We start from the raw sequence: 115343 nt of genomic DNA, 5'->3' as shown, positions 1-115343 counted from the left end.
TGCTGGGGGCAAACATGCTCCAAATTCACTTAAACGTGATTCAAGAGATCGTCATGCCTGAAGGAGATTGTGATTTCAGAGGTGCTGTTGAGCGGATCTCAGCCATTGCTGAATCAATTGAGGTGCCTGTTGTCGTCAAAGAAGTTGGATTTGGGATGAGTAAGGAAACAGCAAAGAAATTATTTGATGCTGGAGTTGCTGGTGTTGATGTAGGTGGATTTGGGGGAACGAATTTTTCTAAAATCGAGAACCTGCGCCGTCAAAAAGCACTTCGCTATTTTGACCAGTGGGGAATTCCAACTGCAGCGAGTCTGGCTGAAGTACATACAGCCTTTCCAGATCAAACCGTCCTAGCTTCTGGAGGCATTCAAGATGCACTTGATGTGACAAAATCAATTGCTCTTGGTGCGTCTGCCGTTGGATTAGCCGGCTTTTTCTTAAAATCCCTGACGAGTGGAGGAGAAAAGGGCCTCATCTCTGATATCATTGATCTACAAGATGATGTGAAGATGTTGATGACAGTACTTGGCATGAAAACAATTGAGGAGCTAAGGCAAGCTCCGATTGTGCTTACAGGGGAAACAAGTCATTGGCTAAAAGAAAGAGGCGTGGATACTACGTACTATAGTTTAAGAAATAAGAAGACAAAGGACTAAATGAAATGTAGCCCTTTGTCTTCTTTTCAGCGTGAAAGAAAACTTTTTTTGTCTATGAAAGACAACTGCTTTTTGCGGAGCGAATTTGACATTCGTGAGCACCAATGCGCAGGACTGACACTGAATGCGAGGGTTTGCCTGCACGCTGAGACATGTGGTAATCACATGTCTTTTTTTATTGATTTCTTTTGCGAGCGTCTTCCGGGCCTTCTAAAGTTGTTGCCCCTTTGTGATGAATGGATTGATCACGGTCAGACTCAACTCTTCTTGACGCCTTAAGGCGTTTTTCCTGTCTATCCTTACCCATCATACATCCCTCCTCAACTATTAGGGTGTCACCTCTTGTTTATTTCATGCAAATCCCGCACCTTCTCATACGTTTAAAAATTGGAGATTTTCCCATAATGTAATTGAGGTGATGAGGGTTGGAGGCATTGTACTATTATTGGTCAATATGGTTCGTTTGGATTATGGTGACATTTATCATGGAGAAAAGCACGTGGCGCAATGTGCTGGGCGTATGTGTTCTCATTCATATTATATGCAGTCATGTCATGGTTTCTATTTTAGACATTAGGATCAATGCAGGATTTTTGATGACCTTTTTATATGCTTGCATGTCATTCGTGATCTTTCGACCTGCTCATCGAATCATGCGAATCATGCAATTAGGTTCCATGGTCAGTGCGTATGCCTTTTTTATGATTTTTGCATTATATGATCCAGTTTGGTTCACGATAATAAAGGTGGACTGGGTTGTATTTGCCTTGCTGATCTTGATGTGTTTAACATATGGGCATCAGTTAACGGAACGGATCACTTTATGGATGATGGCTATATGTCTGGGGGAAGCCCTTTATGCGCTTACGATTCATCGCCTCACATCTTCCATTGTCATAGGAGATCTCTCGTTTCTTTCCATGGCTGTTCAAGGAGCTGTCTTTCTATTAGGTGTAGGTCAGCTTGAAAAACTCTTGAACACCCGTTCATCTAGAAAACCAGTAAAAGGGGCTGCAAAATCAACATGACGGATTACACGTTTCCTGTGATTATTGGTGTCATCTTTGGGATGGCGGCTAGGCTTTATATGCTAAGAACTGATTATCGGCAATATCCCACATATATTCATGGACAAGTGATTCACATTGCGCTAGGTTTTATCGCATCAGGGCTTGGTGCTATTATTATGCCTGCGCTGATCCAGGAAGAATTCACTGCCATTACCTTTCTGACGCTTGCAGCCACGCAATTTCGTGATGTGCGTAATATGGAAAGAAATACATTGACCCAAATGGATTCGTATGAGCTTGTCTCACGAGGCAGTACATATATCGAAGGCATTGCGATCGCCTTTGAAAGTCGAAATTATATTGCCATTCTTACTGCCCTTATTACAACGACCGCCTGTATTTTCTTTTCGCTCGTCGTTGGGACCGTGGTCGGTATTCTTTGTTTTTTCATGGCAAAACTATTAATGTCAGGGAGCCAATTAAAGGATATCGTGAATATTCAAAAAGGGGAACTTCGTTTTGACGGCGCAGGACTTTACGTAAATGATATTTACATTATGAATATCGGGCTGCCTGAAAAGCAAAAATTGATTTTAGAGCATGGAATGGGGTTCATCTTGACTCCGAAGAATTTTAACTCGGCCACAACCATCGCAAACCTTGGGCAGCGGCAAGCCATCTTATTTGATTTATCCAACGTGCTTGGTGTATACCGAGATTCTGGTGAACCATCGCTTTGTCCGCTTGCAAAACGTGATCTGAATAATGGCACACTTGGCGTATTCATTTTACCGCAATGGCAGCGTGAAGATTTGGCTGTCCGTGTATTAGAAGAGGTGCCTATTTTAGAAAATGCCATTAGAATGCCGACAGATTTCATTAAAAAGAAAGTGAGGTAATAGGGCATGGCGAACACCATTGAACAATTTATATTGGCTGTGGCGACAACAAATAAAGAGCGGGTCATTGGCGGAACAGCCGTTTTTTTCTGTGAAAATAAAGAAGAACTCGACATGTATGCCATGAATTTAGAGGCCATTTTAGATGGAATTGCACACGGCATTGGAGAAGATCTTTACTTGATCGTCAAACATTTTTAAGTTATTCATTGTGGTCTGATTAAAAATTGATATAATATATAAGTTGAACCCTTCATGTTTGAAGGGTTTATTTCATAAAACTGAATGAAAATTATAAATCCCGGTTGAAACATGATGATGAACATATTGAATCGCGGCTGGATTGAAAGGAAGGGTACTATGGGTAAACCTGTCGTAGCCATTGTTGGAAGGCCCAACGTTGGAAAATCTACAATTTTTAATCGAATCGCAGGCGAAAGAATATCGATTGTAGAAGACACACCTGGTGTAACAAGAGATCGAATCTATAGCTCTGCTGAATGGTTAAATTATGACTTTAATTTAATAGATACTGGTGGAATTGATATTGGAGATGAGCCGTTTTTGGCGCAAATTCGCCATCAGGCTGAAATCGCAATGGATGAAGCGGATGTTATTATCTTTATGGTCAATGGAAGAGATGGCGTCACATCTGCGGATGAAGAAGTCGCAAAAATTTTATATCGCACGAAAAAACCTGTCGTACTTGCTGTCAATAAATTGGACAACCCTGAAATGAGAAGCGACGTGTATGACTTTTATGCACTTGGATTTGGCGAACCGTATCCGATTTCTGGAACACACGGACTCGGTCTAGGTGATCTGCTTGATGCTGTCGCAGAGCATTTCAAAAACTTACCAGATACACAGTATGATGAAGAAGTGGTCCAGTTCTGCTTAATCGGCCGCCCAAATGTAGGGAAATCCTCTTTGGTGAATGCGATGCTCGGTGAAGAACGTGTCATTGTCAGCAACATCGCTGGTACAACAAGAGACGCTGTAGATACAATGTTTACGTACAATCAACGTGACTTTGTCATTGTCGACACAGCCGGTATGAGAAAAAAAGGGAAAGTATATGAAACAACAGAGAAATACAGTGTACTCCGTGCGTTGAAAGCCATTGATCGATCGGATGTTGTCGCTGTTGTTCTTGATGGTGAAGAAGGCATTATTGAACAGGATAAACGTATTGCCGGCTACGCACACGAAGCGGGTAAAGCCGTTGTGATCATTGTGAATAAGTGGGATGCTGTTGAAAAAGACGAGCGTACAATGAAGGAATTTGAGCAAAACATTCGCGAGCATTTTCAATTCCTTGATTATGCACCTGTCTTATTCATGTCTGCTCTTACGAAAAAGAGAATTCACACGTTAATGCCAACAATTATTACCGCTAGTGAAAATCATGCGATGCGCGTTCAAACGAACATTCTAAATGATATTATCATGGATGCCGTAGCAATGAACCCAACGCCGACCCATAACGGACAGCGTCTGAAAATTTACTATGCAACACAAGTGGCGATCAAACCGCCGTCCTTTGTTGTGTTTGTAAATGATCCAGAACTTATGCACTTTTCTTATGAGCGTTTCCTAGAAAACCGAATTCGAGATGCATTTGGTTTTGAAGGAACACCAATTAAAATATTTGCGAGAGCGAGAAAATAAAAAGGGTGAGCAGGATGAAGAAAATTTCAGTACTTGGAGCAGGGAGCTGGGGAACAGCTCTTGCGCTTGTATTAGCTGATAATCATCATGATGTACACATGTGGGGACATAGACAAGAATTAATTGATCAAATCAACGAGAAACATGAAAATCATGATTACTTGCCTAATGTTGCATTGCCAGCGTCTATTCAAGCGACAACAGATATGAAACAGGCACTAGAAGGGACAGATGCGATTATTGTCGCTGTGCCAACAAAGGCTATTCGAGAAGTATTGAAACAGGCAAATGAGTTCATTACGTCAAAGGTGCCATTTGTTCATGTCAGTAAAGGAATTGAACCAGATACGCTTCTTAGAATTTCTCAAATGATTGAACAAGAAGTCCCAGAAGCGAAAAGGGAAGCAGTGGTTGTCCTGTCAGGACCAAGTCACGCTGAAGAAGTTGGCTTGCGTCATCCGACAACTGTTACTGTCTCGTCAGAAAATATTGAAGCAGCTCAATTTGTTCAAGATTTGTTCATGAACAATAATTTTAGAGTGTACACCAACCCTGATGTGATTGGGGTGGAAATTGGCGGGGCGCTGAAAAACATCATCGCTCTTGCAGCAGGGATCACAGACGGACTCGGATATGGCGATAATGCGAAAGCAGCGCTCATCACAAGGGGTCTTGCTGAAATCGCCCGCCTCGGCACAAAAATGGGAGGAAACCCTCTTACGTTCGCCGGATTAACAGGTGTTGGAGATTTGATTGTCACATGTACAAGTGTTCATTCGCGTAACTGGCGCTGCGGTAATTTACTCGGTAAAGGATATAAGCTCGAAGAAGTGCTTGAAAAAATGGGGATGGTTGTCGAAGGCGTTCGCACAACAAAAGGCGCTTATCAGCTCTCCAAAGAATACAAGGTCAGCATGCCGATTACAGAGGCTCTTTACGGCGTCCTATTTGAAGGGAAAAAGGTAGACGATGCTGTAGAATCCTTAATGGCACGTGTGAAAACACATGAGATGGAAGACCTTGTGAACATGTTCGAAAACCAAACAAAGTAATTGGAAGACTGAACTTAGGCGTGTAGAGGATGCAAGAAGGGGAAGACTTGCATAACATAACAATGAAGTTTGAATAGAGCTTTGCCTCTACAGAATGAGGAAAAATAGTCGACCTAATGACTGAAGCAGAGTCCCCCTCTTTGCTTCAGTTTTTTTATGCACTTTTTTCTGAATGATTGGAAAAATGATTGATATTTTACTTAATTTTGGTTTAGAATGAAATATAAACGCTTACAATTCGTTTATATTAAAGGGGGACAGGCACGATGAGTTTTGCTTTAATCAAGATGTGGTTTGCGCTTGGTTCAATGGGGCTCATGTTTTTAGCCGTTGTAACCATTTATTTGAGTAGGTTTAAGCTGAAGAGCCGATTTCTGAAAATAACAGCTTCGACTGTTGCGTACAGCTTGATGCTCATATCAGGTATCATTGTGTTTTTAGTTGTAGTTAGCGGGCCGGTCAATGAATAAAGAAAAAGGAAGAATGTGATGATCAAAGCAAAAATCAGTGTCATGCTGTTAACACTTATTTTACTTACGGGGTGCCTCTATCCAGAGAATCGCAAAGCTGAAAACCGCGTGCCATATAAAGAGCAGCTGCAAAGTGTGCAGACAGCGATTGAAGACTTTCAAAAAGCGACAAATGGCCTTTTACCGATTGAAACAAAAGAAGGCGACACACCTATTTATCAGAAGTATGTCATTGACTTTAAGCGTCTGTCACCAAGATATTTACACGATGTACCGTCGACATCTTTTGAAGGCGGGGGCGAATATATCTATGTCCTCACAGACGTCGAACAAAACCCAACGGTGAAACTGCTTGATGTCAAAATGACACAAACGATCAGTGAATTACGTCTGAGGATCAAAATATATCAAGATGAACATACATATCCGCCATATGGCAAAGTAGTATCCAAAGATTTATATACGTTAAATGAAAAAAAACTAGGGTTAAAAGCACCGCCTACAGTGACGAGCCCTGTCACGGGTGAATCACTTCCATTACTGATTTCCTCAAATGGCGAAATCTATGTTGACTATCGCAGTGATTTTGCCCAGATTTTGAAAAATACGAAACAAAAGCTGAAACCAGGTGAAAATATTCAAGATGTCTATTGGCAGGAAACCCCGTTTGTACCAGCGTTTTCTGTTCCATATACGATCAACAAAAAAGGTGAGCCGGCTTTTTTAGAAAAAAAGACGTCATAAACAAGAATGAACCTTTCTCCTCTGCATATAAATGAGGAGAAAGGTTTTTTTATGGCTAAACATACTCTCAAAACAAAAAAGGTGTCATATTCAAATAGGACAACGTCATACACATATATTGTCCTGACACCTTTCAAGCACCGTTTGATTGAAGTATAGAGTATTTTATTTGAAAACGAGGATAGCAAGTCCGGGAGGGGATCACTTGGAAAAAGTCGATATTTTCAAGGATATCGCTGAACGAACAGGAGGCGATATATATTTAGGAGTCGTTGGAGCTGTTCGTACAGGGAAATCTACGTTTATTAAAAAGTTTATGGAGCTCGTGGTGCTCCCGAATATCAATAATGAGGCAGACCGTGCAAGAGCACAGGATGAATTGCCGCAAAGCGCAGCAGGAAAAACCATTATGACCACAGAGCCAAAATTTGTGCCAAATCAAGCGGCATCCATTCACGTGAGTGACGGCCTGGATGTCAACATTAGGCTTGTCGATTGTGTAGGCTACACCGTGCCTGGTGCACGCGGGTATGAAGATGAAAATGGTCCGAGAATGATTAATACGCCGTGGTATGAAGAGCCAATCCCGTTTCATGAAGCAGCGGAAATTGGTACACGCAAGGTCATTCAAGAGCATTCAACCATTGGTGTTGTGATTACAACAGATGGATCCATTGGGGAAATCCCAAGACATGACTATATTGAATCAGAAGAACGTGTCATTGACGAACTCAAAGAAGTTGGAAAGCCGTTTATTATGGTGATCAACTCTGTGAGACCTTATCACCCTGAAACAGAAGCACTGCGGCAGGAACTTAGTCAAAAATATGATATTCCTGTACTCGCGATGAGTGTCGAAAGTATGAGAGAACAAGACGTCCTCAGTGTACTTCGTGAAGCATTATATGAATTCCCAGTGCTTGAGGTGAATGTGAACCTGCCAAGCTGGGTCATGGTACTAAAAGAAGATCATTGGCTAAGAGAGAGTTATCAGGATTCAGTGAAAGAAACCGTCAAGGATATTAAGAGATTAAGAGATGTTGACCGAGTGGTAGGTCAGTTCAGTGAATTCGATTTTATCGAAAGAGCGGGCTTAGCAGGCATTGAAATGGGTCAAGGGATCGCAGAAATTGATCTGTATGCGCCGGATGATCTATATGATCATATCCTAAAAGAAGTGGTTGGTGTGGAAATTAGGGGCAAAGATCACCTTCTTGAGCTCATGCAAGATTTTGCACATGCGAAAACGGAGTATGATCAAGTGTCTGACGCTTTAAAAATGGTGAAGCAGACTGGTTATGGAATTGCGGCACCAGCTTTGTCGGATATGAGTTTAGATGAGCCGGAAATCATTAGGCAAGGATCAAGATTCGGCGTCAGATTAAAAGCAGTCGCACCATCTATTCATATGATTAAGGTAGATGTAGAAAGTGAGTTTGCGCCGATTATCGGAACAGAAAAACAAAGTGAAGAGCTCGTCCGATACTTAATGCAAGACTTTGAGGATGATCCGCTTTCTATCTGGAATTCCGATATATTTGGACGCTCACTCAGCTCGCTTGTCAGAGAAGGCATTCAAGCAAAACTCTCGCTGATGCCGGAAAATGCAAGGTATAAACTAAAGGAAACGCTTGAACGAATTATTAACGAAGGATCAGGCGGTCTGATCGCGATTATTCTATAGGATGTGAGACCTCTCATTGATGGGGGTCTTTTTTTGCGTGCAGGTGAAGTCATAAAAAGACAATTGTATAAAGATTAGTCAGATTCAGGCTGAAATTAGGAATATTCGTTCGCAAAAGTGCCCTTAATCCTTGACGAATAAGGATTCTTCCCTTTAAAATGCTTGATATGGTATTTCATATGTGTTAATCTACTTACAGAAAATCTTCACTTTGTTGGACAAACATTCCTTCAAAGAGAAGTTTTCTAATGAAAAGCCATGTATGACGCTTTCTAGACGCTCTTTTTTTCAAAAAAAGTGTATAGAAAGAAGATGAATTGTGAAGAAATGATAACAATCTATTGAATGCATATTTTTGGGAGGAGGTGAAAGGCATGAACAAGACAGAACTTATTAACGCGGTTGCTGAAGCAAGCGAGTTATCTAAAAAAGACGCGACAAAAGCAGTTGATTCTGTTTTTGATACAATTTTAGATGCACTTAAAAATGGTGACAAAATCCAACTTATTGGTTTTGGTAACTTTGAAGTACGTGAGCGTTCAGCTCGTAAAGGACGTAACCCACAAACTGGTGCAGAGATCGAAATCCCTGCAAGCAAAGTACCTGCTTTCAAACCAGGTAAAGCACTTAAAGACGCGGTGGCAGGTAAATAATCGTTATGTGTAATGATCCTATTGAAGGAGTTATACATATACAGTTTCACACTGGTCTAGAAAAGCCCCTTTGATAAGGGGCTTTTCCTTTTGAATCAAATGGTTTGTTTAGAACGCTCTCCTTTGCTTTTAGGATCTGAAGTGTGCTAGAATCTGAATGAAATGTAATCGCCTTTGGAGGATATAATACATGAGTGAAATAAATAAAGAATTAATCGAACACGCGGTACGCGATATATTAAAAGCAATCGGAGAAGATCCAGATCGTGAAGGACTTCTTGATACCCCAAAACGAGTAGCAAAAATGTATGAAGAAGTGTTCTCGGGATTAAATGAAGATCCAAAAGAACATTTTAAAACCATTTTTGGTGAAGATCATGAAGAACTTGTTCTTGTCAAAGATATTGCTTTTCATTCAATGTGTGAACACCATCTTGTGCCATTCTATGGCAAAGCCCATGTCGCTTATATTCCACGCGGCGGAAAAGTAACGGGACTCAGCAAGCTGGCGAGAGCAGTAGAAGCCGTGGCAAAGCGCCCGCAGCTTCAGGAGCGCATTACATCAACGATTGCAGATAGTATGGTGGAAACTTTAAATCCACATGGTGTGATGATTGTCGTTGAAGCAGAGCATATGTGTATGACGATGCGCGGAGTGAAGAAGCCCGGCGCTAAAACAGTCACTTCAGCCGTACGCGGTACATTTGCAAATGATGCGGCAGCAAGAGCAGAAGTGCTTTCATTTATTAAAAACGACTAATCCATAGATGGAAGGTGAACAGATTGAGTGAAAATAAAGCATCTGATTTTGTGGTGATTAAAGCCATTGATAATGGTGTCAATGTGATCGGCTTAACTAGAGGTTCCGATACAAGATTTCACCATTCCGAAAAGCTCGATAAAGGTGAAGTCATTATCGCACAATTTACTGAGCACACATCAGCCATCAAAGTGCGAGGCGATGCTGTCATTCAAACAAGCTTCGGTGAAATTCAAAGCGAAGCAAAGAAATAACGCACGACTATGCACTTGATAGCATGAAAGTCAGGCCTGATATGGTATAATAAATCTCTATACAATGTAGAGAGCTACATATGAAACTGTAATTTTTGGGACAAGGGTGATATCTTTGCAAGACATCTACGGAATTTTATCTAATCTGAATATAAAATTAAACAAAAAGCTTTCTCATCCTTATTTGGCGAAGCATTTGCGTGCGCCGCTCATCGATGAAGATAAGCTCCTTCTTTTTCATGCAATGTTTGATGAAGCTCAAATCGATGCTGAGAAAAAAGAAAATTATATTTTAACGGCGATGCTTGTGCAAATTGCCCTTGATACCCATGACGAAGTCACAACTGCTGCAGCCATCAAACAAGACGAGTTCAAAAATCGTCAGTTGACCATCCTAGCAGGAGACTATTTCAGCGGTCTCTATTACTCTCTTCTCTCTGACATGAAAGATATTTACATGATCCGTACTCTCGCCACGGCGATCAAAGAGATTAATGAACATAAAATTAGACTATATGATCGATCCATTCAAGATGCAGCCCACTTTTATAAAAGTGTTGCTACAGTAGAATCTGCGCTATTCCAAAGAATTTCTGAGCACTTTCAATTGACGCATTGGAATGAAATTGCAAGTCGCTTCCTTGTTTATAAACGTTTTATGAAACAAGCAGAAGACGACAAACATTTAAAACTTTTTTTGAACGATAGCTATACGGACGCCTATACATGTTTTGACAACTTTGAAAGTGAAGGCTATGAAAAGGCCAAACGATCAATCAAGGAGCATCTAGTTTCATCTCCGATCGTTCAAAAAGAGCTATTAAATCGCTTGGATCATATGAAAAATGAACCTGCGTACCATCAGAAAGTGGAAGAAGGGTAAGTCATGCAGCAATCAAAAGAACAGCGAGTACACGGTGTATTTGAAAAAATTTATAAAAACTATGACCAAATGAACTCTGTCATTAGCTTTAAACAGCATAAAAAATGGCGCGATAAAACAATGAAGCTCATGAATGTTCAAAAAGGAGCCAAAGCGCTAGATGTATGTTGCGGAACTGCCGATTGGACGATTGCGCTTGCAGACGCAGTTGGAGAAACAGGCGAGGTCAAAGGCCTTGACTTCAGTAAAAATATGCTGAGTGTTGGCGAAACGAAGGTGAAAACAGGTGGCTACAATCAAATTGAGCTGCTCCACGGCAATGCAATGGAGCTTCCCTTTGAGGACAACTCATTTGATTATGTCACAATCGGTTTTGGCCTTCGAAATGTCCCTGATTACTTAACAGTGCTAAAGGAAATGACACGAGTGGTAAAACCCGGTGGAATGGTTGTCTGCCTTGAAACATCACAGCCTGAGATGATTGGGTTTAAACAAGGGTATTATGTCTATTTCAAATACATCATGCCGCTCTTTGGCAAGCTGTTTGCCAAAAGCTATCAGGAGTATTCATGGCTTCAAGAATCAGCCAAAACGTTCCCTGGCATGAAAGAACTGGCGTCTCTTTTTGAAGAGGCCGGTCTGTCTGATGTCTCGTATCATCCATTTACAGGCGGTGTAGCAGCAACACATATCGGAAAGAAGCTTTGAATAAACGATATTTGGGTGAAAATAATGAAACTAAAAGCAATGATTTCTTTTCTAAATCATGATATCGATATAATTGAAAAAGAGCTTGAACAAACCGTTCGCTCTGATTATGCATTATTAAGTGAAGCCGGTCTTCATTTGCTGCAAGCGGGCGGAAAACGAATCCGCCCCGTTTTTGTTCTCCTTTCAGGCATGTTTGGTGACTATGATATTAATAAAATTAAATATGTAGCCGTAGCGCTTGAATTAATTCATATGGCATCACTTGTCCATGACGATGTCATTGATGATGCAGAACTAAGAAGAGGAAAACCGACGATTAAAGCAAAATGGGACAACAGAATTGCGATGTACACGGGGGATTACTTATTTGCAAGGTCACTCGAGTACATGACGAAAATCAATCACCCAATGGCACATGAAATTTTGTCAAAAATGGTCGTCGAGCTCTGTCTTGGGGAAATAGAACAAGTCAAAGATAAATACAACATGGACCAAAACCTTCGTACATATTTAAGAAGAATTAAACGAAAAACAGCCTTGCTTATTGCAGGCAGCTGCCAATTAGGTGCGATTGCAGCTGGAACAGATGAAAAAACACATAAAGCCCTTTACTGGTTTGGGTACTATGTTGGTATGTCGTACCAGATCATTGATGATGTCCTTGATTTTACATCAACTGAAGAAGAATTAGGCAAACCTGTTGGCGGGGACCTTTTACAAGGAAATGTCACTCTTCCCGTTTTATACGCGCTTCAGAACCCGACGTTAGAAGGTCAGTTGAAGCTGATCAATAGTGAAACGACGGAAAAGCAGCTGAAACCTGTGATTGAACATCTCAAACAAACAGATGCGATCGACCGTTCCATTCGAGTGAGTGAAATGTATTTGAAAAAAGCATTTGAACAGCTCGATCAACTTCCGCGCGGGCGGGCTAAATCTTCATTAGCGTCGATTGCAAAATATATAGGTAAACGAAAATTCTGATCAACGTTTCGTTGATTGGTTTTTTTGTGAAATTTTTTGTCAAAAATTGATTATTATAAAAAAAAATGATACGATCACTTTGTAACAATGTAAGCCTATACATACATAATGACGGGGTGGAAAACGTATATGGACAAAACATTTCTTATGGTCAAGCCTGATGGTGTGGAAAGACAATTAATCGGTGAAATTGTGTCAAGATTCGAAAAAAAGGGGCTTCAGCTTGTTGGAGCAAAGCTCATGAGCATTCCAAAAGAAGTAGCAGAAACACATTACGGAGAGCATAAAGAAAAACCATTTTTCGGTGAATTGGTTGACTTTATTACGTCAGGACCTGTATTTGCGATGGTATGGCAAGGTGAACAAGTCGTTGACGTAACAAGGCAGATAATTGGAAAGACAAATCCGAAGGAAGCGCTTCCAGGAACAATAAGAGGCGACTATGGATTAACTGTTGGCAAAAACATTATCCATGGCTCAGACTCACCAGAAAGTGCCGAAAGAGAAATCAACCTGTTCTTCAAACAAGAAGAACTGACAAACTGGGATCAAACGATCTCAAGCTGGATTTATTAATGTTCAAGCCAAAGTGTTCATCAAATGATCACTTTGGCTTTTTTATATTGAGATTTCTATCCGAATTTTCGCATGAGATGATACAAATTTATGATAAAAACAGCTATACTAGGACAAAGATAGATGAGACAGGAGAGGACATTGATGGATCAGTATCAAGTATTTGTTGGAAAATGGAAAAAACTAACTGGGGTAGATCTGAATTTATATAAAGAAGCACAAATGAAACGAAGATTAACATCTCTTTATGATAAAAAAGGATATAAAGATTTTGAGGCATTTGCGTCTGCTCTTGAAAAGGACAAAGCGCTATTAGATGAAACGATGGATCGAATGACGATCAATGTGTCAGAATTTTACCGAAACTATCAGCGCTGGGAAGTACTTGATCAAAAAATCCTGCCGCTGCTTTCAAAAAACAGCGGCACCCTAAAAATATGGAGTGCAGCTTGCTCAACTGGAGAAGAGCCGTATACACTCTCAATGCTGCTATCAAGCCATCCGCTTGTGAAGGACTTCCAAATTATTGCAACGGATATAGATGATAAAGTCCTGCAATCCGCGCAAAAAGGAAGATATCATGAACGATCTTTGCAAGAGGTGCCAGATCAAATTAAGCAAAAATATTTCACCAAAGAAGATTCTTCATTTTACACGGTGAAGGATGAGATTCGAAAGCACATTCAATTTAAGAAACACAACCTTTTAGCAGATCCATATGAAAAACAGCTGGATCTCATCGTGTGTAGAAATGTCCTTATCTACTTTACAGAAGAGGCGAAAGAAGAAATTTACTTAAAAATGAGCAGCAGTTTAAAGCAAAACGGCGTATTATTTGTTGGTTCTACAGAACAAATTTTTCACCCAGAAAAGTTTGGATTAACCTCTGCTGATACTTTCTTTTATCAAAAGAAGGGGTAGTAGCTGACTTTTTAGTAGGAAGTGTGTTATCATAGTTTTACTTAAAAGCGTTAATGCGATGAAGGGAGAATAAGTCATGAGGTACTTAACAGCAGGTGAATCACATGGTCCACAACTGACCACAATTATTGAAGGAGTTCCAGCGGGACTTTACATAGAGCAGGATGACATCAATTATGAACTGGCTAGAAGACAAAAAGGTCATGGCCGCGGAAGAAGAATGCAGATTGAAAAAGACCAAGCGAAAGTGTTAAGTGGTGTCCGCCACGGGAAAACATTAGGTTCTCCTATTGCACTTGTTGTTGAAAATAATGATTGGAAGCACTGGACAAAGGTCATGGGTGCAGAGCCAATTACTGAAGAAGAAGAGAGTGAAATGAAGCGTCAAATCTCTCGTCCAAGACCAGGGCATGCAGATTTAAATGGTGCGATTAAATATGGTCACCGTGATATGAGAAACGTATTAGAGCGCTCATCAGCACGCGAGACAACGGTTCGTGTAGCAGCAGGTGCAGTAGCGAAACAAATTTTGGCTCACCTTGGAATCAAAGTGGCTGGTCATGTCCTTGAAATTGGTGGAGTAAAAGCTTCCCATATCGCTTATGAATCTATTGAAGATTTGCAAAAAGTAACAGAAGAATCACCTGTTCGCTGCTATGACAGTGAAGCTGGTCAAAAAATGATGGATGCCATTGACGAAGCGAAGAAAAACGGCGATTCAATTGGTGGTATTGTCGAAGTCATCGTTGAAGGGATGCCAGTTGGAGTCGGCAGCTATGTGCACTATGACCGCAAACTGGATAGCAAGCTTGCAGGCGCAGTACTGAGTATCAACGCTTTTAAAGGAGTTGAATTCGGTATTGGCTTTGAGGCGGCTTCTAAAAATGGCAGTGAAGTTCATGATGAAATCATCTGGGATGAAGAAAAAGGCTATACGAGAAAAACAAATCGCTTAGGTGGTCTTGAAGGCGGAATGTCAACTGGCATGCCAATCGTCGTAAGAGGGGTTATGAAACCAATCCCAACCTTATACAAACCATTGCAAAGCGTGGATATTGAGACAAAAGAACCTTTCTCTGCAAGTATTGAGCGTTCTGACAGCTGTGCTGTTCCTGCCGCAAGTGTTGTCGCAGAAGCAGTCGTTGCATGGGAAATCGCCAATGCAGTGGTTGAGCAGTTTGGTCTTGATCAAATTGACCGCATTAAAGAAAATGTGGACAAAATGCGCAAGCTTCAGAGGGAGTTTTAATGAAAACACTGGAAGTGAAGACGTCTTCAGCCACTTATCCTGTATATATCGGTGATGGGATTAGACAAAATATCGTAGACTTGATTACTTCCACTGGGCGATCCTACACGAAGCTCTTCATCGTGACAGATTCAGCCGTCGATGCCCTTTATGGAGATGAAATGGTTCAATTACTTAAACAGAAATGGTCTGTACAAAAAGTAGTGGTGCCAAACGGAGAACAATCAAAATCTTTTGCGCAGTTTGAGCAGATTCATACGAAAGCCATCCAATTTCAACTCGACCGCTCCTCATGTATCATTGCATTAGGAGGCGGGGTGATTGGAGACTTGGCTGGCTTTGCTGCTGCCACTTATATGAGAGGCATTGATTTTATTCAAGTACCGACCACGCTGCTTGCACATGATAGTGCAGTCGGCGGAAAAACCGGAATCAATCATCCGCTCGGCAAAAATTTAATTGGTGCGTTTCATCAACCGGCTGCTGTCATCTATGATACAAGTATGCTAGAGACACTCTCACCAATAGAGCTGAGATCAGGCTTTGCAGAAGTGATAAAACATGCACTGATTTCAAGTGAAGTCTTTTTATCAGAACTGATGTCCATTCGTTCGTTGACAGAATTATCAAAGGATGAACTGGCACATATGCTTTATCAAGGGATTCAAGTGAAAGCATCCATTGTTCAAGAAGATGAAAAAGAACAAGGTGTGCGGGCATATTTGAATTTAGGTCATACACTAGGGCATGCCATTGAAGCGGAGTATGGATACGGTGCGATCACGCATGGAGATGCCATTGCAATTGGCATGCAGTTTGCTTTATATGTCAGTGAAAAAGAGCAAGGACTCAGCCTAGATCGTGAGAAACTTAAATTGTGGATGAAAGAACTAGGGTTCCCAGTACAAGTCACACAAACGATTTCAACCAAAACATTTGTCGATCGCATGATTGGTGATAAGAAGGCAAGAGGCGGGAGTGTTCAGTTTGTTTTGCTAAAACAAGTTGGAGACGTCACCCTGCAATCTTTCACAAAAGATGAGCTGTATCACTGGCTCGAAGAATGGAAACGGGAGGAGGGCTGTCTATGATGTTTCGCGGGATACGCGGGGCTACAACTGTGACAGAAGATACAGAAACAGAAGTGTTAACCAAAACGAAGCAGCTGCTAGAAGCGATCATTTCAAAAAATCAAGTAGATCCAGAGCGTGTCGTGCAGATCTTGATTTCAGCTACACAAGATATTCACTCTGTTTTTCCAGCAAAAGCACTCAGGCAGTTTGAAGGATGGACCTATGTGCCTGTCACTTGTATGCAAGAGCTTGACATTGATGGAGGTCTAAAGAAGTGTATTCGCGTTTTAATGACCGTTCAGACAGATGTCAAGCAGGAAGACATCCAGCACGTATACTTGGAAGAGGCTGTCACGCTTCGGCCTGATTTACAGTTGACAAAAAACAAGGAATTATAATACGATATGAACAGCCGAAGTTTACACACAGGTGTGAACGGCATTGCAAGCTTAGCGAAGATGAGAATGAGACTAGGGTAGTTGAGATGAGTAGAGTTGAGCAGAGATACGATACTTCTATTTAATCATACTGCCTAAAAGAGCGAAGCCTCTTTTAGGCTTATTTCGTATACTCAAACAAATCCTCAAGATGTCCCCTCATTCTCCTTAATTCCATTTAAGGAGTGTGCTTATGAAATCCCAATCAAACCTTACCCAATTTTTAAGAGACAGTCAGTTTTACAAAACCATCCCGATTGTTGAAACCATTACAGTTGATACGCTCTCACCCATTCAAATTGTTGAGAAACTGAAACAGGATATTGTGTATTTGCTAGAAAGCAAAGACGAATCTTCTAGCTGGTCGAGATATTCCTTTATCGGATTACATCCTTTTTTAACATTACATGACGAGCAAGACCATTATATTGCTCGTGACGCTGCGGGAAAGTCAGTGATGCAAAAAGCGGAGCTGAAAGAGTTGCTTGACTGGATGAAAGAGCAATATCAAATCAAGACACCTGAAATTGATATCCCATTTACTGGCGGAGCCGTAGGGTACTTAAGTTACGACCTCATCCCCAACATTGAGCAGTCTGTCAAGCCGCATCCGAATGCATCAACAACAGATAATTGCACATTATTTGTTTGCCAAACAATGATCGCATTTGATCACGAAACAAACCAAGTTCATTTTATTCAGTACACGCAGCTGAACGGTCATGAAACAGAGGAAGAAAAAATTCTGGTTTATCGAGAAAGTCAAAAGCAGCTTGAACTGATGATACAGCAGCTTCATACAAAAATTGATATGAAAGAATTGATTATCTCAGGGAATATGAATGAATCCCCTTCTTTTGAACAGGTGACGTCTACCTATGAAAAAGCAAAATTTTTAAAGGATGTCGAAAAAATCAAGGAGTATATTCGAGCGGGTGATATCTTCCAGGGTGTACTTTCTCAGCGTTTTGACATTCCAGTGACAGTGAGCTCATTTGAATTATATCGTGTGCTTCGGATCGTCAATCCATCACCGTATATGTATTTTATGAAATTAAAAGATCGAGACTTAGTCGGAAGCTCGCCAGAACGATTAATCCATGCGAAAAACGGACACTTAGAAATCCATCCAATTGCTGGTACAAGAAAACGAGGAATGACAAAAGAAGAAGATGATGCACTAGCAAGAGAGTTGCTCGATGATGAAAAAGAAAAAGCAGAACATTACATGCTGGTGGATCTGGCTCGAAATGATGTGGGACGTGTGGCAGAATACGGCAGTGTGTCTGTCCCAACTTTTACAAAAGTCGTGAATTTTTCGCACGTCATGCACATTATTTCTATTGTGACAGGGAAGCTGAAGCAGGATACACATCCAGTAGACGCACTTATGTCCGCTTTTCCAGCAGGCACATTGACAGGCGCCCCCAAAATTAGGGCGATGCAATTATTAAACGAAATGGAGCCTGAGCCAAGAGAGACGTATGGCGGCTGTATTGCCTATATTGGTTTCGACGGCAATATCGATTCCTGTATTACCATTCGCACAATGAGCGTCAAACATCAGACTGCTTCTATACAAGCAGGTGCCGGCATTGTCGCTGATTCCGTTCCAGAAAACGAATGGGAAGAGACGTGTAATAAGGCAGGAGCACTTCTAAAAGCCATTCAGCTTGCTGAACATATTTTCTCAGAAAAGGAGAGTGTGCCAAATGAATCAACGACTATCAGCTCTTGTTAATGGAGGAAAACTATCAGAAAAAGAAGCGAATGGCCTGATGCATGATATGATGAGCGGCTCGTTAACAGATGCTGAAGTCGCTGCTAGTCTGTCTATTTTAGCGCATCGAGGAGAAACCGCCGAAGAAATGACAGGCTTCGTGAAAGCCATGAGGCAGCATGCAGCACCAGTAGAAAGGTCACTTGATGTCGTTGATACGTGCGGGACAGGAGGCGACGGTTTATCAACATTTAATATATCAACAGCCGCTGCCATCGTTGCTTCGGCTGCTGGGGCGAAAATCGCCAAGCACGGAAATCGTTCCGTCTCCTCTAAAAGCGGGAGTGCTGACGTGCTAGAATGTCTTGGTATTCAAATTCAATCCACACCTGAAGAAACAAGACGGCAAATACAGCAGAAAAACATGGGCTTTTTATTTGCACCGCTCTATCATTCTTCTATGAAACAAGTAGCCACCGTACGCAAGCAGCTCGGATTTCGGACGGTATTTAACTTATTAGGACCGCTTTGCCACCCGATGCAGGCCAAAAAGCAAATCATCGGTGTGTATGCAAAGGAAAAGGCAAAGCTCATGGCGAAAGCTCTTGCTCCTTTAGAGCCAGAACATGTCCTGTTTGTTTGCGGAGATGATGGGCTGGATGAATTAACCATTACAGCAAATTCATACATCATTGAACTCAAAAAAGGTGTCATGACAGAATATACGTTAAACCCAGAAGACTTCGGACTTGAAAAAGGGCATTTATCAGACATTCAGGTCCAATCACCAGAAGAAAGCGCCAAATTGATTCAGAATATATTGAATTATCAAGCGGGTGGAGCACCGCTTCATATTACAGCGCTTAATGCTGGGGCCGCATTATATGTGGCAGGAAAAGCAGAGAGTCTGATGGCAGGCACAATGAAAGCATTAGAAACGATCAAAAACGGATCAGCTAAAGAACAATTAGCCCGTCTAAAACAAAAAACGAAAGAGGAAGAGATCTATGCTTAATCAAATTATCGCCCGTAAAAAAGAACATGTGCAAACCTTGCAATTACCTGAGGAAGGACATTATGAAAGACAATCATTTAAAGAAGCCCTTATGAATCCTCACCGCTCGATCGGACTGATTGCTGAGGTGAAAAAAGCGTCTCCTTCCAAAGGCATCATTCAGCCTCATTTTGATCCTTTACAGACAGCAAAAGCATACGAAGCATCAAATGCAGATTGTTTATCTGTCTTAACGGATGAACCGTTTTTCCAAGGGAAAAACGAATATTTGTCTCTTATTAAAGAACACATCACACGTCCTATTTTAAGAAAAGATTTCATTATTGACTCTATACAAGTAGAAGAATCGAAACGGATAGGGGCAGATGCCATTTTATTAATCGGAGAGGTACTTGAGCCGCAAAAGCTGTATGAGCTCTATACAGAAGCGAAAGAAAAAGGACTGGATGTCCTCGTTGAAGTACATGCAGCACATACACTAGAAAAGATCTTACACCTATTTACTCCTGAGATTATCGGTGTGAACAACCGGAATCTCAATACGTTTACAACAACTGTTGAACAAACAAAAGAGATCGCGCCACTTGTTCCAAAAGACGTATTACTAGTAAGTGAAAGCGGCATAAGGACATTTGATGATCTGACCTTTGTGAAACAGCACGGAGCAAATGCCGTTCTTGTTGGTGAATCTTTAATGAGGGAACAATCACAGGAGAAAGCCGTTCAGGCATTGTTCGGAGAATGAAGAAAAGTAAGCCTTACTTAAAATATTGCGGGGCTGTCTCACAAGAGGATGTCGCATGCATCTCGCAATCTCAAGCGGATGCCATCGGTTTTATTTTTGCGCCGAGTAAAAGACGAGTTGATCCAGATCAAGTGAAACACTGGCTGTCAAAAGTAAAATGCAAAAAAGAGATAGTGGGGGTATTTGTGAATGAAAAAACACCAAAAGTGTGCGAGATCACAAACAACCTCCCCTTAGATATTGTGCAGCTTCATGGCGATGAGACGCCAGAAGTTGCAAATGACATCAAACAGCAAACGAAGGCGCTCGTTTGGAAAGTGTTCCATCACGAGCCCGATGTAAACGACACACTTGAACATATGACGGCATTTGCTCCAAGTGTCGACGGTTTTCTCATTGATGCGAAAGTAAAAGGAATGAGAGGCGGTTCTGGAACAGCTTTTGCATGGGAGGCGGTGCCTTCATATGTTCAGCATGCAAAACAACTGGGAAAAACTTGCGCCATTGCTGGCGGGATCACGCCAGACACCATAATAGATCTGCTTGCTTTTGGTCCAGACGCCATAGACCTTTCAAGCGGTATAGAAGAAAACGGGAAGAAAAGCAGTACAAAGATGAAAGCGCTCGAAGAAAGGATGTTGAACCATGTACGCATATCCAAATGAGATTGGCAGATATGGAGAATTTGGAGGGAAATTCGTTCCTGAAACGCTCATGCAGCCACTAGAAGAGATCGAACAAGCTTTTCGTGAATTAAAAGAAGACCCTGCTTTTCAAAAGGAATATATATCGCTTTTGAAAAACTATTCAGGCAGACCAACTGCACTCACATACGCTGATCAATTATCGGCATATCTCGGTGGTGCTAAAATCTATTTAAAAAGAGAAGATTTAAACCATACAGGCGCTCATAAAATTAACAATGCGCTTGGGCAGGCACTGCTAGCGAAAAAAATGGGAAAATCAAATATCATCGCCGAAACAGGAGCAGGTCAGCACGGTGTAGCTGCTGCAACAGTGGCCGCAAAATTCGGTTTATCCTGCACTGTATTTATGGGAAAAGAAGATGTGGAAAGACAATCACTCAATGTGTTCCGAATGAAACTGCTCGGCGCTGAAGTCATACCTGTCACAAGCGGGAACGGAACATTAAAGGATGCAACCAATGAAGCCATCCGCTATTGGGTCCAGCATTGCAGTGACCACTTTTATATGATCGGCTCAGTCGTTGGACCTCATCCGTATCCTCAAATCGTCAGTGAATTTCAGCGGATGATCGGAGATGAGGCAAAAGCTCAGATACTTGAAAAGGAAGGGCAGCTTCCTCATAAAGTCGTTGCCTGTGTTGGCGGAGGGAGCAATGCGATAGGGATGTACCGGGCGTTCTTAGATGAAGAGGTCGATATCATTGGTGTAGAAGCTGCTGGGAAAGGAATCGACACTCCGCTTCATGCAGCGACCATCACGAAAGGGACAAAAGGTGTCATACATGGATCTTTGACATACTTGATTCAAGATGAATTTGGTCAAATTATTGAGCCTTATTCGATTTCAGCTGGATTAGACTATCCGGGGATCGGGCCAGAGCATGCGTATTTGCATGCGAGCGGCCGGGTTCAATATGTGAGTGCGACAGATCAAGAAGCACTAGATGCGTTAAAGCTGCTCACAGAAAAAGAAGGAATCCTGCCAGCGATCGAATCTGCACATGCTTTAGCAAAAGCGTTTGAAATGAGCCAGAACATGAGTGAAGACGACATTGTTCTTGTCTGCTTGTCAGGCAGAGGAGATAAGGACGTGCATACATTAATGAATGTGCTTGAAAGTGAGGGTGAAACAAAATGATCACATTTCAATTAGAGCAAGGTCAGAAATTATTTATTCCATTTATTACAGCGGGTGATCCATCAGAAGAGATCACCATTGATTTAGCCCTCGCGCTTCAAGCAGCAGGGGCACATGCGATTGAACTAGGTGTTCCGTATTCCGATCCGTTAGCGGACGGCCCTGTCATTCAAAGAGCTTCTAAAAGAGCACTTCATCATGGTATGAATATCGTAAAAGCGATAGAATTAGCAGGAAAGATGAAAAAAAACGGCGTAAAAATTCCTGTAATTCTATTTACGTATTATAATCCTGTGTTACAATTAGACACAGAATACTTTTTCGCTTTACTGCGCAAAAATCATATTTCGGGGCTCTTAACACCCGACTTGCCTTTTGAAGAGAGTAGCGAGCTGCAGAAGAACTGTCAAGCACACGACATTTCATATATATCACTCGTTGCACCAACAAGCAAGGAACGATTAGAAAAAATTGTAGAGCAGGCAGAAGGTTTTGTGTATTGTGTTTCATCTCTCGGCGTCACAGGTGTTAGACAATCTTTCGACGCATCGATTACAGATTTTATTCAACAAGTGAAACAGTTGAGTCAAATACCAGTTGCTGTAGGTTTTGGTATTTCAACAAGAGAACAAGTAGACTCAATGAATAAAATGAGTGATGGTGTCGTTGTCGGCAGTGCGCTTGTCAAAAAAATTGAAGAGCTTCAAGAACAATTAGTAGCAAGTGATACACGCCAAGAGGCTTTAAGAGAATTTGAAACATATGCAAAAACATTTAGTCCCCTCTATTCATTCAAATGAGGTGAAACATTTTGCAAATCAAAGATCAATTAAAACAGCTAAAACCGTATCAACCTGGGAAACCAATTGAAGAGGTCAAAAAAGAATATCAATTAGACAAAATTGTGAAATTGGCTTCAAATGAAAACCCTTTTGGATGTTCCACACATGCAAGAGAGGCCATACAAGCTGAACTTGAACATTTAGCGATTTATCCAGACGGATACAGCGCAAGTTTAAGAACGGAACTGGCTGAGTTTCTTCAAGTAAATGAAAAACAATTAATATTCGGGAATGGCTCAGATGAACTTGTGCAAATTATTGCTAGGGCATTCCTTGATCAACATACAAATACGGTGATCCCATCCCCGTCATTCCCGCAATACCGTCACAATGCAGTGATTGAGCATGCAGAGATTAGAGAAGTACCACTTCTAAATGGTGGAGCTCATGATCTAAAGGGAATGCTGGATGCGATGGATGACAACACAAAAGTCGTTTGGGTGTGTAACCCGAACAATCCGACAGGAAATCATTTGTCAGAGTCTGAGCTCGTATCGTTTTTAGATCAAGTGCCTGCTCACGTGCTTGTCGTTCTAGATGAAGCATATTTTGAATATGTTCGCGCTGAAGACTTTCCGAACAGTTTATCTCTATTAAAAGCCTATCAAAATGTCATTGTACTGCGCACGTTCTCTAAAGCATATGGACTTGCGGCACTTCGAGTAGGTTATGGGGTTGCCTCAGAGGAGTTGATTACCGCCATTGAACCTGCGAGAGAGCCCTTTAATACAAGTCGTATCGCTCAGGCAGCTGCACGTGCAGCCATTAAAGATCAAGACTTCATTCAATCGTGCAGACAAAAAAATGAAGCAGGTCTCAAACAATATCAAGATTTTGCAGACCGTTTTGGATTATTTATCTATCCATCTCAAACAAACTTTGTGCTGATTGATTTTAAAAGAGACGCAGATGAGCTGTTCAATGCACTTTTGAAAAAGGGCTATATCGTTCGATCTGGTCAAGCTCTCGGATTCCCAACTTCTTTACGTATTACTGTTGGAACAAAGGAGCAAAATGAAGAAATCCTAACTACACTTGCCGATTTATTACAAGGCATTCGTGCGTAGCATAACAATGAAGTCATATCCTGTTTATGGGATATGGCTTTCGTTGTAACTCATCCAATATACATATAAGCTATTGAAACAGCTTGTTTAATTTACGCGAAAAATCAGGTGATGAACATGAATGAAGCAAACGAAACCATATTAATCGCTGGGCTCGGTTTAATTGGTGGTTCTATTGCACTGTCGATTAAAAAAGAATTTCCACATAAAAAAATTGTAGGCTATGATGTCTCTAAAGAACAAATGATTGCTGCAACAAAACTAGGGATCATCGACGCGACTGCCGAGTCCTTTATGGAAGGCTTAAATGAAGCAGCAACGATTATTTTGGCAACGCCAGTACAACAAACCGTCAAAATGTTAAGTGATATTGCAGCATCTGGAATTGAAAGAGAGCTCACGATTACGGATGTAGGGAGCACAAAGCAAAAGGTCGTTCACTTTGCTGAAAAAACGTTGCCTGATCATTACCAATTTATTGGCGGGCATCCGATGGCAGGGTCTCATAAATCAGGTGTCATTGCAGCGAAAGACTTTTTATTTGAAAATGCATTCTACATTTTAACGCCAGCAAAGGTAACAAGTCGTCAGGCTGTTGACCGTTTGAAGGATCTGCTGAAGGGAACCAATGCTCATTTCATTGAAATGACACCCGAAGAACATGATGCTGTGACAAGTGTGATTAGTCACTTTCCACATATCGTCGCTGCCAGTCTTGTGCATCAAGCGCATCATTTTGAAGAAGAATTTCCTCTTGTAAAACGGTTTGCTGCTGGAGGCTTTCGAGATATTACCCGTATTGCATCAAGTAATCCTGCAATGTGGCGCGATATCCTTTTGCACAATAAAAACAAGATTTTAGACCGATTTCATGAATGGAAAAAAGAGATTGACCGCATTGAATCCTTTGTGCAACAAGAAGATGCTGAGGGGTTATTCTCTTATTTCCAAGAGGCCAAGGAATATCGCGACGGCCTGCCTCTGAGGAAAAAAGGAGCTATCCCTGCTTTTTATGATCTTTATGTCGATGTGCCGGATCATCCTGGTGTTATTTCGGAAATTACAGGATATCTAGCAAATGAAAACATCAGTATTACAAATATCCGTATTATTGAAACGCGAGAAGACATTAACGGGATTTTACGCATTAGTTTTCAAACAGATGACGATCGAAAGCGGGCAGAACTCTGTATAAAAAATAGAGCAAATTACGATACATTTTATGCTGATTGAGGTGAGGAACATGAAAATTCATAAAAGTGCTCCTATGAATGGAGAAATTCATATTCCAGGAGATAAATCCATTTCTCATAGATCTGTGATGTTTGGCGCTATTGCTGACGGGACTACAGTAGTAAAAAACTTTCTTCCTGGCGCTGATTGTTTAAGCACGATTGATTGTTTTAGAAAGATGGGTGTAGACATCGAGCAAAAAGGTACAGATGTTGTCATTCATGGTAAGGGACTAAAAGGACTTAAAGAGCCGAGCGATATTCTCGATGTTGGTAACTCTGGCACGACCATTCGTTTAATGATGGGAATCTTGGCTGGCTGTGAGTTCCACAGTACGCTGATCGGAGACGAAAGTATTGCCAAAAGACCGATGAAACGGGTAACAGGTCCGCTAAAACAATTGGGAGCCAAGATAGATGGCAGAGCAAATGGCGAGTATACACCACTTTCTATACGTGGGGGTAATTTAAAAGCTATCTCTTATGAGTCTCCAGTTGCCAGTGCCCAGATTAAGTCGGCTGTCCTTCTAGCTGGGCTGCAGGCAGAAGGAACAACGACGTTAACTGAACCGCATAAATCAAGAGACCATACCGAAAGAATGTTATCAATGTTTGGTGTCTCGCTACATGAAGATGCACAAAGTGTTGCAATTGAAGGTGGACAAACGTTAAAAGCAACAGATGTATTTGTCCCTGGAGATATTTCTTCAGCTGCATTTTTCTTAGTGGCTGGATCTATCGTTCCAAACAGCCGGATTGTATTGAGAAATGTCGGTTTGAACAAAACGAGAACTGGTATTATAGATGTGCTAAAACAAATGGGTGCAGACCTCGACATTCAAGAAGTGGATGCTAAAGGCGGAGAACCGTACGGTGATTTAACGATCTCTACCTCTTCATTAAAAGGGATCGACATTTCAGGTGATATGATCTCTAGACTCATCGACGAAATTCCTATTATTGCGCTCCTAGCTACTCAAGCAGAAGGAACAACGATCATTAAAGATGCCGCTGAATTAAAAGTGAAAGAAACCAATCGTATTGATACAGTCGTTTCAGAACTTAAAAAACTAGGTGCTCATATTGAAGCAACAGATGATGGAATGAAGATTCATGGTAAAACGAGCCTTAAAGGCGGCGCAGTCGTCTCAAGCTACGGAGATCATCGAATTGGTATGATGTTAGGAATTGCGGCATGTATAACAGAGCAAGCAATCGAGATTGAAGATACAGATGCAGTACGTGTATCTTACCCAAATTTCTTTGAACACATTGAATACTTAACGCAAACAGTCTGAGGATTTCCTCAGGCTTTTTCTTTCCTTTTGCATATTTGAAAGAACTATAGCATAGCTTGTCTCAAGGTGAAACCTTGAAAAAGAGCATTTTGCTGATTCAAAAACAATTTTTTAGCGTATTCGGTTTACAAATCGTCAGTTTAGTAAAGTATTGATTGAAAAAGAGTCTTCAAAACACAAAAATGGCTTCATGTTAAAAGAGCAACATATTTGCTGGATATGCAGCTGTCGATTATGATATGAAGTAACAACAGTTTAGGTTTTTGGAAACAGAAAGGAACGGTTTGATTTGAATAGTTCATTACAAGAAGCCATAAAATTAGTTGAGGCGGGTGAGACTGAAAAGGGACTCCAAACACTTGCTCAAGCAGAGAAGCATCTTCATGATGAAGAAAAAGCGCAGGCAGCTCAGTTATATTATGACTGGGGAGATATTGATAAAGCACGGAATCTCATTAGTGATTTACATGATTTATATCCAGAAGAAACAGGATTAACCTGTTTTTATGCAGAGCTTTTAATAGACTCTGACGAAGAAGAGAAGGCAATAGCAGTTCTTGAAACGATTCCTGAAGATGACGATGCGTATCCAGAGAGTTTATTGTTAATGGCAGATTTGTATCAAATGCAAGGACTATTTGAAGTCAGTGAACAAAAGCTTTTAAAAGCGAAAGAGTTACTACCTCATGAAGCCGTCATTGATTTTGCTTTAGGGGAATTGTATTTTTCTCAAGGTCTTTCAAAGAAAGCAGCCGACTATTTCTACAAAGTGGCCGATCAACAAAATGAAATTGGCGGTGTCAATGTATATCAGCGGCTCGCTGAATCATTAAGCACAGCTGGAGAATTTGAAGATGCCCTTGAATGGTATGAAAAGGCTGTAAAGGATCAAGTGGATCCAAATACACTTTTTGGCTATGGATTTACAGCGATGAGGGCTGGCAGAACGAAAACGGCTATTCAGCAGCTTTCTGAACTAAAAGATATTGATCCTTCGTATTCGTCACTTTATATGCCTTTAGCCAAAAGCTATGAGGAAGAAGGACTATATCATGAAGCTTTAGAGATAGTAAAAGAAGGAATTAAAGTGGATGAGTATAACAAAGAGTTATATTTATATGGGGCAAAGATTGATTTGAAAAATGGCCATTCGGAAGATGCGAAAAAATTGCTTCAAGAAGCACTTGCTCTTGATCCAGGATATATTGAAGCAGTTCAAACGCTGCTTGCGATCTATTTAAATGAAGAGCTGTTTGATGAAATTCTGGATGTGATTAAAGAGGTTAAAAGTTTTGGGGAAGAAGATCCAAAATGGAATTGGTATGCTGCTTCTGCTTCTGTCGGACGAGAAGAATATGATGAAGCCGCTGAGTATTTCAAACTTGCTCTGCCTGATTTTGATGAGGAACGTGACTTTTTATATGAATATGCTTCGTTCCTTTTAGAAGAAGGCAGACAAAAAGAAGCCTTGCCGTTATTACGAAAAGTTCTTCAGAAAGATGGCACGAATGAAGAAATTGAAGAAACGATTTTAAGAATTGAAGACGAAATTTCCTTATAGTTTGCAGGAATGAAGAACTGGTTTGTTGAATAATTCATGTATAGCAATTTAATTTACGATAGAGGAGGGAATAACATGCAGACCCCTGTTTCTGTCAATGAAAAGAAGGAATTTATCCGGTGGTTCTTAAACCATTATCAGTTAAAGCGAAGAGAGTGTGTTTGGATATTAAATTATTTAATGAGTCACGACTCTTTGATGGAAAAGGTTCATTTTGTAGAGCAAGCAGAATTTTGCCCAAGGGGAATTATTATGTCAACACACTGTGTGGATGAAGTTCCCTTTAGATTTTATAAAGAAAATATCATGACGACAGATGCAGAAAAATCATTTCATGATATTCGTTTGAATAAACAGCAAGATTTGTTTATTCAATTGAATTTCCGATCTGCATATCGTTCGCCGGAATATGCCGCTGTACTTGAAACAAATCCTCATATTCCTAAAGATCTTTATGAAAATGAAAAAGATAAAGATCTTGCTGAGAAAGTGCTAGAGCATTCTATTGCTACTTTCCAAAAAGAACGGCTGATGAAAGAAATCGATGAAGCGCTTGACCGTCATGATCAAGAAACATTTAATAAGTTAGCAAAAGAATTAAGCCTATTATCATAAACCAAGCCAATAAGCCTTGCCCTATACAGGCAGGGCTTATGTGATGAAAGAGGGGAACTAGATGAAGTTTCAGGCGGAGGACGCGGATCTCTTTTTACAATCTAAAGATTACATTGATACCGCTATCATTCCATTAGTTGGGATAGATGCAAGCCATATCAAACAAACCGTGTCTTTAGGTGAGTTTACAATGCTTGTGGCAGAGGATCTTGAAAGGCAACTGAAAGGCAGAGTGTTTCTTTTTCCTCCACATACATATTTAGAAGTAAATCATCGTAAGCAAGAAGACATACTTGCAGTAAAACAATCATTGCAAGAACATTTTCAGCATGTTGTGTTTATCACATCTGATAACAAATGGAAAGAACAGCTAGAAGTGAGCGAATCGGCATTTATATTGCAGTCTGTTCCGCTTGAGCATTTAAAGGTCAATTTAAAGCAAAAAGTCATTCAAGACAGTGTAGAACAAATTTTGAACTTTTTGTTACAAAAATGGAACCCTTCATAAAAACCCTTACATTTGCATTGTACATAGCTTTTTAGGCTGTTGACCTTGTGAATAGATTGATATATTATGAGGGTGTCCTAGTTTTATGAAATTTTTTCTAATTCAGTTATAAAGTAGCTGACGACCTGAGGGGGGGAGAAAAAAATGAGCGAGAAGAGACATGGAGTGTCCAGGCGTCAATTTTTGAATTACACGTTGACCGGCGTGGGGGGATTTATGGCCGCTGGAATGCTCATGCCTATGGTTCGCTTTGCGCTTGACCCTGTGCTAAAAGGAACAGAGGATCAGGATATGGTTCAAGTTGTCAGTGTAGATGAACTGACAAAAGAACCGAAGCGCTTTGACTTTAAAATTGATCAAGTAGATGCATGGTATGAGTCAAAGGAATCTAGGTCTGCATGGGTGTACAAAGAAGGGGATGAAATTGTCGCTTTATCGCCAATCTGTAAACATTTGGGATGTACAGTGAACTGGAACAGTGATCCGAAAAATCCAAACAAATTTTTCTGCCCATGCCATTATGGGCTGTACGACAAGGATGGTACAAACGTACCCGGAACTCCACCGCTTGCACCGCTTGATCATTATAAGCAGCAAGTGAAGGACGGATACCTCTATCTTGGAAAAGCTGTGCCGAAAGGGGAAGGGTAACGATGCTTAACAAGATTTACGATTGGGTAGATGAGCGGCTGGACATCACACCGATATGGAGAGACATTGCGGATCATGAAGTGCCTGAGCACGTCAATCCAGCACATCATTTCTCTGCTTTTGTGTATTGTTTTGGCGGTTTAACGTTTTTTGTGACGGTCATTCAAGTCCTTTCGGGCATGTTTTTAACGATGTATTATGTACCGGATATTAAAAACGCATGGGAATCTGTCTATTATTTGCAAAATGAAGTGGCATTCGGACAGATTGTAAGAGGGATGCACCACTGGGGTGCGAGTCTAGTCATTGTTATGATGTTTTTACATACGCTGAGGGTCTTTTTCCAAGGGGCGTATAAAAAGCCTAGAGAGCTAAACTGGATTGTCGGTGTGCTCATTTTCTTTGTGATGCTTGGACTTGGTTTTACAGGATATCTTTTACCGTGGGATATGAAGGCGCTATTTGCGACGAAGGTAGGTCTTCAAATTGCAGAGGCGACACCTTTCATTGGGAAAGAGATTAAAACGCTGCTTGCAGGTCATCCTGACATTGTAGGTGCACAAACGCTGACGAGATTTTTCGCTATCCATGTCTTTTTCTTGCCAGCGGCATTATTTGGGCTGATGGCTGCCCACTTTATTATGATTCGTAAGCAAGGAATTTCTGGACCGCTGTAAAATTTTGCGTTTGATGAATGTTCAATGAGGAGGGGATGACTTTGCATAGGGGAAAAGGGATGAAGTTTGTCGGAGATTCCAGAATACCGGCAGAAAGAAAACCTAACATACCTAAAGACTATTCCGAATATCCGGGAAAAACCGAAGCCTTTTGGCCGAACTTTCTTTTAAAGGAATGGCTTGTAGGTGCTGTTTTTTTAATTGGATTTCTTGTCCTAACTGTTGTTCATGCACCTCCGCTTGAGCGGATGGCTGATCCGACAGATACGGGCTATATTCCGCTGCCAGACTGGTATTTCTTATTTTTATACCAGTTGTTAAAATATGAGTTTGCTGCAGGGAGCTATACGGTGGTTGGCGCAATGATTATGCCTGGAATTGCGTTTGGTGCTCTTTTACTCGCACCATTTCTTGATTCTGGTCCTGAACGTAGGCCATATCGAAGACCAATTGCAGTTGGGATGATGATTCTTGCAGTTGGTGCAGCAACCTATTTAACATGGGAGTCTGTTGCTACTCATGACTGGGAAGCAGCAGCGAAGCAAGGTGAAATCAAGAAAGAAGCAGAGATTGATACCTCAGCTGAAGAGTATAAAATCTATCAAGAGCAGACATGTATCTCCTGTCACGGAGATAATATGCAAGGCGGGGCAGCTGGACCGTCACTTGTTGACAATGGTTTAGCACCAGAGGAAATTGCGAAAATCGCTGTAGAAGGTAAAGGCAACATGCCTAAGGGCATTTTTAAAGGCAGCGATGAAGAACTTGAAAAGCTCTCGAAATATTTATCTGAGGTCAAATCTAAATAATTCAGTTGTTTAAATGCAAGTACAAGGATATACTCAAAAGGAGAAAAAAGCTGGCGCTGTCAGCTTTTTTCTGATTTTAACAGATCGTGAGTGAAGAGAAATATGAGATGGATTCAATATTTGCTAGCCACACGCTACATGCTTGTGCTGGTGCTCATTGTCAACTTTCTTGGTACTGTGTACGGCTACTACTGGTATATCCCGCAGCTCGTTGAGACGCCGGCTGTCTTTTTACCTTTTGTACCGGACAGTCCGACGGCAAGCTTTTTCTTTTTATTTGTATTACTAGCCTTTCTAATGAAACGCCATGCTCCTTATTTTGAAGCACTGGCCCTTGTCACTTTGATTAAATATGGATTATGGGCTGTAGGGATGAATCTTTTCGTGCTCGTTTCTGTTGATGATTTTCCGTGGGAAGGATATATGCTAATTGGTTCGCACTTTGCGATGGCGGTACAGGCTGTGTTATTTGCGCCGTATTATCGTTTTCACATGCGTCATTTGGTTGTAGCAGGCATATGGATTTTACATAATGATGTGATTGATTATGTATTTGGAATGATGCCGCGTTATTCTATGCTTTCTGCCTATTCAAATGAGATCGGCTACGTGACGTTTTGGTTAAGTATGGCCGTTCTTCTTGTTTCGTATTATCTTGTCCTCTCGAAAAAATCGGTCAAGCTTGAACTCCCTTAACAATGTTGGTCTAACCTTGTCCTTTTCTTCATACGCTGTATGGAGAAAGGCTAGGAGGGACTTGCATGAAACGAAAGTCAATCGCGATGATTCTATTATTATTTCTTGTCTTGCATCCAGCTGCTGCAAAAGGTGAGGAAACAACAGCTGCTAAAGCGCTGCAAGAATTAACGGAACTATCAGATTCAATCTTTCAATTAACGAGACAAGCTAAATATGATGAGGCATTACAAGTTGCATTGTATGCTGAAAAGACATTTAAAGCTGAGAATTGGCGCGGAACTTTGACGAATACGCAGGTTCGGCAAATTACACTTGGCTATCAAGATATCATTAAAGGACTCCCGCAGGAAGACTTAAATGAGCGCGAAAAACTTCGGTATGCCTCTCAGTTTAGAATGCTTCTCGATGCGATACAATCAAATTCAGAACCTCTTTGGGGATCTCTCGAGAAGCCGATTATGGGGTCTTTTCCGACATTAAAGAAAGAAGTAAAAGATCCAGAATCGACGACGTTTTATGAAACTTGGAATGAGCTGGTTTCATTGTATGATATGATTTATCCGAGTTTAACCATTGATATCTCGCCTGAAAAGCTGCAAACGATTAAGCAGCACATGGAAGTAATTGAACAAGGTGAATTTTTAAAAGCATCGAGTGGGACAAAGCTTGAGCGTCTCACGAAACTTGAAGAAGATTTATCAAGTGTGTTTGCGAACGTTGATCAAGATGAAGCAGATCCATCGCTTTTATGGGTCATTTTAACAACAGGAAGTATGATTTTACTCACTTTAACGTATGTTGGGTTTAGGAAATACCGTGCTGAAAAAGAAAAAAAGCAAAAGCGACAAGCCGATTATCCAAAGTCATAAAAAAAGAAGCACCGTTATCGGGCTTCTTTTTTAGTGGGGATTGAGCGGCTTTTTATGTTCATCTAATGTGAAGCCTTCACCAAGTACGTCATGCACGTCACTCACTGATACAAAGGCATGAGGATCGACGGAAGTTACGACACTCTTGAGGTGGACAAGCTCATTTTTTGGAACGACGCAGTAAAGAACGTTGCGTTCCTGTTTCGTATAGGAGCCGACACCCTTTAAAATGGTCACTCCGCGCTCCATTTCCTCTGTGATTTTCTTTTGAATGATGTCATCCTTTTCAGAAATAATCATCGCTCCTTTGGCAGCGTATGCGCCTTCTTGCATGAAATCGATGACTTTTGCAGCAACAAATACGGCAACAAGTGTATACATGGCTTCTTTGTAATTTAAATAGGTGAGAGAGATGGTAATGACGCACGCGTCGAAGATAAACATCGTTCTTCCCATTGCGACTTGATAATGTTTGTTGATCAGTCTTGCAATAATGTCCACGCCGCCTGTTGTCCCGCCGAATTTAAAGATGATCCCGAGGCCTGTTCCGATAAACACACCTGCAAAAAGTGCGGCTAAGGCTAAATCGTGCTGAAGAGGCATATGTATTTGAAAGCGCTGGAAGATGGCTAGAAAGACAGAAAGACTGACGGTTCCGACAATTGTATATGTAAACATGGTTCTGCCAAGCATTTTCCAGCCGATAAAAAAGATCGGAATGTTTAACACAAGGTTTGAAATAGATGGGTCAATGTGAAATAGAAAATATAAAAGCAGTGTGATACCTGTAAATCCGCCTTCCGCCAAGTTGTTCTGCATATTAAAATGAACAAGGCCGAAAGAAAAAATCGCAGATCCTATTAAAATAAATACGATATTTTTAAGACGAATTTCTTTTAGCAAAAGATCACTCCTTTTTTTGCTTAGACAGCGATAATATTATATGGTATGGAAGAGAAACAAGCAAACTGAGTTTTAAACATTTGTCAAATATTTATGATTTCGCTAACATGTAAGAGATGGATAGGAGGATGAGCTTCATGACGAATGAAAAAACGCTGCGTCACGTGCAGCAAGAAGTAGATGATTACATAGGACAATTTAAAGAAGGCTATTTCAGCCCGCTTGCCATGATGGCCCGTCTGACAGAAGAATTAGGTGAGCTGGCAAGAGAGGTTAACCATTACTATGGAGAAAAGCCGAAAAAAACAACGGAAACAGAAAAAAGCATGGAAGAAGAAATTGGCGATGTGCTGTTTGTGTTAACATGCCTTGCCAATTCACTCAATATATCACTTGAAGAAGCCCATGATCGTGTGATGCATAAATTCAATACAAGAGACAAAGACCGCTGGACGAAAAAAGAAGGGAAGTAGAGAAGATGACGAATCAAACCATCAAAGTTGTAATCGCTGGAGCAAGAGGAAGAATGGGGATAGAGGCTGTCAAGCTGGCAGAAGAAACAAGCCACTTCGAACTAGTAGCAGCACTTGATCACACACATGAGGGGAAAAAGCTATCTGATGTGCTTCATACAACATCTGATGCACCCATTTATACGGATATTGACGTGTGTCTTTCAGAAACAGCACCGGATGTATTAATTGATTTGACGACCCCAGAAATCGGGAAAGTACATACAAAAAAAGCCCTTGAACATGGCGTACGTCCGGTCGTAGGCACAACAGGTTTTTCAGAAGACGACCTAAAAGAACTTCAGCAATTAACAGAAGAAAAAGGGATAGGCTGTATTATTGCGCCTAACTTTGCTGTTGGTGCTGTTTTAATGATGAAGTTTGCCAAAATGGCAGCAAATTATTTTCCAGATGTTGAAATCATTGAGCTTCATCATGATAAAAAATTGGACGCTCCGAGTGGTACAGGACTAAAAACGGCTGAAATGATTGCTGAAGTAAGAGAAAGCAAAAAGCAGGGGCACCCTGAAGAAAAAGAACTAATCGAAGGTGCACGAGGAGCAGATTATGATGGCATCCGCCTTCACAGCGTAAGGCTTCCAGGCATGATTGCTCATCAAGAAGTTCTGTTTGGAATGGACGGGCAGACGCTCACGATTCGTCATGATTCTTATAACCGTGCATCCTTTATGTCAGGTGTGAAGCTTTCTGTTGAACAGGTGATGCATATTGATCAACTCGTTTATGGCTTAGAAAATATTATCGACTAATAAGGAGTGGACCCCTGATGAACATTGCTTTAATCGCTCACGATAAGAAAAAAAGTGACATGATTCAATTCGCCATTGCGTATCGAGATCTTTTGGCAGATCATACACTTTATGCAACAGGAACCACAGGTTTAAGAGTGAAAGAAGCGACTGGGCTTCCCGTTCATCGTTTCCAATCAGGACCACTTGGAGGGGATCAGCAGATTGGTGCCATGATTGCTGATAATGCAATGGATCTTGTGCTCTTTTTTAGAGACCCTCTCACTGCACAACCGCATGAACCGGATGTATCTGCACTCATCCGGCTTTGCGATGTGTATGCCATTCCATTAGCGACCAATATGGGGACTGCCGAAATTTTAGTCAGGAATTTAAATAAAGGTACGTTTGATTTTCGAGATGTAGCAAAAAACGGAGGAACACATGAAACCACTTGATATCCTTGCATTCGGTGCCCATAGCGATGATGTAGAGATCGGTATGGGTGGAACGATTGCAAAATACGTAAAAAAAGGGGCACGTGTTGGGATTTGTGACTTGACTCAGGCTGAATTATCTTCAAATGGAACGGTTGAAAGCCGAAAAGAAGAAGCCAGAGCAGCCGCTGCCATTTTAGGCGTCACGACTCGAATCCAGCTCACGCTGCCAGATAGAGGACTTTATCTCAATGACGAAGCGATGAAAGAAATTGCAGGTGTCATCCGAACATACAAACCGAGACTTATTTTTGCCCCGCACCACCAAGATCGACATCCTGATCATGGTCATGCGGGTTCACTTGTAGAAGAGGCCGCTTTTTCTGCAGGTATACATAAATTTGAAGATTCATACAAGCAGCCGGCGCATAAAATAAGCCAGATGTATTATTACATGATTAACGGCCACCATCGTCCAGATTTTGTGATCGATATCTCAGACGAGATGAACCAAAAAATTGATAGCTTACATGCGTATAAAAGCCAATTTGTCAAAACAGAGAGTTCAGTGGAGACACCGCTTGTAAATGGTTATATTGATTTTGTCAAAATGAGAGAGTCGATGTATGGAAGGGAAGTCAATAAACCTTTTGCAGAAGGGTTTCTGACAAAGAAGCCACTTTTGATGGATGATGACTTACTTGGGGGGTAATTATGAAAAAATTGAAGATCGGAATCACTTGTTATCCAAGTGTTGGCGGATCGGGCATTATTGCCACAGAGCTTGGAAAACGTTTAGCTGAAAAAGGGCACGATGTTCATTTCATTACCTCGAGTATTCCGTTTAGACTCAATAAAGTGTATCCGAATATTTATTTTCATGAGGTGGATGTCAATCAATATGCTGTGTTTCAATATCCGCCTTATGACCTTGCACTGGCAAGTAAACTAGCAGAAGTGGCAAAACGAGAGAAGCTTGATATTATTCATGCGCATTATGCGGTCCCTCACGCCGTCTGTGCGTTCTTAGCTAAGCAAATGACTGGACAGTCTGTCAAAGTCGTCACCACGCTTCACGGGACGGATATTACGGTTTTAGGCTATGACCCATCTTTAAAGGAAGTCATCCGGTTTGCGATCGAATCATCTGACCGCGTAACGGCTGTATCACATTCATTAGCTGCGCAGACATACGATCTGATTAAACCGAATAAAAAAATTGATACGATCCATAATTTCGTCGATGAGCGCGTATATTTGCGTGAAGATCACGAAGTGCTTAAGACGCATTATGGTCTTCTGCAGGATGAGAAGGTCGTCATCCATGTATCAAATTTCCGTAAAGTGAAGCGTGTGCATGACGTGATCCATGTGTTTAAACAGATTTCTGAACAGGTGAATGCAAAACTGCTACTTATTGGGGACGGCCCTGAAAAATCGGTTGTTTGCGAGCTTGTGAAAAAGCTTGGATTAACGGACCGCGTGTTATTTTTAGGAAAGCAAGAGAAGGTGGAGGAGCTCTATTCGATTAGTGATTTGAAGCTGTTGCTTTCTGAGAAAGAGAGTTTTGGTCTTGTACTACTTGAAGCAATGGCATGCGGAGTACCTTGTATAGGAACAGACGTTGGAGGAATTCCAGAGGTGATTGCACATGGAGAGACAGGATTCCTTGTTCCGCTTGGTGATGTAGATGGAGCAGCAAAACATGCCATCACTATTCTGAAAGACAATGCGCTTCATCAGCAAATATCGATGGCAGCCAAGTCTAGTGTGGAAGCCAATTTCTCTTCTGACAAAATTGTGAGAGAGTATGAAGAGCTTTACTTAGAATTGATCGAAGGTGATGTTGAAGATGAATGAACCATTCACGCATGCGATCCCTATTTTACATACACTGCACGAACATGGGTATCAAGCTTATTTTGTCGGTGGTGCGGTGAGAGATGTCCTTTTAGGCAGGGAAATTGGAGATATCGATATTGCGACAGATGCCACACCTGATGTGGTGGAGTCTTTATTTGATAAAACAGTAGATGTCGGCAAAGAGCATGGCACTGTTATTGTGTTACTTGACGGGGTCAGCTATGAGGTCACTACGTTTCGGACTGAATCAGAATATGAAGACTTTCGCCGGCCTAAAGAAGTGGCGTTTATTTCATCACTAAAAGAAGATCTTTTAAGAAGAGATTTAACGATCAATGCAGTGGCCATGGATATTCATGGTGACATCATTGACCATGTAGGCGGCAAGCGGGATATTAAGCGAAGACGAATTCAAACGGTTGGAGATCCTGCATGCCGCTTTCAAGAAGATGCGCTTCGGATGATGAGAGCGGTACGGTTTTTAAGCCAGCTCGGGTTTGAGCTTTCTAAAGAGACGGAAGAAGCAATGAAAAAAGATAAACATCTGCTTGCTAACATATCTGTTGAACGCAAAAAGATCGAAATGGAAAAACTTTTAAAAGGTCGCTACTGTGAGCAAGCCATCAAGGTGCTCATCTCCACCAAATTGTATGAAGAATTGCCTGGCCTCAAAAAGGATCAGCTGAATGAAACGTTCCAAGCTTTCCCGTATTATTTATTGGATGGGTTAGATGAGGTGTGGGGAGCTTTTATCCATTTACTTGGTCTAGATGAGGCGGAGGCGGTGTCCTTTTTAAAAGAATGGAAGTTATCAACGAAACTTTTAAAAGAAGCCGTTGCCATTAGCAAATATGTTGATTGTGACTGGGATGCGGAAAAAATGTTTGAAGCTGGTGAACATGTCCTGCTTTCTAGTATGAAAATCACGCAGCTCAAACATGAGCGCCGCATTTTCTTTGATGAGCTGGAGGCGGCGAAACGTTCATATGATGCGCTACCGATTAAACAGCTTCAAGACCTTGCAGTGTCAGGAAAAGATTTGATGGCCTTTCGGCAAAAGCCAGCTGGTAAATGGATTGCAGAAGAGCTTGCTTCTGTGAAAAAAGCCGTTTTGCAAAACCAGCTTGAAAACCGAAAAGAAGCCATAGAGGAGTGGCTCATAGCGTGCGATCAGCGATTAGAAAACGATTAATTGAACTATTTACAGCATCTGAGCAAGATTTTGTCTCAAGCCAGCAAATATGTGATGAGCTTGGCTGCTCCCGAACGGCGGTATGGAAGCATATAGAGGATTTGCGAAAAGAGGGATATGAGGTCGAAGCGGTCAGAAGAAAAGGGTACCGGCTGCTTCGTAAACCGGACAAAATTAGTGAAGACGAAATTCTGTTTGGTTTGGAAACAGAGCTGTTTGGCAGGCATATTTATTTTCAAGAAGAAGTCGCCTCAACTCAGCTCATTGCCCATGACCTCGTCAATAAAGGAGCCCCGCACGGCTCGCTTGTTGTCAGTGATCATCAGACAAACGGAAAAGGACGCCTTCAAAGAACGTGGCACTCACCAAATGGGACAGGCATATGGATGAGTTTGATTCTCCGGCCAGAAATACCGCTGCACAAAGCGCCGCAAATGACGCTTTTAGCATCTGTCGCGATCGCTGAAGCCATAGCGCAGCAAACGGGTCTCAGTCCATCGATCAAATGGCCAAACGATATTTTGCTAAACGGAAAAAAGGTCGTTGGTATTTTGACTGAATTAAAAGCAGAAGCTGACCAAGTTCACGCAGTCATTATTGGCCCAGGCATTAACGTGAATCAGACGGCAAATGATTTTCCTGAAGAATTAAAGGATGTTGCGACGAGTTTGCGAATGGAGCTTGGTCAAAAGGTAGACAGAGCGGCACTGATTCAAACCATCATGTCCACCTTTGAAAAAAGGTATGATGAATATATGACATATGGTTTTGCTCCGATCAAACAATTATGGGAATCGTATGCGATGACCATTGGAAAACGTATCATCGCACGCACCGTCAATGGACAATATGCTGGAACGGCGCTTGGGATTAACGATGAAGGCGTTCTCTTACTCGAAACGGAGGGCGGAATCCAAAACATCTACTCCGCTGACATTGAGATCAAGTCAACTTAAGTGGAACACCCGGCACATTTTTGATATACTTCGTGTGGGCAGTATCTGAAAAAGAACTGTACCTGTTAGGAAGAAAAATTCGATAAATTTCTGCCTTGATCCTAAGGGACTTGGACAGAGGGATGATTCGTCTGCACATGAGAGATAAAAGCGTGTGAGATCAGACAAGCCATCTCCTCTCCAGAATGAGGAGGAACAAATGAAGACAAAGTTAGATTTTTTCAAAATGAAAGAACAAAACGAACCTATTGTGATGCTGACAGCATACGACTATCCAGCTGCAAAGCAAGCGGAAAAAGCGGAAGTCGACATGATCTTAGTTGGTGACTCACTTGGGATGGTTGTCCTTGGACTTGATTCCACAGTGCAAGTGACGATGGATGATATGATTCATCACACAAAAGCAGTCAAAAGAGGCGCAAAAGACACATTTGTTGTGACGGATATGCCATTTATGTCTTATCATTATTCATTAGAAGAAACGATGAAAAATGCAGCACGCATTATGCAAGAAAGCGGTGCTGATGCCTTAAAGCTTGAAGGTGGAGATGGAGTATTTGAATCCATTCAAGCACTTACAAGAGGCGGTATTCCTGTTGTAAGCCATTTAGGGCTCACCCCTCAATCAGTCGGTGTCCTTGGCGGCTATAAAGTGCAAGGAAAAGACAAAGAGAGTGCACAGAAATTGATTGAAGATAGTCTGAAATGTGAGGAAGCAGGTGCCATCGCCCTTGTGTTAGAGTGTGTACCTGGTGAACTGACAAAACGGATTACTGACATGCTAAAGATTCCTGTGATCGGAATTGGGGCAGGGGCTGAAGCAGATGGACAAGTTCTCGTTTACCATGATGTGGTAGGGTACGGCGTGTCTAGAACACCTAAATTTGTGAAACAATACGCGCAAATCGATGCTGTATTAGAAGAAGCGCTCATACAATATACAAAAGAAGTAAAAGCACGCACATTCCCAGAGGATGCTCATACCTTTCATATGAAAGAAGAAGTCCTTGATGGTTTATATGGGGGGACTAAGGAATGAAGGTTGTCTCCCATATTCATGAACTAAAAAAAATGATCAAGCAGCATCAAAAGAAGCAGCATTCCATTGGATTTGTCCCTACAATGGGTTTCCTCCATGAAGGACATCTGACGCTTGCAAAAGAAGCAAGAGATCAAAATGACATCGTAGTGATGAGCATCTTTGTTAATCCATTGCAATTTGGACCGAATGAAGACTTTGAATCCTATCCAAGAGATATGGAAAGAGACCAGCGTCTTGCCGAAGAAGCTGGAGTAGATATATTATTTACACCTGAAGTGAAGGAAATGTACAAAGATGAGCCGTCGATTACGATGACTGTTCAAAAGCGTACAGACGTCTTATGCGGGAAGAAACGCCCAGGACACTTCGACGGCGTTGTCACGGTGCTGACAAAGCTGTTTCACCTTGTCGCACCAACCAATGTATACTTTGGTCTAAAGGATGCACAGCAAGTCGCTGTTATCGATGCGATGATCAAGGATTTCTTTTTTGATCTTCACCTTGTGTCTGTTCCTACTGTTCGAGAAGAAGACGGTTTAGCGAAAAGTTCAAGAAACGTGTATTTGTCTGAAACAGAAAGGCAAGAAGCACCTGCTTTATACCGGGCATTAAAAAAAGGACAGACAGCTGTAGAAAAGGGTGAACATGATGTAAATCGTATTTATCAATTAGTGGAAGAGGAGATTCTTCAAACGAGTGGAGAAATCGATTATATTGACATTTACTCCTACCCAGAGCTTGAACCCCTTCAGCACTTAACGGGCCAAGTGATCATTGCCATTGCTGTGAAGTTCTCCCGGGCAAGACTGATTGATAATGTGATTTTCCATGTTCCTGAAAGCGGTGAAAAGCATGTATAGAACTTTTATGACCTCGAAACTTCATAAAGCGACAGTGACTGAAGCAAACTTACACTATGTAGGCAGTATTACCATTGACGAAGATTTGCTTGATGCGGCAGGCATGATGGCAAATGAGAAAGTGCAAATTGTCAATAATCACAATGGTGCTAGACTTGAAACATATATCATCCCTGGAGAAAGAAAGAGCGGTGTCATTTGTTTAAATGGTGCGGCAGCAAGATTGGTTCAGCCAGGAGATGAAGTCATTATTATCGCTTATGGGATGTTGTCAGAGGAAGAAGCGAAATCGCACACACCTAAAGTGGTCGTGTTAAATAAACAAAATCAAATTGAACAAATGATTGGGCAAGAGCCTGCGAGAACGATTTTATAACGCACGCTCACATGGAAACAGAACAGTTTCATCAAAAGGAAGCTGTTCTGTTTCAGCTATATTGCCCAGAGTGTGTTTCACTATGAGTGGAACGAGGAATTGAGGTGTCCATTTTATGACCGATCAAAGGTTTGTTGTCGTTGATATTGAAACCACCGGGAATTCACCAAAAAAAGGTGATAAAATCATTCAAATTGCTGCGGTGGTCATTGAAAATGGACAAATTGTCGAACGGTATTCAAAATATGTGAACCCAGGGAAAACGATTCCTGGATTTATTGAACAGCTGACAGGTATTAAACAGCACATGGTTGATGACGCGGTGTTTTTTGAGGACATTGCCCAAGAGGTGTATGATCTCATACAGGGCGCTTATTTTGTTGCGCACAATGTTCATTTTGATTTGAACTTTTTAAACGATGAACTAAAAGCATGCGGGAAAAATGAGCTGGATGTGCTAGCGATTGATACGGTTGAAATTTCTAGAATTCTTTATCCTGAGCTTGAAGGTTATAAGTTAACTGAATTAAGCGAAGAGCTCATGCTTCCACATGACCACCCGCACAGGGCGGATAGTGATGCGGAAGTTACTGCCATGTTATTTTTAACCTTATTAGATCAATTAAGGAATACACCGCCAAATGTGTTAAAACAGCTGCGCAGATTATCCTCTTATCTTCTAAGTGATATAGGACTTTTAATTAAGCAGCTTGAAACCAATCACTCTAGTCAGGATGATTCGCTTGTAGAAGTAGGATCTTTTGCTGTGAAAGATGTGACCAATCCTATCACTGAATCGACATATGCAGTAGGCGGTGACGACGAGCAACTGTTTGAAGAGATAAAAGAGAAGCTTCCTCAAACATTAGAAGGCTATGAAGTAAGAGAAGGCCAGCTCACGATGATGAACAAAGTAAGAGATGCGTTCAATGAAAGAGCTTATGCGTTAATTGAAGCGGCGCCAGGAATCGGGAAAACACTCGCTTATCTTATACCAGCTGCTTTAGAAGCAAAGAAATCAGGAAAACCTGTCATTATCAGTACATATTCTATTTTACTGCAGCAGCAAATGCTTCAGCGCGATGTTCCGCTACTCAAGCAATTGCTCCCATTTGAGCCAGCCGCCTGTGTGTTTAAAGGGCGTGCACATTATATTTGTTTAGATAAGTTTGAGCATGTCCTGCATGAGGAAGATGATAACTATGATGTTGTCTTAACAAAAGCGCAAATTTTAATGTGGCTTCTTGTCACTGAAACAGGTGATTTGTCTGAACTGAATTTACCGTCAGGAGCTGCAAATATAAAAGACCGTATCTCTTGTGTGCACATGCCATTTACATCGAAAAAACGCCGTTTTAAAGAACATTGTTTTTATGAACGGGCTAAACGAAAGGCTCAAACAGCTGATTTAATTTTGACGAATCACCGTCTGCTTTTATCTCAAACAGAAGGAGCTTCTATCTTTCAGCATGCAGATGTCTATGTGATTGATGAGGCCCACCAATTTGAAAAAACAGCCAATGAAACGCTAGGTGACAGTGCGTCTTATATCCAGCTTCATGCGAAATTAACCCAGCTTGGCTCTTTGCATGGCGGGCTGCTTAAGAAATTGAAAAAGAGATTTCATGGGGCAGGTTTATCAACTGACACCTTTATTGAAATGGACGAGTATCTTCAGCAGCTTCAGATGGAAAGTGACGCATTTTTTAGTACCGTTCATTCTTTTGTCAAAAGGACAAAACCAAAAGCGGACATCAATCGTCTCATTCATAGAGTCCGTCATCATTCAAAACATGCTCAGTGGGTCCGAATTAAAGAATCAGCGAGTAAGCTTTGTTCGTTATTGATTGCTTGTGAGAAACTGTATGAGCAGCAAAAAAATGAGTTGCTTCACAAAAGTGATCAGTTCATAGAGCAGTTTGCATTTGAAGCAGAAGAATACGATCAAGTGATGTCATTTATGCAGACATTCTGCAGTACGCTGTACCGGTTTATCTTTGAACCAAACAATGATGAAACCGTTTGGATTGAGATTGATGCAAAGGGTGCCAAGAATGCTGTCTTTATGCACGCGCAGCCGCTAGATACAGGGGAGCTGTTGGCTGATCGGTTCTTTATGAACAAAAAAAGCGTCGTCCTCACATCAGGGACGCTCACCATCAATCGACGCTTTGATTATTGCTTGGAACGATTTGGCCTGCAAGATTTTTATCCACACCTTGTCCAAATTGATTCACCTTTTGAACTTGAAAAACAGCTTAAGGTCGTTGTACCGGCTGACATGCCGCCGATCACAAACCGTGATGAACGTGATTATGTGAAGCAAGCTGCAACATATATTAAGATCATGGAAAAGCAGGATCAAGCGAAAATATTGGTGTTATTTAATTCACATGAGATGTTAAAAGCAGTGTATGAAGAGTTGAAATCAGAAGGTATGCAATCGGCATTGTTTGCTCAAGGTTTGACAGGCGGGAGCCCTGTAAAATTGACGAAAATGTTCAAATTGGCTAAGCAAGCCATCTTGCTAGGAACAGGGAGTTTCTGGGAAGGTGTGGATTTTCCTGGCTCAGAGCTAACGACCGTCATTATGGCAAGGCTTCCTTTCCGACCGCCTGATTCACCGCTCATTGAAGCAAAATGCGAAGCGGCAAAAAAACAGGGGAAGAATCCGTTTAAAGCCGTCGCTCTCCCGGAAGCTGTGTTAACTTTTAAGCAAGGAGCCGGCCGCTTGCTGCGCTCGGAAAAAGACATCGGAACATTGCTGATTTTAGACCGCCGAGTGAAAACCGCTTCGTATGGAAAACTATTTTTAGAATCACTTCATCATGCGCCAGTTCACGAGATGTCCAAAGAGTCGCTTGAGGCGTTTATAGAAAAGCTTAACAACGAAAAGCCGCTGTCATAAGCGGCCTTTCACTGGTGTGGGTTTGGAGTTAATTTATCGTAACGGCTTTTTATGTTCCGTTGTAAAAATAGTATCGGTTCTCACATTGAAAAGTATGACTAACAATATTTACGTACCGAGGAGGAATTAGAAGTGGAAAGTAAAATAGAGGTACTTTCAACTGTTCAAATTAAGCATTCAGAAGACCTATACAAAATCGTCGATTTGCTGAACAGAACGCTTAAAAGGGAAGATCTTATGTTTGGATTAGCATTAGATCAAGAAGATCAAAATCAAGCGATATTTACAATATATCGCACATAGGGGAAGCTTGACATGAAAAAAATAGTTTGGATTATTTCATCCGTTGCTGCGCTCGTTTTACTCATTGGCATCATTAGCTTTTCGTGGATTTATCAAATGGCCATGGGTCAAAAAGAAGAAGGTCATGAGGCAGCGATTGAACGAGCAAAAAAGCAAGCATCATTAGCACAAGTAGAGCAAGTGGATACCTTTGTTGGGAAAGAAAAGCAATTTATTGTGGAAGGTAAAAACAAACAAAACGAAGCGATCTATGTGTGGGTACCTGCCAGCAAAAAAGAAAAAGTCATTGCTAAAAAAGCAAAAGAAGGCATTACTTCAAACCAAGCAGTACAAGCCGTTCAAAAGGAGAACACCATTTCTAAGCTAAAAAATGTTCAATTAGCACGAGAAGGTGATGTGCTCCTTTGGGAAGTAACGTACTTAAATGAGAACAACCAATATAGTTTCAGCTATGTTGATTTTACGACAGGACGAGTGGAAAAAAATTTAACACCGTAGTTTCTTCTGTCTTGCGTTGACCATGCTGATTTAGAACGGTTATAATAAAATGTATGAAAAAAGAATCACACCTATTTAACAAGGTGAGTTTCTTTCTGGCTTTGGAGGGAAATATGTTGAAAACAACTATTAATCAAGTGTTTAAACACGTCGATGAAGAAGTAACAATAGGCGCATGGATTGCCAATAAACGTTCAAGCGGGAAAATTGCATTCTTGCAGCTTCGCGACGGGACAGGCTTTATTCAAGGAGTCGTTGTAAAAGCAGAGGTGGAAGAGGAAGTCTTTAAGCTTGCGAAATCAGTGACACAAGAGACTTCGGTCTATGTCACAGGACAAGTAACAAAAGACGAACGTTCACCACTTGGTTTTGAATTACAAGTGAAATCCATTGAAGTGATTCACGAAGCAACAGATTACCCAATTACACCAAAAGAACATGGAACAGAATTTTTAATGGATCACCGTCATTTATGGCTGCGTTCTAAAAAACAGCATGCCATTATGAAAATCCGTAATGAAATTATTCGTGCTACATATGAGTTTTTCCATCAAGAAGGTTTCGTGAAAGTGGATCCGCCAATTCTAACAGGAAGTGCTCCAGAAGGAACAACAGAGCTGTTTGCTACTAAATATTTTGATGAAGATGCATACCTTTCTCAAAGTGGACAGCTTTACATGGAAGCTGCTGCGATGGCACTCGGAAAAGTATTCTCATTTGGTCCAACATTTAGAGCAGAAAAATCGAAAACAAAACGTCATCTAATCGAGTTCTGGATGATCGAGCCTGAGATGGCATTTGTTGAATTTAATGAGAACCTTGAGTACCAAGAAAATTATGTGTCTCACGTTGTTCAAAGTGTACTTGAAAACTGTAAAGTAGAACTGCACACACTTGGCCGTGATACAGCAAAATTAGAAAACATCAAAGCACCATTCCCGCGCATCACATATGATGAAGCGATTAAATTCTTGCAGGACAAAGGATTTGATGACATTGAATGGGGAGATGACTTCGGTGCGCCGCACGAAACAGCGATCGCCGAAAGCTATGATAAACCAGTCTTTATCACTCATTACCCAACCTCATTAAAACCATTTTATATGCAACCTGCACCAGACCGTGATGATGTCGTCCTTTGTGCAGATTTAATTGCACCAGAAGGCTATGGAGAGATTATCGGCGGTTCTGAACGTGTTCATGATTTAGATCTGCTTGAAGCAAGACTAAAAGAACATGGGTTAGATCAAGAAACGTACAAATGGTACACAGAATTAAGACAGTATGGTTCTGTACCACATTCAGGTTTTGGTCTTGGACTTGAACGAACAGTTGCTTGGATTAGCGGAGCGCCGCATGTGCGTGAAACAATTCCATTCCCAAGATTATTAAACCGTTTATATCCTTAAGACGTGAAAGCCTCCAATATATGGAGGCTTTTTCAAACGTCTTAAGGACAGCACGTATGAGAAAACGTGATATACTGAAAGTGAAGAGGTGTATCCGATGAAAAGGCAGCAATTTATAGATATGCAGAAAATGGGGTCGACCAGTTTGCCTAATTTGCTAATTGCTCATTATGAGCAATTAGGACTGAATGAATCACAAATGATGGTCATGTTAAAGATTAAAATGAATGAAGAACAAGGCGTCTTTTTTCAGACATTTGAAGAGCTTTCACATGGTATGACCATTTCGGCCGAAGAATGTGCTTATATGGTGCAGTATTTGATTCAAAAAGGGTTTATTTCGATCCAGCCGTTTGAAGACAGGTCTGGTATTCAGCATGACCGGTACTCGGTAGAGCCCTTATGGGGTGTGCTGTATGACTTTTTAGAAGCAAAACAGGCGAAAGACCTGCAAAAAAATCATGTGCAGGCTGAAAAATCTTTATATGCGCTATTTGAAGATGAGTTTGGCAGACCACTTTCTCCTCTTGAAGGGGAAACACTCTCGATCTGGATGGACCAAGACCATCATGATGCTGAGATGATTCGTCTTGCTCTAAGAGAAGCCGTTTTATCAGGAAAATTAAATTTCCGCTATATCGATCGAATTTTATTTGAGTGGAAAAAGAAAGGGCTGAAAACAGCGGAAGAAGCCAAAGAGCATAGCCAGCATTTTCGTTCGCAGCAAAAAGCCCCACCTTCAAAAGAAGAAACATCTTCATATAAACGACAAGTTCCTTTTTATAATTGGCTGGAACAATAACCAATAAAGGAGAAGGCATGTTATCAAAAAAACAAATCAATGAATGTTTAGATATTATAGGAGATATGTTTCCAGAGGCTGAGTGTGAGCTTGTTCATTCCAATCCATTTGAACTAGTGATTGCTGTCGCACTCTCAGCGCAATGTACAGATGTTCTAGTGAACAAAGTGACCAAACATCTATTTCAAAAATATAAAACACCAGAAGACTATTTAAGTGTGCCGCTTGAAGAGTTGCAGCAGGATATTCGTTCGATCGGTCTTTATCGTAATAAGGCAAAAAACATTCAAAAATTAAGCCAAATGCTGATTGAAGATTATGGCGGTGAAGTGCCAAGAGATCGAGATGAGCTAATCAAGCTCCCAGGAGTTGGGCGGAAAACAGCAAATGTCGTTGTGTCTGTCGCTTTTGGAATTCCCGCCATTGCAGTAGATACACATGTCGAGCGCGTCAGCAAACGACTTGGGATTTGCCGCTGGAAGGATTCTGTTCTTGAGGTAGAGCAAACCTTAATGAAGAAGGTGCCAAAAGAGGATTGGTCCGTAACCCATCATCGTCTCATCTTTTTCGGCAGATATCACTGTAAGGCGCAGCGACCACAGTGTGAATCTTGTCCACTTCTTGATATGTGCAGAGAAGGGCAGAAGAGGCTGAAAAAAGGGCTGGTGAAGCTGGCATGAGCGGAGCAGCTGTTTTCACCTCATATGTCGAAAAGCTAAAAGAAAAAAAGGTAGAGATAAGCGGCGAAAAAAAAGATATATTAAGAATCAATCCACTCGCATTTGATCTATCTTCAGAACCTTTACTAGATGAGCAACCATGGCAGAAAACGGAAGAATTTGTTCCTTTGATGTTTGAACTGTGGAATGAATTAAAAGACAACATGCTTCCTCGCTTTCAAACGAGAAAATCTCGGTGTGAAGAGGATGATATGCTGCAAGGCATTGTCAGTATGATTGCAATGTTTTACTGGATCAAAGGAGAGAAGCTTCAAACCATTGATTGGGAGGAAATCAAACAACAGACGTTTCCAGTAGCCCCCATTAACTGGACAGAACGATTAGAGTTTATTTTGCTTAAACCTACTCAATATCATTGCTTTATTCAATTGGACGAGTTATACACAGAGCTCAAAAAGCAGTATGGAAAATACGATGCACTCAGAAAGTTAAAACAAAATCGTTAAAAAAGCACTTGCCACATAGGGCAAGTGCTTTTTTGTTATTCGTCTTCTTTGCGAGAAGTAGAATTTGACTGAGTATTTGAGCTTTGAGAATTGGCTTTCTCGTCGTCTTTCTTTTTATCTTTATTGCCATCGCTCTGTGAGTTGCTGTTTCCATTTGTACTGTCTGAGCCATCACTTGAACCGCCATTGCCGTTTTCGGTATTTCCGCCTTGATCTTGATCTTTTTTATCATCAGGCTTCTGCTCATCAGTGCCTTGGTTTTGATTATCATCTGTTTGATCTGTCTGTTCATCATCAGGTTGCTGTGGCTCTTCTTCTTCTTTGTTCTCATCATCTGCTTTTTCTTCCTCTTCTTCGTCATCTTTAATGGTGAGGAAGGTAGAAGCAGCTTTACTTGTGACATCGTCTACAGTCGCTGTCACTTGGAATTTATAGGTGGATCCTGGCTTTACATCAGAGATGACGGCTTCTTTAGAAGAGCTGTTTTGAATGTCTTTATAGCCGCCATCATCGACCGCTTGCTTCACATTAAATGTTGCATCTGCATCGTCATCATAACCCCAAGTGAGTGTAATCGATTTTTTCTCTTCATCATACACCGCTTTTAAGTCAGATGGTTTGTCAGCTTCTTTCTTTTCATATGTGTCAGAAACTTTTGTTGGGACAGTTCCTTTGACGAAGTATTCCGTTGTCTTCTTATCACTTGGTGTGTTTGGTCCAGCTAACTTCGCTGGATCTGATCCTTTTTCAACCGTTGCTTCAACGACACTGTCTGGCTTTTCAAATGAGCCGCTTCCATCATCAATTTGAGAAATTAATTTCTGGAAGACAACTTTGGCAACACGTTGTTCATAATCCGTAAGCCACATTTTGCCGTCTGCATCTTTTGAGTTGCCGATTCCAGTCCACACAGCTGCTGTGTATTGCGGCGTGTAACCGACAAACCATGAATCTTTCGCCCCGCCAGAAGGGATGTTGTATTTATTAATATCATCTTGTGTAAAGTTGGTTGTACCTGTTTTACCAGCTACTTGAACATTCGGTACTTGTGCGAGTGTACCTGTTCCAGATTGTACAGCAGTTTTCAGCATATCTGTGATCATAAATGCAGTGTAATCACTCATGGCTGCTTTAGAGTCTGGCGTTAAGTCAAGCTTCGTTCCGTCATTAAATTCAACAGACGTTACAGCATGCGGTTCATTATAGTATCCGTTGTTACCGAATGCACTAAATGCACCAGCCATTTTAAGAGAAGAGACACCTTCGTCAAATCCGCCGATTGAGTAAGACTCAGGAATGTCAGAAGGTAAGTCCAAACCTAAGTTATTGGCGAATTGAACAGCATTATCTGTACCAGCTTCTTGGAAAGCTTTTAAAGCAGGGATGTTTCGTGATTGTGCCAAAGCACTTCTCATCGACATTTTCCCTAAGTGTCTTCTGTCAAAGTTGTTAATTGGTGTACCGTTAGAGTACGTATAAGGCGCATCATCAATTTGCTGATATGTTGACCATTTTTTGTTTTCAATTACAGGGCCGTAATCTAAAATTGGTTTAATTGTAGATCCCGGCTGGCGTTTTGCATCAGTGGCATAGTTAAAGCCGCCGGCTGGTACATCACGTCCACCGCCAATGGCACGAATTTCACCATTTTGTGTATCTAGCAGGGTGACTCCAGCTTGCATACCTTTCGTAAATCCGGCTGAATCCCCATTGATGATGTCATCCAGATGATCCTGTGCTTTTCGATCAAGAGAAGTATAGATTTTTAATCCATCTGTTGATACATCTACTTTGGCTTTTTTCTGCACTTCTTCCATGACTTCTTCAATATAAGCAGAGTACTTACTTGAGTTTTGACTCTTATATTTATCAGCTGAAACAACGGTTTTGCTGACAGGTGTTGCTTTTGCTTCCTCATAATCTTTCTCTGAAATATAGCCTTGTTTTTTCATTAGGCCTAAAACGATATTACGGCGTTTTTCCGCTGCCTCTGGATGTTTCACAGGGTTATAGGCAGAAGGACTTTGCGGCATACCTGCAAGTGTGGCAGCCTGTGCAACAGTTAGTTTATTTAAATCTGTTACTCCGAAAAATTGTTCAGCCGCTTTCCCAACACCATAAGCATAAGGAGAGAAGAAAATACGGTTTAAATACATTTCTAAAATTTCATCTTTAGAGTATTTTTGCTCAAGCTGAATCGAGAGCCATACTTCCTGTACTTTACGTTTTAACGTCTTTTGATTGTTAAGCAGGGAGTTCTTCACAACCTGCTGTGTAATCGTACTTCCACCTTCTGCGCCAAAACCGTCCTCGACGTTTGCGACAAGAGCACCGCCAATACGGATAGGATCAATCCCGTGGTGTTTATAAAAACGTGCATCTTCAGTGGCAATAAACGCGTCTTTTACCACGTCGGGTATATCTTTAATTGAGACATACGTTCTTTTTTCCGCCCCGACTTCTGCAAAGACTTTTTTGTCTTTATCGTAAAGTTTTGAAGAATACGGCGTTTTTAGCTTGCTATCATCAATAGAAGGAGCGCTTGATGCAAAAACGGCAAAAGTTGTGATTCCGGCTACTAAACAAAGAAGACCGATCACGAGTAAAGATAAAAATATTTTTTTAAATAGACCTGCTTTCTTTTTGCCTTTTTTGTTCTTTTGCTTCTTATTGTTTTCTTGACTTGCTTTACGTCGCTGTTCACGACTTGTAAATTGATCAGACATCACATCTCAACCTTTCGTGTTAAACCTTTTTCGAACGTAAATGTTGCTTGCTGTCATCCGAAAAATGAAGTGTCTCCACTACTTTAATATAATCAATTCTTGGCGAATATCCAAGTGTCATGAGGTGACCTGCTTCCATTAATTCATCTTTGCTAATGGATTTTCGGCCGTTTTGCTGCTGCCGCTCCCAAAAGAAGAAGAGGTCAGTAGCGGACAAATAATAAACGGAACCAAATGCGGATATAATAACAAAACAAATACCGCCTTGCTTTTCAACCTGTTTCATATGCTCAATTTGATGGTCGTGGAAATTTTTGAGTGGAAACGAGGTGGTGCTTTTGGTTTCCTTTGCTTCAAAATCGATATAACGCCCTTTGTATACCCCGTTGTAGTCTGTTGTGGAGGATTGTTTAAAATAGGCTTCTTTAATGACAGCAGCGCTTCTTTTTGGATAATCCACATTGACAATTTGAACAGGGGTAGGCTTTTTATGAATGACTGCGATCCCGTTGACCAAATAGTACTGGTTCGTTTCATTTAAGTCAGCTTCAAGCGTCATCCCGCGGTTACTATAAGATGATTCGCCGCTGATTCTTTTTTTTGTCCCAATTTGTTGAATGGGCTGATACGATTTTCCGTTAGGATACCGAATCATCAAGTTTCAGCCTCCTTTTAATGCATTTTGTATTGGAGAGATCACCATGTTGTCACAACAAGAGCACATGATTACCCAGCATATTTTACATGAAACGAAAGCGAAAAATAAGGACAATCTGACAAGGACAAATGCGTACAAGCGCTTTTATGACCGTCATCCAGAGATGAAATGGTCTCTGCTTGCTTCTTTTGTCTCCAGAAATGCTGGATGGTCGATGACAGATTTAAAAGGCGAGCTCTTCCATCCGGGTTTAACGGATCAGCAAGGGCGTCTGTTCTTTACAGCATATGAAAGAGCGAATTGGCTGATCTTTTCAGATGCTTACCCGCAGCTTCTCTTGTATGAATGGTCAAAAAGGTGCCGCAAACCTTTATTTCATCTGCTGCCCCATTTCGGTGTGTCACGTTTTATGAACGCTGAATGGGAACGATTTTGGCAAAAGCGTGACACAGAGCGATTGCTGCATGCACTCATCATAAATGAACAATATACTATACAATCTCCTATTATACAAAATCCTCTCCTGAAAAAGAATGTTTTTCACTCGATTCAATATCTTTTCAGCGAGTGGGCACATTTTCAAACCGTCGTTTTTCCGACAGTAGACGGGCATTTGTACGGCTTAACCATACGAAAGTTTTCCCAAGTAAAAGAGCGCATTACGTTAGGGAAAAAACTAGCAAAACTATTGTTTCGAGCCGATTTGTTTTCGGATTTTTATCATTTTTTGCATACCGTGCCGCATACGGGATCTCGATTTGATTTTGAACCGTTTTTAGGGATTGCGCGAAGGTCAAGCCCTTTCCTCAGAACGGTGTATCCAGTCATGACACATTCATTAGACGATCGAAGGGAAGATTGGTTTCAAAAGAAATTGAGTCCATCCTTGTTTGAAGTAGAGCGCTTACCAAAACAAATTGAGCTGACCGACTGGTATTTTCATAAAAAAAGGCAGCTTCGTTTTCTTTTCTCATTAGAACACTATTTTTTGCATAAATAAAAAGCAGGGGGTACCTGCTTTTTTTACGTGGATGGACGGTTAGGGCCGCCGAGCTTTTTATCAAGCTGATCTGTACTATTTTCTTTCCCTTTTGTTTTTTGCTCTTTTGGTGCTTGCTGCTTTTTCATGACATCTACCTCCTTTGTCCTTAGAATTTACACAATCGGACGCGATCATACAAAGAAGGACAAGCACGTGTCGAAATGGAAGAAATTGCGCTTATCTTCACTTAGATTGGCGATTTAGTTCTAGTTTTGTCATGTATGAAGGAGGGAGCAAAAGAAAAGAGAATGTAACGAGAGATGATAAAGGAGGAATCTGATGATGAGCGAATTTGTATCAAAAGAATCCATTATGCAGTTATTAGAGGAAATTGAGCGAAAGATTGATGCGGTGGAAGAAGAACTGTCTTTAGCTGTCAAAAAAACCAAAAACGCTGCCGTAGAGGAGCAAGAACAAATCATTGACCGTCTTGAATCTGAAGTGAAGGAATGTGAATTGAAAATTCATGCAGCAGAGTATAAGCTGGCGGCAAGACCCGCATATCACGCCGGATAGCTTTTCTATTTGAGCAATAAGTAAACGTTTGATAGGATGGTTCATAGAGGTGAACACTTTGGATAATCAAACATTACTTAAACATACACAAGAGTTGATCACATGGATCGAAGAAGCATACGAGCAGTACCTAAAGGGAAAGGCAGCAGAGGAATACCCAGATTATGATTTTTACAACGATATTCAGCCGGCCGTTGTCAAATTTGATCAGCAAATGGAAGAGTGGCTTACTGCTGCTACCTCATTTATTCATCAGGCCAAACCTAGATACTTACATCAAGAACAGCTTGAAGCCGTCCAAGAAAATGGAAAAGAGGTTGTGCTGCAATCTTATTTTGGCAAACAGCATGCACCTCGTGTGAAAAATTTAGTTGAGTCAGTGATTTATACACTGAACCTTTTAATAGAAGAAATCAACAAACGCAGCTGATGAAACAGCCTGCGTTTTTCTTATGGCTGCTGTAGGCACATCTTCTGCTTCCTGAACATAATATATCATTGACTTCAATATGTTTTTCAGAGCGAGAGGAGCGAGATACGTGTTCCCTTATTCAAACCAGCCATCTTATGAAATGAATCAATTTCAGCAACGGCCTTTTCCGTATCCAGATATGCAGCAGCCTCCGCAGCCTCCAGAATATTTCATGCCCCCATATCAAGGTGAAATGAACCAGCCGCCGTCTGCAGGCTATCAGCCGCCTTTTGGATATCAGGAAAACTTCCAGCCTTATCAGCCGCAGCCTGAAGCAATGAATCAGCCGCAAATGCAGCCGCCGGGCATGATGCCTATGCAGCAGCCTATGAATCCTTATCCTTTGCCAAGGCCGCAAAAACAGCAATCATCTCAATTTAAAAGTGTGCTGTCACAATTTAAAAAAACGAATGGGCAATACGATTTTAATAAAATGTTTGATACTGCTGGACAAATGATGAGTACAATGAATCAAGTGGGCTCATTGGCGAAAGGATTTACTAGTATTTTTAAAGCATAGCAAAACCCAATAGATATACATCTATTGGGTTGTTTGTTTTGGCGCAGTCACACGAAGTGATTGATCTTTCCAAACGCTCTTCATATTGGTTTCATCTATTTTTGCAGGCATTAAAATGGTTTTGGTAAAGCTCGAATAGGAGGAAGTCGTGTCTGTTTTGATTTTTTCCTGTACCGATAAGTGTAAATATTGCGCTTTCACTTCTAGTGCGATATCACCTTCGACAAAATGGTCTGGAAATCGAATCTCAATGTATACATATTGATCATCTTCTGTCACATCGGTTGTAATGGATGCAAGTGAATGGCTCGTGGTCATCAGCGCCTCTGCACTATTTAAAATGTCGTGAAACGGCGATGATGCAAAAAATTGTTCAATCGCTTCATATAGAATGTCTTCATTTGCTAACAACTCGTGTTTCTTTTCACTTTCATGTTTCATTTGAATCACCTCTCATCTACAGCCTATGCAAAAGGGGCTCAGGCGGTTATCAATTGATGAGAGGAAAAAATTATGATTAAATAGTGTTGAATGAAGCAAGGTGTATGGGCGTGAAGGTTTATACGCTGAATAGATCTAGAAGCAAAGCTTGAAGGGAGCAAATGAACATTGCTGAAAAAATTATTCGGTTTCGGAAAAAACCAAGATGATGTAAAGGAAGAAGTCATTTATTCTCCAGTTGATGGAGAGTTAATGGATATGACCGATGTACCAGATCCCGTTTTTTCTCAAAAGATGATGGGAGACGGCGTAGCTGTAAAACCAAAAAACGGCACCATTGTGTCACCAGTAGATGGTGAAATTATTCAACTCTTCCATACAAAACATGCAATTGGGATTCGAACACTCTCAGGGCTTGAGCTTCTGATTCATATCGGACTTGAAACGGTTGGATTAAATGGTGAAGGCTTTGAAGCACACATAAAAGAAGGGGATAAAGTGAAAGCAGGTGATCCTCTCATTACGTGTGATTTAGCGCTGATTGAAGAAAAAGCCGCAAGCACAGTGACACCAATTGTCATCATGAATGGTGATTTAGTAGAACATCTTGACAAAGAACCTAAGGGCTCTGTAGAAAAGCAGACGTCCAAGCTTTTTACAGTGAAAATGAAATAATCCAAAAAAAACTACCCTGAGTTGATAGGGTAGTTTTTTGATTGAGGAGATTAATCCTCCATTGGAACCCAGCCTTTACTTGCTTCCATGACAGTCCATAAACCTTCTGGAATCAAGTACTTGTCTTTTTGACTGCGTTTAATGACGGTTTCAATCTCGTTTTCTCTGCCTTCTTTAATCTTTACTGCCCAATCGGGATCAACAATGACTTCTCTTGCAACAGCGATGAGTGGAATCCCTTGATTGTATGCATTCAGTGCATCTTCAGCTGTAATGACGCTGCCGACGCCGATGAGTGGAAGCGTGTCACCACAGCGCTCTTTTAATAGCTCCATCCGCGTCTTACTTGTATCAGCACCACGTCTTGCCTTAGCGTCAATCTCCATTAAAGAAATATGCAAGTAATCAAGGTTTTTTGTCTTAAGTACGTCCACTAAAGTAAATGTTTCTGTCATGGTTAAACCAGGTGTTTCTGGTTCTTCAGGTGATAATCGATACCCAAAGATAAATGGTTTTGTTACATGTTCTTTGATTGCTTCTTTCACTGCATCTACTACTGCAATTGGAAATGCGAGACGCTTTTCTTCGCTTCCGCCCCATTGATCTGTACGCTGATTACTATGCGGGGAGTAGAATTGCTGTAATAAATATCCATTCGCTCCATGGATTTCGATCCCATCAAATCCTGCTTGGATCGCGCGTCTTGCTGCTTCTTTAAATGAGTCGATGATGTGAGGAATTTCTTCTTCTGTCAAAGCTCTCGCAATTTGTTTTCCATCTTTAAATACATCACTTGGCGCAACGACATCACCGTTTGGGACTAAATGAGGGAGAGCCTGAGAGCCGCCATGATGAATTTGCATAATGGCTTTTGTTCCTTTCGCTTGAATCGCAGAAGCAAGCTTTTGTAGGCCAGGTATATCTTCATCTCTTGCAATAGAAGGCTGTCCTTCAAACGCCTTACCATCTGGCGTCACGTTTGCACATGCGGTGATGACCATGCCCATTTCGCTTGATCTAGCGGTAATAAAATCAATTTCTTCCTTTGAGATCGTGCCATCCTCATGAGAACCGAAGTGTGTCATTGGTGCAACGACTAAACGGCCATCAATAGAGGCACCCCCTGGGAATGTAAAAGGTTCAAATAAAGGCTTAAATTCGTTTTTCAATCTGATCATCTTCTTCCTTGATAAAATCATTTCACTATAGAAGTGTAATAGATATTGTTACAACACATCAAAATATTTGCTCACAAGCGGTGCATCAAAAAATTGCCGCCTAGTCATGCAAACAAATATTCGGTACACTAGAATGAGAGGTGGATACCAGATGAAGAAGAAAACAATGAACGAACTCATAGAAGATTTAAAAAAAGACGAACAGGTCGAGCATTGGCATGAAATTGAAGCGAAGCCTGCACTGACTTCTCCAATTCCTGAAAGAGTAAATGACAGGCTCAAAGTGGCGCTTGAAAAAAGAGGTGTGAGTGAACTATACATTCATCAAAAGGAAGCCTTTGAACGTGTGATGGATGGTGAGAATGTGGTGACTGTGACACCTACAGCTTCAGGTAAAACACTTTGTTACAATCTGCCAGTTCTTCAGTCGATCTCAGAAGATCAGACAAGCCGCTCCCTCTATTTATTTCCAACAAAAGCACTTGCGCAAGATCAAAAAAGTGAATTAAACGAAATCATTCATGAGATGGATGTTCCAATTCACAGTGAAACCTATGACGGGGACACCTCCCCAGCGATTCGCCAGCGCGTCAGACAGGCAGGACATATTGTCATCACAAATCCAGATATGCTGCATTCAGCGATTTTACCTCATCATACGAAATGGGTCAGTTTATTTGAGAACTTAAAGTATATTGTCATTGATGAGCTTCATACATATCGAGGCGTGTTTGGCAGTCATGTTGCCAATGTCATTCGCAGACTAAAGCGAATTTGTGCATTTTATGGAAGTGACCCGACCTTTATTTGTACTTCAGCGACCATTGCGAATCCGAAAGAGCTTGCAGAGCAGCTGACCGGAAGCAAGGTGCATCTCATTGAACGCAACGGAGCGCCTAGCGGTAAAAAGAATTTTGTCTTTTACAACCCGCCAGTCGTCAATAAGCCATTAAATATTAGACAAAGTGCGGCCACTGTTGTGAATCAGCTCGCTAAAACATTTTTAAAAGAAAAAATTCAAACGATTGTTTTTGCTAGAAGTAGGGTAAGAGTTGAAGTCATTCTAAGTCATATTCAAGAACTAGTGAAAAAAGAAATTGGTCCTAAATCGATCCGTGGTTATCGCGGGGGCTATTTGCCGAAAGAGCGGCGCATGATTGAAAAAGGCTTAAGGGAAGGAGACATTCTCGGTGTTGTCAGCACAAACGCACTAGAATTAGGAGTAGATATTGGACAGCTAAAAGTCTGTATCATGACCGGATATCCTGGCAGTGTAGCGAGTACGTGGCAGCAGGCAGGACGAGCTGGAAGGCGTCATGAGGAAGCACTCATTATCATGGTCGCAAGCTCATCGCCACTTGACCAATATATTGTCAGACACCCTGAATACTTCTTTAACAGACCACCTGAATCGGCAAGAATCAATCCTGAGAACCTTATCATCCTAGTCGATCATCTAAAATGTGCGTCCTACGAGCTACCGTTTCGAGAAGATGAACAGTTTGGCGGTATGGAAGTAGAAGAAATCTTGCAATACTTACATGAAGAAGGGGTTCTTCATTTCAGCGGGAACCGTTATTATTGGTCAGATCAATCGTTCCCGGCTCATGGGATCAGTCTGAGATCTGCAAGTCAGGAAAATGTCGTCATTGTCGATCAATCCGATGTAGCGAACGTTCGAATTATTGGGGAGATGGATCGATTCAGTGCGATGACCTTACTTCATGATGAAGCGATTTATTTACATGAAGGGGTTCAGTATCAAGTGGAAAAGCTAGATTATGAACACCTTAAGGCTTATGTGAAACAAGTCGATGTAGAATACTATACAGATGCGAATTTAGCGGTTCAGCTCAAGGTGCTTGAAATTGATCAGACAACAGAGAAGGAAGCGGTATCTGTTCACTACGGTGATGTGACCGTCAATGCAATGCCGACCATTTTCAAAAAAATTCGATTATCAACCGGTGAAAATATCGGCTCCGGCCCGATTCACTTACCTGAAGAAGAGATTCATACGAGTGCTGCTTGGTTTGAATTACATGAAGCAGAGCGGACATTTGAAGAAAAAACACTTGAACAGCTCTTGCTCGGTATTGCCAATGTTCTTCAGCATATTGTTCCGGCGTTTGTCATGTGTGACCGTTCAGACATTCATGTCATTTCTCAAATAAAGGCAGCCCATACGGGGAAACCGACCGTATTTTTATATGATCATTACCCAGGTGGAATCGGTTTAAGTAAAGAGGTCCAGGCTCGCTTTGATGAAATTGCTCGTGCAGCCACTCAGCTGATTGAGCGATGCAGCTGCGAGAACGGCTGTCCATCTTGTATTGGCATGGAAATGAAAGAGATCGATGGAAAAAGCAGTATCATTCAATTGATGGCAGGATTTTAAAGGAAGGGGGAATAGACGTACTCATGTCATTAAAAGGAAAATTAAACAGAATGAAAAAACACCTGTCACACAATCAGTCAGATGAAAAGCGTGTGGCAGTAAAAGAGGAACAAACGCACACTGTGACGGCTGAAACCATTCCATTTCTAAAAGAGTGGGGGGAATTAAGTGCAGCTCCTTACTACTTTGAAGACTCTTTCTGCCTCATTCGGGAAGTGACCTATCCACTTGACCATCAGCATGGGCGATATTCATTTGCAGAACTGCCGGAGATGGTGAGTGCATGGAACAAAAGTGAGATTCAGCATTCTCTTTCTGCAAAAGGCTACAAGCCTCACGAGCTATTTTTCTTCGATACAGAAACAACAGGACTATCTGGCGGAACGGGAAATATGATTTTTCTGCTTGGGCATGCGAGAGTTTATTCAGATAAAGTGGTGGTAAAACAACATCTGCTCACGAATCCAGGAAATGAAGCGGCACTTTATAAAAGCTTTCTTAGTGAGGTGGATGTTGAATCGCTTGTGACATATAATGGAAAATCATTTGACTGGCCTCAAGTCAAAACGAGGCATACATTATTACGCGATCAAATACCTGCTCTACCTGAATTTGGTCATTTTGACCTTCTGCATGGGTCAAGGAGATTGTGGAAACATAAATATGAGCGTATGGCTCTTTCGGTTGTAGAAAAAGAGGAACTGCACGTCAATCGAGAGGGAGATACACCGGGGTTCCTCGCACCAATGATCTATTTTCACTTTTTAAAGGAACAAAACCCGAAACTGATTGAAGGAATTTTGACTCACAATGAACTTGATGTCTTATCGTTAATCAGTCTCTACATTCATTTGTCTAAAAAAATCTTATCCAAAGATGCGGTGAAGGAAGACGATGAGAAATATGCATTAGCTAAGTGGCATCTTGCTCACCGCGATGTGCAGGAAGCAACAAAGCACCTGCAAGAATTAACGGGAGCAGCGTTTGAGCATGCGGATCAAGCAGCTTATGATCTATCATTACAGTACAAGCGATTAAAACAATGGGATGAAGCGGCATGCATATGGAGGCGTCTATTTGAATCAAGTGATGTTCATGTAAGATTAAAAGCGGGTGTAGAGCTAGCAAAGTATGAAGAACACCGTCAAAAAGATCCTAAAGCAGCCCTTTCCATTACCCAAACATTGTTATCACAATCGTCTTTAAGTGAACGAGACATTGTGGAACTTGACAAGCGAGAAAAGCGGCTCTTAAGAAAAGCTGGGCAATGAAATTATTGCCTGGGAAAGCGCAAAAAATGACAACGTTCGGCTCTCGGCCGAAAATAAAAATTGTTTAGCACTTTTATTGTAGAAAAGTCACGAATCCTGTAAAATAACGTTAGATATTGAATGAGGAGCGTAGAGCATGTATAAGGGTCTTTTCTACTTGTTTTTTCTTGTTGTCATATTGGTCGCGTTTGTGTTTTCAAACTATAAAGATGTTTTTCTTGCAAACTTTTAAAATAGGTTAATGCATTAGTACATGTACACCTCTTGATTCATACATTGTTAATGTAAGAAAATCAAGGAGAGGGGAATGCTACATGTACCATCATCATCATTGCAATCCAAATGTTACACAGCCAATTGTACATCCAACGAATCACTGCTGTACGCATAGTGAGTCAACTACAATTGTGCCGCACATCCACCCGCAGCATGTAACAAATGTTCATCACCAAAATTTCCAACATGTTCACTACTTCCCGCATACGTTTTCTCAGGTGGACCCGGCAACACATCAACACTTTAACTGCGGTGGACCTTGCTGTAACAGATAAAGTGAAATGGGACTTTTATAAGTCCCTTTTTTTAAAAGCAGGTGAAAAAATGAAAATTATTGCTGTCACAGGGTACAAGCCATTTGAGCTTGGGATCTTCAAACAAGACGAGCCTGCACTTCAATACATAAAAGCGGAACTTCGGAAAAGGCTGACGGCACTCATTGAAGACGGGCTGGAATGGGTGCTCATTTCAGGTCAGTTAGGGGCAGAAATATGGACAGCTGAAGTGGTCTTTGAGCTTCAAGAGGAGTTTCCAGATTTAAAACTTGCTGTCATTACACCATTTTATGAACAGGAAGAGCGCTGGAATGAACAAAATAAAGAGCTGTATGAAGGCGTTCTTGCACAAGCTGATTTTGTAGAAAGTGTCACGCATAGACCGTATGAAAGTCCGGCACAATTTAAACAAAAGAACCGCTTTTTTATTGAAAAAACGGACGGCCTTCTCGTCTTATATGATCCCGAGCACGAAGGCTCGCCAAAATATATGATCAAAGAAGCTGAAACCTATACCGACTACCCAATAATGTATATCACAATGGATGATTTAAGAGCACAGGTTGAGGCGGAAGATCCGTTTTTTGACTAAAAGCAAGAGAAAATTTGACAACGTCACGTATTTCTGAAAAAATATACTATGAATTCACGATATGAGGTGAAAAAGATGCTTGCTGATAAAGTAAAGCTTTCTGCGAAAGAAATTTTAGAAAAAGAATTTAAAACAGGTGTCCGAGGGTATAAACAAGAAGAAGTCGATAAATTTCTAGATATGGTCATTAAAGACTATGAGACATTCCATCAAGAAATTGAAAAACTCCAACAAGAAAACCTTCACTTGTCAAAACAGCTTGAAGAAGCGGTTGAGCAAGGGAAAAGACAGCCTGCACAGTCCAATACAACAAACTTTGATATTTTAAAAAGACTATCTAATCTTGAGAAACACGTTTTCGGCAGCAAACTTTATGATTGAGTAATACCAAAAAAGCTTGTGTCAGATGACATTGTCGTTTATAATAACGCATGTTGATTAACGTTCGGGTAATCGCTGTAATGCTTTGACATTGCAGAGGAAAGTCCATGCTCGCACGGTGCTGAGATGCCCGTAGTGTTCGTGCCTGGCGAAAAAATAAGCCAGGGCAGCCTGGGAAAGGCTGACGGCAGGAAAAATGCCTACGTCCTTTTAGGATATGGCAAAGTATCCTTGAAAGTGCCACAGTGACGAAGTCTCACTAGAAATGGTGAGAGTGGAACGCGGTAAACCCCTCGAGCGAGAAACCCAAACTTGGTAGGGGAACTTTCTCAAAGGAACCAAACGGAGAGAAGGACAGAGAATTCTGTAGATAGATGATTACCACCTGAGTACGAGGCTTTTGCCGTTTGTAGTACGATGGAACAAAACATGGCTTACAGAACGTTATATCCGTTATCATAAACATGATGAAATCAAAGCTCTCCTATTTCTACATATGGAGAGCTTTTATCTTGATTAAGAAAAGAACGAGAAAACAGGTGATAAACAAATGAAAACCTATACACTCATCGCAACAGCGCCAATGGGAATTGAAGCGATTGTTGCAAAAGAAGTAAGAGACCTCGGGTATGAGTGCACTGTAGATAACGGAAAAGTTATTTTTCAAGGAGATGCGCTTGCCATCTGCCGTGCGAATCTATGGCTGCGTACAGCAGACCGAATCAAGGTCCAAGTTGCTGAATTTTCGGCTAGAACATTTGACGAGCTTTTTGAGCAGACAAAAGCCATTGACTGGGCTGCTTTTTTACCGAAAAATAGCACATTCCCTGTCATTGGTAAATCTGTTAAATCTCAGCTTGCCAGTGTGCCGGATTGTCAGCGCATCGTCAAAAAGGCTATCGCGCAAAAACTTAGATCGTCTTACAACATACAGTCTGAATGGCTAGAAGAGACGGGCCCTGAATACAAAATCGAGGTAGCGCTTTTAAAAGATAAAGTATTGCTGACGCTTGATACGTCTGGTGTGGGTCTTCATAAACGTGGATACCGTGCAGATCAAGGGGGCGCGCCGATTAAAGAAACCCTTGCAGCGGCGCTTGTCTTATTAACGAACTGGACACCTGACCGTCCGTTTGTCGATCCTTTTTGCGGATCAGGAACAATTGCTATTGAAGCAGCGATGATTGGACAAAACATTGCCCCTGGATTTAACCGTGAGTTCGCATCTGAATCATGGGAATGGATCGGTGAGGACATTTGGAACAAAGCACGCCTTGAAGTAGAAGAAAAGGCGAATTATGATCAGCCGCTTCACATTATCGCGAGCGATATTGATCATCGTATGGTAGAGATTGCGAAACTGAACGCAGAAGAAGCTGGTCTTAGTGAACTGATTCAATTTAAGCAAATGCAAGTGAAAGACTTTCAAACAAAAGATGAGTATGGTGTGATTGTCGGAAATCCGCCTTACGGTGAACGTCTCAGCGATAAGCCAGCTGTGGAAAAAATGTATCAAGGCATGGGCGAAGCATTGAAAAACTTAGATACGTGGTCCATTTACATTTTAACGTCACATGAAAAGTTCGAAGAGTGTTTCGGAAGAAAAGCGACGAAAAAGAGAAAACTGTTTAATGGATTTATTAAAACAGACTATTATCAATACTGGGGAAAACGCCGGCCTAGAAAGCAAACAACTGAATCGTAAAAAATGTCCACACCACGAGAAGGTGTGGATTTTTTATGCTAAAAAGGTATAAGTCTTCTCGGGACGGAATAAACTGAACTTGATTTTAAAAAAAGAGGTGTCTTCATGATTCATTATGATCAATTTCAGTTAATTCAAAAAGCACTCGCTTCAACAGCCCGAGAAATAGAAGGGATTGAAACAGGACAATCTGCTAATCTTACAGCAGCCATCGAGAACTTAGCAATGGCTCAAAACTACATAGACCATTCAGAGCACGCATTTTTAATGAAGGAAAGCTACCAGCATCGCTTGCGCTCTTAAAAAAAGATTGTCATACCCCAGCATAAATGTTACTATTGAATGTCTGAATGATTCAAAAGTTGGGGGTTGAAGCAGGTGACAGCATCTCGTTTGCCTTTTTCATTAACAAAAGAACATAATTTTTACGAAGAACTGGGCAACTGGATTGGTGATGTGTTTTATGACATTTTGCCAGAAAAGGGCTTTGATCTTCGAGATGAACAAATATTCATGGCTTTTCAGTTAGAAAGGGCCTTTAAAGAAAAAAGTGTGATGTTTGCCGAAGCTGGGGTAGGCACAGGCAAAACAATCGTTTACCTTTTATTTGCGGTCACATATGCAAGATATACAGGGAAACCTGCGATCATTGCATGTGCAGACGAAACGTTAATTGAACAGCTCGTCAAACAAGAAGGTGATATCTATAAAATTGCCAATCACCTTGATATTCAAATAGATGCGAGATTAAGTAAATCGCATGATCAATATTTGTGCTTAAAGAAACTAGAGAAAACGATGCAACGTGAAGATGATGAGAAGTGGCTCGACATTTATGAATCGCTTCCTTCATTTGTTCATGAATCTCATGGGATGCAGACATTTTATCCGTACGGTGATCGAAAAGAGTATCCAGAATTAACAAATGATGAGTGGTCAAGAATTGGTTATGACTCTTTTCAGGACTGCTTAACGTGCGACATGCGGCACCGCTGTGGCTTGAATTTATCAAGAGACCATTACCGAAAAGCCACAGACCTCATCATTTGCTCTCATGACTTTTACATGGAGCATGTATGGACAAAGGAGTCACGTAAACGTGAAGGACAGCTGCCGCTCCTTCCTGAGCATAGCTCTGTTGTATTTGACGAAGGACATCTTCTTGAATTTGCAGCACAAAAAGCGCTAACATACCGAGTGAAGCAATCAACACTAGAGACGTTTTTGGAACGTCTTTTGCAAAATGATATTCGTGAAGAGTTTGCAGAACTTGTTGAAGATGCACTTGCAACAAACGATCAGTTCTTTTACCTCTTAAAAACGAATGCCAAAGAAATCAAAGGATCACACCGTCTTGAAATTGGTCGTGTAGATGAGGTGAAGCGTTCAGCAAGTGAATTATGTGATTTGCTTGAGAAGATTGGAGAAGCGCTCGTATTTGAATCAGAGATGTACACAATTGATCAATATGAATTGTCTGTTGTGGAAGAGTACATTGAACAGATGGCGTATTCTCTGTCGCTTTATCAGAAAAATGCCATTAGCTGGCTGGAGAAGCAGGAATTAGATACAACCTTTGTCGTCATGCCAAAAACGGTAGCAGAAGTGCTCGGTGAAAAGGTATTTTCGCAAAAAATCCCTTATATTTTCTCATCTGCTACGTTGTCTGAAAATCAATCATTTGATTATTTAGCTGAAAGCCTTGGGATCAAAGATTATTTATCCATGAGTGTGGCTTCGCCGTATGATTATGAGGAGCAAATGCAAATGTATTTCCACGGAATTCAGCAGCCAATGACAGAGTCAGATGTAAAAGGTCAGCACGTGCTGGCTCAGGTAAAAGAAAATGGCGGTCGATCTCTTATTTTATTCCCTTCATTTGATGAACTGCATGTATTTAGAAAGCAGCTCGATGCATCAAATGAATCACTGCCTTTCCATGTGTATTTTGAAGGAGACGAGGAGATCAGTACCATTGTTCAAAAGTTCCAAGCGGATGAAACATCTGTGTTATGTTCCGTTCACCTGTGGGAAGGGCTGGATATTCCAGGACAGTCTCTAACAAATGTGGTCATTTGGGGACTTCCATATCCACCGCATGACCCAGTATTTGAAGCAAAACGGAATGAAGCGAAAGATGCATTTACTGAAGTGGACCTTCCATACATGCTGCTTCGTCTAAGGCAGGGCATTGGGAGACTGATTCGGACAAGCCAAGATGCTGGCAGCATTCATATTTACTTTGGCAGTCAGAAAGATATTGAGCTACAAAGTAAAATTGAATCCGTTCTTCCAGTGAAGCCAGTGATCTCTTAATGATAGAAAACCATTCAATAAGAGGAGGATACGATCAGCGTATCCTCCTTTTTCATTGACAAAAGAACATTTATTGAAGTAGCCTTGAAACGTACATACATATTTTATTGATTGGGGGAACGAACGCATGAGTCTTGAATCAAAAGAGAAAGCGTTTTATCAATTACTAGGAAAAATCGCCCATTATACAGAGGCGCTTCATTTACTTTATTGGGACTCTCGAACACAAGCGCCTAAAAAAAGCGCTGATTTCAGAGCAGAAACCATCGGTCAATTATCCAGCGATATCTTTAATATGAAGACTTCTGATGAAATGAGAGATCTTCTTGATGCATTAAATAAAGAGAAAGAAAAGCTGTCAAAAGACACGCAGAAGGCACTCGAATTATCGCAAAAAGAATATGATGAAAACAGCAAAATTCCAAAAGAAGAATTTAAAGAATACTCCATTCTACAATCAAAAGCAGAACATGTTTGGGTAGAAGCAAGGGAGAAATCAGATTTTTCACTCTTTGCACCCTATTTAAAACAGCTGATTGATTTTAACAAGCGTTTCATCCAGTACTGGGGCGTGAAAAAAACACCATATGATGTGCTGCTCAATAATTATGAGCCGGATATGACGGTTGAACAACTCGATCAAAAATTCGGTGCACTTCGAGACGCCATCGTTCCTCTCGTGAAAAAAATTGAAGCTTCGCCAAATAAACCGGATACTTCGTTTTTATCGAAAAGCTTCCCGATCGACAAACAAAAAGAGCTGAGTCTCTTTTTCTTAAAAGAGTTAGGGTATGACTTTGACGCAGGACGACTTGATACAACGGTTCATCCATTTGCTGTGACATTAAGCAGAGGGGATGTACGTGTGACGACGCGTTATGATGAGTACGATTTTCGCATGGCGATCTTTGGCACCATTCATGAATGCGGCCATGCCATTTATGAACAAAATATTGATGAGGTACTGAGCGGAACGCTCTTATGTGACGGCACATCAATGGGTATTCATGAATCACAGTCTCTTTTCTTTGAGAACTTTATCGGCAGACATGAAGATTTCTGGAAAACGTATTATCAAAAGCTGCAAGAGGCATCTCCTGAACAATTTAAAGATGTCACTTTAGAAGAATTTGTTCATGCGGTGAATGAATCGAAGCCGACTTACATTCGAATTGAAGCAGATGAACTCACGTATCCACTTCACATTATTATTCGCTATGAAATTGAAAAAGCCATTTTCAATGAAGAAGTAGCCGTTGAAGATCTGCCGGCGTTATGGAATGAAAAATATAAAGCATATCTTGGCATTACGCCGCCTAACGATGCGCTTGGTATTTTGCAGGATGTTCACTGGTCTGATGGTAGTTTTGGTTATTTCCCTTCATATGCACTTGGTTATATGTATGCGGCGCAATTAAAGCAGCAAATGATCAAAGATTTACCGAATTTTGATGAACTGATTCAAAATGGGTCTTTTGCACCGATAAAAGAATGGCTAACTGAACATGTCCATCAGCATGGAAAACGGAAAAAGCCATCTGAGATCATTCAAGACGCAACTGGTGAAGAATTAAATGTTCAATACTTAATTGATTATTTAACAGATAAGTACACGAAACTATATTTATCATAAATGAAAGGCACCCTTTAATCAAAAGGGTGCTTTTTTGCTGGTTGAATATTCTAAAAACGAACGTTTAAAGCTTAATGATTATTTAAGTTCGGTATTTTTCTAGAAAAGTGCTTTCCAAGCGTCTGAAATCTTGTTATAATTTGAACACTATAACACTCATATAATCGCGTGATAATGGCACGCAAGTTTCTACCGGACACCGATACCGTCCGACTATGAGTGAGCAAAATGAAACAGCTTTTGTATGAGCTGAAGATCCCGTGGATCGTTTTCGCATTGCTTGCTCCTTAATGGACAGCAATGCTTTTTTTATGCAAAAAAATGAAAGTTGCTAATATGCTGGGAGGAAGAATGATGGAATTGTTACGTCAAAAGATCGAGAACGAAGGAATCGTTCTGTCAAATCAAGTGCTAAAGGTAGATGCTTTTTTAAATCATCAAATTGACCCTGTGTTAATGCATGAGATCGGTCAAGAGTTTGCTAGATTATTTAAGCATGATGGAATTACTAAAATTATCACAATCGAATCTTCTGGTATTGCACCTGCTGTCATGGCTGGACTTGCCCTTCATGTGCCAGTTGTTTTTGCCCGAAAGCGGCAATCACTGACTTTAACGGATAACCTTTTGACAGCAAGTGTGTATTCTTTTACCAAAAAAGTAGAAAGTACGATTGCTGTCTCTAACACGCACCTTAGTGAGGATGATTGTGTGTTAATTATCGACGACTTTTTAGCAAATGGAGAAGCCGCTAAGGGACTAGCTGCAATCGCAAAGCAAGCGAAAGCAAAAGTAGCTGGTTTTGGAATTGTTATCGAGAAATCATTCCAGCCTGGAAGAAAAGAACTTGTGCAAATGGGCTATAGAGTCGAGTCACTCGCACGTATCGAATCGCTCGAGGAAGGAAAAGTCACGTTTGTACGCGAGGTACAATCATGAGTGCCGCTAAAAAAGCCAAAACCCTTTCGCTAGGGATACAGCATTTACTGGCGATGTATGCAGGTGCGGTTCTTGTCCCGCTCATTGTTGGAGATGCGCTTGGGCTCACGCCAGCCCAGCTGACGTACTTAATTTCGGCAGATATTTTCATGTGCGGTGCCGCCACACTGCTTCAAGTATGGAAAAACCGCTTTTTTGGCATCGGTTTGCCTGTTGTACTAGGCTGTACATTTACTGCGGTATCTCCTATGATTGCGATTGGATCTAAATATGGAATTTCGTCTATATATGGAAGTATTATCGCCGCAGGGTGTATTGTCATTGCTCTTTCATTTTTCTTTGGGAAGCTTGTGAAATTTTTCCCGCCCGTTGTCACAGGTTCCGTCGTCACGATCATTGGAATTACCTTAATTCCGGTCGCCATGAACAATATGGCAGGTGGTGAAGGAAGTGCAGACTATGGTTCTTTTGAGAATCTTGGACTTGCTTTTCTTGTATTGTTTATCATTGTCCTTCTCTATCGATTTACAAAGGGATTCATGAAAGCCATTGCCATCTTAATCGGCATTCTACTTGGGACAGCAGTTGCTGCTTTCTTAGGGAAGGTGGAGACGGCAGAAGTGGCGAATGCACAAGTTTTCCGCATCATTGAGCCTTTTTACTTTGGGCTGCCTACTTTTGAATTTGCACCAATCATGACAATGACATTAGTTGCCATTGTGTCATTAGTCGAATCAACGGGTGTATACTTTGCGCTCGGAGATTTAACGAATCGTTCATTAAAAGAGAAGGATTTAGCAAAGGGATATCGTGCAGAGGGAATTGCCGTTTTATTAGGCGGTATCTTCAACGCTTTTCCATACACAGCCTACTCCCAAAACGTTGGATTGATCCAATTAACAGGTGTGAAGAAAAATCAGGTCATTGTGGTGACAGGTGTATTATTAATGGTATTTGGCCTTTTTCCTAAAATCGCGGCATTTACAACGATTATTCCAAAATCCGTTCTAGGCGGTGCAATGGTCGCCATGTTTGGCATGGTCATTGCGTATGGGATTAAAATGCTCTCACGCGTCGATTTTGCCAAACAGGAAAACTTACTCATTGTCGCATGCTCAGTTGGCATCGGGCTCGGAGTAACGGTTGTGCCGCAAATGTTTGAGCATTTGCCAGAATCGATTAAATTGTTAACAAGTAACGGAATTGTCGCCGGAAGCTTTACCGCTATTTTGCTTCATATTATTTATCACATGATTCCTTTTAAAAAAGAAACAGAGCAGGAGCTAATGGAAGAACCTAAGCAATCTGTTATGTGATCACTTCTCTTGGAGAGCTGAAAGCCCGTATCCTTTGGATACGGGCTTGTTGTGATTAGTGTTATTAATGTTGTACCGGCGGCATTGTTTCGTTAATGACTGCAAATGTATAGCCCCTTGCTTTTAGTTGTGTAATCAGGCTATCTAAATAGTTCGTGGTAGAGGGTTGATCATGCATTAAAATCACTTTTGGTTCCCATGGTTTATTTTTCTCAAACATTTGCAGTTGATTCAATACCTCTGGAACATATTGTGAGTTTTTATATCTCCAGTCAAGGCTATCAATCGTCCAATCCCAGTAAATAAAGCCATTTTGGTTTAAACGTACTTTTTGATCATATGTTAAATTTGGAACACTGCCATAAGGTGTTCTCACAAGACGGGTGTAAACGCCTGTAACAGAAGCAAGAATGAGCTGAGCTTCTCTCATTTCATTTGCGGGAGACTCACTGTTCTGATAAAAGCGGTTTATATCATGCGTCATGCCATGAAGCCCTAATTGATGTCCTTCTTGATAAAGTCTTTTCACAGTTGCTTGGTGAGCTTGGATTTGCGGTCCAAGCATGAAGAATGTCGCCTTCACTTGATGTGCTTTTAAGATATTTAACAGCTGATTTGATGTAGCAGAAGGGCCATCATCAAATGTTAAAAAGACCGTTTTATTCGTTGTCTGTTGGTTTGGATTGGTCTTAAATTGTTGATCCAATGTTCTTGCAGAATGATCTTTTGCTTTCAGACTGATACTTGTGTCTCGGAAGTCACTGCTAGCAACAATTTTTGCTTGCTCATTTGTCGCCTGCAAATGGGTTTTAGACATATCCCAGATAAAAAAGAGAAACAGTGTAAGAAGCACTAAACCAATTATCTTCGAGAGAAATATCGTGTTGTAGGGTGTTTGTTTTTTGGACACCTTTTTCATGACAATCACTCCAATCAATTAAATTTTGTGCCGAATCATGTAGTAGATTCTGTCTTTTTTCACTGTTTTTCATGGTGCTCATATTGATTAAGTATACAGGAAAAAACCCCCTTTTCATATAAAATCATCAAATAAATTAGCATTTTATGGTTATTTATTTGTGTTGATCAGAAAAAAAGGTGATCCATTCATGTTTAAATGAAAGGTGGGGTTTGTCTACGGTCAGCACTTCTCATTTGAGAGGTGTTTTTTTGCATAAAGCTATGTTAACTAACTCTATTAATAATCATTTTTGTTCTTTAGATATAAAACTAAGATGAGAGTGAATGGTTAAGAATCGTATTGAATGACATCAACCAAGAAATAGATCTAAACGAATAGGATGATTATTGAAATCTGTCTGCTCTCTCTATATGGGACTTATGATAAAGTTGGTTTATTAACATTCTCCAAATGGGTGTTAAAAGGTGGGATAAGTAAATGTTAGGATTACCAAGAGGGGAAGTTTTTTTAGTGCCTTGGTCTATGGAGTGGAAAAACGAATATGAAAAAGAAAAGCGCCAGATAATAGCTGATATTGGTCCATACACAATCAATGTACATCATATTGGAAGTACGGCAGTAAAAGGTTTAAGCGCTAAGCCAATTATTGATATTGCAATTGAAATAGAACATTTTATTGATGGAGAAAAATGTGTAATAGCGTTGGAAGGACTCGGTTACTCATATAAAGGAACAGACGTATTACCTGAAAGACACTACTTTAATAAGGGAGAACCACGAACACATCAAATCCATATGTACCAAAGACATAATAAGTATTTACTTGAACAGTTAAATTTCAGAGATTACTTGAGAAATAATGAGCAAGCTAGAAGTGAGTACCAACAGCTTAAACTTAAATTATCAAGTTTACATGGAAATGACAAACACAAATACGCACATGAAAAAACTGATTTTATTAAGTCAATCCTTGAAAAGATTTAGGTGAGGGTTTGCTCTTTAGATGTTCTTAAGAGAGGTCATTCACAGAGGAACTCCCAATTAACGGAGTTTTCATTAAATCAATATTATTTTTGAACTTAAATTGCATAAAAAAAGCAGGTTCGCTTGGCTTGGAACGAACCTGTGAAGGAGGAAAACTACATCATGTTTTCACCTATATTATCCAATATTTATCAATTGTCGTCAAGACAAAAAGTTAGACGGAGGAAAATATTTTGACTGAATTGTGTCGTTTTGGCATGTATATCCTTTTTTTGATTGGGGATATTAACCGAAAAAAGAGGTGAAGCCGATGGCATACATTCTTTCAGTTGGAACAAGTCTGCCAAAACATCATGTGGATCAGCAAGCAGCTGCTCAATTTGCAAGATCTCAATTTAAACGATCGTTTAAAGACATTGATCGACTATTAAAAGCTTTTAATAATGGCGAAATAGAGAGCAGACAGTTTGTACAGCCTATTGATTGGTATCAAGAACATCACTCTTTTGAAGAGAAAAACAACCTCTATATCGAAAAAGCATTGGCTCATGCGAAAGAAGCCGTTTTTCACTGTCTGCATGAAACAGCATTTCTTACAAAGCCAGTTCCTTTTGATGAGATTGATGCTTTGTTTTTCATCTCCAGTACAGGGTTATCAACGCCAAGTCTTGATGCAAAGCTGATGAATGTTCTTCCATTTTCTCCTTATACGAAACGAGTGCCAATTTGGGGGTTAGGCTGCGGGGGCGGGGCGGCAGGCTTATCCCGAGCTTATGAATACATCAGGGCGTATCCAGAAGCGAAAGTGCTCGTTGTTGCCTGCGAGCTTTGCAGCCTCACTTTTCAGCCGCAAGATCAATCAAAAAGCAATTTAATTGGAACCTCGCTGTTCGGTGACGGGACTGCGGCCGTTCTTTTAACTGGAGAAAAGGCCGCCTCTAAGTATACGCGGTTAAAAACGGTTCCTAAAGTGCTTGGCACGCAGTCAGTGACCATGAAAGATTCTGAGGATGTGATGGGATGGGATTTTACCGCCGACGGATTTCGGGTCATCTTCTCACGTGACATTCCGTCCATCATTTCTGGGTGGTTAAAAGAGCAAGTGGATCAATTTTTACATCAGCTAGGGTTTTCAACAGAGGATGTATCCGTTTTTCTTGCTCACCCTGGAGGAAAAAAAGTGATTGATGCCTATCTTGAAAGCCTATCTTTACAAGATCATCAGCTATTTTCTTCAAAAGAGGTTCTGAAACAGCATGGAAACATGTCCTCTGCCACCGTTTTATATGTCATGAAGCATTTTCTTGAACATCAGTCACTAGATGCAGGACAGGTGGGGCTTTGCGGAGCACTTGGTCCAGGCTTTTCGTCAGAATTCTTGCTCATGAAATGGGAGGGGCTCTCGTGATGATTTTCTGGATAGTGATTGGCATTTTCATTTGTCAGCGCCTCATTGAAATGCTTGTGGCGAAAAGAAATGAAAAGAAGGTGAAGGCGATCGGAGCGATCGAATTTGGTGCAAGCCATTATCCTTATATGGTCGCTATGCATGCAGCTTTTTTCCTCTCGCTTATTGGAGAGACATGGCTGCTGCATCGTCAACCGTCTCGTTTTTTCCTATTGCTGCTTGTGTTTCTGTTTGCGACCCAGGTGATTCGGTACTGGGCACTATGTTCACTTGGAACGTTTTGGAATACAAAAATCTTAGTCGTTCCAAATGCGATGATTGTGAAAAAGGGGCCGTATCGCTGGTTAAAGCATCCTAACTATGTGGTGGTGGCGATTGAACTGATGTTCATTCCGCTGTTATTTAACGCATTTATTACTGCCATTTTGTTTACGTGTTTAAATGGATGGATGATGATGGTCAGAATACAAACAGAAGCAAAAGCACTGAATCAGTATTTACTAAATTAATATTGAAAATCATTATCAATTGTGCTACACTTTCATTAATGATAAACATTCTCAATCATAAAGGATGGACGGTGATCACATGACAATGATTTTCTTACTCGGTACGGTCTGTGTATACAGCTTATTGATTGGCTTCGTATTAAAAGGTGTTTCAAAAAAATCTGCTTCCTGATTGCAGTCCATTGCGACTGATCGGGCAGCAGATTTTTTTATTTCCTCAGATGAGAAGAAAAATCTCTTTATTTTGTGTAAAATGGTACACATACATAACTGACTTTTCTAAAAACAAAGGGGTTTATCGTCATGAAAGACTTGTCTATTCGAGATTCGCTCGTTCAAACTACAGGTGCTTTATATCAAAGCCTTCTGAAAAGGGATGATCACGAGCGCGCAGCCAAACTTGCATCTATTATGAAAAAGGAAGCTGAAGAAGAAGTATATATCGCATTTACCGGTCACTATTCTGCTGGTAAGTCATCACTAGTGAATCATCTTCTTCATGATCACATCCTGCCCACAAGCCCAATTCCAACGAGTGCAAACTTGGTTGTTGTCAGGAAAGGGGTCAGTGAAGTTCAGCTCCATACGTCTGATGGACGTTTTGCAAAAATGAGCGGCTCTTATGATAAAGAAGCGGTGCAGCGTTTTTGTAAAGATGGGGAACAAATTGAGATGGTGGAAATTAGCGGTGATTATAGTGGACTTGAAGAAAAAGTGGCACTCATTGATACGCCGGGAATTGATTCAACGGATCATGCGCACTTTTTATCCGCTGCTTCTATTCTTCATCAAGCGGATGCTCTTTTTTATGTCGTACATTATAACCATGTCCATTCTGAAGAAAACATTCGCTTCATTCGCTCGATTAAAGAGAAAGTGCCTAATCTTTATTTCATCGTCAATCAAGTGGATCGGCATGATGAACAAGAGACAACTTTTGAAGACTACAAAAAACAAGTCGTTGAGATGCTTTTAAAAGAAGGCATTGAAGAAGAACATCTATATTTTACTTCTGTGACGGATGAGGCACACCCAAAAAACGAAATGATCCGTTTAGTGAAGAAACTACAAGAATTACAAACCATGCCTAAAGCATCGCTTCGAGCCTATACAGAGCAGAAAATCGAACATGTTTTAAAAGAACATATAGACTCGTTAAAAGAAGAACTGCATGAAGAGGACCTTGATAAGCACCTTCAAGAAAAAAGGAATGAAGTGAAAGAACTAGAAGAGAAACGCCGATTTATTGAAAATGGTGCAAAGCAGGTAGAAGATGAAGTGTCTTCTGAAGTAGAGAACATCTTAAAAAATGCAAACCTCACGCCATTTAAGATGCGAGAGCTTGCAAGTGACTATATCGAATCGAAAGCACCTGGCTTTAAAGTGGGTTTACTATTTGCCAAAAATAAAACCGAGCAGGAAAAGGAAAAGCGGGCAAGTGATTTCTTAGCAGATGTAAAAAAGAGAATGAAAGCGGAAGTTGACTGGCACATTGCCGAGCTCCTTAAAAAAGAAATAAAACAGCATCAGCTTGGCGAAGCGTTATTAGACAAAGCCATGGCATTTGAGACACCTATTGAAGAATCCCTGCTTGAAAAGGTCATTCACCAAGGGGCAACTTTTTCTAACGAATACGTTCTTCAATATGCGAAAGATGCTGGTGAAGCATTGAAAAGACAGGCGAAACAGCAAGCGCTTCAATTGATTGAACAGATGATTGAGACCTTGAAAGACCAGCTCCGGAATGAACAAGAGAAGCAAGAGGAAAAATGGAAACAAGCGAAACAAGAGCTTCAGAGCCTTGAGGGGTATAACGAAAAAAATGAACAAATAAGACAGGATATTCAGCATTTATGGGATATTTGGCAAAACGGAACGGATGAGCAGATCCCAGGTGACTGGTTTTATGCGAAAAAGCAGTGGATGCAGCATGACCAGCTGGAGAAGAATCACGCATCAATTCATGTTGAAGAGAGCGATCAAGCTGCTGAACGGACAGAGCGCGATCAATACCGCCAATCGCAGCATTTAACAACAGCACAATCGATTGCACAATTTAAAGAGCTTTCCCGCATTTTATCGCCTTTAGATATTCTAAAGTCTCAAAGAGATTCCTTTGAAAAACGAACAGAACGGCTGCAGGCAAAAGAATTTACACTCGCTTTATTTGGCGCTTTTAGTTCTGGAAAATCTTCTTTTGCCAATGCGCTTGTTGGACGGAAGGTGTTACCATCATCTCCTACGCCAACAACTGCAACAATTAACAAACTGACACGACCTACGGAAGATCATCCTCATGAAAGTGTCAAAGTGGTGTTTAAAACCAAGCAGGACATTCTAGAGGAACTCGATCAGATTCTTGGATTTTCGATCACAACAGAAAAAGGAGATTCGTTTCAGGCAAAGCTGGAAAGAGTACTGAAAAAACGGCAGCTCGAACAGGATCACCGAATCATTGTAGAACATTTTCTACAAGCCTATGCCAAGTTTCATGATGACATTGACAACCAAACCAATTTACATGTCACACTTCAAGAATTAAAGCCTTATGTAGCGGAAGAATCTGTTTCTTGTGTGGTGAAGGAAGTGACGGTGTATTTAAGTACACCTTTGACAGATAAAGGACTGACGATTGTCGATACACCAGGTGCTAGCAGTATGAATAAGCGTCATACAGAAATTGCCTTCCAGTATATGAAGGATGCAGACGCCCTTCTTTATTTAACGTATTATCAGCATTCTTTCTCAAAAGCTGATCGCTCATTTTTACGGAAGCTTGGACTCGTAAAAGATTCCTTTAGCATGGATAAAATGTTCTTTATCATCAATGCAGCTGATTTGGCTAAGGATCAAGCAGAGCTTGAAACCGTATTTGACTATGTACGAAGCGAGCTCACAAAAGAAGGCATCCGCAATCCAAACCTGCATCATGTGTCTAGTAAGGAAGAGATCGAAGGGAAAGAGCCGACATCTTATAATCAATATGCAACACTGAGAAAACAGCTTGACTATTTTATTGAGGAAGAATTAACGAAAGATGCCATTGAACTTTTGCATTTTGAAGCTAATACATTATGTACAACGGTCGATAGACTACGTGCGACCTTGCATCAATCAGAAGATGAGAAAGAAGCTGAAAAGAAAAACATCAAGACATCCTATGAAGCCATTCTCGAAAAAATGCAAGATGTGAAACGGTCTAAACTTGTGACCGAAAGCGTAAAAAAAGACGTGCATGAACAGCTCTATCATATTGTACAGCGGCTTTCATTATTTGCGAATGATCTATTAAAGTCGGCTTTTTATCCTGGCATATCTCAAGGGAATTTTGGTCAGCAGTTAAAAAAGGCACTTGAGAAAGCGTTAAAGGAGTATGAATTTGAATTTGTGCAGGAGCTCAAGGCACTTGATATCCGAATGGAATCGTTTATCCATCATTATTTCCAGGAGGAGTGGGAAAAAGGGATGCAGGCTGCATGTGCGGAAGATCCTTACTTTTCTCTTAGCCTGTCAGCCCCTGAGGAGAAAAATGCTGAGCTAAAACAAATTGAAGTTGAAGCAGAGATTACACCATTTGAGCCGCTTTTAAAGAAACAAAAATCAGCGAAAGCCTTCTTTGAACAAAATGAAAAGGCTACGTTTATTGAAGCCATTCGAGATGTTCTACATCAAATGACAACACGTTGGGCAGATAACGAAAAAGAAGAGTTGCTGAGCAGATATGAAAAGCTAGTGAAGACCTATACGGAAAGGTACGAACAAGATGCTCTCCAACAGCTCAATGAGCAAAAACAGACATTTATGACAAGCCTTACAACAGATGCTGAAAAACAGGCGGTCATTGAACAAGTTTATGAACAAACAAATGAATGGAAGAACCAGTTGAAAACGATATGATTCATGGTAGACTATATAAAAAAGAAAGCAGTTGATAGACGATGACGAGCGTACACGAAGAAATTTCTGCACATTCACAGAAACAACATGCCCACATCCAATCTTTTCTTGCACTTGAACAAAAAAGAGAGCAGGCGATTGAATCGGCTGTGAAAAAATGTGAACACAATGAACCATTTTCAACAGATGAGATCAACGCCATTACGTCTAAAATGAATGAGCTTGCCCGAGGCGGAATTGTTCCCCTTCGTAAACATGTCACGATTGAGATGGTGGAGGAATACACCCAGCGTAAACAGAAGTAAAGAGTAACTTTCTCATTTTTGGTCATCTTAACAAATGAAACAGAAAGGGGAATGATCATGGCAAAAAAGCAAAACGTAAAGCAGCAGGAGGAGCGCATGCCGAAGGAAAAAGGCATGCCATCCTACGCAGAAGCGGAAACGAAAAAAATGCAATATGGTAAAAAGTAATCGGGCTGCCTCTTCTTTATCAAAAGAAGAAGGCGCCTTTTTTATGTTCGTTTCGATGTTCTATGATAGAATAGGAGTATTGTTTATAAAAAGGGAGTTTAGATGAATGAATAAACACGTATTACTTGTAGATGGAATGGCCCTTCTTTTTAGGTCGTTTTATGCGACGGCTGTCCATCGCAATTTTATGATAAATGATCGTGGTGTGCCGACAAATGGAGTGAATGGTTATTTGAAGCATTTGTTAACAGCTGTCCAAACATTTGAGCCGACTCATATCGTATGCTGCTGGGATATGGGGAGCCAGACATACCGGAACGAATTGTTTCAAGATTATAAAGCCAATCGAGGCGAGGCGCCTGTTGAGCTTATCCCGCAGTTTGATTTAGCAAAAGAGGCGACAGAAGAACTGGGGATCATGAACATTGGTGTGAAAGGTTTTGAAGCAGATGATTGTATTGGAACGCTTGCATCAATCTATCAAAACGAAGCACATGTGACCGTCTTAACAGGAGATAAAGATTTGCTGCAAATCTTGAATGAACAAGTGACCGTGGCTTTAATGCAAAAAGGCATTGGGAATTATAAGCATTATACAAAAGCCCTTTTTGAAGAGGAAATGGGCATATCTCCAAAGGCACTGATTGATATGAAAGCACTGATGGGTGATTCTAGCGATAATTACCCTGGTGTAAAAGGAATCGGCGAAAAAACAGCATTGAAATTTATTCAAACGTATCAAACGATTGATCGACTGTTAGAAAATGTTCATTCATTAACGGCAGCTCAGCAAAAGAAAATGCAAGCAGGATTAGAAGATCTGAAGCTTTCTCGTATACTGGCAGAAATTAAATGTGATGTACCACTCAGCTGTCCGATTGACGAAACAAAAATAAAAATGGATCCAGAGCGGGCAGCGGCAATGCTTCGCTTGCATCAAATTAAAGGGATCGAACCAATGGTGAACCGCTTAAGTCAATTAGGAATCAGTTAAGGTTAGAAAAAAAGAAAGGGCTAAAATCAAGTTCATTTTAGCCCTTTGTGTTGCTTTTTTTCGCCTTATTTTCTAATTGCGATATTGGCTGTTTATCTTTTGTCTGCGCATCACCTTGAGGAGTCGTTCCGTTTGTGACACGGCCTCTGTTCTCTTTATCCAATTCGTATCACCTCACCCATTAGCATAACCAAAAGAAAAGCGATTCATCCTTTTGAAAGGTGAATCGCTTTTCTAGCGAGCTGATCAGCCACTTGATTTTCCTTGCTCGGAATCCACTTAATGAAAAATAAATCAAATTCGCTTTGAAGCTGCAGCATTTCTTCGATAAAATGACGAAAAGATGGATTTTTAGCAAATCCTGCATTGGCTGCACGATCTACTACTTGTGAATCAGTGCGGAATGAAACGGTCCGTAATCCTTTTTCTACGCAAATTTTCATGCCTTCAATGAGCGCGGAAAACTCTGCTTCATGATTGCTCATGGTGCCAAGAGGAATGGAGAAAGACTCAGCTTTTCCGTCATATTTCAAGAAAATGCCGATGCCAGATGGACCTGGGTTTCCGGCACTAGCACCGTCAATATATATTTCAGCTGGCAATTTATTTCCCCCTTTCATCAATCGGAACCATTTTTTTCGCCGCATAGGCATAAGGTGTGCCAATGGCAGCGACGATAAATTTAATCACATAAGTCGTGATGAAAATTTCGATCCATATATGGAATGGGTAGGTCCCAAGAAAGGCAATGGTTGTGAAAACGAGTGTATCAAGCAGCTGGCTAATCATTGTACTCCCCGCATTTCGCAGCCAGAGCGCACCATCTGAAGGAAATATCCGGCGAATAAACGAATATACATAAACATCTAACATTTGACTGATGATATAAGCAGCAAGGCTACCAAGAGCGACCCTTGGCATAAAGCCAAATATCGTTTCTAATGATGATTGGGAAATGTCAGATGGAGCGGGATGGAAAAGCAAAGCCTCCTGCATGACAACAGTTAATGTTAAAAGGGTGGCAAAGCCAATCCAGACAGCTTTTTTCGCTTCGGTTTGTCCATATTTTTCATTGAGGACGTCCGTTGCAAAAAACACACTGCCGTATAAAATGTTGCCAAGTGTTGCCGTTAAGCCAAATAATTCAACGGTTTTGACCACTTGTAAATTGGCCGCAACTGTTGCAAAACCAATCCATACGAAAAGCCCCATCTTGCCAAATCCTTTATAAAATAGAAGAACAATGATAAAATTAATGATCGCAAATAAGATCCAAATACCTTCATTAAACAAGTGACATGAACTTCCTTTCTAAATGTAAAATGTAACTTTTTGATTATAGCATAACGAACGTTTACCTTAAAAGTATGGGAAGGCGATGTGATCAATGAAACTAAGAGCACACTATACAATGAAAGTGAAATCGATTGGGTCCATTGCTTTTTTCCAAGAAAATTGGATGGAGCTCAAAGAGGCCTTGCTTTTAGCAAAACATATAGACAAAAAAGAACCGCAGTCACTTCTATCATTTGAAGATGAAAAGGGTGCGATGTGGTCGACGAAAGAACTTGAAAAGCTAAACGAAGAACTTAGGCTTGAACCCGATCAGCTTCAGGTCTATTTTGATGCGAGTTTTCGCAAAGAAACAGGTGATGCTGGGCTTGGAATTGTCGTGTATTATCAGCTCGGACAGGATGCATACCGGTTAAGGAAGAATCAGCCTTTTCAGAGCACCACGAACAATGAGGCAGAGTATGCGGCTTTATTTGAAGCGGTAAAAGCTTTAAAAGAACTGGGAGCCAGCAGAAACTCTGTTACGATTAGAGGAGATTCTCTTGTTGTGATGAATCAGCTCAAAGGGGAATGGCCTTGTTATGATGATATACATAACAAATGGCTCGACCGAATTGAGGCTGCGATCAAAGAGCTGAAGCTCACGCCAACATATGAAGTCATCGATCGTAAACAAAATGCAGAAGCAGATCAGCTTGCCAGACAGATACTTGCAGACGTCCCTATCGAAAGTAAGTTGAAATTAGAAGCAGACGGAGCTGAATAAAGTGGATAAAAAAACAGCAGTAAAAGAATTAACAGATCTTCAAGACACGTATTGTTCAGATTGTTTGATTAAGAAGCACTTTCGTAAAGAATTTGGTAAAAAATACGCGCACTCCTTTTGTATTCAGCAATGCACGGTAGGAGAGAAGATCAAACAATACGGGAATGAATTACTAAAAAAATAAGCGTACACTCCGGTTTTCCCCTAGATGTATCATACGCTCACGAAAAAAAACGAATAGAATGTGTAAAAAAAGAACATATTCTGAAAAATGAGCCGATATAACTATAGAAAGTTTTGGTTGAGTTACTTTTTGACTAAGTGACGGATAATAGAGGAAAAGGGGAAGGCCGGCATGGATAATAAGGATTTTGAAACGGTATTACATCGGACATTTCAAGAGGTGTACAGTGATCTAGAGCAACTGGTAGATGTTGCAAAGAAGGGAAGACCTTTTCTCGAAAAAGATATCTCTGAAATTGAACAAAGATTAAAGCAAAATATTTTAGCGATTGAAATTCAGCTGAAAATCAAATAAGAGAGGCATACGCCTCTCTTTATTTTGTCGTTTCATCATTGATTGAGTTGATTAGATTTTTGTTACGTTTGCAGCTTGAGGTCCACGATTACCTTCAACGATTTCAAAAGAAACTTCTTGTCCTTCTTCTAGAGATTTGTAACCGTCACCTTCGATAGCTGTGAAGTGAACGAATACGTCGTCTCCGCCTTCAACTTCAATGAAGCCGAAACCTTTTTCATTATTGAACCATTTTACTTTACCGTTTTGCATATTGCTTTTTCCTCCTAGTACTGTAGCACACCTTTTGGCATACTAAAAAAAATTTTTCATCACCTAACGACTTAAGAAGTTGTTAAATGATGGTTCCACTATACACCATCAAAAGTAAAGCGTCAAGCAGGCAAGCCAAATTTTGAGCAGAATGTTTGATTTTTTTGTTTTTTTAGTGAATGACATTTATCTATAAAACGTCCTAATCTCATGAAACCTAACGTATAACTTGTCCGTATATAGTAAAAATACAGAAAGAGGTGCGTCATGAATCGTTACACAATTGAGGAGTTTGTTCAGAATACGCAGCAAGAAGACAAAGGTGAAGGGGTCTTTGAACTTGAAACACCAAGATTGTTAGAAATTAATTTAACAGATACCATTTGGGCAAAAACAGGCTCCATGGTTTCATATCGCGGGAAAATAAAGTTTGAACGTGAAGGTGTGTTTGAACACGGTGTCTCAAAGATGTTCAAAAAAATGTTATCAGGAGAAGGAACCTCTTTGATGAAGGCCACAGGTGATGGGAAATTATATGTAGCAGACCAAGGGAAAAAAATCTCGATTCTTCGATTGGCTCAAGGGGAGTCTATTTTCGTTAATGGAAACGACTTGCTCGCATTTGAACCGTCTGTTCGGTGGGATATTAAATTAATGAAAAAGGTGTCTGGCATGCTTGCAGGCGGATTATTTAATGTCAAACTTGAAGGACCAGGTCTTGTTGCAATCACAAGTCATTACGAACCGCTGACGCTGATTGTTCAGCCAGGTGATTCTGTTTATACAGATCCGAATGCGACGGTCGCATGGTCAGGAGATTTGCAGACTGAATTTGTGACAGATGTATCGTTCAAAACGTTTATTGGCAGGGGAAGCGGAGAGTCCATTCAAATGAAGTTTAGCGGAAGTGGCTTTGTTGTCGTGCAGCCGTTTGAAGAAGTGTATACAACGAATGGGAATCAAGGTTAAAAGAAAAAAGGTGTCCGTCAATGACGGGCACCTTTTTATGATAATGCTTGAGCATACGATTTGTTGCTCATGATCAGATCTGATTGTTCAACGATATCTTCTAAAATGGTTTGAGAAGACTGTTTTAAGTGTAATTTTTTGATGTTTTGTTTCATGGATTCTAATTTTTCTTCGTCTTGCAACAAGTTGGTGACAGATTCTAAAATGTCTTCGTGTCTGTTGATGACAATGGCAGCACCGTAATCTTCAAAGAAAAGAGCATTTTCTTTTTCTTGTCCTGGAACAGGTTTGTAAAGAATAACTGGGACACCAATTGCTGTTGCTTCTGTTAATGTAATTCCGCCCGGTTTTGTAATCATACAGTCCGTTACTCTGAACAATTCATCAATTTGTTCCACATATCCAAGCGCCTTCAATTGATTTGGGTGTGCTTGTTCAAGTTCGCTAAGCGATTGCTTCAGCGCTGCATTCTTACCGCACACAACAACAATTTGTACTTCACTGTCAAGAAGTAGTGCTTCACACAGTTCCTTCACATTTTTTAGTACACCATGGGCACCCGCCATAATGAGAAGGACTTTTTTGTCTGATGATAATCCATATTTTTTATAGATGATCGATTTAGGCACGTCTACTTCAAATTGTGGTCTAATCGGAATGCCTGTTACCTTGACATCGCTTGGATGTGTGCCGATTTCTACTAGCTTTTGTTTCACATAATCGGTTGCAACATAGTATCGGTCAATGTTTTCATGTACCCAAATTTTATGAAGACAAAAGTCTGTCATCACATTAAATGTTGGAATGACTTTACCTGTTTTGTTTCGGTATTCAGGTACAACAATCATCGGGAATGTAATGATGATGATATCCGGATTGTGTAATTGAATTAATTCATCAAGACGCTTATTTCCCATCTTTAAATAAATGTTAAATTTGCGTTTATTGTAAATTTTATCTACACCGTAATAAAACAAGCGATAAAATTGTTTCCCAATGGAGAAGCTCTTTAAATATAAATATTGAGTCACTTCGGACACAATGGGATTTGATTCTTGATACAAATTAGAAACTATCACATGTTCAAACCCTTGGGATTTGCATTCATCATACAGTGTTTTTGCAACCTGCATATGTCCATTTCCATAATTTGCGGTCAAGATTAATATTTTTTTATTGGTATTCAAGAATATTCACCTCAAATGTAATCAACAACAACAAAACTTCGTACGAAAACTATAAATCTCATAGGTCTACATATACATAAAGATAACATATAAACAGCGAGAGCATATCATTCGTTACGAAAGAATTAAACTAATTTTAAAAAACAAACAAACTAAATTGATAATGGAAGACAGAGCCATTTGTATTTTAACACATTTTAAGCATTTATCATCAGACTACAGTCTATTTTATTCCCACACATATGGTGTTTCTTGATAAACATAGTAATTAAGCCAATTCATAAACATCAAAGTAGCATGGGCTTTCCAGCGGTTCACTGGAACTAATGTGTCTCCATCTTCTATGAAATAGTGGACGGGTTTTTTGACTGTATCATGTTTCAACAAATCTCTTTCATATTCCTGCTTCAATGTATCTGTATCGTATTCAGGATGTCCAGTTAAAAATACTTGTTTATCATCATCTGAAACAATTAAACAAACACCAGCTTCCTCAGACGTACTCAATATTTTTAGATTCGGCGTGTTTTTTAATTGTTCTGTATTAATATCTGTATGCCTAGAATGTGGGACATAGTATACTTCATCGAAACCTCTTACTAATCTTTCTTTTTTCTCTTTGACAAGATGTTCAAAGACACCGAATTTTTTCTCTGGAAGCTTGATTTTTTCAATGCCATAATGATGATAAAGACCAGCCTGTGCCCCCCAGCATATATGGAGAGTAGACGTCACATTCGTTTTACTCCAGTCCAAAATGTCCTGCAGTTCTTTCCAATAGGAAACTTCTTCGAAAGCTAAATGCTCAATTGGTGCACCTGTAATGATCATGCCATCAAATTTTTTATGGCGAATCGAGTCAAAGGTCGTATAAAATTCATCTAGATGCTCTCTCGATGTATTCTTCGGTGTATGTGTACTTGGAATCAAAAATGTAAAATACACTTGCAAAGGAGAATTTCCGAGCATTCTCAGCAGCTGCGTTTCAGTTTGTATTTTTTTTGGCATTAAGTTTAAGATCACGATATTCAAAGGACGGATATCTTGTTTGAATGCCCTTGTCTCATCCATGACGAAAATGTTTTCGCTCTCTAGTATTTGTTTTGCCGGCAGATGAACTGGTATGTTAATAGGCAACTCGCCACCCCCTGAACCAAAGCTAATTTCACTTCATTATAGGAACTTTCTGGCGATATTTCAATGTTTCAATTATGTTACAATGAAAAATAGAGCAAAAAAGAAAGCTGTTTCTGTCAAAAAAGGAGGCCATTATTCATGATCACAAAGCATTTATCAGATATTGACATTGCCCAAAAGGCAAAGCTGAGACCGATTCAAGACATCGCAGCAAAATTACAAATACATGACGAAGAATTAGAATGCTATGGTTTCACAAAAGCGAAAATATCTTTGACTATTTTTGACCGTTTAAAGGAACAAAAAGAAGGAAATGTGATTCTTGTGACTTCGATCAACCCAACGCCAGCAGGTGAGGGGAAGTCCACTGTAACAGTTGGCCTCGGTCAAGCCTTCGAGAAAATTGGGAAAAAAGCGATTATTGCCATGCGTGAACCTTCACTAGGTCCCACAATGGGTATTAAAGGCGGTGCAGCTGGCGGCGGATATTCACAGGTGTTACCTATGGAAGAAATCAATCTTCATTTCACAGGGGATTTTCATGCGATTACATCTGCACATAACGCTTTATCTGCTTTTATTGATAATCATATCCATCACGGAAATGAGCTTGGGATCGACGCACGCAGAATTGTATGGAAACGAGTGTTAGATTTAAACGATCGTGCTCTAAGACAAGTGGTCGTAGGACTTGGCGGTCAATTAAATGGGTACCCTAGAGAAGATGGATTTGATATTACGGTTGCATCCGAAATGATGGCCATCCTCTGTTTAGCAGACGACTTAAACGATCTAAAAAAACGTCTTTCTTCTATTGTTGTTGCCTACAATCAAGAAGGTGAACCGGTCACAGTTGGAAATCTAGGATATGAAGGCGTATTAACCTTGCTATTAAAAGATGCGCTGAAACCAAACCTTGTTCAAACGATTGAAGGAACTCCAGCCCTTGTTCATGGTGGTCCTTTTGCCAATATTGCACATGGATGCAATAGTTTAATTGCCACAAAAATGGCGGCAAAACTAGCAGATTACGTCGTAACAGAAGCGGGATTTGGTGCAGACCTCGGCGCGGAAAAATTTCTTCACATCAAAACAAGAGCCGGTGATTTTAAACCAGGCGCTGTTGTCATTGTAGCAACTGTCAGGGCGCTAAAAATGCATGGCGGAATGCAGAAAACAGAGCTCAAGGAAGCAAATGCACAGGCTGTATTAGAAGGTATACATAATTTAGAGAAGCATATTGAAACAGTGCAAGCCTTCGGTCTACCATACATCGTTGCTGTGAACCGTTTTATTACCGATACAAAAGAAGAAATTCAAGCAATAGAAAACTGGTGCGAAACGAATGGACATCCAGTCAAAGCCGTCAATGTATGGGAAGAAGGGGGAGCTGGCGGCGTAGCACTTGCCGAAGAGCTCACGACACTCATTGAAAAGAATGAAAACAGCTTTTCTTATTTATATGAGGAGCAAGATTCCATTGAAGAAAAGTTGTCAAAAGTCGCCAAAGTGGTTTATGGTGCAGACGGCGTCAACCTTACATCAAAAGCAAGAAAGCAGCTAGCTGCAATTGAGAAAAATGGCTGGGCCCATTTGCCGGTTTGTATGGCAAAAACGCAATATTCACTATCGGATGATCCGGCTTTAATCGGCAGACCAAAAGGCTTCACCGTTACGATTCGAGAGTTAAAACCATCTGTAGGAGCAGGTTTTATCGTTGCACTAACAGGAAGCATTCTGACCATGCCAGGTCTCCCTAAAAAACCTGCGGCACTTGAGATGGATTTATTAGAAGACGGCAGTGTGACTGGACTCTTTTAGCAGAAAGCATAAAAAGCGATTTTCTAAAAGAAGCATGTTACGATAGGAAAAAGTGAATCCTAGGAGGCTATGAGATGTCAATTTATGATATTCAGGTCAAGACCATTAACGGTCAGGAAAAATCAATGGCAGATTACAAAGGGAAAGTACTGATCATCGTGAACACAGCGAGCAAATGTGGACTGACCCCTCAATTTAAACAATTACAAGAGTTATACGATCAATATCATGAAAAGGGCCTTGAAATTTTAGGATTTCCGTGCAATCAATTTATGAATCAAGAGCCAGAAGGGGAAGAAGCAATTCAAGAATTCTGTTCGTTAAACTATGGTGTGACCTTCCCGATGTTTGCAAAAGTAGATGTCAATGGTGACAATGCGCATCCGCTTTTCAAATACTTAACGAGTCAAGCGAAAGGTGTGCTTGGTACAAAAACGGTGAAATGGAATTTCACAAAATTTATCGTTGACCAAAACGGAGAAGTGACTGAACGATTCTCTCCTAAAACACCACCAAAAGAATTAGAAAGCTCCATTATCGCTCTTTTGGAGAAATAAGCATGTATTCGAACAAGCAACAAGAACAATTGGAGGCAGCTGCCTCCTTTGTCTCAAAACAGCTAAAGAATGAACCGACTGGACACGATGAAGCTCATATCAATCGTGTGCGCCAGCTTGCCGTCCATATTGCACAACAGGAGGGCGGGTCGCTTTTTGTCATTGAAATGGCAGCGATTGTCCATGATGTCATTGATGACAAGCTGTCTAGTGAATGGAAGCTTTCACCGCATGATCTCAAGCAGCAGCTCCATTTGTGGGAAGTGGACACGCGAGATATTCGCTATATCATGGATATCATTACAACGATGTCTTTTCGTCACCGGCATATGAAGCATAAGCCAGTGACATTAGAAGGGGCCATTGTTCAAGATGCAGATCGGCTAGATGCGATAGGTGCAACTGGGATTGCAAGGGTGTTTACATATGCAGGTGCAAAAGGGGAGCCTCACTATACAGAGGGTGCTCACCAAGGCACAGTACTTTTGCATATGCAAGAAAAGCTGCTTCATTTAAAAGACTTGATGAACACACGTGCTGGAAAGCAGCTGGCTCATGAGCGGCATGAGTTTATGTGTCTATTTATTAAGACATGGAAAGAAGAATGCGGCCTTACAGATGAGTAGGGTCTTTATGTGTGTAAGGAGGATGTATAGATGAAAATAACTGCCATAGAACCAACGCCAAGCCCGAATACAATGAAAGTCATTTTGACAGAAGCGCTTGCAGGCGGTAAAAGCAATAACTACAAAAAAGATCAAAAAGACGAAGCGCCAGAGATGATCAAGCGCATTTTAACCATTGAAGGTGTAAAAGGTGTTTACCATGTAGCCGATTTCTTAGCGGTTGAGCGCAATGCGAAATTTGACTGGCAAGGTATTTTACAGCAAGTCAGAGAAGCCTTTGGACAAGAAACAGAAGGTCTTCAGGGAGAATTGCAGTCAGGTGATGACACATTTGGAGAAGTCAAAGTGTTTGTTCAAATGTTTAATGGGATTCCGATGCAGGTGAAGCTGACAGACGGTGAAAGAGAAGAACGATTTGGAATGCCTGAACGTTTCCAGGTAGCGATTTTAAAGCTAAGAAGCAGTTCAGATAATGTTGTATTTGAACGTGTGTGGAAAGAACATGGCGTACGTTTTGGAGAATTTGCTGATATCGGTCAAGAAGTCACAGAAGAGCTGCAAGCTGCATATGACGACGAGCGTTTATCCCGTTTAACAGAGGCAGTGAAGGAAGGTCAAGAGGCTGTAGATAAACAAGTGAACCGAAAAGCATATGATGTGACAGAAGAGATGCTGCGCGATGAAGATTGGAAGAAACGTTTTGCTCATTTAGAGCAAATGCAGCCAGAGAAAAAAGATATACCTGTCTTAATGAAAGCGATGGAGGACCCAAAAACATCAATTCGCAGACAAGCTGTTGTGAACGCTGGCATGATTGAAGATCCAGACATTTTGCCTATTTTGTATAAAGGGCTTGAAGATAAAACAGTGACGGTTAGAAGAACTGCAGGAGATTGTATTTCGGATCTTGGTGATCCTAGTGCGATTGAAGCGATGATCCAAGCCTTAAGGGACCCAAGTAAGCTTGTCCGCTGGCGTGCGGCCATGTTCCTTTATGAAGAAGGTGACGAAACAGCACTAGAAGCTTTAAAAGAAGCGGAGCAGGACCCTGAATTTGAAGTCAGTCTTCAAGTGAAAATGGCCATCGAACGAATTGAGCACGGAGAAGAAGCAAAAGGCTCTGTGTGGAAGCAAATGACAGAAAGTAGAAAAAATGCATCAGAATCATAAGAAAGACAAGCAGGCTGCCAATAAAAGGCAGCTTGTTTTCTGAAAATGGCTTTTTTATTGGCAGAAAAATTTTTTTAGAAAAATTATTTTGAATATTGTTGAAATATGAGAAAAAACTCTATATAGTAGTACCAATATAGAATATTGGAGGTCAGATTTTATGACACAATCCTTGCTGAGCACTTGCTTCAGCAGAGAAATCAGTCACTATCTATTATAGGTGGCTAAATAAACAGAAAATTTGTAAAATAAAATGAACTCAAAATCATACAGTCAACAAGACTAGTAGTATAGGAGGCTTTTTAAACAGATGGCAGAACTTCGCAGTAATATGATTAAACAAGGAATTGACAGAGCACCTCACCGAAGCTTACTAAGAGCAGCTGGGGTAAAAGATGAGGATTTTGGCAAACCGTTTATTGCCGTATGTAATTCCTATATTGATATTGTCCCAGGGCATGTCCATCTTCAGGAATTCGGAAAAATTGTGAAAGAAGCCATTCGTGAAGCTGGCGGTGTTCCATTTGAATTCAATACAATTGGGGTAGATGATGGTATTGCGATGGGGCATATTGGGATGAGATATTCATTGCCAAGCCGTGAAATCATTGCTGATTCAGTAGAGACCGTTGTGTCTGCACACTGGTTTGATGGCATGGTTTGTATTCCTAACTGTGATAAAATCACGCCAGGTATGATGATGGCTGCCATGCGTGTGAATATCCCAACTGTATTTGTCAGTGGTGGACCGATGGAAGCTGGGAGAACAAGTGATGGCAGAAAAATTTCGCTTTCTTCTGTCTTTGAAGGCGTAGGCGCATACCAATCAGGGAAAATTAATGAAGAGGAATTAAACGAATTAGAGCAGTTTGGCTGTCCAACATGCGGATCTTGCTCTGGTATGTTTACAGCAAACTCAATGAACTGTCTAGCAGAGGCGCTAGGGATTGCTCTTCCTGGAAATGGAACCATTTTGGCGACTTCACCAGAACGAAGAGAATTTGCGAAGAAGTCAGCAAAACAATTGATGGAGCTAATCAAAAAAGACATTAAACCACGTGATATTGTCACCGAAAAAGCGATTGATAACGCATTTGCTTTAGATATGGCACTTGGTGGTTCAACAAATACAGTTCTTCATACATTGGCGATTGCAAACGAAGCAGGCGTTGAATATTCACTTGAGCGTATCAATGAAGTCGCAGAACGTGTGCCGCATTTATCGAAACTTGCTCCAGCTTCAGATGTATATATTGAAGATTTACATGAAGCTGGCGGAGTGACCGCTGCACTAAATGAATTGTCCAAAAAAGAGGGGGCTCTTCATTTAGATACCATGACCGTCACAGCGAAAACGTTAGGCGAGAACATTGCAGGTCATGAAGTAAAAGATTATAACGTCATTTATCCAATTGACAAGCCATTTACTGAAAAGGGCGGCTTAGCCGTTTTATTTGGAAACCTTGCGCCAGATGGAGCAATCATTAAAACAGGCGGTGTACAAGACGGCATCACACGTCATGAAGGACCTGCGATCGTATTTGAATCCCAAGAGGAAGCACTTGAAGGAATTATTAATCGAAAAGTAGAAGCAGGACATGTTGTCATTATTCGTTATGAGGGACCTAAAGGCGGTCCAGGTATGCCTGAAATGCTAGCACCAACTTCACAAATTGTTGGAATGGGACTTGGTCCAAAGGTTGCTTTAATTACAGACGGACGATTCTCCGGTGCTTCTCGCGGATTGTCTATTGGACACGTTTCTCCAGAGGCAGCAGAAGGCGGCCCGCTTGCCTTTGTTGAAAATGGTGATCATGTCGTTGTTGATATCGAAAAACGCATTTTAAGCGTAGATGTCCCGGAAGAAGAATGGGAAAAAAGAAAAGCAAACTGGAAAGGCTTTGAGCCAAAAGTAAAAACAGGTTACCTTGCCAGATACTCAAAACTTGTGACATCAGCCAATACAGGCGGAATCATGAAAATTTAATGTGAAATTGATCATTTGAAAATTGGCTCTCTCTATAGTATCCTTTATTCACAACATAAGGATTATAGAGGGGGCTTTTTTATGTCAATGGCATATGAAGAATATATGCGTCAGCTCGTCGTACCAATGCGCCAAGAACTGACAAGTGCAGGGTTTCAAGAATTGACGACTGAAGAAGAAGTAGAAAAAACGATGCAGGAAGCAGAAGGAACAACATTTGTTGTCGTCAATTCCGTATGCGGATGTGCTGCCGGTTTAGCACGCCCTGCTGCTACTCAAGCTGTCATGAAAGCAGAAAAAGCACCAGATCGAATGGTGACGGTCTTTGCTGGTCAGGACCGGGAAGCAACGGCTAAAATGAGAGAATACTTCACAGGTGAGGAGCCATCTTCTCCATCTATGGCACTTTTAAAAGGAAATGAACTCGTTCATTTTATCCCGCGTGACGAAATTGAAGGTCATGAAATGGAAGATATTATGAAGAACGTCTTATCTGCATTTGAAAAACATTGCTAATACAAATGTTGAAATGTCCTGTGATCCATCAGGGCATTTTTTCTTGATTATGATGGAGGAACGTCATGCTCATTACAACAAGCTTTAGAGCAAATGAACAAACAATTGAAACGGCAAAGGCCCTTGCAAAGGACTTGCATGGTGAGTATATCGAGCGGCGCAAACAATCTGTCAAACAGCTTGCGATCAAGCGGGGGGATGTACTCGTTGTTGGGAAAGAACGATTTGAATGGTATCAGCCAAATGGTGAAAAGTTCTTTTTCCATCCAAGCTCAGCGATGTTTAGGGTGAAGCGGGTCCTTCGTGGTGAAAAAGATCCATTAATAGAAGCAGCACAATTAAAGCCGGGCGATTCCTTTTTAGATTGTACGCTTGGGTTAGGATCAGATGCGATTACCGCAAGCTGCGCTACAGGCGCCAATGGAAAAGTGACCGGTATTGAAAAAAATCCGGTGACGGCATTGCTTGTTCGAGAAGGACTCAGCACATGGGAAACGGGTGTGAGAGAGGCAGACGAAGCGATGAAACGGATATCTGTCATCAGCGGGGATAGTATTGAGCAGTTAAAGAAGCTCCCTGATCGATCCTATGATATCGTCTATTTCGACCCAATGTTTGAAGAAACCATACAAGAGTCTGCTAGTATGATGCCGCTTCGTCATGCAGCTGAGCATCATTTTGACCATGAAACCGCTGTGAAAGAAGCAATGAGAGTGGCTAGAAAAAGAGTGGTTTTAAAAGATCATTGGAAAAGCACACGATTTACCACTGATTCCTATCAATTTCAGGTGATCAAACGTAAAACCGCCCAATTCCATTACGGATATATCTCAATAGAAGAAGACAAATCAACAAAACTTTAATCACTCTTAACAATTAAAAAAGCCCTATTTCAGGGCTTTTAATCGGTGATCTCCATATAGACAAAATAAAATAACGTCAGCAAGGAAGCTGTGATGAAAAACCCTTCAAGCATATCCATTCCTCCCAAATTTTAGTCGTCGTTACTGTCATTGTAAACGTTTTATCATGAAAAAGAAAGTCTCAACTCAATGACCAAATTGAATGACTGAAAATTCATTATATGCTAGAATAGCAGTATGATAACTTATGGAAGGAATTAGATATCATGAAAATGTGGATGAGAAAAACGCTTGTTGCACTCTTTACGATTGCGACTTTTGGTTTAATCTCTCCTCCATCGGCTTTGATGACAGACAAGCCATCTGAACTTTCTTCATCTGATAAATCACCTTATACAGCAGTTTATGATACATCAGATGATACGCGCAGCTGGGAACTATCGCAAGAAGACAACAAAGAGCGGGTAGACCCCTTTGAGCAATATAAACAAGAGGTTCTATCAAGTGCAGAAAACCAATCCTTTCTCAAATTTGGTCGTAAAATCACACCTGTCATTGAGGACGAGTATAGAGAAGAGATTCAACCCAAAATTGAACAAGTGTTAACCGACTTTTTAACAAATTTCAAAGATGACGAAAAATTTCAAGATGTTGTTTTAACTGATCAGCCTTCAAGCGGAAATGGGGAAAAAATCTTCCACATTTATAATAGAAAGACTGGAGAAGATTTGCTTCGTTTTCATGTCAGGAGAGATCAGCCGCCTCACAGCGGATATTGGTTTAACTTTCACTACCATACAGCAGAAGATGGATTCCAGACGCATCATGAACTCGGTAATATTTACTGGGATAAAAACACCCCGCCGAGCTGGATGAGCCACTAGAAGGAGATGTCATGCCAATTGAAAAAGTATACAATGAACGAAATGGTTCGCATTACAAAACAGATGTTAAACGAGCGTGGAGTGAAAATAGAAGATATTGCACATATTGTGCTGAAACTCCAAGAGAAATACAACCCAAATCTTCCACTTAGTGTCTGCATTGAAAATGTTGAAAAAGTGCTGAATAAAAGGGAAATTGTCCACGCAGTTTTGACAGGACTTGCGCTTGATCAGCTGGCAGAAAAAAAGCTTTTGCCAGAACCTTTGCAGCATTTAGTTGAAACAGATGAACCGCTATATGGAATTGATGAGATTATTCCGCTTTCCATTGTCAATGTATATGGATCAATCGGTTTGACCAACTTCGGTTACCTAGACAAAGAGAAATTTGGTATTATTAGAGAATTAGATGAAGGTCGTCCTGGTGAAGTACACACCTTCCTTGATGACCTTGTCGCTGCGCTTGCCGCAGCAGCAGCAAGCCGCATAGCTCACTCTCACCAAGATATTAAGGACGAAGAGCAGGATCGAGTGAATCAAGCATAAAAAGAAAAACATGTCTGCTCATCATGCAGACATGTTTTTTTGGTTTCAATTGGTTTCAACAAAAGCAGAAATAAGGTAAACTACAACAAGAACATAAATAAAGGATGAAAAAAATGAAACAATACAAAGAGTTATGCCGTCATGTATTACAGCACGGGGATGAAAAAGGTGACAGAACAGGAACAGGCACTATCAGCACGTTCGGTTACCAAATGAGATTTGATTTACAGGAAGGGTTTCCTTTATTAACAACAAAGAAATTACACCTGAAATCAATCATTCATGAGTTACTGTGGTTTTTAAAAGGTGATACAAATGTCAAATATCTTCAAGAAAATGGTGTCCGTATTTGGAATGAATGGGCAGATGAAAATGGAGAGCTAGGGCGTGTGTATGGTGCGCAGTGGAGATCATGGGCGAGCGGAGACGGAGAGACAGTAGATCAGATCAGCAAGCTGATCCATGATATTGAGAATCATCCTAATTCGAGAAGATTGATTGTCAGTGCGTGGAATCCAGGAGAGATTGATCAGATGGCACTGCCTCCTTGTCATTGCTTGTTTCAATTTTACGTATCAAACGGTAAATTATCGTGCCAGCTCTATCAACGTTCGGCAGATATCTTTTTAGGTGTGCCTTTTAATATTGCTTCGTATGCACTTCTAACGATGATGATTGCCAAAGTGACAAACCTTGAGCCAGGAGAGTTTATTCATACGCTAGGAGATGCTCATATTTATCAAAATCATCTTCCGCAGGTCAAAATGCAGTTAGAGCGTGAGGAGCGCACACTTCCGCAGCTTCGCATCACTAGAGATGTCAAAAGTATTTTTGATTTTACGTTTGATGATTTTGTGCTTGAGAACTATGATCCACATCCGCATATTAAAGGAGAAGTCAGTGTATGATTTCCATGATAGTGGCGACAGGAAAAGACAGAGTCATTGGCAAAGATAATCAAATGCCTTGGCATTTACCCGCTGATTTAGCGTATTTTAAAAAAGTCACAAGTGGCCATACCATTGTCATGGGCAGAAAAACGTTTGAATCAATTGGACGAGCACTGCCTAACCGCCGGAATATCGTGTTGACCACAAGTTCTTCTTTTCAAGCTGAAGGATGCGAGGTAGTTCATTCAATCGATGATATTTTAACCATTGCGAAGACTGAGGAAGAATTATTGATCATTGGCGGGTCTAAGCTGTATGAGGAAATGATGCTATACGCAGATCGTCTATATATCACGCACATTCATCATTCATTTGAAGGCGACCGTTTCTTCCCTTATTACGATGAAGAGAATTGGACGGTTGTATCACGTGAAAAAGGCCATCGTGACGAAAAGAACCCCTACAATTATGAATTTGTCGTCTATGACAGAAAAGAAGGATAAGTGAGTAGGAGGAGTACGGTTGTTTCGTTATTGGTTTTTAACGATTTATGTTGTTGTATCCTTTTTTAAAAGTATAAGGCATTTGTATGATCATGAATTAACGGATCCACGCATTTCCTATACGAAACGAATGCATCTCATCCATGAGCATGCAAAAAGGTTTGCCAGAGGGTGTATTGATCAATCAGGATCGGTCATGACCATTCATCAGCAAAAAAGGCTGCCAGATGGCCCTGTTATTTATGTCACAGAAGCACATCATCCAGTGACGACGACATTGCTGATTGGTCACTTAGAGAAGCCATTTGCTTTTATGGCAAAACCGCATCTGTTTCGCTATCCCATCTTAAAACAATGGTTGAAGAAGATGGCGGTGATCAAGCAGAATCAATCTGATGAGGCGTTGTTAGAAGAAGCAAGGGAAAGAGTTCTATCTGGCCAGAGTCTGTTGCTTTCTGAACAATATCGTGTCATGGCAGAAACGCTTGCTGTAGAGTGTAACTGCCCGCTTGTTCCGGTTGAAACAAGCGGCACAGACCGTCTTTTAACAGGGAAGATCGTTAAAAGACTTCGTCCAGTTAATGTCGATATTCATATCAAAGCACCGGTCAAGATGAGTGATTACGCACAAAAGCGTGCATAGAAAAAACCAGCATCCGAATGTGGATGCTGGTTTTTTAATCATGCTGGGATGTTGACGCAATAAAATAGAATGCAGAAGAACATTGATGCACTTCCGCCGAGAACAAAGCTGTGCCAAATCGCATGATGATAGGGAATTTTCCGCCAAATATAAAAGATCGTTCCGACTGAATACAAAATACCGCCTAATAGTAAGAGGCTGAATCCAGCTCCTGTTAATTGAATGTACAGAGGTTTAATTGCGATGATAATCATCCAGCCCATTAATAAATAAACAAGGGTGGATACAATGATAAACCGTTTGACGAAAAAGATTTTAAAAACGATACCGCCTGCAGCAAGCGCCCATACGATTGCAAGAAGAGTATAGCCAAGTGCGCCTTTTAATGGGCCAAGCAAAAATGGCGTATATGTACCAGCAATCAATACATAAATCGCAGAGTGGTCAAGGATTTCAAATACATCTTTTGTTTTTTTGTGCCGAATGCTATGAAGCAAAGTAGAGCTTAAATAAAGTAGCAGCATCGACGCGCCAAATATCGAAAAGCTAATAATGTCAGTGACAGTGCCGTATTGAACAGCGAATAAAACGAGAAAAACAATGGCGGGAATGGATAAAATGACGCCAATGCCATGTGTAATTGCGTTGGCAATTTCTTCTTTTACAGTAAACAATGGATGTCCTCCTTTATTGAACCGGTATATAACCATCAAGCGACTTCAGAAATGAGAGACCTTCAAGTGTAATCTTCGTTCCAGCTCTGCCTTTCCCTTTTGTCACATAGGCTTTTTTCTCAAGATCATCTAATCGACTCCTGACTTGCTGAGGGGTCAGCGGGATGTCGCCTTGTTTGCTTAACTCAGACAAGATACGTCTGCTGGCTGCTTCTCCTTTTTCATTTAGAGACTTAATGGCTTCGAGTAAGAAAACAAATTCTTGTTTCTCCATAAGCGTGAGCTGGTGTTCTTCTTTTTTTCCTTTACCAGCTGTTTGTTGAGGTAATAATACAAAAGGTGGCAAGTGATGCAAGAAAACTGTTTGCCCTTCGAGAATCGCGGCTGCATAATGAACGATATTTTTGAGCTCCTGGACATTCCCTTCAAACGAATATTGCTGTAAGACTTCCCACACACTTGAGTCGATGTCAGGCGTCATGTTCAGTTCTTGAAAGAAAGCAGCGGTTAAAATAGGAATATCTGTTTTTCGATCTTCTAACGGCGGGAGAGGGATATGAAGCACATTGAGCCGATAAAACAGCTCAGGTAAAAAACTGGACGAAACGCTCATCGCCTCTAATGATAAAGACGAAGAAGCAATGATTTTTGTTGCAGGAGAATCTTCGAGAAAACGAATGACCTGATGCTGCATAGGAATACTAAGTGCGCTGACTTCGTCTAAATAAATCACATGATTTGCCGCATGAGTAAATGCTTCCTGCAAAGTCGCTTCATCTACAATGGGGCAGTAGATATGTTTCATCGAAGCCTGCGCAGCAAATGAATGGGCCATTTCTTGTGCAAAGCGTGATTTGCCTGTTCCAATTTCACCTGTGATCAACACAGGCTGATCGTTTTTCGTGAATTGTTTTGCCAAATGAATGGCGTGTTTTATATCTTGGTGTTCTCCATATATATTAGCAAACGGATGAGTGGTCATCGAGCGATTCCTTTCTTTTGGTTCTAATTGGTTTTATTATAACACCCAATTAGAACAAATGTATAGAAAAACGAAAAAGTTCATGAAATTTATCTCCGATCCATGATCTATTGGTTTATTTTTTGAATATTCATGTTATAATGACAAATTAAATAAGGTTAAAGAGAAAGGATCTTGTACATGAAACCGTTGCTCAAAGAAAACAAGCTAATTCAAGTGAAAGACATCTTAAAAGCCCATCAAAATTTGAAGGATGTAGTGATTCATACACCACTTCAAAAAAATGAGCGACTTTCTGAACGATATGAATGTAATGTTTACTTAAAAAGAGAGGACCTGCAAGTTGTTCGTTCTTTTAAATTAAGAGGCGCTTTTAATAAAATGAGCCAGTTGCCAAAAGAAAAACTAGAAAACGGCATTGTTTGTGCCAGTGCAGGAAATCACGCACAAGGCGTTGCCTATTCTTGCAAATATTTAGGTATCCACGGGAAAATCTTTATGCCTGCTACCACACCAAGGCAAAAGGTATCTCAAGTGGAGCTTTTCGGAAAAGAATATGTTGACATTATCTTAACCGGAGATACCTTTGATGATTCGTATCATGAAGCAGTCAAATGCGGAGATAAGGAAAAGCGGGAATTTATTCATCCATTTGATGATTTAGATGTCATGGCAGGACAAGGAACAACTGCTGTAGAAATATTAAATGATATCGAAGTGGAGCCTCACTTTTTATTTGCAAGTGTTGGGGGCGGAGGTTTGTTATCTGGCGTTGGGACGTATATGAAAAATATCGCACCAGAAACAGAAATTATTGCAGTCGAGCCGCTTGGTGCCGCCTCACTTCATGCTTCCCACGAGAAAGGGGAGGTTGTCACACTTGATTCAATAGATAAGTTTGTAGATGGAGCAGCGGTTCAGCGGATTGGCGAAAAGACGTTTACATCGCTTCAGTCTGTTGTCGATAAGATTAGTCTTGTACCAGAAGGAAAAGTATGTACAACCATTTTAGAGCTGTATAATCAATGTGCCATTGTAGCTGAGCCAGCGGGTGCGTTACCGATCGCGGCTTTAGATGCACATCGTGAGGAGATTAAAGGGAAAAATGTCGTTTGTATTGTCAGCGGAGGCAATAATGACATTGGCCGAATGCAAGAAATCAAGGAACGCTCCATGATTTATGAAGGACTCCAGCATTATTTCATCGTTAATTTTCCGCAAAGAGCAGGTGCTCTCAGGGAATTTTTAGATGAAGTGTTAGGGCCAAATGATGATATCTCACGCTTTGAATATACGAAAAAAAATAACCGAAGCAAAGGACCAGCGCTTGTTGGGATCGAATTGAAAGAAAGAGATGACTATGCAGCGCTGATTGACCGAATGAATAAAAAAGGCTTCCACTATGTTGAAGTGAATAAAGATCAAGATTTATTCCACCTATTTATTTAGGCTTAACAGATAATTGGAAAAGAGGATTGATCGTTTGTGCTGCTCAAAACAATATGTTTTAGACGGATGGATGGAGCTCAGATCAAGGTAACAGAAGTCCCTGTTTTAAAGGGAGATGAATCCTATGGTTTCATGCTCACCTTTAGACTTGAAGCTTTCTTGAAAAAAGTCTATGTATCTAAGGGAAAGAGGCATGTGTACTCTTTCAGGGAGGATGTGAAACGTAACGTCAAGTGGAGCACATATGAACAGATCTACCAAGAGCCTACACTAAAACACAATGCGTAAATTGGAATCTTTGCCAAAGAGAGTGAGCGGCCATTTTCAAATGGCGGCCACTCATCTTGGCAAGGATTTTTTACATGAAAAGAAGAAAATGTGACAATTTCAAAAACGTTATGACAGTTGTTTTGAAGATTGAAGGAAATAAGGTAATATCTTAAGTAAAGACTAAGACAGCAAGGATGAGACGATAGTGAAACAAATTAAAATTGTAACAGATTCAACTGTGGACCTTCCGCAAGGAAAAATCAATGATCTTTCCATTCATGTCATTCCGCTCAATATCTCCATTTCTGGGGTTGATTATATTGACCGAGTGAACATACAGCCAGATGAATTTATTGAAAAAATGGAGGCCGCTGATGAACTGCCGAAAACGTCTCAACCTGCGATCGGTCAATTCATCGAATTATATGAAAAGCTGACGGCAGATGGAAGCGAAGTTATTAGTATCCATTTAACTGGTGGGATGAGTGGTACGGTTCAAACTGCTGAAAGCGCTTCTAAAATGGTGGACGGGAATATCACTGTCATTGATTCGAATTTTATTTCCTATGGTTTAGGGTTTCAAGTCACCAAAGCAGCAGAGCTTGCCAAAAAAGGGGCAAGCCGTGATGACATCCTCAAAGAAATGGACAAAATTCGTCTTAAAACAAAGCTATTTGTCACAATCGATACATTAGAAAATCTCGTGAAAGGTGGACGAATTGGAAGAGGAAAGGCGCTGATCGGTTCACTTCTTCATATTAAACCAATTGCCAGCTTAACAGACGGCATATACACACCAGAAGCGAATGTGAGAAGTTACTCCGCTCTTGTCCGCTATTTGACAAAACAGTATGTACAGGCGGTGAAAGGGAAAACCGTTCAGGCCATTGGGATTGCACATGCAGACGCATTAGAACTTGCAGAAAAGCTTAAAGCAGCACTGCTTGATCATACACCTGATGCACTAGTTGACATCGCTTATACAACACCGATTATTTCCTGTCATACTGGTAAGGGCGCTATAGGCTTTACTTTTTATACCGATTGATTGAAAAGGGGATGTAATGGTCATGTATACAAAAAGGGGAGCCTTATTTGGTGCGCTTACGATTATAAGCGTGCTTCTTTTAGTCTCATGTTCAAATGGACAAATCAAGGATGCGTTAAATTATCAAATCCAGCCGTTTGAGTATCAAAACCAGGATGGTCAAAAGGTGTCGCTCGACGATTTAAAGGGGAAAGTCTGGGTGGCGGATTTTATTTTCACAAGCTGTGAAACGATTTGCCCGCCGATGACCGCACATATGACAGAGCTACAAAAGCGTTTAAAAGAAGAAAAATTGGATGCGCACATCATTTCATTTAGCGTCGATCCAGAGGTGGATTCACCGAAAAAGCTAAAGGAATTTGCAAAAGCATATCCATTATCCTTTAAAAATTGGGATTTTCTCACTGGTTACTCGCAGTCAGCGATTGAAAAATTTGCAATGAAAAGCTTTAAGACGATTGTGAAAAAACCTGAAGACGAAGACCAAGTGATACATCAATCTCTGTTTTTCCTCGTTGATCAAGAAGGAAAAGTGATGAAAAACTATGATGGTGTTCAAAATACGCCATATGATGAAATCATCAAGGACATCAAAACACTGAATCGAAGCTAGCATAAGGATGTTCAAATGAGCGAAAACATGATACACTTTTTTAATCAGAAAAAGGAGGGACATCATCGTTTGAAGGCTCGTTTGATTTTGATTGTGATGTCTCTAGCTTTTGTTCTTTCTGCATGTTCCGCGCAAGAGGCTGGCATAAAGGATAAACTAGAAGACACACAAAACGTAAAAGAACATATTACGATCGCAGCGGTTGGAGATTCCTTAACAGAAGGAATCGGAGATCAAAATAAAAAAGGGTATGCCGGCATCACCCGTGACAAGATAGAAGCGGTGGACGGTGTACAGTCTGTTACATTAAAAAACTATGCCATTAAAGGCAGTAGAACGGTAGATTTATTAAAAAGATTAAAAGAAAAAAAAGTGCAGGATGGACTGAAAGACGCTGATTATATTTTCTTTACGATCGGCGGAAATGACTTAATGCATGTCGTCCGTCAAAATGTGCTCAACTTGACATTTGCTCCTTTTCAAAAAGAGCAAGGTCCTTTTGAAGAGCGTTTTAAGACCATTCTTGCTCAATTAAGAGAGCATAATGACCATGCAAAGATCATGTATGTCAGTATGTACAATCCTTTTAAGTTCAGCTTGTCTGAGCTGAGAGATATTGATGAGGTCGTCAAAGACTGGAATGCTGCTGCCGAAAAAGAACTAAAAAAAGACGGCAATGCTGATATGATCGATGTAGCAGATTTATTTGAAGATGATCAAGATGAAAAATTACTGGCAGATGATGATTTCCACCCAAACCAAAAGGGGTACTCTCTTATGGCAAATCGTTTATTCTCAGAAGTGAAAAAAGAAGGACTGCCGAAGGAATAGGGTGAAAAGATGAAAAAATGGAAGAGTTTATTTTTTGTTTTACTGTCAATTAATCTATTGATTGTTCTTGTATGCGGTATTTTTATGCTGCTGCCGAGCGATCAATCCGCTTCGAAAAAAGAAGTGAACAGCGAGTATGCTTTTAACATTTCTAGTTCAAAAGAATCACTCACCAGCTTTGTCAATGATTATTTGAAAAACCAAGGATCAAGCGATATGCCCGACTTTCATGTTGCGATTGACCAAGATGTGAAAGTAACAGGTGCAATCAAAGCTTTTTCTTCAACGATTAATGCAAATGTATCATTTACACCATCTGTTGAAGATAATGGGGATGTTCTGCTGAAAGTAGATGACTTTTCAATTGGACAATTAAGCATCCCAATCAGTTTTGTTTTAAGCTACATGGGTCAATTCTATGAACTGCCTGATTTCGTTCATGTGAAACCAGATCAAAAAACGGTGGAAGTGCGCCTTTCAGAAATGCCGCTGACGAATGATATGTATGTCAAAGCGAACAAAATTGATCTTGAGAATGATGAAATTGAATTCTCATATTATCATCCAAAGCAATAGAACGTGTAAGTCAGGAGTGAAATTATGAAGCGAGTCTATCAATATTTTAGTTTACTGTCGCTCTTATTTGCTGCATACTTTGGCATGACAGCTGCCTCTCATTTAAAAGCAGAAAATATCGACCAGTTTTACTTAAATATCGCCTATTGTGCATTATTTTTAGGTACCATGATTCTTGCTTTTGATTTTCAAAAACAAGAAAAAGCTGAAGATGTCTCGTAAATAGCCTTTTCCATTTGGAAAGGCTATTTATCTTATTTTCAGCGTGATTGAAAATCTTTGCATTCTAGGAAGGACGAGTACTGGCGCAGAGTGAATGTGACATTCGTGAGCACCGGCACGCAGGACTGACACCGAATGCGAGGCTTTGTCTACACGCTGAGAGCCTTTTCCATTTGGAAAGGCTCTTTTTACATTTGGTGAGACAAGACGACTTTTGCCATTAGCTCTGGCTCTCCGTTTGCAAATCCATGAAGTAAAATAAGATAGGCCCGCTTTGTTTGCAGGTGAACTTTCGGAATATCTAGCAGTACACTTTGAGTACCAGCAGCTTTTAATTCAAAGTGATACTTATTCGGAGAGAAGTGGTGAGTTTGGGTGCCGCTTACATATCCGAGTTCCTTTGATAACATGCCTTGATCTCGTTCATATATATCAATGAAAGGGAGGTCTGGTGACAGCTGGATAAACGTGAGTGCTGATAGCTCATCTTGCTTAATCAGCGAGTCTTGCTTTTCTGTGAGCAGCGCAAAGCCGGTACGAGCTCCTGTGATACATAGCGTGTAAGTCTCGTTTCCATTAATCATCATACGAGAAGAAAGAATTCTTTCTTTTGTAGCCAGCTTGAATACTTCTATCTCATAAACACCCTCATCCCATTCCATATAAGCAGACAGCTGACCGTATGGCAGCTTTTTTTGGATTGGTTGCTGATTTACAAATACAGCAAGCTCACTTAAATCCGGTGCAGCGTGAAATAATCGAATAACAGCTTTGGAAATGGTGTTTCTCGGATGGTATGGGGGAAAGGTAGCTAATGGACGATATAGAAATTGATTCATCTCGTAGAGCTGCTGCACGTCTTTATCCCTTCTTTCTCTGCAATGTGTTTTTTGTAGCGTATGCAAGAAAGGGACGATCTGTATAGGCAAAAGAAACATAGAAAAAAGCCTGACAAAAAGTGTCAGGCTCTCGTATTAAGAAGGAGATGAATATTGATGATATTCAGCCAACTTAATGAACGTTTTTTCATCCTCAATTAATCCGCAAACGCCGCACTGGACTTTGATTTTCGGTCCTTGATAGTTCATGTGAAAAGGAGAAAGCTGATCTCCTTCATATGTTTCGACAATAGCTCCAGTTGCTGGATCAAGTTTCACAGGTTCTGAATGCTGCTCGATGAGATTAAAACGCGTTCTGTTGGTTTTGCAGTTCGGACAAAGATATGGACTTGTCATGGTTCATTCCACCTTTTTATCCGTAGCATGTCCTCCACGCTAAAATCTATGCTTAATCCTTTTGACTTTTATCCAGCTTTTTAAATAATTTGATCATCGTTTTCAGTTCTTCATCATCAAATGATTCAAATCGTTCCATGAAGTATTCTGTTTTCTTTTTCTCAAAATGCTCAGTAATTTCCTTACCCTTATCGGTTAAGTGGATTTTGATGATGCGTCGATCCTCTTTTGAACGGATACGAGTGATCCAGCCTTTTTCTACAAGTGTGTCGGTTACAGCTGTAATATGGCTTGCTGATACACCGAGAATTGAAGCGAATTCCGTTACTTTTTTTGCGCCTTGTTCACGCAGCAGATTTAAAATGAGAAATTCATTCCGAGATAATTCGTTTTCAAGCAGGCTGTTAATTTCATAACGTATTTGCTTAAATACGGTTCTCAGTAAAGTATCCATTTCATACATCATTTGTTTTCTTTGTTCCAATCATTAAACCCCCATTATATTTTAAGATACGACAGAAAGCTTTCTTTTGTTTTTAGGTATACAAGTCGTATCATTTTCATTATTTTTTATCATGTTATAATATGATGATACCATTTTTTAAATGAAGGGGGCACTAATATGTCTGAAAAACAAGAATTAGCCACATTTGCTGGAGGCTGTTTCTGGTGTATGGTTAAACCTTTTGATGAACAGCCAGGCATTATCAAAGTTGAATCAGGGTATACTGGCGGACATACAGTGAATCCAACCTATGAGGAAGTATGTACAAATACGACAGGCCATAGAGAAGCCGTTCAAATTACCTTTGATCCAGACGTTTTTCCGTATGAGAAGCTATTAGAACTATATTGGCAGCAAATAGACCCAACAGATGATGGAGGACAATTTGGTGATAGAGGAGAGTCCTACCGTACAGGGATTTATGTCCACAATGAAAAACAAAGGCAACTTGCAGAAACATCAAAAGAGCAGCTGAGCCAAAGTGGAGTTTTCCAAAAGCCAATCGTGACAGAAATTTTAGAGGCTAGTCCTTTTTATCCTGCTGAGGAATATCATCAGCATTATTATAAAAAGAACAAAATGCACTACGAACGATACCATGTCGGTTCGGGCAGAGCAGGTTTTATTCAATCTCATTGGAGTGATAAATAATGGCTAACGAAAAAGAGCAGCGCATCAAAGAATTAAACCGAATGCAGTACGAAGTGACGCAAAATAATGGCACTGAGCCGCCATTTCAAAATGAATTTTGGGATCATAAGGAAGAGGGCATTTATGTAGATATCATTTCAGGCAAACCATTGTTTTCTTCTTTAGATAAATTTGATGCCCATTGCGGCTGGCCAAGTTTTACAAAGCCGATTGAAGATCAAGAGGTAGAAGAGAAAGTAGATACGAGCCATGGCATGGTGCGGACAGAAGTTCGCAGTAAGACGGCCGACTCTCACCTTGGTCATGTATTCCCTGACGGCCCAGGGCCAAACGGTCTTCGGTATTGTATTAATTCTGCCGCTTTAAAGTTTATCCCGAAGGATGATCTTGAAAAAGAAGGCTATGGCCATTTGAAACACATCTTTCAATAATTGATTTTAAAAATCGTCACACGGAAGTCATCTGCTTCCGTGTGACGATTTTTTTATTTTTTATGGTGGGTATGATGTAATTGTTCAATGATGTGAAACAGCTTCTCTTTTGTAATGAGCGGTGCTTCGTTTGATGTGTAATGGGTCAAATGGACTTTTTGAAAATGAGGGTGAAGATGTGGTCTTGGTAAAATGGCGTAAAATTGTTCATGTTCAAACAGTGCATCTCCCTCGTGAGGGAATGTGAGTTCCTCGTGAAGTTTTTCTCCAGGTCTTTTGCCGACAACGAGAATATCAGGAGAAGGAACGTTGATCTGACCGGCATATTCATGAAATGCTTTCAATAGATCAGCCAGCTGTAATGACTCCATCTTGAGAATGAATGTTTCGCCGCCTTTCATCATGATAGCTGCTTCAAGCGTGAGGGATACAGCTTCTTCGATAGACATAAAAAAGCGTGTCATTTTAGGATCAGTTACAGTTAGAGGTTGTTCATTTAACAACTGTTGAAGCATGATGGGGATGACGGAACCCCTTGAGCCAAGCACATTGCCAAACCGGACAGAGCAAAACCTCGTTTTCTGATTTGAAATACTTTCATTCGCTTGAAAAAACAATTTTTCTGAAATTAATTTTGTAGCTCCCATGGCATTTGTCGGAGAAACCGCTTTGTCGGTTTATCTTGGTACTCAATTAACTACACTCGGAATTCGTAAAACCGGATAAATATTGAACTTAGCAGGGATAGGGCCTCGTCTTTTCTCTGTCATTTCTAATACTATAAAGTCAAAAATAGATCTCAACTTTTCATTTTTTAATCCTCTACTTTTAGATTCTTTATAAAATTTAACTACATCTGATATGTTAACCCTAAATTCATTAACATCTTTTTCTTTAACTTCAAATGTCATGCTAAGTTCTTGTTTCAATTTTTTAATGTCAGCTATTTCTTTTTCAATAGCTGCTTTCCTTTGCAAAAACATTTCATCTGTATAAATTCCAGATTCAAATTTTTCAAAAATAAAAGTCAATTTGTTTTCGAGCTCTTTCTGTTTTTGGTTTGCTTGTACTAGCATTTGCTCACTTGTCTTTTCTGAATTGTTAGTTTCTGCTGCTTCCATAGATTTTTCAATTATTGTCTTTAGCTTATTATTTTCTAAAGAAATCAACTGCTCGAGATACTCCAAAATAGCTTCTTCAACATACTCATATCTTACTGATGTGCACCTGTTGATTTTGCAAATCAACAACTTCACATGAAAGTAGCTGGATGTTCCATCTTTATTTTTCCTATTGTATTCGGATTCAAATTTTTGAAGTGACTTTCCACAGACAGAGCATACACATATTCCCGCTAATTCATTAGGTTCATAAGATGTTACGACTGGGAGCAGAGGCACTTTATTTTTAATCTTTGCTTGAACAGCTTCAAAGTCCTCTTTATTTATTATTGGTTCATGGGCATCATCTACAATAATGTGTTCGCTCTCAGGTCGGAATACTTTTTTTCCATCTTTTGTGGTTTCTCTTGCTTTATATCTTACCCTGCCCATATAGGCTTCATTTTGAAGAATATTCCTAACACTGTCCTTACTCCATCTTTTCCCTCCCCTTGGGGTAGTGAATTGAAGTTTAGTAAGATGTGTTGCAATAGCTGTATAACTTAAATCTTTACCATCAAGACCATTTAAGAAAATATCAAATATCAACTGTACCACAACTTTGTCTTCATCCACTGGTTCGAGGCGAGATGTACGCTTGTTTAATTTATAGCCAAATGGTGCTAAACCAGAAATCCATTTTCCTTGTGCGGCATAAGTAAACTTGGCACCATTCATTCTTTCTCTTGTCATTTCGAATTCTTCTCTAGCCATAAATAACTCAAACCTAATTTGACGAGCATCAACAGGATTTCTTGGATCATATATTTTATATGGTGTAATTATTATAATCCTTTTTTCATTTAGAAGATTGACGATTTCACCAGCATCACTGTAACTACCACGACTAAGACGAGTTATTTCTTTTACAGCAATTGCTTGAAATTTTCCAGACCTCAGATCAGCTAAGCAACTTTTAAAAACTGGTCTTCCTTCAATGCTTTCACCAGAACCGATCTCAGTTCTTGTTTCGTACGGTATTTCAATCCCAGTCAATATTTTATTCATAAGTTCTTTTTGTTCAGTTAAAGTATCTTCACCAGTACGTTTCTCTCTTTCAACATCTTGTCTAGAACGTCTCAAATAGCCAATAATTTTAGTCACATTATAGGAATTGACAATGTGTTTTAATTCCAATAAAAAAGCACCTCTTCTCGTTATAAACGGTTAAACCGTATTTTAATAAAATGATTGTATTATATATTTATTACAAAAACAACAAAATCTTTCCTTGTCTGCCTATTGCAAAGCACTCTACATAAAACATATCTTTTACAGATAAACATTTTGCGGTATACCGAAAACTTTTAAAATGAGCAACTCAACTTTACATATGCTGTAAATATCATGTTAAAATTATACAAAGGAATTGTTTACAAGGGGGTAACGGGATGACAAGGTTAATTGCCTCTCAAGAGGTTGGGAACATGTTGAATACATGGAATCTTGCCATACAAAAAGGGGATTTATCGGCAGCTATTGAAATGCAAGATGACATAGATAAAGCTATTGAATCAATGGAAGAAAATCAAGATATTCTATTGTACTATCAACTTTTGAGCTTTAGGCTTAAGTTGAAACTTCAGAATATTAGCAGAAATTTAGATAAGCCATTCTTTCAGCGGAATGCTCCAGACGAAAAAGAAGAAAAAACAAATAAACTAATGTCATATTACTTCTACTTTTATAATGGGATATATCATGACTACTTACAAGATTATGATAAGGCATTAAGTTACTTCAGAATAGCTGAAAAAAAGTTGGCCTATGTTGATGATGAAATTGAAAAGGCTGAATTTCATTATAAATTAGCCGTTCTATTTTATGATTTGAAAATGACTTTCTTATCTAAATACCATACTCAAATCTCTTCAGATACTTTTAATGCACATGAAACTTATGTCAAAAGACAAATCAATTGCAGGTTGCTTCATGCACTAAACTTAATAGATCAATTTAAATATGATGATGCAAGTGCCCTTTTCAGTGAAACAGAGGAAATGATAAAGAATATAGGCGATAATCACTTAATCATACACCTGTATTATAATATGGGATTTTTGGAAAGCAAGAAAGGCAATTACTCAGAAGCCGCTGAACTATACAGACATACCTTAAGTTACAGTGAAATAGAGAAAAACGATTTATTGAAATTGAGATGCTTGTACGAATTATCTAGAGTTGCAATATCAACTCAAAATAAAGAAGCAATAGAATTAATTGATCATGGTTATAGCTTATCTGAACAAGTTGGGCATGAAATTTTTAAGGTTAAATTTAAATTATTGAAAGAGCTTGTTTATGATGTTACTGAATCGCAAATAAATAATATCAGTACCTTGTGCTCAGATATTGAAGAAAAAGGTGTATGGGTTGATTTAGAGGAAATCTCGGTCGATGTGGCGAAATATTTAGAGAGAAGAGGCTTGCTGCAGCAATCATTGGATTACTATAAAAGAGCCTTACTTGCAAGCCAGTATGTAGGAAAAGGAGTGAATTAATTGAAGAAGTCAATTTTTATAACATTATCAATAGTTGTAATGGCACTAGGTACACTTTTCTTTACAAATGGTTTGATTCAACCTTTACATGAAGATGTCCAAACAGTAGCATCAAGAGGAAGTTCTGGTGGTTGAATGGTTAAAACTAGATAAAATGGATTAAAGTATAAGACTTCTTATGGTATTCTAGTAAAAGAATATTCCATAAAGGAGTCTTTTTGTTATGAAGATATTAGACGCTCCCTCTCTTATATCAGCTGTTGAGAAAAGGTCAAAGGCATATGAACAGCTTCGAGAAGAAATAACAGATTTGAAAAAGGCATTACAAGGTGTTGCTAATCTCGGTGATGAGTTCACAGGTAAAGGTGCAGATAATATCAAAGCTTTTTATAATGATCTTGCACTATACACAGATACTTATCTTGATTTTATTGATATGCAAAAGGCTTTTTTAGATGGAGTCAAAGGAAAGCTTGATGATGAATCATTAGGCGGTAGTACATTTATTGATGAGCACTTCTTAGACGCTCAAGTGAAGCAAGGCATTAAGAATAATAAAGACATGGTTGAAGAACAAAAGGAAGCCCTTACGGCTATTTTCGATGATATTAGTGATTTGATTGAACTACAGGCATTTTCCAGCAAAAAAGTAGATGAACATTTAGATAATACGAACGAAAAAAGAAAAGATACGATTGAGGCTTTACATCAAATAGACAATGATTTGAAAACAGAATACGCAAAATCAGAACCAATTGAGAAACATCTTACAACTTTTTATGCAAAGATGATGGCTGCTACTGGAAAAGGAAAGAATGCGCAGCCAATGTATTATGATGCAAAAGCATTTCATGAGACAGACGTGTACAAGAACCATGATCAGATTGATGCTCANACTTTTTATGCAAAGATGATGGCTGCTACTGGAAAAGGAAAGAATGCGCAGCCAATGTATTATGATGCAAAAGCATTTCATGAGACAGACGTGTACAAGAACCATGATCAGATTGATGCTCAAGTGAAAGCCTATTTAAAGGTGAAAAAAGAAGAAAAAGAAAAAAGAAGAATCAAAGAACTGAAAGAAAAGCTCAATGATCCTTCGTTTCTATCAGAAGCGAAATACTTTGAGATTGTAGATGAGATCGGTTATGAGAATCTCACATATGATCAAAAAATGTATTACAGTCAGCTTCTCCAAATCAAAGCACAGGAAGAAGCATCGGAGGTATTCGTTGATAGTGTAAAAGGTGCTGCAGTGGGTCTATATGATGTGGCCAAAGATACAGTAGTGGGCATCTACGATCTTGTAACAGACCCTGGTGGTGCCGTTGAATCGGTCGTAACGGCTATTTCTCACCCAATTGAAACATCGAAAGCAATAGGAAAAGCGATTTCAGACTCATTCGAAAAAGAAGTCATAGCTGGTGATGCATATTCACGGTCACACTGGTTCGCCTATGCGACTGGTTCTCTAGCAGAAATCGTCTTTGGTTCTAAAGGGGCAGGTGCCATTACAAAAACGGGGACAACAGCGGCCAAAACAACGGTGAAGAAAGGCCTTGAACAAGGAGCAAAATCATTAGACAGAGTCTCTATTCCGAATCTATTGCCATACTCACCAAAGTTTCAAACGGCTGGTGGCCCGAAGCTGCCGTATAACGTGTTTGACGGAGAAAATCTCAAAAATAAACTCCTCTCCATGGCAAAGCGTCTAGACAACAATTCAGGATACGGAATCTCTCAGACAGGCAGAAGATTACCAGCACCCAAATCACCACCAACCGTTGTCAGTTACGGAGATCACTATGTGAGATGGAAACGCAAAAAAGTATTAAAACCGAATGTCGTTTATACAACAAAACAAGGCTACACCTACACAACCGATCACTACGGACGTATTGTCAAAGTCGAAGCAAGTGATTTAAAATACGGAGAGGTCAAAAGAAACCAGTACGCTCAGTCAAATTCAGGGAAGCCAGATAGATTATTAAAAGATGACGGAGGTCATTTGATTGCATCTATTTTTAAAGGGTCTGGGGATATTGATAATCTTGTGCCGATGAGTTCACAGATTAATAGAAGTGGCGGAAAATGGTATGAGATGGAGCAACGGTGGTTGAAAGCATTGAAAACCGATCCACCTAAAGCTGTGACTGTTTCGATAAAAGCATTTTATGAATCAGATTCGTTAAGACCATCTGAATTCCTAGTCAAATACAAGATAGACGGAAGAGTTTATACAGACACAATATATAACAGACCAGGAGGATGAACAAATGGAAACAAAAGAGATGGAAAGCTTATATAGAGAAATAGCTAAAAATTTAAATGAAATGATTCCAGTGGAATGGGATACAATTTGGATGTATGCAGAAATGTTAGATGATTCTGCATCTGCTCTCTTTTATTTTACGGTTCCTAATAAAGAAGAATATTTTTATTCACACAATATCCCAGATCAATATCAGGTTAGTGAAGACATATATGATAGCCTGTTGATTAACTTACAAAGAAAGCTAAGACAGTTGAGAGAAGAGTATACTAAAGAACAATCTGATAAATGGACAACTGTAAAAATGGAATTTACTTATTCAGGAAAAATGTCAACAGATTTTGGTTACGATGATGTATTTTCTTTAGGTATTGACAATATACAGAGAATAGCAGTTTGGGAATATGAAACGTTCGGATTTTTACCCGATGATGAGGAAGATAAAGAAGCTGTGCTAAATTTTATAAAAAATAAAGAAGAAAACAAATAGCACATTACCCTCCAAATACAGGAGGGTTTTTGTATTAGATACGAATTGGTTCTAGAAAAAGTAGGCTAAGAAGATACAGCTTGTTCCGACTGACTTACATAAAAATGTACCGCATATTGGTGCTGCATCAGATTTAAGAGGAGGTTATTAAAATTAGTTTTAAACGAATTAAAGACAAACTTGATCAATACACTATTGATATCAGATCAACCAAATCAAATAGCTCATTATACGAAATGAATAAAATAGAAGAAGAAAACGGATATCACATTTCTTCTGATTATAAAAGTTTTATTAATGAATACGGGGAATGTTGGATTGAGGACAATGTATATACCTATCTAAGAGAAAAACCAGTGTGGTTAGTTGGTGAATCAGTGCCAGTCGAATTGTTTTATGGGTTAGAGCAGAATGATTATGATATACGAGAAGCCATAAAAACATATAAAGAGCAATTGCCAGAACAAATAATTCCTATCGCAGATGTAGATGGCGGAGACCTAATTTGTTTAGATGTTAGTGAAATAAATCAAGGGAAAATATATTTCTGGGATCATGAACTAGGAGATGGCGAACAGGATATGTTTCTGATTGCTGATACTTTTACCGAGTTCATTGAAGGGTTATTTGTTGTTGAAGATGATGATGAAGATAGTGATATAGAAGATATTGATATCCAACTTAGTGACGATCTCTTAAAAATGTTAAAGGAAAGAGATTAAAAGAGACTTTTAAGTTTAAAGGATGCGTTTTAGCATCCTTTTTAATATTAAAAAACACCCCAAAAAGGGTGTCTTAGTTTGAATTAGCTATAGAACGTAAAGCATCATCATAGTCAGCTAGATCATAATCAGGATGTGCTTTTAAAAATGTATACTTAACTGTTTTGTCAGGATTGTCTAAAAAGTATTCAGCAAGTCTAATAAGCGCAGCACGAATATCTTGTTCGTCGATATCATTAAAATCAAAGTATTCACATTCGCCGAATCTTGCTTTATAAAGACAAATTTTATTGAATTCAATGTCATCGAAAGGAAGGCTTTCTGATACGCTATAGTTGCGCTCTATTTCCTTTAAAAGTTGATTAAGAAGGAAGTATCCAGTTAACTGAAGAACATCCGCAGACTTGTATCCCACATCTTTAACCACTTTGAAATCATAAAGTACATCATCAATTAGAATATCTGCATCTGCACCATCAACCAATAGGGAAGCAATACCAAAGTGTGGATTGAAAACCACTTTGCTGTCTGTTTTAACAAATCCACTGCTAATGAATTTATCTTCAAACGTCTTCATTAATCCAGTGAGCTCATTAATTAGTGTATCTGTTCTTTGGATATTAAAAATGTCTGTCTCGCTAACACCTGAAACAATATTAGCTCTAGAATATCTCTCCAAATTCGCAAGCTTTAAGGCTGTCACACAAACCTCGTTGTTTAATGATTGTTCGCCTTTAGTAAAGATATCAATGTCTTTTTGTATAGTTGAATAATATTTTTCTTCTAAACTATTATCTCCAGTGAATTTTTGCAATTTTTTAAGCCCATTATAGGCAACTAGTTCTTTAAAACTAATCCCTAGATTTATTATTTGGGCTATTCTAAACCTTGCCAAGTAATCAAAGGCAGTCCCTATCAAACTTGCATCAGACGGTTTCTCCAATGTGTAAGGCACTAACGTTTCATACTCTTTAGAAAAGGGATTTTTCCCAGTTGCAGTCTTGAAATTCTTCTTTTTAGGTGCAATAGTAGAAACTATTTCTTTGAATTGTGGCACTTTGCTTAAGTTCGATGTAAGTGACATTGTTAACCTCCTAATTGTTATACATAAATTGTAACAGAAGGATAGAATTTGTATACCAATATTTACATCGAACAAAAGTTCTTAAAACAGATTGATAAAGAACGTGTGTTCTGTTACTATTTAATCATTCAAGAAGGAGTGATTAAATGCTTAGAGACAGAGGTACGATTAAATGGACAGCTATGATGTTACCTGAGCATGTTGCACGACTTAAACACGATTTAGCAGAAACGAAAAAAATAGATAAACCAATTATAGATGAACAGCAAGCAGAAGAGTTTGAATCAATAATCGCCTATGCAATGAGTGTTAACAACCCCCTAATTTTTTCAATTTATGATTCAGGAATTGTCAATCAACTTAAAGGTTTCACACAATACATCAATTACGAAAAGAAGATGCTACATATAAAGGATATGTCAGATGATATTCACTTTATTATTTTAGATGACATAGTGGGAGTTTCTTATGATTGATTACACCAAGTTTCCACGTCACAAAATACTGTGTGTAGACATGAAATCCTTTTACGCTTCAATTTCAGCGGTTATGATGGGCTTAGACCCTCTAGAGTGTTATTTAGCTGTAGTGGGCAACACAGAGAGACAGGGGAGTGTAGTGTTAGCAGCAAGCCCTAAACTCAAACAAGATTTTAAAATTAAAACAGGATCTAGGCTATTCGAGATTCCCAATGATCCAAGAATCCATATAGTTAATCCTAAAATGGATACATTTATAAATGTTTCAACTAAAATCACTCAATTGTTTTATCGTTATGTTCCAGAATGTGATGTTCATACTTATTCCATAGACGAATCATTTTTAAAAGTTGATGGTGTTATGAGAATGTGGAACAGTGTTGAAGAGATTGCTGAACATATCCAAGATGCCATCATGAGAGAATTTGGCTTACCTTGTACAATTGGAATTGGTGATAATATGTTGATTAGCAAACTTGCTTTGGATTTAGAAAGTAAGAAAGCACCGAATGGTATAGTTAGATGGAGATATGAAGACATTCCAGAAAAACTATGGCCAGTTAAGCCAATCTCTAAGATGTGGGGAATAGGTAGGCGAATGGAACAAAACTTGAATCGAATGGGCATATTCACAGTCGGCGCACTAG

At 40.2% G+C, this 115343-nt stretch carries 131 protein-coding genes, 1 other RNA gene, 2 pseudogenes and 1 riboswitch (2 of these 135 only partly in view); of the genes and pseudogenes, 112 read left to right on the top strand and 22 right to left on the bottom strand.

All coding sequences use genetic code 11. From position 1 onward, the window contains the following. Window positions 1-656 carry the 3' portion of a type 2 isopentenyl-diphosphate Delta-isomerase gene (gene fni / locus ASG46_RS11520; protein WP_056704673.1) on the top strand. Its footprint begins 412 nt before the window's first position, so only the last 656 of its 1068 coding nucleotides appear in the window; the start codon falls outside the window, past its left edge; it ends in the stop codon at window positions 654-656. A gap of 175 nt (window positions 657-831) precedes the next feature. On the opposite strand, the gene ASG46_RS20575 is transcribed toward fni, so the two are convergent. Next, window positions 832-963 carry a YpzI family protein gene (locus ASG46_RS20575; protein WP_008344525.1) on the bottom strand — a complete coding sequence of 44 codons (132 nt, stop codon included), beginning with the start codon at window positions 961-963 and terminating at the stop codon, window positions 832-834. A gap of 118 nt (window positions 964-1081) precedes the next feature. Between ASG46_RS20575 and ASG46_RS11515 the strand changes: the two genes are divergently transcribed. The 36 genes from ASG46_RS11515 to ypjB all read left to right on the top strand — a co-directional run bounded on the left by ASG46_RS11515 (window position 1082) and on the right by ypjB (window position 32840). Further along, window positions 1082-1684 carry a YphA family membrane protein gene (locus ASG46_RS11515; RefSeq protein ID WP_419145717.1) on the top strand — a complete coding sequence of 201 codons (603 nt, stop codon included), beginning with the start codon at window positions 1082-1084 and terminating at the stop codon, window positions 1682-1684. Then, entirely contained in the window at window positions 1681-2565 is an 885-nt protein-coding gene (locus tag ASG46_RS11510) for a YIEGIA family protein (protein ID WP_007500964.1), read from the top strand. The genes ASG46_RS11515 and ASG46_RS11510 overlap by 4 nt, the downstream gene beginning before the upstream one ends. Window positions 2566-2571: 6 nt before the next feature. Then, entirely contained in the window at window positions 2572-2766 is a 195-nt protein-coding gene (locus tag ASG46_RS11505) for a capping complex subunit for YIEGIA (RefSeq protein WP_008344527.1), read from the top strand. A 159-nt stretch (window positions 2767-2925) separates the two neighbouring features. Continuing rightward, the gene (gene der, locus ASG46_RS11500; protein ID WP_008344528.1) at window positions 2926-4236 is read left to right on the top strand and encodes a ribosome biogenesis GTPase Der; all 1311 of its coding nucleotides are present in this window, start codon (window positions 2926-2928) and stop codon (window positions 4234-4236) included. Window positions 4237-4250: 14 nt separating this feature from the next. Further along, window positions 4251-5288, top strand: a complete 1038-nt coding sequence (locus ASG46_RS11495; RefSeq protein ID WP_039165750.1) for an NAD(P)H-dependent glycerol-3-phosphate dehydrogenase — start codon at window positions 4251-4253, stop codon at window positions 5286-5288. 266 nt (window positions 5289-5554) lie between these two features. Beyond that, window positions 5555-5758, top strand: a complete 204-nt coding sequence (locus ASG46_RS11490) for a DUF2768 domain-containing protein (RefSeq protein ID WP_024718503.1) — start codon at window positions 5555-5557, stop codon at window positions 5756-5758. 18 nt (window positions 5759-5776) lie between these two features. Continuing rightward, window positions 5777-6502, top strand: coding sequence for a hypothetical protein (locus ASG46_RS11485; protein WP_007500961.1), 726 nt, complete (start codon window positions 5777-5779; stop codon window positions 6500-6502). 205 nt (window positions 6503-6707) lie between these two features. Beyond that, window positions 6708-8186, top strand: a complete 1479-nt coding sequence (spoIVA, locus tag ASG46_RS11480) for a stage IV sporulation protein A (RefSeq protein WP_008344534.1) — start codon at window positions 6708-6710, stop codon at window positions 8184-8186. A 374-nt stretch (window positions 8187-8560) separates the two neighbouring features. Further along, window positions 8561-8839, top strand: coding sequence for a non-specific DNA-binding protein Hbs (hbs, locus tag ASG46_RS11475; RefSeq protein ID WP_003215863.1), 279 nt, complete (start codon window positions 8561-8563; stop codon window positions 8837-8839). Between the two features lie 190 nt (window positions 8840-9029). Then, window positions 9030-9599, top strand: coding sequence for a GTP cyclohydrolase I FolE (gene folE / locus ASG46_RS11470; protein WP_003215789.1), 570 nt, complete (start codon window positions 9030-9032; stop codon window positions 9597-9599). Window positions 9600-9622: 23 nt separating this feature from the next. Beyond that, window positions 9623-9853, top strand: coding sequence for a trp RNA-binding attenuation protein MtrB (gene mtrB, locus ASG46_RS11465; RefSeq protein WP_008344541.1), 231 nt, complete (start codon window positions 9623-9625; stop codon window positions 9851-9853). A gap of 115 nt (window positions 9854-9968) precedes the next feature. After that, complete coding sequence (locus ASG46_RS11460; protein ID WP_024718505.1) at window positions 9969-10736, top strand: heptaprenyl diphosphate synthase component 1; 768 nt, start codon at window positions 9969-9971, stop codon at window positions 10734-10736. Window positions 10737-10739: 3 nt separating this feature from the next. Then, window positions 10740-11444 (top strand): demethylmenaquinone methyltransferase, encoded by a 705-nt coding sequence (locus tag ASG46_RS11455; protein WP_007500957.1) that lies wholly within the window; start codon window positions 10740-10742, stop codon window positions 11442-11444. A gap of 24 nt (window positions 11445-11468) precedes the next feature. Next, window positions 11469-12431, top strand: a complete 963-nt coding sequence (gene hepT / locus ASG46_RS11450) for a heptaprenyl diphosphate synthase component II (RefSeq protein WP_007500951.1) — start codon at window positions 11469-11471, stop codon at window positions 12429-12431. Window positions 12432-12560: 129 nt separating this feature from the next. Continuing rightward, window positions 12561-13007 (top strand): nucleoside-diphosphate kinase, encoded by a 447-nt coding sequence (ndk, locus tag ASG46_RS11445; RefSeq protein ID WP_003216015.1) that lies wholly within the window; start codon window positions 12561-12563, stop codon window positions 13005-13007. Window positions 13008-13151: 144 nt separating this feature from the next. Continuing rightward, entirely contained in the window at window positions 13152-13928 is a 777-nt protein-coding gene (locus tag ASG46_RS11440; protein ID WP_008344547.1) for a CheR family methyltransferase, read from the top strand. A 76-nt stretch (window positions 13929-14004) separates the two neighbouring features. Continuing rightward, window positions 14005-15177, top strand: coding sequence for a chorismate synthase (gene aroC / locus ASG46_RS11435; RefSeq protein ID WP_056704671.1), 1173 nt, complete (start codon window positions 14005-14007; stop codon window positions 15175-15177). Next, a complete protein-coding gene (gene aroB, locus ASG46_RS11430) occupies window positions 15177-16268 on the top strand; it encodes a 3-dehydroquinate synthase (protein ID WP_056704669.1) in 1092 nt (363 codons plus the stop codon). Before aroC ends, aroB begins: the two co-directional genes overlap by 1 nt. Beyond that, entirely contained in the window at window positions 16265-16648 is a 384-nt protein-coding gene (gene aroH / locus ASG46_RS11425; RefSeq protein ID WP_008344549.1) for a chorismate mutase, read from the top strand. Before aroB ends, aroH begins: the two co-directional genes overlap by 4 nt. Before the next feature lie 232 nt (window positions 16649-16880). Next, window positions 16881-18428, top strand: coding sequence for an anthranilate synthase component I (gene trpE / locus ASG46_RS11420; protein ID WP_056704667.1), 1548 nt, complete (start codon window positions 16881-16883; stop codon window positions 18426-18428). Further along, window positions 18400-19422, top strand: a complete 1023-nt coding sequence (gene trpD, locus ASG46_RS11415; RefSeq protein ID WP_017367505.1) for an anthranilate phosphoribosyltransferase — start codon at window positions 18400-18402, stop codon at window positions 19420-19422. Before trpE ends, trpD begins: the two co-directional genes overlap by 29 nt. Continuing rightward, complete coding sequence (trpC, locus tag ASG46_RS11410; protein ID WP_045034319.1) at window positions 19415-20167, top strand: indole-3-glycerol phosphate synthase TrpC; 753 nt, start codon at window positions 19415-19417, stop codon at window positions 20165-20167. The genes trpD and trpC overlap by 8 nt, the downstream gene beginning before the upstream one ends. Beyond that, window positions 20164-20832 carry a phosphoribosylanthranilate isomerase gene (locus ASG46_RS11405; RefSeq protein WP_056704665.1) on the top strand — a complete coding sequence of 223 codons (669 nt, stop codon included), beginning with the start codon at window positions 20164-20166 and terminating at the stop codon, window positions 20830-20832. The genes trpC and ASG46_RS11405 overlap by 4 nt, the downstream gene beginning before the upstream one ends. Next, complete coding sequence (gene trpB, locus ASG46_RS11400) at window positions 20813-22012, top strand: tryptophan synthase subunit beta (RefSeq protein WP_007500937.1); 1200 nt, start codon at window positions 20813-20815, stop codon at window positions 22010-22012. Before ASG46_RS11405 ends, trpB begins: the two co-directional genes overlap by 20 nt. After that, complete coding sequence (gene trpA, locus ASG46_RS11395; RefSeq protein ID WP_017359752.1) at window positions 22009-22812, top strand: tryptophan synthase subunit alpha; 804 nt, start codon at window positions 22009-22011, stop codon at window positions 22810-22812. The genes trpB and trpA overlap by 4 nt, the downstream gene beginning before the upstream one ends. Window positions 22813-22823: 11 nt before the next feature. Then, complete coding sequence (hisC, locus tag ASG46_RS11390) at window positions 22824-23921, top strand: histidinol-phosphate transaminase (protein ID WP_024718511.1); 1098 nt, start codon at window positions 22824-22826, stop codon at window positions 23919-23921. A gap of 117 nt (window positions 23922-24038) precedes the next feature. Next, window positions 24039-25154, top strand: a complete 1116-nt coding sequence (locus ASG46_RS11385; protein WP_017359750.1) for a prephenate dehydrogenase — start codon at window positions 24039-24041, stop codon at window positions 25152-25154. 10 nt (window positions 25155-25164) lie between these two features. Next, window positions 25165-26451 carry a 3-phosphoshikimate 1-carboxyvinyltransferase gene (aroA, locus tag ASG46_RS11380; RefSeq protein ID WP_046527075.1) on the top strand — a complete coding sequence of 429 codons (1287 nt, stop codon included), beginning with the start codon at window positions 25165-25167 and terminating at the stop codon, window positions 26449-26451. Window positions 26452-26740: 289 nt separating this feature from the next. After that, window positions 26741-28012, top strand: a complete 1272-nt coding sequence (locus tag ASG46_RS11375; RefSeq protein ID WP_035702924.1) for a tetratricopeptide repeat protein — start codon at window positions 26741-26743, stop codon at window positions 28010-28012. Between the two features lie 75 nt (window positions 28013-28087). After that, window positions 28088-28627 carry a ReoY family proteolytic degradation factor gene (locus ASG46_RS11370; RefSeq protein WP_008344562.1) on the top strand — a complete coding sequence of 180 codons (540 nt, stop codon included), beginning with the start codon at window positions 28088-28090 and terminating at the stop codon, window positions 28625-28627. A 61-nt stretch (window positions 28628-28688) separates the two neighbouring features. Further along, a complete protein-coding gene (locus ASG46_RS11365; RefSeq protein ID WP_007500913.1) occupies window positions 28689-29135 on the top strand; it encodes a YpiF family protein in 447 nt (148 codons plus the stop codon). A 144-nt stretch (window positions 29136-29279) separates the two neighbouring features. Beyond that, window positions 29280-29786: a ubiquinol-cytochrome c reductase iron-sulfur subunit gene (locus tag ASG46_RS11360; protein WP_007500911.1), complete on the top strand. Its 507-nt coding sequence runs from the start codon at window positions 29280-29282 to the stop codon at window positions 29784-29786. Between the two features lie 2 nt (window positions 29787-29788). Then, window positions 29789-30463, top strand: a complete 675-nt coding sequence (gene qcrB, locus ASG46_RS11355; RefSeq protein WP_003215804.1) for a menaquinol-cytochrome c reductase cytochrome b subunit — start codon at window positions 29789-29791, stop codon at window positions 30461-30463. Between the two features lie 41 nt (window positions 30464-30504). Then, entirely contained in the window at window positions 30505-31272 is a 768-nt protein-coding gene (locus ASG46_RS11350) for a menaquinol-cytochrome c reductase cytochrome b/c subunit (protein ID WP_008344567.1), read from the top strand. 102 nt (window positions 31273-31374) lie between these two features. Then, complete coding sequence (locus ASG46_RS11345; protein WP_056704664.1) at window positions 31375-31968, top strand: DUF1405 domain-containing protein; 594 nt, start codon at window positions 31375-31377, stop codon at window positions 31966-31968. A gap of 65 nt (window positions 31969-32033) precedes the next feature. Next, a complete protein-coding gene (gene ypjB / locus ASG46_RS11340) occupies window positions 32034-32840 on the top strand; it encodes a sporulation protein YpjB (RefSeq protein WP_008344572.1) in 807 nt (268 codons plus the stop codon). A gap of 30 nt (window positions 32841-32870) precedes the next feature. On the opposite strand, the gene ASG46_RS11335 is transcribed toward ypjB, so the two are convergent. Further along, window positions 32871-33743 carry a YitT family protein gene (locus tag ASG46_RS11335; RefSeq protein WP_003215598.1) on the bottom strand — a complete coding sequence of 291 codons (873 nt, stop codon included), beginning with the start codon at window positions 33741-33743 and terminating at the stop codon, window positions 32871-32873. 137 nt (window positions 33744-33880) lie between these two features. Between ASG46_RS11335 and ASG46_RS11330 the strand changes: the two genes are divergently transcribed. The 17 genes from ASG46_RS11330 to ASG46_RS11255 all read left to right on the top strand — a co-directional run bounded on the left by ASG46_RS11330 (window position 33881) and on the right by ASG46_RS11255 (window position 48836). After that, window positions 33881-34216, top strand: a complete 336-nt coding sequence (locus ASG46_RS11330) for a nucleotide pyrophosphohydrolase (RefSeq protein WP_008344575.1) — start codon at window positions 33881-33883, stop codon at window positions 34214-34216. Between the two features lie 5 nt (window positions 34217-34221). Continuing rightward, a complete protein-coding gene (gene dapB, locus ASG46_RS11325; protein ID WP_017359745.1) occupies window positions 34222-35025 on the top strand; it encodes a 4-hydroxy-tetrahydrodipicolinate reductase in 804 nt (267 codons plus the stop codon). Between the two features lie 17 nt (window positions 35026-35042). Beyond that, complete coding sequence (mgsA, locus tag ASG46_RS11320; RefSeq protein WP_008344580.1) at window positions 35043-35462, top strand: methylglyoxal synthase; 420 nt, start codon at window positions 35043-35045, stop codon at window positions 35460-35462. After that, window positions 35449-36153, top strand: a complete 705-nt coding sequence (gene bshB1 / locus ASG46_RS11315; protein WP_025207539.1) for a bacillithiol biosynthesis deacetylase BshB1 — start codon at window positions 35449-35451, stop codon at window positions 36151-36153. Before mgsA ends, bshB1 begins: the two co-directional genes overlap by 14 nt. A 2-nt stretch (window positions 36154-36155) precedes the next feature. After that, window positions 36156-37301: an N-acetyl-alpha-D-glucosaminyl L-malate synthase BshA gene (gene bshA / locus ASG46_RS11310; RefSeq protein ID WP_008344584.1), complete on the top strand. Its 1146-nt coding sequence runs from the start codon at window positions 36156-36158 to the stop codon at window positions 37299-37301. After that, window positions 37294-38496: a CCA tRNA nucleotidyltransferase gene (locus ASG46_RS11305; RefSeq protein WP_008344585.1), complete on the top strand. Its 1203-nt coding sequence runs from the start codon at window positions 37294-37296 to the stop codon at window positions 38494-38496. The genes bshA and ASG46_RS11305 overlap by 8 nt, the downstream gene beginning before the upstream one ends. After that, on the top strand, window positions 38469-39452 hold the full coding sequence (locus ASG46_RS11300; protein WP_056704662.1) for a biotin--[acetyl-CoA-carboxylase] ligase: 984 nt from the start codon (window positions 38469-38471) through the stop codon (window positions 39450-39452). The genes ASG46_RS11305 and ASG46_RS11300 overlap by 28 nt, the downstream gene beginning before the upstream one ends. A 199-nt stretch (window positions 39453-39651) precedes the next feature. Next, window positions 39652-40491: a 3-methyl-2-oxobutanoate hydroxymethyltransferase gene (gene panB / locus ASG46_RS11295; RefSeq protein ID WP_017367493.1), complete on the top strand. Its 840-nt coding sequence runs from the start codon at window positions 39652-39654 to the stop codon at window positions 40489-40491. Further along, a complete protein-coding gene (gene panC / locus ASG46_RS11290) occupies window positions 40488-41354 on the top strand; it encodes a pantoate--beta-alanine ligase (RefSeq protein WP_056704660.1) in 867 nt (288 codons plus the stop codon). The genes panB and panC overlap by 4 nt, the downstream gene beginning before the upstream one ends. Then, the gene (panD, locus tag ASG46_RS11285; RefSeq protein WP_017359738.1) at window positions 41347-41730 is read left to right on the top strand and encodes an aspartate 1-decarboxylase; all 384 of its coding nucleotides are present in this window, start codon (window positions 41347-41349) and stop codon (window positions 41728-41730) included. The genes panC and panD overlap by 8 nt, the downstream gene beginning before the upstream one ends. Before the next feature lie 115 nt (window positions 41731-41845). Next, a complete protein-coding gene (gene dinG / locus ASG46_RS11280; RefSeq protein ID WP_056704658.1) occupies window positions 41846-44638 on the top strand; it encodes an ATP-dependent DNA helicase DinG in 2793 nt (930 codons plus the stop codon). Window positions 44639-44770: 132 nt separating this feature from the next. Further along, window positions 44771-44941: a YpmA family protein gene (locus tag ASG46_RS20565; RefSeq protein WP_008344594.1), complete on the top strand. Its 171-nt coding sequence runs from the start codon at window positions 44771-44773 to the stop codon at window positions 44939-44941. Between the two features lie 12 nt (window positions 44942-44953). Then, a complete protein-coding gene (tseB, locus tag ASG46_RS11275; protein WP_007500889.1) occupies window positions 44954-45439 on the top strand; it encodes a cell wall elongation/penicillin-binding protein regulator TseB in 486 nt (161 codons plus the stop codon). Window positions 45440-45555: 116 nt separating this feature from the next. Further along, a complete protein-coding gene (asnS, locus tag ASG46_RS11270; RefSeq protein ID WP_024718525.1) occupies window positions 45556-46848 on the top strand; it encodes an asparagine--tRNA ligase in 1293 nt (430 codons plus the stop codon). A gap of 97 nt (window positions 46849-46945) precedes the next feature. Continuing rightward, window positions 46946-47650, top strand: coding sequence for a DnaD domain-containing protein (locus tag ASG46_RS11265; protein ID WP_007500879.1), 705 nt, complete (start codon window positions 46946-46948; stop codon window positions 47648-47650). A 17-nt stretch (window positions 47651-47667) separates the two neighbouring features. Continuing rightward, window positions 47668-48330 carry an endonuclease III gene (gene nth / locus ASG46_RS11260; RefSeq protein WP_008344602.1) on the top strand — a complete coding sequence of 221 codons (663 nt, stop codon included), beginning with the start codon at window positions 47668-47670 and terminating at the stop codon, window positions 48328-48330. Continuing rightward, on the top strand, window positions 48327-48836 hold the full coding sequence (locus ASG46_RS11255; RefSeq protein ID WP_056704656.1) for a YpoC family protein: 510 nt from the start codon (window positions 48327-48329) through the stop codon (window positions 48834-48836). The genes nth and ASG46_RS11255 overlap by 4 nt, the downstream gene beginning before the upstream one ends. 35 nt (window positions 48837-48871) lie before the next feature. On the opposite strand, the gene ASG46_RS11250 is transcribed toward ASG46_RS11255, so the two are convergent. Both ASG46_RS11250 and recU read right to left on the bottom strand, forming a co-directional pair. Beyond that, the gene (locus ASG46_RS11250) at window positions 48872-51562 is read right to left on the bottom strand and encodes a PBP1A family penicillin-binding protein (RefSeq protein ID WP_056704654.1); all 2691 of its coding nucleotides are present in this window, start codon (window positions 51560-51562) and stop codon (window positions 48872-48874) included. A gap of 19 nt (window positions 51563-51581) precedes the next feature. Beyond that, window positions 51582-52217, bottom strand: coding sequence for a Holliday junction resolvase RecU (gene recU / locus ASG46_RS11245; protein ID WP_017359733.1), 636 nt, complete (start codon window positions 52215-52217; stop codon window positions 51582-51584). Between the two features lie 46 nt (window positions 52218-52263). Here recU and ASG46_RS11240 point away from each other — a divergent pair, with 46 nt between their 5' ends. Further along, a complete protein-coding gene (locus ASG46_RS11240; protein ID WP_056704653.1) occupies window positions 52264-53220 on the top strand; it encodes a DUF2515 domain-containing protein in 957 nt (318 codons plus the stop codon). 23 nt (window positions 53221-53243) lie between these two features. Here the strand turns inward: ASG46_RS11240 and sspM are convergent, their stop codons facing one another. Then, window positions 53244-53348 (bottom strand): acid-soluble spore protein SspM, encoded by a 105-nt coding sequence (sspM, locus tag ASG46_RS11235; protein WP_017359731.1) that lies wholly within the window; start codon window positions 53346-53348, stop codon window positions 53244-53246. A 196-nt stretch (window positions 53349-53544) separates the two neighbouring features. Here sspM and ASG46_RS11230 point away from each other — a divergent pair, with 196 nt between their 5' ends. The 3 genes from ASG46_RS11230 (at window position 53545) to ASG46_RS11220 (ending at window position 54770) form a co-directional block, all read left to right on the top strand. After that, complete coding sequence (locus tag ASG46_RS11230) at window positions 53545-53778, top strand: DUF5446 family protein (RefSeq protein WP_231131595.1); 234 nt, start codon at window positions 53545-53547, stop codon at window positions 53776-53778. Window positions 53779-53827: 49 nt separating this feature from the next. After that, on the top strand, window positions 53828-54208 hold the full coding sequence (locus ASG46_RS11225; RefSeq protein WP_235562235.1) for a YppE family protein: 381 nt from the start codon (window positions 53828-53830) through the stop codon (window positions 54206-54208). A gap of 109 nt (window positions 54209-54317) precedes the next feature. Next, window positions 54318-54770: a YppG family protein gene (locus ASG46_RS11220; protein WP_017359729.1), complete on the top strand. Its 453-nt coding sequence runs from the start codon at window positions 54318-54320 to the stop codon at window positions 54768-54770. Between the two features lie 21 nt (window positions 54771-54791). Here the strand turns inward: ASG46_RS11220 and ASG46_RS11215 are convergent, their stop codons facing one another. Further along, window positions 54792-55211 carry an Hsp20/alpha crystallin family protein gene (locus ASG46_RS11215; protein WP_007500867.1) on the bottom strand — a complete coding sequence of 140 codons (420 nt, stop codon included), beginning with the start codon at window positions 55209-55211 and terminating at the stop codon, window positions 54792-54794. Between the two features lie 168 nt (window positions 55212-55379). On the opposite strand from ASG46_RS11215, the gene ASG46_RS11210 reads away from it, so the two are divergent. Beyond that, window positions 55380-55886 (top strand): PTS sugar transporter subunit IIA, encoded by a 507-nt coding sequence (locus ASG46_RS11210; RefSeq protein ID WP_008344623.1) that lies wholly within the window; start codon window positions 55380-55382, stop codon window positions 55884-55886. Between the two features lie 50 nt (window positions 55887-55936). Here the strand turns inward: ASG46_RS11210 and ASG46_RS11205 are convergent, their stop codons facing one another. Next, the gene (locus ASG46_RS11205; RefSeq protein ID WP_025207530.1) at window positions 55937-57055 is read right to left on the bottom strand and encodes an NADH-dependent flavin oxidoreductase; all 1119 of its coding nucleotides are present in this window, start codon (window positions 57053-57055) and stop codon (window positions 55937-55939) included. A gap of 160 nt (window positions 57056-57215) precedes the next feature. Here ASG46_RS11205 and ASG46_RS11200 point away from each other — a divergent pair, with 160 nt between their 5' ends. The 12 genes from ASG46_RS11200 (at window position 57216) to pbuX (ending at window position 70166) form a co-directional block, all read left to right on the top strand. After that, a complete protein-coding gene (locus ASG46_RS11200; protein WP_056704651.1) occupies window positions 57216-59462 on the top strand; it encodes a DEAD/DEAH box helicase in 2247 nt (748 codons plus the stop codon). Window positions 59463-59485: 23 nt separating this feature from the next. Further along, complete coding sequence (locus ASG46_RS11195) at window positions 59486-60733, top strand: ribonuclease H-like domain-containing protein (protein WP_017359725.1); 1248 nt, start codon at window positions 59486-59488, stop codon at window positions 60731-60733. 314 nt (window positions 60734-61047) lie between these two features. Further along, window positions 61048-61284 (top strand): spore coat protein CotD, encoded by a 237-nt coding sequence (cotD, locus tag ASG46_RS20560; protein WP_072368252.1) that lies wholly within the window; start codon window positions 61048-61050, stop codon window positions 61282-61284. A 49-nt stretch (window positions 61285-61333) separates the two neighbouring features. Next, on the top strand, window positions 61334-61876 hold the full coding sequence (locus ASG46_RS11190) for a DUF1273 domain-containing protein (RefSeq protein ID WP_202394241.1): 543 nt from the start codon (window positions 61334-61336) through the stop codon (window positions 61874-61876). 75 nt (window positions 61877-61951) lie between these two features. Further along, entirely contained in the window at window positions 61952-62257 is a 306-nt protein-coding gene (gene gpsB, locus ASG46_RS11185) for a cell division regulator GpsB (RefSeq protein WP_008344631.1), read from the top strand. 60 nt (window positions 62258-62317) lie between these two features. Beyond that, an RNA gene (rnpB, locus tag ASG46_RS20555) (RNase P RNA component class B) lies at window positions 62318-62699 on the top strand. A gap of 108 nt (window positions 62700-62807) precedes the next feature. Further along, the gene (locus ASG46_RS11180; RefSeq protein ID WP_056704650.1) at window positions 62808-63962 is read left to right on the top strand and encodes a THUMP domain-containing class I SAM-dependent RNA methyltransferase; all 1155 of its coding nucleotides are present in this window, start codon (window positions 62808-62810) and stop codon (window positions 63960-63962) included. Window positions 63963-64067: 105 nt separating this feature from the next. Further along, entirely contained in the window at window positions 64068-64265 is a 198-nt protein-coding gene (locus ASG46_RS11175) for a hypothetical protein (RefSeq protein ID WP_056704649.1), read from the top strand. 75 nt (window positions 64266-64340) lie between these two features. Next, a complete protein-coding gene (locus ASG46_RS11170; protein ID WP_017367482.1) occupies window positions 64341-66278 on the top strand; it encodes an ATP-dependent DNA helicase in 1938 nt (645 codons plus the stop codon). Between the two features lie 127 nt (window positions 66279-66405). Then, window positions 66406-67911 carry a carboxypeptidase M32 gene (locus ASG46_RS11165; protein WP_056704648.1) on the top strand — a complete coding sequence of 502 codons (1506 nt, stop codon included), beginning with the start codon at window positions 66406-66408 and terminating at the stop codon, window positions 67909-67911. A gap of 136 nt (window positions 67912-68047) precedes the next feature. After that, window positions 68048-68147, top strand: a riboswitch (purine riboswitch). Between the two features lie 118 nt (window positions 68148-68265). Then, the gene (xpt, locus tag ASG46_RS11160) at window positions 68266-68850 is read left to right on the top strand and encodes a xanthine phosphoribosyltransferase (protein ID WP_008346333.1); all 585 of its coding nucleotides are present in this window, start codon (window positions 68266-68268) and stop codon (window positions 68848-68850) included. Continuing rightward, complete coding sequence (gene pbuX, locus ASG46_RS11155) at window positions 68847-70166, top strand: xanthine permease PbuX (RefSeq protein WP_052320768.1); 1320 nt, start codon at window positions 68847-68849, stop codon at window positions 70164-70166. The genes xpt and pbuX overlap by 4 nt, the downstream gene beginning before the upstream one ends. A 64-nt stretch (window positions 70167-70230) precedes the next feature. Here the strand turns inward: pbuX and ASG46_RS11150 are convergent, their stop codons facing one another. Next, complete coding sequence (locus tag ASG46_RS11150; RefSeq protein WP_056704647.1) at window positions 70231-71085, bottom strand: polysaccharide deacetylase family protein; 855 nt, start codon at window positions 71083-71085, stop codon at window positions 70231-70233. A 480-nt stretch (window positions 71086-71565) separates the two neighbouring features. Here ASG46_RS11150 and ASG46_RS11145 point away from each other — a divergent pair, with 480 nt between their 5' ends. The 7 genes from ASG46_RS11145 to ASG46_RS11120 all read left to right on the top strand — a co-directional run bounded on the left by ASG46_RS11145 (window position 71566) and on the right by ASG46_RS11120 (window position 79353). Continuing rightward, the gene (locus ASG46_RS11145) at window positions 71566-72072 is read left to right on the top strand and encodes a GrpB family protein (RefSeq protein ID WP_035391701.1); all 507 of its coding nucleotides are present in this window, start codon (window positions 71566-71568) and stop codon (window positions 72070-72072) included. A 310-nt stretch (window positions 72073-72382) separates the two neighbouring features. Next, entirely contained in the window at window positions 72383-73480 is a 1098-nt protein-coding gene (locus tag ASG46_RS11140; RefSeq protein WP_056704646.1) for a type III polyketide synthase, read from the top strand. After that, window positions 73480-73989 carry an isoprenylcysteine carboxyl methyltransferase family protein gene (locus ASG46_RS11135; protein ID WP_056704645.1) on the top strand — a complete coding sequence of 170 codons (510 nt, stop codon included), beginning with the start codon at window positions 73480-73482 and terminating at the stop codon, window positions 73987-73989. The genes ASG46_RS11140 and ASG46_RS11135 overlap by 1 nt, the downstream gene beginning before the upstream one ends. A 64-nt stretch (window positions 73990-74053) precedes the next feature. After that, entirely contained in the window at window positions 74054-74161 is a 108-nt protein-coding gene (gene fbpC / locus ASG46_RS21460; RefSeq protein ID WP_306172627.1) for a Fur-regulated basic protein FbpC, read from the top strand. 131 nt (window positions 74162-74292) lie between these two features. Further along, complete coding sequence (locus ASG46_RS11130; protein WP_056704644.1) at window positions 74293-77886, top strand: dynamin family protein; 3594 nt, start codon at window positions 74293-74295, stop codon at window positions 77884-77886. A 41-nt stretch (window positions 77887-77927) separates the two neighbouring features. Beyond that, the gene (locus ASG46_RS11125) at window positions 77928-78191 is read left to right on the top strand and encodes a YpbS family protein (protein WP_008346351.1); all 264 of its coding nucleotides are present in this window, start codon (window positions 77928-77930) and stop codon (window positions 78189-78191) included. A gap of 274 nt (window positions 78192-78465) precedes the next feature. Further along, window positions 78466-79353 carry a 5'-3' exonuclease gene (locus ASG46_RS11120; RefSeq protein ID WP_035703315.1) on the top strand — a complete coding sequence of 296 codons (888 nt, stop codon included), beginning with the start codon at window positions 78466-78468 and terminating at the stop codon, window positions 79351-79353. A 37-nt stretch (window positions 79354-79390) separates the two neighbouring features. On the opposite strand, the gene ASG46_RS11115 is transcribed toward ASG46_RS11120, so the two are convergent. From ASG46_RS11115 to ASG46_RS11105, 3 genes are read right to left on the bottom strand one after another with little or no spacing between them, the layout of a single operon-like run. Next, the gene (locus tag ASG46_RS11115) at window positions 79391-79516 is read right to left on the bottom strand and encodes a hypothetical protein (RefSeq protein ID WP_008346357.1); all 126 of its coding nucleotides are present in this window, start codon (window positions 79514-79516) and stop codon (window positions 79391-79393) included. Window positions 79517-79559: 43 nt separating this feature from the next. Further along, the gene (locus tag ASG46_RS11110) at window positions 79560-79955 is read right to left on the bottom strand and encodes a reverse transcriptase-like protein (RefSeq protein ID WP_035703313.1); all 396 of its coding nucleotides are present in this window, start codon (window positions 79953-79955) and stop codon (window positions 79560-79562) included. 1 nt (window position 79956) lies between these two features. Continuing rightward, a complete protein-coding gene (locus ASG46_RS11105; RefSeq protein ID WP_007500834.1) occupies window positions 79957-80646 on the bottom strand; it encodes a queuosine precursor transporter in 690 nt (229 codons plus the stop codon). A gap of 94 nt (window positions 80647-80740) precedes the next feature. Here ASG46_RS11105 and ASG46_RS11100 point away from each other — a divergent pair, with 94 nt between their 5' ends. From ASG46_RS11100 to ASG46_RS11090, 3 genes are all read left to right on the top strand, one after another. After that, complete coding sequence (locus tag ASG46_RS11100) at window positions 80741-81412, top strand: ribonuclease H family protein (protein WP_035703310.1); 672 nt, start codon at window positions 80741-80743, stop codon at window positions 81410-81412. A gap of 1 nt (window position 81413) precedes the next feature. Next, a complete protein-coding gene (locus tag ASG46_RS11095) occupies window positions 81414-81596 on the top strand; it encodes a zinc-finger domain-containing protein (protein ID WP_008346366.1) in 183 nt (60 codons plus the stop codon). 171 nt (window positions 81597-81767) lie between these two features. Further along, window positions 81768-81950, top strand: coding sequence for a hypothetical protein (locus ASG46_RS11090; protein WP_008346368.1), 183 nt, complete (start codon window positions 81768-81770; stop codon window positions 81948-81950). A gap of 51 nt (window positions 81951-82001) precedes the next feature. On the opposite strand, the gene cspD is transcribed toward ASG46_RS11090, so the two are convergent. After that, window positions 82002-82202: a cold-shock protein CspD gene (cspD, locus tag ASG46_RS11085; RefSeq protein ID WP_003215784.1), complete on the bottom strand. Its 201-nt coding sequence runs from the start codon at window positions 82200-82202 to the stop codon at window positions 82002-82004. A 267-nt stretch (window positions 82203-82469) separates the two neighbouring features. Between cspD and ASG46_RS11080 the strand changes: the two genes are divergently transcribed. After that, the gene (locus ASG46_RS11080) at window positions 82470-83171 is read left to right on the top strand and encodes an AIM24 family protein (RefSeq protein WP_007500832.1); all 702 of its coding nucleotides are present in this window, start codon (window positions 82470-82472) and stop codon (window positions 83169-83171) included. Between the two features lie 35 nt (window positions 83172-83206). Here the strand turns inward: ASG46_RS11080 and ASG46_RS11075 are convergent, their stop codons facing one another. Both ASG46_RS11075 and metA read right to left on the bottom strand, forming a co-directional pair. Continuing rightward, window positions 83207-84358 (bottom strand): diglucosyl diacylglycerol synthase, encoded by a 1152-nt coding sequence (locus ASG46_RS11075; protein ID WP_007500831.1) that lies wholly within the window; start codon window positions 84356-84358, stop codon window positions 83207-83209. A gap of 228 nt (window positions 84359-84586) precedes the next feature. After that, window positions 84587-85495: a homoserine O-acetyltransferase MetA gene (metA, locus tag ASG46_RS11070; RefSeq protein ID WP_035703308.1), complete on the bottom strand. Its 909-nt coding sequence runs from the start codon at window positions 85493-85495 to the stop codon at window positions 84587-84589. A gap of 138 nt (window positions 85496-85633) precedes the next feature. Here metA and ASG46_RS11065 point away from each other — a divergent pair, with 138 nt between their 5' ends. The 12 genes from ASG46_RS11065 to ASG46_RS11010 all read left to right on the top strand — a co-directional run bounded on the left by ASG46_RS11065 (window position 85634) and on the right by ASG46_RS11010 (window position 96501). After that, window positions 85634-87316 (top strand): formate--tetrahydrofolate ligase, encoded by a 1683-nt coding sequence (locus tag ASG46_RS11065; protein ID WP_017359707.1) that lies wholly within the window; start codon window positions 85634-85636, stop codon window positions 87314-87316. A 74-nt stretch (window positions 87317-87390) separates the two neighbouring features. Continuing rightward, window positions 87391-87873 (top strand): glutathione peroxidase, encoded by a 483-nt coding sequence (locus ASG46_RS11060; RefSeq protein WP_035703303.1) that lies wholly within the window; start codon window positions 87391-87393, stop codon window positions 87871-87873. Between the two features lie 2 nt (window positions 87874-87875). Next, window positions 87876-88499 (top strand): HD domain-containing protein, encoded by a 624-nt coding sequence (locus ASG46_RS11055; RefSeq protein WP_056704643.1) that lies wholly within the window; start codon window positions 87876-87878, stop codon window positions 88497-88499. Between the two features lie 30 nt (window positions 88500-88529). Continuing rightward, window positions 88530-89669: a conserved virulence factor C family protein gene (locus ASG46_RS11050; RefSeq protein ID WP_056704642.1), complete on the top strand. Its 1140-nt coding sequence runs from the start codon at window positions 88530-88532 to the stop codon at window positions 89667-89669. Between the two features lie 310 nt (window positions 89670-89979). Next, window positions 89980-91656, top strand: coding sequence for a dihydroxy-acid dehydratase (gene ilvD / locus ASG46_RS11045; protein ID WP_007500822.1), 1677 nt, complete (start codon window positions 89980-89982; stop codon window positions 91654-91656). 81 nt (window positions 91657-91737) lie between these two features. Further along, window positions 91738-92172 (top strand): BrxA/BrxB family bacilliredoxin, encoded by a 435-nt coding sequence (locus ASG46_RS11040; RefSeq protein ID WP_008346384.1) that lies wholly within the window; start codon window positions 91738-91740, stop codon window positions 92170-92172. A gap of 65 nt (window positions 92173-92237) precedes the next feature. Further along, window positions 92238-93035, top strand: coding sequence for a class I SAM-dependent methyltransferase (locus ASG46_RS11035; RefSeq protein WP_056704641.1), 798 nt, complete (start codon window positions 92238-92240; stop codon window positions 93033-93035). A gap of 266 nt (window positions 93036-93301) precedes the next feature. Continuing rightward, the gene (locus tag ASG46_RS11030) at window positions 93302-93919 is read left to right on the top strand and encodes a YpjP family protein (RefSeq protein ID WP_024718552.1); all 618 of its coding nucleotides are present in this window, start codon (window positions 93302-93304) and stop codon (window positions 93917-93919) included. 18 nt (window positions 93920-93937) lie between these two features. After that, the gene (locus tag ASG46_RS11025) at window positions 93938-94465 is read left to right on the top strand and encodes a phosphatidylglycerophosphatase A family protein (protein ID WP_008346387.1); all 528 of its coding nucleotides are present in this window, start codon (window positions 93938-93940) and stop codon (window positions 94463-94465) included. A 113-nt stretch (window positions 94466-94578) separates the two neighbouring features. Further along, complete coding sequence (locus tag ASG46_RS11020) at window positions 94579-95373, top strand: thymidylate synthase (protein ID WP_017367468.1); 795 nt, start codon at window positions 94579-94581, stop codon at window positions 95371-95373. Further along, a complete protein-coding gene (locus tag ASG46_RS11015; protein ID WP_056704640.1) occupies window positions 95370-95858 on the top strand; it encodes a dihydrofolate reductase in 489 nt (162 codons plus the stop codon). The genes ASG46_RS11020 and ASG46_RS11015 overlap by 4 nt, the downstream gene beginning before the upstream one ends. A 19-nt stretch (window positions 95859-95877) precedes the next feature. Next, on the top strand, window positions 95878-96501 hold the full coding sequence (locus ASG46_RS11010; RefSeq protein WP_056704639.1) for a lysophospholipid acyltransferase family protein: 624 nt from the start codon (window positions 95878-95880) through the stop codon (window positions 96499-96501). Between the two features lie 38 nt (window positions 96502-96539). On the opposite strand, the gene trhA is transcribed toward ASG46_RS11010, so the two are convergent. Continuing rightward, window positions 96540-97175, bottom strand: coding sequence for a PAQR family membrane homeostasis protein TrhA (gene trhA, locus ASG46_RS11005; RefSeq protein WP_008346394.1), 636 nt, complete (start codon window positions 97173-97175; stop codon window positions 96540-96542). Between the two features lie 13 nt (window positions 97176-97188). After that, window positions 97189-98157: a sigma 54-interacting transcriptional regulator gene (locus tag ASG46_RS11000; protein ID WP_056704638.1), complete on the bottom strand. Its 969-nt coding sequence runs from the start codon at window positions 98155-98157 to the stop codon at window positions 97189-97191. Between the two features lie 180 nt (window positions 98158-98337). Between ASG46_RS11000 and ilvA the strand changes: the two genes are divergently transcribed. The 7 genes from ilvA to ypmT all read left to right on the top strand — a co-directional run bounded on the left by ilvA (window position 98338) and on the right by ypmT (window position 103166). Further along, complete coding sequence (gene ilvA, locus ASG46_RS10995) at window positions 98338-99606, top strand: threonine ammonia-lyase IlvA (protein ID WP_056704794.1); 1269 nt, start codon at window positions 98338-98340, stop codon at window positions 99604-99606. A gap of 36 nt (window positions 99607-99642) precedes the next feature. After that, complete coding sequence (locus ASG46_RS10990; protein ID WP_008346400.1) at window positions 99643-99894, top strand: YpmP family protein; 252 nt, start codon at window positions 99643-99645, stop codon at window positions 99892-99894. A gap of 187 nt (window positions 99895-100081) precedes the next feature. Beyond that, window positions 100082-100924, top strand: a complete 843-nt coding sequence (locus tag ASG46_RS10985) for a DegV family protein (protein ID WP_056704637.1) — start codon at window positions 100082-100084, stop codon at window positions 100922-100924. Window positions 100925-100946: 22 nt separating this feature from the next. Further along, complete coding sequence (locus ASG46_RS10980; RefSeq protein WP_007500791.1) at window positions 100947-101537, top strand: cytochrome c oxidase assembly protein; 591 nt, start codon at window positions 100947-100949, stop codon at window positions 101535-101537. Between the two features lie 69 nt (window positions 101538-101606). Beyond that, window positions 101607-102368 carry an SGNH/GDSL hydrolase family protein gene (locus ASG46_RS10975; protein ID WP_025207511.1) on the top strand — a complete coding sequence of 254 codons (762 nt, stop codon included), beginning with the start codon at window positions 101607-101609 and terminating at the stop codon, window positions 102366-102368. Between the two features lie 9 nt (window positions 102369-102377). Then, window positions 102378-102944, top strand: a complete 567-nt coding sequence (locus ASG46_RS10970) for a YpmS family protein (RefSeq protein ID WP_017359695.1) — start codon at window positions 102378-102380, stop codon at window positions 102942-102944. A 24-nt stretch (window positions 102945-102968) separates the two neighbouring features. Further along, on the top strand, window positions 102969-103166 hold the full coding sequence (gene ypmT, locus ASG46_RS10965; protein ID WP_008346409.1) for a protein YpmT: 198 nt from the start codon (window positions 102969-102971) through the stop codon (window positions 103164-103166). 188 nt (window positions 103167-103354) lie between these two features. On the opposite strand, the gene ASG46_RS10960 is transcribed toward ypmT, so the two are convergent. The 3 genes from ASG46_RS10960 to ASG46_RS10950 all read right to left on the bottom strand — a co-directional run bounded on the left by ASG46_RS10960 (window position 103355) and on the right by ASG46_RS10950 (window position 104885). After that, entirely contained in the window at window positions 103355-104023 is a 669-nt protein-coding gene (locus ASG46_RS10960; protein ID WP_056704636.1) for a DUF4397 domain-containing protein, read from the bottom strand. A 117-nt stretch (window positions 104024-104140) separates the two neighbouring features. Then, the gene (locus ASG46_RS10955) at window positions 104141-104401 is read right to left on the bottom strand and encodes a hypothetical protein (protein ID WP_008346413.1); all 261 of its coding nucleotides are present in this window, start codon (window positions 104399-104401) and stop codon (window positions 104141-104143) included. A 52-nt stretch (window positions 104402-104453) separates the two neighbouring features. Further along, window positions 104454-104885 carry a MarR family transcriptional regulator gene (locus ASG46_RS10950; RefSeq protein WP_007500780.1) on the bottom strand — a complete coding sequence of 144 codons (432 nt, stop codon included), beginning with the start codon at window positions 104883-104885 and terminating at the stop codon, window positions 104454-104456. A 138-nt stretch (window positions 104886-105023) separates the two neighbouring features. Here ASG46_RS10950 and msrA point away from each other — a divergent pair, with 138 nt between their 5' ends. Beyond that, window positions 105024-105557 carry a peptide-methionine (S)-S-oxide reductase MsrA gene (msrA, locus tag ASG46_RS10945; RefSeq protein WP_056704635.1) on the top strand — a complete coding sequence of 178 codons (534 nt, stop codon included), beginning with the start codon at window positions 105024-105026 and terminating at the stop codon, window positions 105555-105557. Then, window positions 105557-105988, top strand: a complete 432-nt coding sequence (msrB, locus tag ASG46_RS10940; protein ID WP_007500777.1) for a peptide-methionine (R)-S-oxide reductase MsrB — start codon at window positions 105557-105559, stop codon at window positions 105986-105988. Before msrA ends, msrB begins: the two co-directional genes overlap by 1 nt. Before the next feature lie 53 nt (window positions 105989-106041). Here msrB and ASG46_RS10935 read toward each other — a convergent pair. Together ASG46_RS10935 and ASG46_RS10930 are read right to left on the bottom strand one after the other, a co-directional pair. Next, window positions 106042-106665, bottom strand: a pseudogene (locus tag ASG46_RS10935) (polysaccharide biosynthesis protein); the annotation flags it as partial. Window positions 106666-106677: 12 nt separating this feature from the next. Then, entirely contained in the window at window positions 106678-108285 is a 1608-nt protein-coding gene (locus ASG46_RS10930; RefSeq protein ID WP_056704633.1) for a recombinase family protein, read from the bottom strand. 254 nt (window positions 108286-108539) lie between these two features. On the opposite strand from ASG46_RS10930, the gene ASG46_RS10925 reads away from it, so the two are divergent. The 7 genes and pseudogenes from ASG46_RS10925 (at window position 108540) to ASG46_RS20550 (ending at window position 113133) form a co-directional block, all read left to right on the top strand. Then, a complete protein-coding gene (locus ASG46_RS10925) occupies window positions 108540-109649 on the top strand; it encodes a response regulator aspartate phosphatase (RefSeq protein WP_056704632.1) in 1110 nt (369 codons plus the stop codon). Further along, the gene (locus tag ASG46_RS21455; RefSeq protein ID WP_255233874.1) at window positions 109650-109784 is read left to right on the top strand and encodes a hypothetical protein; all 135 of its coding nucleotides are present in this window, start codon (window positions 109650-109652) and stop codon (window positions 109782-109784) included. A gap of 88 nt (window positions 109785-109872) precedes the next feature. Further along, window positions 109873-110543 (top strand): annotated as a pseudogene (locus ASG46_RS21360) (T7SS effector LXG polymorphic toxin); the annotation flags it as partial. Between the two features lies 1 nt (window position 110544). Beyond that, the coding region (locus ASG46_RS10920) for a DNA/RNA non-specific endonuclease (RefSeq protein ID WP_235562234.1) at window positions 110545-111921 on the top strand (1377 nt) is incomplete at its 5' end. Between the two features lie 4 nt (window positions 111922-111925). Next, the gene (locus tag ASG46_RS10915) at window positions 111926-112411 is read left to right on the top strand and encodes an immunity protein YezG family protein (protein ID WP_056704630.1); all 486 of its coding nucleotides are present in this window, start codon (window positions 111926-111928) and stop codon (window positions 112409-112411) included. Window positions 112412-112484: 73 nt separating this feature from the next. Beyond that, on the top strand, window positions 112485-112562 hold the full coding sequence (locus ASG46_RS21640) for an HNH endonuclease (RefSeq protein WP_141211636.1): 78 nt from the start codon (window positions 112485-112487) through the stop codon (window positions 112560-112562). A gap of 85 nt (window positions 112563-112647) precedes the next feature. After that, the gene (locus ASG46_RS20550) at window positions 112648-113133 is read left to right on the top strand and encodes an SMI1/KNR4 family protein (protein WP_082515484.1); all 486 of its coding nucleotides are present in this window, start codon (window positions 112648-112650) and stop codon (window positions 113131-113133) included. A 73-nt stretch (window positions 113134-113206) separates the two neighbouring features. Here ASG46_RS20550 and ASG46_RS10905 read toward each other — a convergent pair whose 3' ends face one another. Then, window positions 113207-114217, bottom strand: coding sequence for a hypothetical protein (locus ASG46_RS10905; protein WP_056704629.1), 1011 nt, complete (start codon window positions 114215-114217; stop codon window positions 113207-113209). Window positions 114218-114363: 146 nt separating this feature from the next. On the opposite strand from ASG46_RS10905, the gene ASG46_RS10900 reads away from it, so the two are divergent. Both ASG46_RS10900 and ASG46_RS10895 read left to right on the top strand, forming a co-directional pair. Beyond that, window positions 114364-114693 carry a YolD-like family protein gene (locus ASG46_RS10900; RefSeq protein WP_056704628.1) on the top strand — a complete coding sequence of 110 codons (330 nt, stop codon included), beginning with the start codon at window positions 114364-114366 and terminating at the stop codon, window positions 114691-114693. Then, a protein-coding gene (locus ASG46_RS10895; protein WP_056704627.1) for a DNA polymerase IV crosses the window boundary here: on the top strand, window positions 114686-115343 show its 5' portion. It continues 611 nt past the right edge of the window; 658 of the gene's 1269 nt are visible here — the first part of the coding sequence; its start codon is at window positions 114686-114688; its stop codon lies off the right edge, out of view. Before ASG46_RS10900 ends, ASG46_RS10895 begins: the two co-directional genes overlap by 8 nt.

It is taken from the genome of Bacillus sp. Leaf49, from assembly GCF_001426125.1.
GTDB classification, from domain to species: Bacteria; Bacillota; Bacilli; order Bacillales; family Bacillaceae; genus Bacillus; species Bacillus altitudinis.
This window is presented reverse-complemented; position numbering and strand designations above follow the sequence as displayed.

Bases quoted from the DNA above. Each gene is read 5' to 3' on its own strand.
- ASG46_RS20575 (WP_008344525.1), bottom strand. From the start codon at position 963: ATGGGTAAGGATAGACAGGAAAAACGCCTTAAGGCGTCAAGAAGAGTT.
- ASG46_RS11510 (WP_007500964.1), top strand. From the start codon at position 1,681: ATGACGGATTACACGTTTCCTGTGATTATTGGTGTCATCTTTGGGATG.
- ASG46_RS11505 (WP_008344527.1), top strand. From the start codon at position 2,572: ATGGCGAACACCATTGAACAATTTATATTGGCTGTGGCGACAACAAAT.
- der (WP_008344528.1), top strand. From the start codon at position 2,926: ATGGGTAAACCTGTCGTAGCCATTGTTGGAAGGCCCAACGTTGGAAAA.
- ASG46_RS11495 (WP_039165750.1), top strand. From the start codon at position 4,251: ATGAAGAAAATTTCAGTACTTGGAGCAGGGAGCTGGGGAACAGCTCTT.
- ASG46_RS11490 (WP_024718503.1), top strand. From the start codon at position 5,555: ATGAGTTTTGCTTTAATCAAGATGTGGTTTGCGCTTGGTTCAATGGGG.
- ASG46_RS11485 (WP_007500961.1), top strand. From the start codon at position 5,777: ATGATCAAAGCAAAAATCAGTGTCATGCTGTTAACACTTATTTTACTT.
- hbs (WP_003215863.1), top strand. From the start codon at position 8,561: ATGAACAAGACAGAACTTATTAACGCGGTTGCTGAAGCAAGCGAGTTA.
- folE (WP_003215789.1), top strand. From the start codon at position 9,030: ATGAGTGAAATAAATAAAGAATTAATCGAACACGCGGTACGCGATATA.
- ASG46_RS11455 (WP_007500957.1), top strand. From the start codon at position 10,740: ATGCAGCAATCAAAAGAACAGCGAGTACACGGTGTATTTGAAAAAATT.
- hepT (WP_007500951.1), top strand. From the start codon at position 11,469: ATGAAACTAAAAGCAATGATTTCTTTTCTAAATCATGATATCGATATA.
- ndk (WP_003216015.1), top strand. From the start codon at position 12,561: ATGGACAAAACATTTCTTATGGTCAAGCCTGATGGTGTGGAAAGACAA.
- ASG46_RS11440 (WP_008344547.1), top strand. From the start codon at position 13,152: ATGGATCAGTATCAAGTATTTGTTGGAAAATGGAAAAAACTAACTGGG.
- aroC (WP_056704671.1), top strand. From the start codon at position 14,005: ATGAGGTACTTAACAGCAGGTGAATCACATGGTCCACAACTGACCACA.
- aroB (WP_056704669.1), top strand. From the start codon at position 15,177: ATGAAAACACTGGAAGTGAAGACGTCTTCAGCCACTTATCCTGTATAT.
- aroH (WP_008344549.1), top strand. From the start codon at position 16,265: ATGATGTTTCGCGGGATACGCGGGGCTACAACTGTGACAGAAGATACA.
- trpE (WP_056704667.1), top strand. From the start codon at position 16,881: ATGAAATCCCAATCAAACCTTACCCAATTTTTAAGAGACAGTCAGTTT.
- trpD (WP_017367505.1), top strand. From the start codon at position 18,400: ATGAATCAACGACTATCAGCTCTTGTTAATGGAGGAAAACTATCAGAA.
- trpC (WP_045034319.1), top strand. From the start codon at position 19,415: ATGCTTAATCAAATTATCGCCCGTAAAAAAGAACATGTGCAAACCTTG.
- ASG46_RS11405 (WP_056704665.1), top strand. From the start codon at position 20,164: ATGAAGAAAAGTAAGCCTTACTTAAAATATTGCGGGGCTGTCTCACAA.
- trpB (WP_007500937.1), top strand. From the start codon at position 20,813: ATGTACGCATATCCAAATGAGATTGGCAGATATGGAGAATTTGGAGGG.
- trpA (WP_017359752.1), top strand. From the start codon at position 22,009: ATGATCACATTTCAATTAGAGCAAGGTCAGAAATTATTTATTCCATTT.
- ASG46_RS11385 (WP_017359750.1), top strand. From the start codon at position 24,039: ATGAATGAAGCAAACGAAACCATATTAATCGCTGGGCTCGGTTTAATT.
- aroA (WP_046527075.1), top strand. From the start codon at position 25,165: ATGAAAATTCATAAAAGTGCTCCTATGAATGGAGAAATTCATATTCCA.
- ASG46_RS11370 (WP_008344562.1), top strand. From the start codon at position 28,088: ATGCAGACCCCTGTTTCTGTCAATGAAAAGAAGGAATTTATCCGGTGG.
- ASG46_RS11365 (WP_007500913.1), top strand. From the start codon at position 28,689: ATGAAGTTTCAGGCGGAGGACGCGGATCTCTTTTTACAATCTAAAGAT.
- ASG46_RS11360 (WP_007500911.1), top strand. From the start codon at position 29,280: ATGAGCGAGAAGAGACATGGAGTGTCCAGGCGTCAATTTTTGAATTAC.
- qcrB (WP_003215804.1), top strand. From the start codon at position 29,789: ATGCTTAACAAGATTTACGATTGGGTAGATGAGCGGCTGGACATCACA.
- ASG46_RS11345 (WP_056704664.1), top strand. From the start codon at position 31,375: ATGAGATGGATTCAATATTTGCTAGCCACACGCTACATGCTTGTGCTG.
- ypjB (WP_008344572.1), top strand. From the start codon at position 32,034: ATGAAACGAAAGTCAATCGCGATGATTCTATTATTATTTCTTGTCTTG.
- ASG46_RS11330 (WP_008344575.1), top strand. From the start codon at position 33,881: ATGACGAATGAAAAAACGCTGCGTCACGTGCAGCAAGAAGTAGATGAT.
- dapB (WP_017359745.1), top strand. From the start codon at position 34,222: ATGACGAATCAAACCATCAAAGTTGTAATCGCTGGAGCAAGAGGAAGA.
- mgsA (WP_008344580.1), top strand. From the start codon at position 35,043: ATGAACATTGCTTTAATCGCTCACGATAAGAAAAAAAGTGACATGATT.
- bshB1 (WP_025207539.1), top strand. From the start codon at position 35,449: ATGAAACCACTTGATATCCTTGCATTCGGTGCCCATAGCGATGATGTA.
- bshA (WP_008344584.1), top strand. From the start codon at position 36,156: ATGAAAAAATTGAAGATCGGAATCACTTGTTATCCAAGTGTTGGCGGA.
- ASG46_RS11305 (WP_008344585.1), top strand. From the start codon at position 37,294: ATGAATGAACCATTCACGCATGCGATCCCTATTTTACATACACTGCAC.
- panB (WP_017367493.1), top strand. From the start codon at position 39,652: ATGAAGACAAAGTTAGATTTTTTCAAAATGAAAGAACAAAACGAACCT.
- panC (WP_056704660.1), top strand. From the start codon at position 40,488: ATGAAGGTTGTCTCCCATATTCATGAACTAAAAAAAATGATCAAGCAG.
- panD (WP_017359738.1), top strand. From the start codon at position 41,347: ATGTATAGAACTTTTATGACCTCGAAACTTCATAAAGCGACAGTGACT.
- dinG (WP_056704658.1), top strand. From the start codon at position 41,846: ATGACCGATCAAAGGTTTGTTGTCGTTGATATTGAAACCACCGGGAAT.
- tseB (WP_007500889.1), top strand. From the start codon at position 44,954: ATGAAAAAAATAGTTTGGATTATTTCATCCGTTGCTGCGCTCGTTTTA.
- ASG46_RS11265 (WP_007500879.1), top strand. From the start codon at position 46,946: ATGAAAAGGCAGCAATTTATAGATATGCAGAAAATGGGGTCGACCAGT.
- nth (WP_008344602.1), top strand. From the start codon at position 47,668: ATGTTATCAAAAAAACAAATCAATGAATGTTTAGATATTATAGGAGAT.
- ASG46_RS11255 (WP_056704656.1), top strand. From the start codon at position 48,327: ATGAGCGGAGCAGCTGTTTTCACCTCATATGTCGAAAAGCTAAAAGAA.
- ASG46_RS11250 (WP_056704654.1), bottom strand. From the start codon at position 51,562: ATGTCTGATCAATTTACAAGTCGTGAACAGCGACGTAAAGCAAGTCAA.
- recU (WP_017359733.1), bottom strand. From the start codon at position 52,217: ATGATTCGGTATCCTAACGGAAAATCGTATCAGCCCATTCAACAAATT.
- ASG46_RS11240 (WP_056704653.1), top strand. From the start codon at position 52,264: ATGTTGTCACAACAAGAGCACATGATTACCCAGCATATTTTACATGAA.
- sspM (WP_017359731.1), bottom strand. From the start codon at position 53,348: ATGAAAAAGCAGCAAGCACCAAAAGAGCAAAAAACAAAAGGGAAAGAA.
- ASG46_RS11230 (WP_231131595.1), top strand. From the start codon at position 53,545: ATGAGCGAATTTGTATCAAAAGAATCCATTATGCAGTTATTAGAGGAA.
- ASG46_RS11215 (WP_007500867.1), bottom strand. From the start codon at position 55,211: ATGAAACATGAAAGTGAAAAGAAACACGAGTTGTTAGCAAATGAAGAC.
- ASG46_RS11200 (WP_056704651.1), top strand. From the start codon at position 57,216: ATGAAGAAGAAAACAATGAACGAACTCATAGAAGATTTAAAAAAAGAC.
- ASG46_RS11195 (WP_017359725.1), top strand. From the start codon at position 59,486: ATGTCATTAAAAGGAAAATTAAACAGAATGAAAAAACACCTGTCACAC.
- cotD (WP_072368252.1), top strand. From the start codon at position 61,048: ATGTACCATCATCATCATTGCAATCCAAATGTTACACAGCCAATTGTA.
- ASG46_RS11190 (WP_202394241.1), top strand. From the start codon at position 61,334: ATGAAAATTATTGCTGTCACAGGGTACAAGCCATTTGAGCTTGGGATC.
- gpsB (WP_008344631.1), top strand. From the start codon at position 61,952: ATGCTTGCTGATAAAGTAAAGCTTTCTGCGAAAGAAATTTTAGAAAAA.
- ASG46_RS11180 (WP_056704650.1), top strand. From the start codon at position 62,808: ATGAAAACCTATACACTCATCGCAACAGCGCCAATGGGAATTGAAGCG.
- ASG46_RS11175 (WP_056704649.1), top strand. From the start codon at position 64,068: ATGATTCATTATGATCAATTTCAGTTAATTCAAAAAGCACTCGCTTCA.
- ASG46_RS11165 (WP_056704648.1), top strand. From the start codon at position 66,406: ATGAGTCTTGAATCAAAAGAGAAAGCGTTTTATCAATTACTAGGAAAA.
- xpt (WP_008346333.1), top strand. From the start codon at position 68,266: ATGGAATTGTTACGTCAAAAGATCGAGAACGAAGGAATCGTTCTGTCA.
- pbuX (WP_052320768.1), top strand. From the start codon at position 68,847: ATGAGTGCCGCTAAAAAAGCCAAAACCCTTTCGCTAGGGATACAGCAT.
- ASG46_RS11150 (WP_056704647.1), bottom strand. From the start codon at position 71,085: ATGAAAAAGGTGTCCAAAAAACAAACACCCTACAACACGATATTTCTC.
- ASG46_RS11145 (WP_035391701.1), top strand. From the start codon at position 71,566: ATGTTAGGATTACCAAGAGGGGAAGTTTTTTTAGTGCCTTGGTCTATG.
- ASG46_RS11140 (WP_056704646.1), top strand. From the start codon at position 72,383: ATGGCATACATTCTTTCAGTTGGAACAAGTCTGCCAAAACATCATGTG.
- ASG46_RS11135 (WP_056704645.1), top strand. From the start codon at position 73,480: ATGATTTTCTGGATAGTGATTGGCATTTTCATTTGTCAGCGCCTCATT.
- fbpC (WP_306172627.1), top strand. From the start codon at position 74,054: ATGGACGGTGATCACATGACAATGATTTTCTTACTCGGTACGGTCTGT.
- ASG46_RS11130 (WP_056704644.1), top strand. From the start codon at position 74,293: ATGAAAGACTTGTCTATTCGAGATTCGCTCGTTCAAACTACAGGTGCT.
- ASG46_RS11125 (WP_008346351.1), top strand. From the start codon at position 77,928: ATGACGAGCGTACACGAAGAAATTTCTGCACATTCACAGAAACAACAT.
- ASG46_RS11120 (WP_035703315.1), top strand. From the start codon at position 78,466: ATGAATAAACACGTATTACTTGTAGATGGAATGGCCCTTCTTTTTAGG.
- ASG46_RS11100 (WP_035703310.1), top strand. From the start codon at position 80,741: ATGAAACTAAGAGCACACTATACAATGAAAGTGAAATCGATTGGGTCC.
- ASG46_RS11090 (WP_008346368.1), top strand. From the start codon at position 81,768: ATGGATAATAAGGATTTTGAAACGGTATTACATCGGACATTTCAAGAG.
- cspD (WP_003215784.1), bottom strand. From the start codon at position 82,202: ATGCAAAACGGTAAAGTAAAATGGTTCAATAATGAAAAAGGTTTCGGC.
- ASG46_RS11080 (WP_007500832.1), top strand. From the start codon at position 82,470: ATGAATCGTTACACAATTGAGGAGTTTGTTCAGAATACGCAGCAAGAA.
- ASG46_RS11065 (WP_017359707.1), top strand. From the start codon at position 85,634: ATGATCACAAAGCATTTATCAGATATTGACATTGCCCAAAAGGCAAAG.
- ASG46_RS11060 (WP_035703303.1), top strand. From the start codon at position 87,391: ATGTCAATTTATGATATTCAGGTCAAGACCATTAACGGTCAGGAAAAA.
- ASG46_RS11055 (WP_056704643.1), top strand. From the start codon at position 87,876: ATGTATTCGAACAAGCAACAAGAACAATTGGAGGCAGCTGCCTCCTTT.
- ASG46_RS11050 (WP_056704642.1), top strand. From the start codon at position 88,530: ATGAAAATAACTGCCATAGAACCAACGCCAAGCCCGAATACAATGAAA.
- ilvD (WP_007500822.1), top strand. From the start codon at position 89,980: ATGGCAGAACTTCGCAGTAATATGATTAAACAAGGAATTGACAGAGCA.
- ASG46_RS11040 (WP_008346384.1), top strand. From the start codon at position 91,738: ATGTCAATGGCATATGAAGAATATATGCGTCAGCTCGTCGTACCAATG.
- ASG46_RS11035 (WP_056704641.1), top strand. From the start codon at position 92,238: ATGCTCATTACAACAAGCTTTAGAGCAAATGAACAAACAATTGAAACG.
- ASG46_RS11030 (WP_024718552.1), top strand. From the start codon at position 93,302: ATGAAAATGTGGATGAGAAAAACGCTTGTTGCACTCTTTACGATTGCG.
- ASG46_RS11020 (WP_017367468.1), top strand. From the start codon at position 94,579: ATGAAACAATACAAAGAGTTATGCCGTCATGTATTACAGCACGGGGAT.
- ASG46_RS11015 (WP_056704640.1), top strand. From the start codon at position 95,370: ATGATTTCCATGATAGTGGCGACAGGAAAAGACAGAGTCATTGGCAAA.
- ASG46_RS11000 (WP_056704638.1), bottom strand. From the start codon at position 98,157: ATGACCACTCATCCGTTTGCTAATATATATGGAGAACACCAAGATATA.
- ilvA (WP_056704794.1), top strand. From the start codon at position 98,338: ATGAAACCGTTGCTCAAAGAAAACAAGCTAATTCAAGTGAAAGACATC.
- ASG46_RS10980 (WP_007500791.1), top strand. From the start codon at position 100,947: ATGTATACAAAAAGGGGAGCCTTATTTGGTGCGCTTACGATTATAAGC.
- ASG46_RS10970 (WP_017359695.1), top strand. From the start codon at position 102,378: ATGAAAAAATGGAAGAGTTTATTTTTTGTTTTACTGTCAATTAATCTA.
- ypmT (WP_008346409.1), top strand. From the start codon at position 102,969: ATGAAGCGAGTCTATCAATATTTTAGTTTACTGTCGCTCTTATTTGCT.
- ASG46_RS10955 (WP_008346413.1), bottom strand. From the start codon at position 104,401: ATGACAAGTCCATATCTTTGTCCGAACTGCAAAACCAACAGAACGCGT.
- msrA (WP_056704635.1), top strand. From the start codon at position 105,024: ATGTCTGAAAAACAAGAATTAGCCACATTTGCTGGAGGCTGTTTCTGG.
- msrB (WP_007500777.1), top strand. From the start codon at position 105,557: ATGGCTAACGAAAAAGAGCAGCGCATCAAAGAATTAAACCGAATGCAG.
- ASG46_RS10925 (WP_056704632.1), top strand. From the start codon at position 108,540: ATGACAAGGTTAATTGCCTCTCAAGAGGTTGGGAACATGTTGAATACA.
- ASG46_RS10915 (WP_056704630.1), top strand. From the start codon at position 111,926: ATGGAAACAAAAGAGATGGAAAGCTTATATAGAGAAATAGCTAAAAAT.
- ASG46_RS20550 (WP_082515484.1), top strand. From the start codon at position 112,648: ATGAATAAAATAGAAGAAGAAAACGGATATCACATTTCTTCTGATTAT.
- ASG46_RS10905 (WP_056704629.1), bottom strand. From the start codon at position 114,217: ATGTCACTTACATCGAACTTAAGCAAAGTGCCACAATTCAAAGAAATA.
- ASG46_RS10900 (WP_056704628.1), top strand. From the start codon at position 114,364: ATGCTTAGAGACAGAGGTACGATTAAATGGACAGCTATGATGTTACCT.